The 82,879-nt window shown below is 66.8% G+C and carries 70 protein-coding genes, 2 tRNA genes and 1 pseudogene; 45 read left to right on the forward strand and 28 right to left on the reverse strand.

What is annotated here, in order from left to right; all coding sequences use genetic code 11:
* The first annotated feature begins 22 nt into the window (after positions 1–22).
* From tatA to tatC, 3 genes are read left to right on the forward strand one after another with little or no spacing between them, the layout of a single operon-like run.
* A complete protein-coding gene (gene tatA, locus ALA01S_RS02825; RefSeq protein ID WP_066331765.1) occupies positions 23–256 on the forward strand; it encodes a Sec-independent protein translocase subunit TatA in 234 nt (77 codons plus the stop codon).
* Positions 257–269: 13 nt separating this feature from the next.
* The gene (gene tatB / locus ALA01S_RS02830) at positions 270–752 is read left to right on the forward strand and encodes a Sec-independent protein translocase protein TatB (protein ID WP_066331773.1); all 483 of its coding nucleotides are present in this window, start codon (positions 270–272) and stop codon (positions 750–752) included.
* On the forward strand, positions 749–1,546 hold the full coding sequence (tatC, locus tag ALA01S_RS02835; protein WP_066331776.1) for a twin-arginine translocase subunit TatC: 798 nt from the start codon (positions 749–751) through the stop codon (positions 1,544–1,546). Before tatB ends, tatC begins: the two co-directional genes overlap by 4 nt.
* A gap of 20 nt (positions 1,547–1,566) precedes the next feature.
* Here the strand turns inward: tatC and ALA01S_RS02840 are convergent, their stop codons facing one another.
* Positions 1,567–2,730 (reverse strand): trypsin-like peptidase domain-containing protein, encoded by a 1,164-nt coding sequence (locus tag ALA01S_RS02840; RefSeq protein ID WP_066331779.1) that lies wholly within the window; start codon positions 2,728–2,730, stop codon positions 1,567–1,569.
* A gap of 15 nt (positions 2,731–2,745) precedes the next feature.
* On the opposite strand from ALA01S_RS02840, the gene ALA01S_RS02845 reads away from it, so the two are divergent.
* Together ALA01S_RS02845 and pdxA are read left to right on the forward strand one after the other, a co-directional pair.
* The gene (locus ALA01S_RS02845) at positions 2,746–3,498 is read left to right on the forward strand and encodes a Nif3-like dinuclear metal center hexameric protein (protein ID WP_169805838.1); all 753 of its coding nucleotides are present in this window, start codon (positions 2,746–2,748) and stop codon (positions 3,496–3,498) included.
* A gap of 8 nt (positions 3,499–3,506) precedes the next feature.
* Positions 3,507–4,556, forward strand: a complete 1,050-nt coding sequence (gene pdxA / locus ALA01S_RS02850; RefSeq protein ID WP_066331782.1) for a 4-hydroxythreonine-4-phosphate dehydrogenase PdxA — start codon at positions 3,507–3,509, stop codon at positions 4,554–4,556.
* Between the two features lie 18 nt (positions 4,557–4,574).
* Here pdxA and mscL read toward each other — a convergent pair whose 3' ends face one another.
* Positions 4,575–5,033: a large conductance mechanosensitive channel protein MscL gene (gene mscL, locus ALA01S_RS02855; protein WP_066331784.1), complete on the reverse strand. Its 459-nt coding sequence runs from the start codon at positions 5,031–5,033 to the stop codon at positions 4,575–4,577.
* Between the two features lie 214 nt (positions 5,034–5,247).
* Here mscL and petA point away from each other — a divergent pair, with 214 nt between their 5' ends.
* The 6 genes from petA to ALA01S_RS02885 all read left to right on the forward strand — a co-directional run bounded on the left by petA (position 5,248) and on the right by ALA01S_RS02885 (position 9,436).
* The gene (gene petA, locus ALA01S_RS02860) at positions 5,248–5,847 is read left to right on the forward strand and encodes a ubiquinol-cytochrome c reductase iron-sulfur subunit (RefSeq protein ID WP_066331787.1); all 600 of its coding nucleotides are present in this window, start codon (positions 5,248–5,250) and stop codon (positions 5,845–5,847) included.
* 25 nt (positions 5,848–5,872) lie between these two features.
* Positions 5,873–7,273: a cytochrome b gene (locus ALA01S_RS02865; protein WP_066331790.1), complete on the forward strand. Its 1,401-nt coding sequence runs from the start codon at positions 5,873–5,875 to the stop codon at positions 7,271–7,273.
* 23 nt (positions 7,274–7,296) lie between these two features.
* Positions 7,297–8,067 carry a cytochrome c1 gene (locus tag ALA01S_RS02870; RefSeq protein ID WP_066331794.1) on the forward strand — a complete coding sequence of 257 codons (771 nt, stop codon included), beginning with the start codon at positions 7,297–7,299 and terminating at the stop codon, positions 8,065–8,067.
* A 108-nt stretch (positions 8,068–8,175) separates the two neighbouring features.
* Positions 8,176–8,793 carry a glutathione S-transferase N-terminal domain-containing protein gene (locus ALA01S_RS02875; RefSeq protein ID WP_066331796.1) on the forward strand — a complete coding sequence of 206 codons (618 nt, stop codon included), beginning with the start codon at positions 8,176–8,178 and terminating at the stop codon, positions 8,791–8,793.
* Between the two features lie 3 nt (positions 8,794–8,796).
* Positions 8,797–9,315: a ClpXP protease specificity-enhancing factor gene (locus tag ALA01S_RS02880; RefSeq protein ID WP_066331798.1), complete on the forward strand. Its 519-nt coding sequence runs from the start codon at positions 8,797–8,799 to the stop codon at positions 9,313–9,315.
* A 45-nt stretch (positions 9,316–9,360) separates the two neighbouring features.
* A tRNA-Thr gene (locus ALA01S_RS02885) sits at positions 9,361–9,436 on the forward strand.
* 75 nt (positions 9,437–9,511) lie between these two features.
* On the opposite strand, the gene ALA01S_RS02890 is transcribed toward ALA01S_RS02885, so the two are convergent.
* Complete coding sequence (locus ALA01S_RS02890; protein ID WP_238455673.1) at positions 9,512–9,811, reverse strand: hypothetical protein; 300 nt, start codon at positions 9,809–9,811, stop codon at positions 9,512–9,514.
* A gap of 178 nt (positions 9,812–9,989) precedes the next feature.
* On the opposite strand from ALA01S_RS02890, the gene secA reads away from it, so the two are divergent.
* The 3 genes from secA (at position 9,990) to ALA01S_RS02905 (ending at position 18,091) form a co-directional block, all read left to right on the forward strand.
* The gene (gene secA / locus ALA01S_RS02895) at positions 9,990–12,725 is read left to right on the forward strand and encodes a preprotein translocase subunit SecA (protein WP_066331805.1); all 2,736 of its coding nucleotides are present in this window, start codon (positions 9,990–9,992) and stop codon (positions 12,723–12,725) included.
* A 48-nt stretch (positions 12,726–12,773) separates the two neighbouring features.
* Complete coding sequence (argJ, locus tag ALA01S_RS02900) at positions 12,774–14,003, forward strand: bifunctional glutamate N-acetyltransferase/amino-acid acetyltransferase ArgJ (protein ID WP_066331807.1); 1,230 nt, start codon at positions 12,774–12,776, stop codon at positions 14,001–14,003.
* Between the two features lie 176 nt (positions 14,004–14,179).
* Complete coding sequence (locus ALA01S_RS02905; RefSeq protein ID WP_066331810.1) at positions 14,180–18,091, forward strand: DUF3683 domain-containing protein; 3,912 nt, start codon at positions 14,180–14,182, stop codon at positions 18,089–18,091.
* 20 nt (positions 18,092–18,111) lie between these two features.
* Here ALA01S_RS02905 and ALA01S_RS02910 read toward each other — a convergent pair whose 3' ends face one another.
* Both ALA01S_RS02910 and ALA01S_RS02915 read right to left on the reverse strand, forming a co-directional pair.
* On the reverse strand, positions 18,112–18,660 hold the full coding sequence (locus ALA01S_RS02910; protein WP_066331813.1) for an MgtC/SapB family protein: 549 nt from the start codon (positions 18,658–18,660) through the stop codon (positions 18,112–18,114).
* 86 nt (positions 18,661–18,746) lie between these two features.
* Positions 18,747–19,733: a Bug family tripartite tricarboxylate transporter substrate binding protein gene (locus ALA01S_RS02915; protein ID WP_066331815.1), complete on the reverse strand. Its 987-nt coding sequence runs from the start codon at positions 19,731–19,733 to the stop codon at positions 18,747–18,749.
* Positions 19,734–19,826: 93 nt separating this feature from the next.
* On the opposite strand from ALA01S_RS02915, the gene ALA01S_RS02920 reads away from it, so the two are divergent.
* Entirely contained in the window at positions 19,827–20,237 is a 411-nt protein-coding gene (locus tag ALA01S_RS02920; RefSeq protein WP_066331818.1) for a gamma-butyrobetaine hydroxylase family protein, read from the forward strand.
* An 11-nt stretch (positions 20,238–20,248) separates the two neighbouring features.
* The gene (gene ubiE, locus ALA01S_RS02925; protein WP_066331821.1) at positions 20,249–20,980 is read left to right on the forward strand and encodes a bifunctional demethylmenaquinone methyltransferase/2-methoxy-6-polyprenyl-1,4-benzoquinol methylase UbiE; all 732 of its coding nucleotides are present in this window, start codon (positions 20,249–20,251) and stop codon (positions 20,978–20,980) included.
* A 66-nt stretch (positions 20,981–21,046) separates the two neighbouring features.
* Here ubiE and pssE read toward each other — a convergent pair whose 3' ends face one another.
* From pssE to ALA01S_RS02950, 5 genes are all read right to left on the reverse strand, one after another.
* Positions 21,047–21,538, reverse strand: coding sequence for a PssE/Cps14G family polysaccharide biosynthesis glycosyltransferase (pssE, locus tag ALA01S_RS02930; protein ID WP_066331825.1), 492 nt, complete (start codon positions 21,536–21,538; stop codon positions 21,047–21,049).
* On the reverse strand, positions 21,535–21,999 hold the full coding sequence (locus ALA01S_RS02935; RefSeq protein ID WP_066331827.1) for a glycosyltransferase family protein: 465 nt from the start codon (positions 21,997–21,999) through the stop codon (positions 21,535–21,537). The genes pssE and ALA01S_RS02935 overlap by 4 nt, the downstream gene beginning before the upstream one ends.
* The gene (locus tag ALA01S_RS02940; protein ID WP_066331950.1) at positions 21,996–22,865 is read right to left on the reverse strand and encodes a hypothetical protein; all 870 of its coding nucleotides are present in this window, start codon (positions 22,863–22,865) and stop codon (positions 21,996–21,998) included. The genes ALA01S_RS02935 and ALA01S_RS02940 overlap by 4 nt, the downstream gene beginning before the upstream one ends.
* 86 nt (positions 22,866–22,951) lie before the next feature.
* Positions 22,952–24,046 carry a Gfo/Idh/MocA family protein gene (locus tag ALA01S_RS02945; RefSeq protein WP_066331829.1) on the reverse strand — a complete coding sequence of 365 codons (1,095 nt, stop codon included), beginning with the start codon at positions 24,044–24,046 and terminating at the stop codon, positions 22,952–22,954.
* 39 nt (positions 24,047–24,085) lie between these two features.
* Positions 24,086–25,180 (reverse strand): glycosyltransferase, encoded by a 1,095-nt coding sequence (locus ALA01S_RS02950; RefSeq protein ID WP_066331831.1) that lies wholly within the window; start codon positions 25,178–25,180, stop codon positions 24,086–24,088.
* 382 nt (positions 25,181–25,562) lie between these two features.
* Between ALA01S_RS02950 and ALA01S_RS02960 the strand changes: the two genes are divergently transcribed.
* The 15 genes from ALA01S_RS02960 (at position 25,563) to ALA01S_RS03030 (ending at position 41,003) form a co-directional block, all read left to right on the forward strand.
* On the forward strand, positions 25,563–26,546 hold the full coding sequence (locus tag ALA01S_RS02960; protein WP_084267153.1) for an EpsD family peptidyl-prolyl cis-trans isomerase: 984 nt from the start codon (positions 25,563–25,565) through the stop codon (positions 26,544–26,546).
* On the forward strand, positions 26,543–27,433 hold the full coding sequence (gene epsE, locus ALA01S_RS31445) for a polysaccharide export protein EpsE (RefSeq protein WP_084267154.1): 891 nt from the start codon (positions 26,543–26,545) through the stop codon (positions 27,431–27,433). Before ALA01S_RS02960 ends, epsE begins: the two co-directional genes overlap by 4 nt.
* A gap of 10 nt (positions 27,434–27,443) precedes the next feature.
* Positions 27,444–28,862, forward strand: a complete 1,419-nt coding sequence (gene epsF, locus ALA01S_RS02970) for a chain length determinant protein EpsF (protein WP_066331839.1) — start codon at positions 27,444–27,446, stop codon at positions 28,860–28,862.
* Between the two features lie 15 nt (positions 28,863–28,877).
* On the forward strand, positions 28,878–29,804 hold the full coding sequence (locus ALA01S_RS02975; protein WP_066331952.1) for a polysaccharide biosynthesis tyrosine autokinase: 927 nt from the start codon (positions 28,878–28,880) through the stop codon (positions 29,802–29,804).
* 37 nt (positions 29,805–29,841) lie between these two features.
* Entirely contained in the window at positions 29,842–30,738 is an 897-nt protein-coding gene (gene xrtB, locus ALA01S_RS02980; RefSeq protein WP_066331840.1) for an exosortase B, read from the forward strand.
* Positions 30,735–31,457 carry an exosortase-associated protein EpsI, B-type gene (gene epsI, locus ALA01S_RS02985; protein ID WP_066331842.1) on the forward strand — a complete coding sequence of 241 codons (723 nt, stop codon included), beginning with the start codon at positions 30,735–30,737 and terminating at the stop codon, positions 31,455–31,457. The genes xrtB and epsI overlap by 4 nt, the downstream gene beginning before the upstream one ends.
* Complete coding sequence (locus tag ALA01S_RS02990) at positions 31,454–33,046, forward strand: hypothetical protein (RefSeq protein ID WP_066331844.1); 1,593 nt, start codon at positions 31,454–31,456, stop codon at positions 33,044–33,046. The genes epsI and ALA01S_RS02990 overlap by 4 nt, the downstream gene beginning before the upstream one ends.
* Positions 33,039–33,938 carry a sulfotransferase family protein gene (locus tag ALA01S_RS02995; RefSeq protein ID WP_084267155.1) on the forward strand — a complete coding sequence of 300 codons (900 nt, stop codon included), beginning with the start codon at positions 33,039–33,041 and terminating at the stop codon, positions 33,936–33,938. The genes ALA01S_RS02990 and ALA01S_RS02995 overlap by 8 nt, the downstream gene beginning before the upstream one ends.
* A gap of 49 nt (positions 33,939–33,987) precedes the next feature.
* On the forward strand, positions 33,988–34,701 hold the full coding sequence (locus ALA01S_RS03000) for a sulfotransferase family 2 domain-containing protein (RefSeq protein ID WP_066331848.1): 714 nt from the start codon (positions 33,988–33,990) through the stop codon (positions 34,699–34,701).
* Between the two features lie 9 nt (positions 34,702–34,710).
* Positions 34,711–35,643 (forward strand): sulfotransferase, encoded by a 933-nt coding sequence (locus ALA01S_RS03005; RefSeq protein ID WP_066331850.1) that lies wholly within the window; start codon positions 34,711–34,713, stop codon positions 35,641–35,643.
* Positions 35,644–35,681: 38 nt separating this feature from the next.
* Complete coding sequence (locus ALA01S_RS03010) at positions 35,682–36,905, forward strand: glycosyltransferase family 4 protein (protein ID WP_066331852.1); 1,224 nt, start codon at positions 35,682–35,684, stop codon at positions 36,903–36,905.
* Positions 36,905–38,464 (forward strand): lipopolysaccharide biosynthesis protein, encoded by a 1,560-nt coding sequence (locus tag ALA01S_RS03015; protein WP_066331854.1) that lies wholly within the window; start codon positions 36,905–36,907, stop codon positions 38,462–38,464. The genes ALA01S_RS03010 and ALA01S_RS03015 overlap by 1 nt, the downstream gene beginning before the upstream one ends.
* A 1-nt stretch (position 38,465) precedes the next feature.
* Positions 38,466–39,449 carry a sulfotransferase family protein gene (locus ALA01S_RS03020; RefSeq protein WP_084267156.1) on the forward strand — a complete coding sequence of 328 codons (984 nt, stop codon included), beginning with the start codon at positions 38,466–38,468 and terminating at the stop codon, positions 39,447–39,449.
* 71 nt (positions 39,450–39,520) lie between these two features.
* Positions 39,521–40,477, forward strand: coding sequence for a sulfotransferase domain-containing protein (locus ALA01S_RS03025; RefSeq protein ID WP_066331858.1), 957 nt, complete (start codon positions 39,521–39,523; stop codon positions 40,475–40,477).
* Positions 40,478–40,526: 49 nt separating this feature from the next.
* Positions 40,527–41,003, forward strand: coding sequence for a serine O-acetyltransferase (locus ALA01S_RS03030; protein WP_084267158.1), 477 nt, complete (start codon positions 40,527–40,529; stop codon positions 41,001–41,003).
* A 120-nt stretch (positions 41,004–41,123) separates the two neighbouring features.
* Here the strand turns inward: ALA01S_RS03030 and ALA01S_RS03035 are convergent, their stop codons facing one another.
* The 7 genes and pseudogenes from ALA01S_RS03035 to ALA01S_RS35395 all read right to left on the reverse strand — a co-directional run.
* Complete coding sequence (locus tag ALA01S_RS03035) at positions 41,124–42,755, reverse strand: hypothetical protein (RefSeq protein WP_157118725.1); 1,632 nt, start codon at positions 42,753–42,755, stop codon at positions 41,124–41,126.
* Between the two features lie 8 nt (positions 42,756–42,763).
* Positions 42,764–44,218 carry a UbiA family prenyltransferase gene (locus ALA01S_RS03040; RefSeq protein WP_169805840.1) on the reverse strand — a complete coding sequence of 485 codons (1,455 nt, stop codon included), beginning with the start codon at positions 44,216–44,218 and terminating at the stop codon, positions 42,764–42,766.
* Positions 44,219–44,243: 25 nt separating this feature from the next.
* Entirely contained in the window at positions 44,244–45,191 is a 948-nt protein-coding gene (locus ALA01S_RS03045) for an NAD-dependent epimerase/dehydratase family protein (protein ID WP_084267160.1), read from the reverse strand.
* Between the two features lie 10 nt (positions 45,192–45,201).
* Complete coding sequence (locus ALA01S_RS03055) at positions 45,202–45,576, reverse strand: SMR family transporter (protein WP_066331875.1); 375 nt, start codon at positions 45,574–45,576, stop codon at positions 45,202–45,204.
* A 348-nt stretch (positions 45,577–45,924) separates the two neighbouring features.
* The gene (gene cysN / locus ALA01S_RS03060; RefSeq protein WP_066331878.1) at positions 45,925–47,829 is read right to left on the reverse strand and encodes a sulfate adenylyltransferase subunit CysN; all 1,905 of its coding nucleotides are present in this window, start codon (positions 47,827–47,829) and stop codon (positions 45,925–45,927) included.
* Between the two features lie 76 nt (positions 47,830–47,905).
* Positions 47,906–49,507 (reverse strand): sulfate adenylyltransferase subunit CysD, encoded by a 1,602-nt coding sequence (gene cysD, locus ALA01S_RS35140; RefSeq protein WP_259375499.1) that lies wholly within the window; start codon positions 49,505–49,507, stop codon positions 47,906–47,908.
* Positions 49,484–50,026: pseudogene (locus ALA01S_RS35395) on the reverse strand (winged helix-turn-helix domain-containing protein); the annotation flags it as partial. The gene cysD and the pseudogene ALA01S_RS35395, both read right to left, overlap by 24 nt.
* Positions 50,027–50,517: 491 nt before the next feature.
* Between ALA01S_RS35395 and ALA01S_RS03070 the strand changes: the two are divergent.
* On the forward strand, positions 50,518–51,081 hold the full coding sequence (locus ALA01S_RS03070; RefSeq protein WP_157118727.1) for a PEP-CTERM sorting domain-containing protein: 564 nt from the start codon (positions 50,518–50,520) through the stop codon (positions 51,079–51,081).
* Here ALA01S_RS03070 and ALA01S_RS03075 read toward each other — a convergent pair.
* Complete coding sequence (locus tag ALA01S_RS03075) at positions 51,061–51,564, reverse strand: disulfide bond formation protein B (RefSeq protein ID WP_066331883.1); 504 nt, start codon at positions 51,562–51,564, stop codon at positions 51,061–51,063. The two genes, ALA01S_RS03070 and ALA01S_RS03075, sit on opposite strands and share 21 nt — an antisense overlap.
* The gene (locus ALA01S_RS03080; RefSeq protein ID WP_066331886.1) at positions 51,561–52,022 is read right to left on the reverse strand and encodes a RidA family protein; all 462 of its coding nucleotides are present in this window, start codon (positions 52,020–52,022) and stop codon (positions 51,561–51,563) included. The genes ALA01S_RS03075 and ALA01S_RS03080 overlap by 4 nt, the downstream gene beginning before the upstream one ends.
* A gap of 79 nt (positions 52,023–52,101) precedes the next feature.
* On the opposite strand from ALA01S_RS03080, the gene ALA01S_RS03085 reads away from it, so the two are divergent.
* The 6 genes from ALA01S_RS03085 to ALA01S_RS03110 all read left to right on the forward strand — a co-directional run bounded on the left by ALA01S_RS03085 (position 52,102) and on the right by ALA01S_RS03110 (position 64,408).
* Entirely contained in the window at positions 52,102–54,531 is a 2,430-nt protein-coding gene (locus tag ALA01S_RS03085) for a DNA internalization-related competence protein ComEC/Rec2 (protein ID WP_238455674.1), read from the forward strand.
* A 114-nt stretch (positions 54,532–54,645) separates the two neighbouring features.
* Positions 54,646–58,203 carry a transglutaminase family protein gene (locus ALA01S_RS03090; protein WP_066331889.1) on the forward strand — a complete coding sequence of 1,186 codons (3,558 nt, stop codon included), beginning with the start codon at positions 54,646–54,648 and terminating at the stop codon, positions 58,201–58,203.
* A 4-nt stretch (positions 58,204–58,207) separates the two neighbouring features.
* A complete protein-coding gene (locus tag ALA01S_RS03095; protein ID WP_157118728.1) occupies positions 58,208–60,703 on the forward strand; it encodes a circularly permuted type 2 ATP-grasp protein in 2,496 nt (831 codons plus the stop codon).
* Positions 60,700–61,854 (forward strand): transglutaminase family protein, encoded by a 1,155-nt coding sequence (locus tag ALA01S_RS03100; protein WP_084267163.1) that lies wholly within the window; start codon positions 60,700–60,702, stop codon positions 61,852–61,854. The genes ALA01S_RS03095 and ALA01S_RS03100 overlap by 4 nt, the downstream gene beginning before the upstream one ends.
* Before the next feature lie 95 nt (positions 61,855–61,949).
* Entirely contained in the window at positions 61,950–63,386 is a 1,437-nt protein-coding gene (locus tag ALA01S_RS03105; protein WP_066331894.1) for a circularly permuted type 2 ATP-grasp protein, read from the forward strand.
* Between the two features lie 20 nt (positions 63,387–63,406).
* Positions 63,407–64,408, forward strand: a complete 1,002-nt coding sequence (locus tag ALA01S_RS03110) for an alpha-E domain-containing protein (RefSeq protein WP_066331896.1) — start codon at positions 63,407–63,409, stop codon at positions 64,406–64,408.
* 111 nt (positions 64,409–64,519) lie between these two features.
* Here ALA01S_RS03110 and ALA01S_RS03115 read toward each other — a convergent pair whose 3' ends face one another.
* The 5 genes from ALA01S_RS03115 to ALA01S_RS03135 form a co-directional block, all read right to left on the reverse strand.
* On the reverse strand, positions 64,520–65,296 hold the full coding sequence (locus ALA01S_RS03115; protein ID WP_066331898.1) for a response regulator: 777 nt from the start codon (positions 65,294–65,296) through the stop codon (positions 64,520–64,522).
* 356 nt (positions 65,297–65,652) lie between these two features.
* Positions 65,653–66,762 (reverse strand): lytic murein transglycosylase B, encoded by a 1,110-nt coding sequence (gene mltB / locus ALA01S_RS03120; protein ID WP_066331900.1) that lies wholly within the window; start codon positions 66,760–66,762, stop codon positions 65,653–65,655.
* A gap of 7 nt (positions 66,763–66,769) precedes the next feature.
* Positions 66,770–68,896, reverse strand: coding sequence for a transglutaminase TgpA family protein (locus ALA01S_RS03125; protein WP_169805841.1), 2,127 nt, complete (start codon positions 68,894–68,896; stop codon positions 66,770–66,772).
* Positions 68,897–68,906: 10 nt separating this feature from the next.
* A complete protein-coding gene (locus tag ALA01S_RS03130; RefSeq protein ID WP_169805842.1) occupies positions 68,907–69,923 on the reverse strand; it encodes a DUF58 domain-containing protein in 1,017 nt (338 codons plus the stop codon).
* Between the two features lie 22 nt (positions 69,924–69,945).
* Positions 69,946–70,872, reverse strand: coding sequence for an AAA family ATPase (locus ALA01S_RS03135; protein ID WP_066331909.1), 927 nt, complete (start codon positions 70,870–70,872; stop codon positions 69,946–69,948).
* A 31-nt stretch (positions 70,873–70,903) separates the two neighbouring features.
* Between ALA01S_RS03135 and ALA01S_RS03140 the strand changes: the two genes are divergently transcribed.
* The 3 genes from ALA01S_RS03140 to ALA01S_RS03150 all read left to right on the forward strand — a co-directional run bounded on the left by ALA01S_RS03140 (position 70,904) and on the right by ALA01S_RS03150 (position 74,218).
* Positions 70,904–71,845, forward strand: a complete 942-nt coding sequence (locus ALA01S_RS03140; protein ID WP_066331911.1) for a histone deacetylase family protein — start codon at positions 70,904–70,906, stop codon at positions 71,843–71,845.
* Between the two features lie 116 nt (positions 71,846–71,961).
* Positions 71,962–73,398 carry a mechanosensitive ion channel family protein gene (locus ALA01S_RS03145; RefSeq protein ID WP_084267164.1) on the forward strand — a complete coding sequence of 479 codons (1,437 nt, stop codon included), beginning with the start codon at positions 71,962–71,964 and terminating at the stop codon, positions 73,396–73,398.
* A gap of 178 nt (positions 73,399–73,576) precedes the next feature.
* On the forward strand, positions 73,577–74,218 hold the full coding sequence (locus tag ALA01S_RS03150; RefSeq protein WP_066331913.1) for a hypothetical protein: 642 nt from the start codon (positions 73,577–73,579) through the stop codon (positions 74,216–74,218).
* A 95-nt stretch (positions 74,219–74,313) separates the two neighbouring features.
* Here the strand turns inward: ALA01S_RS03150 and ALA01S_RS03155 are convergent, their stop codons facing one another.
* A complete protein-coding gene (locus ALA01S_RS03155; protein ID WP_066331915.1) occupies positions 74,314–75,840 on the reverse strand; it encodes a fumarate hydratase in 1,527 nt (508 codons plus the stop codon).
* A 126-nt stretch (positions 75,841–75,966) separates the two neighbouring features.
* Entirely contained in the window at positions 75,967–76,542 is a 576-nt protein-coding gene (locus ALA01S_RS03160) for a TIGR00645 family protein (protein WP_157118730.1), read from the reverse strand.
* A gap of 202 nt (positions 76,543–76,744) precedes the next feature.
* On the opposite strand from ALA01S_RS03160, the gene acs reads away from it, so the two are divergent.
* On the forward strand, positions 76,745–78,715 hold the full coding sequence (acs, locus tag ALA01S_RS03165) for an acetate--CoA ligase (RefSeq protein ID WP_066331919.1): 1,971 nt from the start codon (positions 76,745–76,747) through the stop codon (positions 78,713–78,715).
* Positions 78,716–78,888: 173 nt separating this feature from the next.
* On the opposite strand, the gene ALA01S_RS03170 is transcribed toward acs, so the two are convergent.
* Entirely contained in the window at positions 78,889–79,197 is a 309-nt protein-coding gene (locus ALA01S_RS03170; RefSeq protein ID WP_157118731.1) for a c-type cytochrome, read from the reverse strand.
* Positions 79,198–79,312: 115 nt separating this feature from the next.
* Complete coding sequence (gene ilvD / locus ALA01S_RS03175; protein ID WP_066331921.1) at positions 79,313–80,992, reverse strand: dihydroxy-acid dehydratase; 1,680 nt, start codon at positions 80,990–80,992, stop codon at positions 79,313–79,315.
* A 198-nt stretch (positions 80,993–81,190) separates the two neighbouring features.
* Between ilvD and lgt the strand changes: the two genes are divergently transcribed.
* The 3 genes from lgt to ALA01S_RS03190 all read left to right on the forward strand — a co-directional run bounded on the left by lgt (position 81,191) and on the right by ALA01S_RS03190 (position 82,816).
* Positions 81,191–81,988: a prolipoprotein diacylglyceryl transferase gene (gene lgt / locus ALA01S_RS03180; protein WP_066331924.1), complete on the forward strand. Its 798-nt coding sequence runs from the start codon at positions 81,191–81,193 to the stop codon at positions 81,986–81,988.
* Positions 81,989–81,998: 10 nt separating this feature from the next.
* Positions 81,999–82,706: a DNA polymerase III subunit epsilon gene (gene dnaQ, locus ALA01S_RS03185; protein WP_066331968.1), complete on the forward strand. Its 708-nt coding sequence runs from the start codon at positions 81,999–82,001 to the stop codon at positions 82,704–82,706.
* A gap of 35 nt (positions 82,707–82,741) precedes the next feature.
* Positions 82,742–82,816, forward strand: a tRNA-Val gene (locus tag ALA01S_RS03190).
* Positions 82,817–82,879 lie beyond the last annotated feature (63 nt).

Genomic DNA, 82,879 nt, shown 5'->3' on the forward strand with positions numbered 1-82,879 from the left:
GATTGAACAAGGAGTTCCGAACATGGGTTCTTTCAGCATCTGGCATTGGCTGATCGTGCTGCTGGTGGTGGTGCTGATCTTTGGCACCAAGAAGCTCAAGAATTTGGGCTCTGACCTGGGTGGCGCGGTCAAGGGTTTCAAGGACGGCATGAAGGGCGGCATGGATTCGGAGACGCCCGCTCCTCCGCAGCAAGTGACCATCAACAAGTCCACCGATCCGAACACGGTGGACGTCGAGGCCAAGACCAAGTCCTGAGGCCGGCCGCGGGATGATCGACTTCGGTTTCGACAAGCTGGCGCTCATCGGGGCGGTGGCGCTCATCGTCATCGGCCCCGAGAAGCTGCCGCGCGTGGCGCGCACGGTGGGCCACCTCGTGGGCAAGGCGCAGCGCTATGTGGCTGACGTCAAGGCCGAGGTCAACCGCTCCATCGAGCTCGATGAACTCAAAAAAATGAAGACGCAGTTCGAGGATGCGGCACGCAACGTCGAACAAAGCGTGAACCAGGAGCTGCACGACACCACGCGTGACCTGCAGCAAAGCTGGCAGGACTCGGGCTTCGGCGCCGGCACGGCGAGCGAATCGTCCGGCCTGGAGCCGCCGCCGCTGAGCTACCAGCCGCCGCGCAAGAACTGGCGGCTCAAGCGCGGCGCCATGCCGCTTTGGTACAAGCAGCGCAACGGCGTGCGCACCCGCGCGCAGTCCGGCGCGGCACGGGTGGCGCGTTTCCGTCCGCCGCGTGCATCCTCATGAGCGGCCAGACGCCCAAGGACGAACTTGAGGGCACCGAGCAGCCGTTCGTCGAACACCTGGTCGAGCTGCGCGACCGTCTGATCAAGGCCCTGCTGGCCGTCGGCGTGGTCTTCGCCGTGCTGGCCGTCTACCCTGGCCCGGCCGGGCTGTACGACCTGCTGGCCGCGCCGCTGGTGGCCAACCTGCCGCAGGGCGCGACGCTGATCGCCACCAGCGTCATCTCGCCCTTCCTGGTGCCGCTCAAGATCACGCTGATGGCGGCCTTCCTGGTCGCGTTGCCCGTGGTGCTCTACCAGGTCTGGGCCTTCGTGGCCCCGGGCCTGTACTCGCACGAAAAGCGCCTGGTGCTGCCGCTGGTGGTGGCCAGCACGGTGCTGTTCGCCTCCGGGGTGGCGTTCTGCTACTTCTTCGTGTTCGGCCAGGTGTTCAAGTTCATTCAGAGCTTTGCGCCCAAGAGCATCACGGCGGCGCCGGACATCGAGGCCTACCTCAGCTTCGTGCTGACCATGTTCATCGCCTTCGGCGCCGCCTTCGAGGTGCCGGTGGCCGTGGTGCTGCTGACGCGCATGGGCGTGGTGACGATCGACCAGCTCAAGGCCTGGCGCGGCTACTTCATCGTGGTGGCCTTCATCGTCGCCGCCGTGATCACGCCGCCGGACGTGGTCTCGCAGCTCTCGCTGGCGCTGCCCATGTGCCTGCTCTACGAGCTGGGCCTGTGGTCCGCCAAGATCTTCATCCGTGCCACCAAGGCGCCGGATGAGGAAGAGGCCGGCAGCAGCGACAAGACGGCCTGAGGCGCCTCCCGGCGCTCCGCTCACTGCTCGCGCTGCCCCGGCTTGGGCCGCTGGCCCACGGTGAGCTTGATGTCCAGCGCTTCGTTGCCGCGCTGCACGCCGATGACGGCGTCGCTGCGCGGCTTGAGCTCGGCCACCGCGCCCAACAGCTGGGCGGTGTTGGCCACAGGGCGGCCGCCGACTTTGGTCACCACGTCGCCGGGCTTCATGCCGGCGCGGCCGGCCGGGCCGTTCTGAAGCACGCCGGAGATCAGCACGCCTTCGCGCACGGGCAAATTGAAACTCTGGACGAATTCCGGCGTGAGGTTTTGCGGCTCCACGCCAATCCAGCCGCGCGTGACCTGGCCGTCGCGGATCAGGCTCTCCATGACCTGCCGCGCCGTGTCGGCCGGGATGGCGAAGCCAATGCCCAAGCTGCCGCCGCTGCGCGAAAAAATGGCCGTGTTGATGCCCACGAGCTGCCCGCGCGCATCCACCAGCGCGCCGCCGGAGTTGCCGGGGTTGATGGCGGCGTCGGTCTGGATGAAGTTCTCGAAGGTATTGATGCCCAACTGGTTGCGGCCCAGCGCGCTGACGATGCCGGAAGTGACCGTCTGGCCCACGCCGAAGGGATTGCCTATGGCCAGCACCACGTCGCCCACCTGCAGCGCCTCGGTGGTGCCGAAAGTGATGGCGGGCAGGCGCGGCAGGTCGATCTTGAGCACGGCCACGTCGGTTTCCGGGTCGCTGCCCACCAGGCGGGCCTGGGCTTGGCGGCCGTCGGCGAGCTGCACCTCGATGTCGTCGGCGTCTTCGATGACGTGGTTGTTGGTCAGCAGGTAGCCGCCGCTGGAGACGATGACAGCCGAGCCCAGCCCTTTTTGCGGTTGCGAGGGGCCCTGGCCGTCGCGGAAGAAGAAGCGGAACCACGGGTCTTCGGCATGCGGGTTGCCGCGCACGGCACCTTTGCGGGCCACGACGCTGACCACCGTGGGCGCGGCCACGCGGGCCGCGGCGCTGTAGCCCACGCCGGCCGGTGCCGACGCGCCCGGCGCCGGAGGCGAGGCGCTGGAAATCGCCACGACTTCAGGCATGGCCTGGCCCGGCGCGCGCTGCAGCCACTGCGGCTTGAGCGTGGACACCACGAACAGCAGCGCGACGGCCACCGTCACGGCCTGCGAGAAAATCAGCCAGGTTCTGCGCATGAAAGGAAGCGGGCTATGGGCAGCGTGACGCGTGCCGAGATGGAGCAATACCTGAACCAGGCGCTGGCGGCGGACCGCTTCAAGGATTATGGGCCGAACGGCCTGCAGGTCGAGGGGCGGGCGACGGTGCGGCGGCTGGTCTCCGGCGTGACGGCCAGCCGCGCGCTGATAGAGGCGGCCATTGCCGAGGGGGCCGACGCCCTCCTGGTGCACCACGGCCTGTTCTGGCGTGGCCAGGACGGGCGGCTGACGGGCTGGCTGGCCGAGCGCGTGCGGCTGCTCATGCGCCACGACATCAGCCTCTTCGCCTACCACCTGCCGCTGGACGCCCACGCCGAGCTAGGCAACAACGCGCGGTTGGGCCTGCAGTTGGGCTTGGCGGCGGACGCGCGCTTCGGCGAGCAGGACCTGGGTTTCATTGGCGACGGCCAGGGGCTGGCGCTGCCGGCGCTGGCCGAGCGCGTGCAGCAGCGCCTGGGCCGCGTGCCGCTGGTGCTGCACGGCGACGGCCGCGCGCTGCGGCGCATCGCCTGGTGCACGGGCGGCGCGCAGGGCTGGTTCGAGGCCGCCATCGCCGCCGGCGCCGACGCTTACATCACCGGCGAGGTGTCCGAGCCCCAGGCCCACCTGGCGCGCGAGACGGGCGTGGCCTTCCTCGCCTGCGGCCACCACGCCACCGAGCGCTACGGCGCCCCGGCACTGGCCGCGCACGTGGCCGAGCGCTTTGGCCTGGAGCACCGCTTCATAGACATCGAGAACCCGGCTTGAAACACGACATGCAAACCCATCCGCCGCAGGCGCAGCAACCCCTGCTCGTGACCATGGGCGACCCGGCCGGCATAGGCCCGGAGATCGTGCTGCGCGCCCTCATGCGCGAGGACGCACCTGCCGCGCTGGTGCTGGGCTGCCCTCAGGCGCTGCGCCGCGCCTCGGCGCTGCTCGGCGAATCCGCCTGGCCCATGGCCGTGCTGGAGTCGCCGGCCGACCTCGTGGCCTGCCCGCCGCGCTGCATTCCCGTGTGGGCGCCGCCGGGTCTGCCTGAAGGCCTGGAATCGCTGCCCTGGGGCCAGGTGGACGAGCGCGCCGGCCGCGCCGCGGCCGTGTGCATAGAAGCCGCGGTGCGGCTGCTGCAGCAGGGCACGGGCCGCGCCATCGTCACCGCGCCCATTCACAAGGAGGCGCTGTCCGCCGCCGGCGTGCCTTTCCCGGGTCACACCGAGATGCTGCAGGCGCTGGCCGCGCCGCCCGGGGGCGAGCCGCCGCCGGTGCGCATGATGCTGGCCAACGAGGAGCTCAAGGTGGTGCTGGTCACCATCCACATGGCGCTGCGCCGCGCGCTGGAGGTGCTGGATTTCGAGGGTGTGCTCTCCACCATCCGCATCGCTCACCAGGCGGCCGCGGCCTGGGGCCAGGCGGCGCCGCGCATCGCCGTGGCGGGCCTGAACCCGCACGCGGGCGAGGGCGGCCTGTTCGGCGACGAGGAGAAGCGCTACATCGCCCCGGCCGTGCAGGCCGCGCGCGATGAAGGCATCGACGCCCGCGGGCCCTTCGCGCCGGACACGGTGTTCATGCGCGCGCGCCACGCGCCGCCGCGGCACCCGGGCGAGTTCGACTTGGTGGTGGCCATGACGCACGACCACGGCCTGATCCCGGTGAAGTACCTGGGGGTGGAGGAGGGCGTCAACGTCACGTTGGGCTTGCCCTTCGTGCGCACCAGCCCGGACCACGGCACGGCCTTCGACATCGCCGGCCGTGGCGTGGCCGACGACGCCAGCCTGCGCGCGGCGCTGCGCATGGCGCTGGCGCTCAGCGCCAGCGCGGGCTGAGCGCCCGCGGGCCCGGGTTTACTGGGCCGGCGGCTGGGTTTGCCGCAGCGCGTCGCGGATTTCGCGCAGCAGCACGATGTCCTCGGGCGCGGCGTCCGGCGTCGTGGCCGGCGGCGGCGCGGGTTCCTCGCGGCGCAGCCGGTTGATCTGCTTGACCATCAAAAAGATCACGAAGGCCAGGATCATGAAATTCAGCGCCACCGTGATGAAAGTGCCGTAGGCAAACAGCGGCACACCGGCTTTGGTCAGCGCGTCGTAAGTCATTGGGCCGCTGTAGCCCGGCGGCGGATCGGCCAGGCGGATGAAGTAATTCGAGAAATCCAGCCCGCCGACGAGCCGTCCCACCAGCGGCATGATCAGGTCCTTGACCACCGAATCGACGATGCGCTGAAACGCCGCGCCGATGATCACGCCGACTGCCAGGTCGACCACGTTGCCTTTCATTGCAAAGGCTTTGAATTCAGAAAAGAAACTCATCCTCCGGTCCTTTCTAGGGGTTTTCTCCAAGTTTGTAGCGCCGCGCAGACAGGCGGCGACCAGGAGTATTGGCTTAGTTTGATGGAGGTCAAATACCGCAGGCGTGAGTAATTCTCTCGCTGGGGAGCGTCAGCCATTCGAAAGGCTTCCTGTCAATCCTTCCCCGCTAGAATCTAGGGTTGCCCCTGAATCCGGAAAAGTTCCTGAGGAAGCTATGACAAAGCCTGAAGTCGACCAAGGCCGCCGCACCTGGGTGGCGATTGCCTGTGGCGCGGGTGCCGTGGGTGGCGTGGCCGCAGCCGTGCCGTTCGTGAGCACCTTCACGCCCTCCGAGCGAGCCAAGGCCGCTGGTGCCGCCGTCGAGGCGGACATCAGTGCGCTCAAGCCCGGCGAAAAAATGACCGTGGAATGGCGCGGCAAGCCGGTGTGGATCGTCAAGCGCACTCCGGAACAACTGGCCGGCCTGAAGAAGACCGATGCCCAGGTGGTGGACCCGAACTCCCAGCGCAAGCCCGCCGAGCTCACGCCCGAGTACGCGCGCAACGAGCACCGCTCGATCAAGGAGGACATCTTGGTCGTGGTGGGCATCTGCTCGCACCTGGGCTGCTCGCCCAGCGACAAATTCCAGGCCGGCGCGCAGCCCTCGCTGCCGGACGATTGGCAAGGCGGCTTCCTGTGCCCCTGCCACGGCTCGACCTTCGACATGGCGGGTCGCGTCTTCAAGAACAAGCCCGCTCCCGACAACCTCGAAGTGCCGCCGCACATGTACCTGTCGGACACCAAGCTGTTGATCGGCGAGGACAAGAAGGCCTGATTTCCAGGTTCCCGGAGAACACCTCATGGCTGAATTCAAGACCTTACCCGCCGATGCGCCGGTCGCCCAGAAGCTGCTGAACTGGGTCGACAACCGCTTTCCGGCTTCCAAGCTCTACAAAGAGCACATGTCGGAGTATTACGCTCCGAAGAATTTCAACTTCTGGTACATCTTTGGCTCGCTGGCGCTGCTGGTGCTGGTGATCCAGATCGTCACCGGCATTTTCCTGGTGATGCACTACAAGCCGGACGCGAACGTTGCCTTCGCATCCGTCGAGTACATCATGCGCGACGTGCCCTGGGGCTGGCTGGTGCGCTACATGCACTCCACCGGCGCCTCGGCCTTCTTCGTCGTGGTCTACCTGCACATGTTCCGTGGCCTGCTCTACGGTTCGTACCGCAAGCCGCGCGAGCTGGTGTGGATCTTCGGCTGCGCCATCTTCCTGTGCCTGATGGCCGAAGCCTTCATGGGCTACCTGCTGCCCTGGGGCCAGATGAGCTACTGGGGCGCGCAGGTGATCGTGAACCTGTTCGCCGCCGTGCCCTTCGTCGGCCCGGACCTGGCGCTGCTGATCCGCGGCGACTACGTCGTGTCGGATGCCACGCTCAACCGCTTCTTCAGCTTCCACGTCATTGCCGTGCCGCTGGTGCTGCTGGGCCTGGTGGTGGCGCACATCATTGCGCTGCATGAAGTGGGCTCCAACAACCCCGACGGCGTGGAAATCAAGGCCAAGAAGGGCGCCGACGGCCACCCGCTGGACGGCATCCCCTTCCACCCGTACTACACGGTGCACGACATCTTCGGCGTGAGCATGTTCCTCATGGCCTTCAGCGCCGTGCTGTTCTTCATGCCTGAGTTTGGCGGCTACTTCCTGGAGTACAACAACTTCATCCCGGCCGACCCGCTCAAGACGCCTCCGCACATTGCCCCGGTGTGGTACTTCACGCCGTTCTACTCGATGCTGCGCGCAACGACCGACGTGATGGTCAACGTGCTGTCCGTGATCGTGGGCCTGGCCGCCGTGCTGGCCGTGCTCAAGGGCAAGCTGCCGGGCAAGGCCAAGCTGGGCGTGCTGGTGGGCGCCGTGGTGGCCGTGGTCCTGCTCAAGACCTTCGACGCCAAGTTCTGGGGCGTGGTGGTGATGGGCGGCGCCGTGATCATCCTGTTCTTCCTGCCCTGGCTGGACTGCAGCCCGGCCAAGTCGATCCGCTACCGTCCGAGCTGGCACAAGTACCTGTATGCCGTGTTCGTGGTCTTCTTCGTGGTGCTGGCCTACCTGGGCATCCAGCCGCCGTCGGAGATCGGCACCCTCGTGGCGCAGGTGGGCACGCTGTTCTACTTCGGCTTCTTCCTGCTGATGCCGTGGTGGAGCCGTGTGGGCGAATTCAAGCCGGTGCCTGATCGCGTCGTGTTCAAGGCGCATTGAGGCGACAAGCCGGAGAAGCTCGAATGAAAAAGTTCATCCTCTCATTGCTGGCCACCCTGGCCATGGCCACGTCCGCCTTCGCTTCCAGCGGCGGCATCGCCTGGGACAAGTTCCCCGCGGACAAGCTCAACGACATGGCCGCGCTGCAAAACGGCGCCAAGCTCTTCGTCAACTACTGCCTCAACTGCCACTCGGCGGCCTACATGCGCTACAACCGCATGCGCGACATCGGCCTGACCGAGGAGCAGATCAAGGGCAACCTGATGTTTGCCACCGACAAGGTCGGCGACCTGATGAAGGTGTCCCTGGACGCCCGCCAGGCCAAGGAGTGGTTCGGTGCCACGCCGCCTGACCTGACCGTCATCGCGCGCTCGCGCGCCGACGGCTCCAAGGGCAGTGGTGCTGACTACCTTTACACTTACCTGCGTACCTTCTACCGCGACCCTGCCAAAGCCACCGGCTGGAACAACCTGGTTTTCCCCAGCGTGGGCATGCCCCATGTGCTGTGGGAACTGCAAGGCCAGCGCGTAGCCAAGTTCGAGGAAGAGAAGGACCCGCACGACGCCGCCAAGGTCACGCATGTGTTCAAGGGCTTCGAGCAGGTGACCCCTGGCAAGCTTGACGCCGCTGGCTACGACAGCGCCGTGGGCGACCTGGTGGCCTACCTGCAGTGGATGGGCGAGCCGGTGCAAAAGCAGCGCGTACGCCTGGGCGTGGCGGTGCTGATCTTCCTGGGTCTGTTCACCTTCATCGCCTGGCGCTTGAACGCTGCCTACTGGAAGGACATCAAGTAAGACTGGCGTTCAGCAGGCCCTAGTGGCCGAAAAAGCCTGCGCAGTGGGTGGCGTTGCCGCCCACTGCGCTTCATCATTTTCTGAAGAGACAAACAAGGAGCCGCTTCCATGATGGTGCTCTACTCCGGAACCACCTGCCCCTACTCGCACCGCTGCCGTTTCGTGCTGTTTGAAAAGGGCATGGACTTCGAGATCCGCGACGTCGATCTCTTCGCCAAGCCTGAAGACATCGCGCTGATGAACCCGTACAACGAGGTGCCCATCCTCGTTGAACGCGATCTCATCCTGTACGAGTCGCACATCATCAACGAGTACATCGACGAGCGCTTCCCGCACCCGCAGCTGATGCCCGGCGACCCCGTGGCGCGTGCGCGCGTGCGGCTGTTCCTGCTCAACTTCGAGAAGGAGCTGTTCACGCACGTCAACGTGCTCGAAGGCCGCGGCCAAGCCGTCAAGCCCACCGACAAGCAGTTGGAGAAGGCGCGCGCCCAGATCAAGGACCGCCTCACGCAGCTCGCGCCCATCTTCGTCAAGAACAAGTACATGCTGGGCGACGACTTCTCGATGCTGGACGTGGCCATCGCCCCGCTGCTGTGGCGCCTGGACTACTACGGCATCGACATGTCCAAGAACGCCGCACCGCTGCTCAAGTACGCCGAGCGCATCTTCTCGCGCCCGGCCTACATCGAGGCGCTGACGCCGTCCGAGAAGGTGATGCGCAAGTAAGCCATGAGCGAGGCCTCCACCGACCAGGGCTCCAGCACGCGCCCCTACCTGATCAGGGCGCTGCACGACTGGTGCACCGACAACGGCTTCACGCCCTACCTGGCGGTCTACGTGGACCGCAGCGTGCAGGTGCCGCTGGAGTACGTGAAGAACAACGAGATCGTGCTCAACATCGGTTTCGAGGCGACCTCGGGACTGAAGCTGGGCAACGAATTCATCGAGTTCAAGGCCCGCTTCGGCGGCCGTGCGCGCGAGATCGTGGTGCCGGTGGACCATGTGGTGGCCATCTATGCCCGCGAGAACGGGCAGGGCATGGCCTTCCCGGCGCCCACGGTCGCCGAGCCGCCGGCCGAGACGGCGGCGCCCGCTGCGCCGTCGCCCGCGCCGCAGGGCTTGCGCCTGGCCACGGCCGAGCCCGAGGCCGCCGCACCGGCGCCCGTGGAAGACGACGAGGCGGCCACGCCCGAGCCGCCGCCGGAGCCGCCCACGCCGGGCCGTCCGTCGCTCAAGCGCATCAAGTGAAAAGGTGAAGCCAGCGGCGGCTAAAATGCCGCCGCTGTGCACCGTGCCGGCTTAGCTCAGTTGGTAGAGCAGCTGCCTTGTAAACAGCAGGTCATCCGTTCGATTCGGATAGTCGGCACCACCAAGCAAACTCAATGATTCACGGCGCGTACCGCTTGCGGTGCGCGCCGTTTTTCTTGGCGCGGCCGAAACCCGCTCAGCCCTCCAGGGGGCGCAGGTGAATGCGGATGCGCTTGTCGCCAAAGCCCGCGTCGCGCAGTTGCTGCTCCATGCGCGGCAGCAGTTGGCGCAGCTTGGCCGCGACGGCGGCGTTGGAGGCCAGCAGTGTCCAGCCTTCCTCGTCCACGGGGCCGGCGCGCAGTTGCTGGCGCAGGGCCAGGGGCAGGACGCGGGTGGCGACTTCGAAGCGCTGGTTGGAGTCGCGCAGGCGCTGCGCCAGGCGCTGCAGCGCGGCGTTTTCGTCCAGCACTTTGGACAGCGGCAGGGCGGGTGGCATGGTGGTGGCCATCGCCAAAGTGTAGCCACAGCGCGCAAGGCTGCCCCGCGGGCGCGGCCTTGATGCCGGGCAAGGCGGCGTCGGCCGGGCGTCACGGGGCCGCAAAGACCCGGGTGTTAAACTGCCCGGCTTGCCCGCCGCGGCGGCCCGCGGCTTTGCTCCTCTTCATTTCCACTGCATGTTGCCCAAGCTCCTGACCCAGATTTTCGGCAGTCGCAACGACCGCCTCCTGAAGCAGTACCGGCGCGTGGTGGAGCAAATCAACGCCCTGGAGCCCCAGTTCGAGAAGCTCGACGACGCGGCTTTGCAGGGCAAGACCAACGAGTTTCGCCAGCGGCTGGCCCAGGGCGAGACGCTGGATGCGCTGCTGCCCGAAGCCTTCGCCACCGTGCGCGAAGCGGGCAAGCGCGTGCTCAAGATGCGCCACTTCGACGTGCAGCTCATAGGCGGCATGACCCTGCACCAGGGCAAGATCGCCGAGATGCGCACGGGCGAAGGCAAGACGCTCATGGCCACGCTGCCGGTCTACCTCAATGCGCTGCCCGGCAAGGGCGTGCACGTGGTGACGGTCAACGACTACCTCGCCCGCCGCGACGCGGAGTGGATGGGCCGGCTCTACAACTGGCTGGGCCTGTCCGTCGGCGTGAACGTGCCGGGCCTGGCCCGCGAGGAAAAGCAGGCCGCCTACGCCGCCGATGTCACCTACGGCACCAACAACGAATTCGGCTTCGACCTGTTGCGCGACAACATGGTTTACGAAGTCGCCGACCGCAGCCAGCGCGGGCTGAACTACGCCATCGTGGACGAGGTGGACTCCATCCTCATCGACGAGGCGCGCACGCCGTTGATCATCAGCGGCCAGGCCGAGGACCACACCGAGCTCTACGTGCGCATCAACGCCGTGGTGCCCCAGCTCAAGAAGCAGATCGGCGAAGCCGACCCGCGCACGGGCGAGGGCGTCATCGAGCCCGGCGACTTCACGGTGGACGAGAAGTCGCACCAGGTCTACCTCACCGAGGCCGGCCACGAGCACGCCGAAGAAATCCTGGCCGAGGCCGGACTGCTGGCCGAAGGCGCGAGCCTCTACGACCCGGCCAACATCACGCTCATGCACCACGTCTACGCGGCGCTGCGTGCACGCCACCTCTACAACCGTGACCAGCACTACGTGGTGCAGAACGGCGAGGTCGTGATCGTTGACGAGTTCACCGGCCGCCTCATGACGGGCCGGCGCTGGAGCGACGGCCTGCACCAGGCCGTGGAAGCCAAGGAAGGCGTGCAGATCCAGAGCGAGAACCAGACGCTCGCCTCCATCACGTTCCAGAACTACTTCCGCATGTACGCCAAGCTCGGCGGCATGACCGGCACGGCCGACACCGAGGCCTACGAGTTCCAGGAGATCTATGGGCTGGAAACGGTGGTGATTCCGCCCAACCGGCCCACCGTCCGCAAGGACGAGCTGGACCTGGTCTACAAGACGACCAAGGAAAAGTACGACGCGGTCATCAAGGACATCCAGGACTGCCACCAGCGTGGCCAGCCCGTGCTGGTGGGCACGACCTCGATCGAGAACTCCGAGATCGTTTCCGAGCTGCTGCAAAAGGCCAAGTTGCCGCACCAGGTGCTCAACGCCAAGCAGCATGCCAAGGAGGCCGAGATCGTGGCCCAGGCCGGCCGCCCGGGCGTGATCACCATCGCCACCAACATGGCCGGCCGCGGCACGGACATCGTGCTCGGCGGCAGCGTCGAGAAGCAAGTCCAGCTCCTGGAGGCCGACGACAGCATCCCCGCCGACGAGAAGGCGCGCCGCATCCAGCAGTTGCGCGACGAGTGGGCCGGCCTCAACGCCCAGGTCAAGGCCGCCGGCGGCCTGCGCATCATCGCCACCGAGCGGCACGAGAGCCGCCGCATCGACAACCAGCTGCGCGGCCGCTCCGGCCGCCAGGGCGATCCGGGCAGCTCGCGCTTCTACCTGAGCCTGGACGACTCGCTGATGCGCATCTTCGCGGGCGACCGCGTACGCGCCATCATGGACCGGCTCAAGATGCCCGAGGGCGAGGCCATCGAGGCCGGCATCGTCACGCGTTCCATCGAGAGCGCGCAGCGCAAGGTCGAGGCCCGCAACTTCGACGTGCGCAAGCAGCTGCTGGAATACGACGACGTCTCCAACGACCAGCGCAAGGTCATCTACCAGCAGCGCAACGAGATCCTGGAAGCGCAGGCGCTGGACGAGCAGATCGCCAACCTGCGCCGCAGCACCATGACGGAGCTGGTGCGCCAGCACGTCCCGGCCGAAACGCTGGAAGAGCAGTGGGACCTGACCAGCCTGGAGCGCGCGCTGCGCGAGGAGTGGCAGATCGAGCTGGCGCTGAAGTCCTTCGTGGAAGGCAGCCAGTCCGCGACGGACGAGGACATCCTTGAAAAGGTCGTGGCCGCCGCCGACGAGATGTTTGCCTCCAAGGTTGCGCTGGTGGGCGCCGAGCAGTTCACGCCCTTCATGCGCATGGTGCTGCTGCAGTCCATAGACACGCACTGGCGCGAGCACCTGGCAGCGCTGGACTACCTGCGCCAGGGCATACACCTGCGCGGCTATGCGCAGAAGAACCCCAAGCAGGAATACAAGCGCGAAGCCTTCGAGCTCTTCGCCCAGCTGCTGGACGTGGTCAAGAACGAGGTCACGCGCGTGCTCATGACCGTGCGCATCCAGACCCAGGAGCAGGTGGCGCAGGCCGCCGAGGCCATAGAAGAGCGCGCCGGCCACGTCGGCAACGTGACTTACACGCATCCCAACGACGACGGCTCGGTGTCGCAGGACACCGACCCCGCCGGCGAGGTGCCCAAGGTCGGCCGCAACGATCCCTGCCCCTGCGGCAGCGGCAAGAAGTACAAGCAGTGCCACGGCAAGCTCAGCTGAGCCTGCAGCCCCGCCGCTGAGCCGTATCGCAGCCTAGGAGTCGAACCCATGCCCGTGAACCTGACCGCGCCTGATCCCGCCACGCTTTCGCCCGTGCCGGGCGTGCGCATTGGCATCGCCATGGCCGGTGTGCGCAAGGCCAACCGCCGTGACCTGACCGTGATGACCCTGTCCGAGGGCTCGGCCGTGGCCGGCGTGTTCACGCTCAACCGTTACTGCGCCGCGCCGGTGCAGCTCTGCCGCGAGCACCTGGCCGCCGGCAACGGCGTGCGCGCCATCGTCATCAACACCGGCAACGCCAATGCCGGCACCGGCGAGGACGGCTTGGTGCGCGCGCGCCGCACCTGCATCGCGCTGGCCAAGCAACTGGACCTTTCGCCGGAACAGGTACTGCCTTTTTCCACCGGCGTGATCATGGAAACGCTGCCGGTGGAGCGCATAGAGGCCGGGTTGCCGGCGGCGCTGGCCGACCTCAAGGACGACAACTGGGCACTGGCGGCCGAGGGCATCATGACCACGGACACGCTGCCCAAGGCGGCGTCGCGGCAAGTGCAGATCAGTGGCCGCACCGTCACCGTCACCGGCATCAGCAAAGGCGCCGGCATGATCCGGCCCAACATGGCCACCATGCTGGGCTTCGTCGCCACCGACGCCGTGATCGCCCCCGCGCTGCTGCAGCCCCTGGTCAAGGAAGCCGCCGACGCCAGCTTCAACCGCATCACCATTGACGGCGACACCTCCACGAACGACTCGTTCGTGCTGGTCGCCACCCGCCAGGCGGGCCACGACGAGATCACCGCGCTCGACTCCGCCGAGGGCCAGGCGCTGCGGGAGGCGGTGATTGCCGTGTCGCAACAACTGGCGCAGGCCATCGTCCGTGACGGCGAGGGCGCCACCAAGTTCATCACCGTGCGCATTGACGGTGGCCGCACCGAGGCCGAATGCCGCCTGGCGGCCTACGCCATCGCGCACTCGCCGCTGGTGAAAACCGCCTTCTTCGCCAGCGACCCCAACTTGGGCCGCATCCTGGCCGCGGTGGGCTACGCCGGCATTGACGACCTGGACCAGAACCTCATCGACCTGTTCCTGGACGACGTGCACGTGGTGGTGAAGGGCGGACGGCATCCCGGGTACCAGGAAGCCGATGGCCAGCGCGTGATGAAGCAGTCCGAGATCACGGTGCGGGTGGACCTGCACCGCGGCGACGCCAGCGCCACCGTCTGGACCTGCGACCTCTCGCACGACTACGTCAGCATCAACGCCGACTACCGCTCCTGAGTTGTCGCGCGGCGGGCGGCCCAACGGTGCCGCCCGCCGCGCTTTTCATTTTGGGGTGCGATTTCTTCGCGCCCACGTGCCTCGCCTGTTCCCTTCGATTCGGGGGGAAACCCTGTGCGGGGTAAAGTCCTTGGTTCTTCGCGCTCACCCGGGTGCGATCTGCGCGCCCGCTTCCCATGAACGCACCCATTCCTGTCAATACCCTGGCCGGCGCCGCCGTGGCGGCCGCTGTCGAAGACGCGCCGCGCCTGCGCGAGATTCCCTACAACTACACGTCCTTCTCCGACCGCGAAATCGTGTCCCGGCTGTTGGGCGAGCGGGCCTGGGTGCTGCTGCTGCAACTGCGCGAGCAGCGCCAGACCGGGCGCTCGGCTCGCATGCTCTACGAGGTGCTGGGCGACATCTGGGTGGTGCAGCGCAACCCCTACCTGCAGGACGACCTGCTGGACAACCCCAAGCGTCGCGAGGCGCTGATCCAGGCCCTGCAGCACCGCTTGGGCGAGATCGGCAAGCGCCGCGATCCGCAAACCGATTCGCAGCGCGACGCCCTGGTGGGCGAGCTGCTGGCACTGGCCGGCAAGGCAGTGGGGGATTTCGGCGCCTCCTTTGACGAGGTTGCCGAGCTGCGCCGGCGCGCACGCCGCGTGCTGGGCCGCCACACCGCCAAGGACAACATCAAGTTCGACGGCCTCTCGCGCGTGGCCCACGTCACGGACGCCACCGACTGGCGCGTGGAGTATCCCTTCGTCGTCCTCACGCCCGACTCCGAGGCGGAGATGGCGCAACTGGTCAAGGACTGCGTGGAGCTGGGCCTGACCATCATCCCGCGCGGGGGTGGCACGGGCTACACGGGCGGCGCGGTGCCGCTGACCTGGAAGAGTGCCGTCATCAACACCGAGAAGCTGGAACAGATGACGGAGGTCGAGCTGGTCGACCTGCCCGGCGTGGCGCACAAGGTGCCCACCATCTGGACCGGCGCCGGTGTGGTCACGCAGCGCGTGGCCGACGCGGCCGAGCGTTCCGGCTACGTCTTCGCCGTGGACCCGACTTCGGCCGAGGCGAGCTGCGTGGGCGGCAACATCGCCATGAACGCCGGCGGCAAGAAGGCCGTGCTGTGGGGTACGGCGCTGGACAACCTGGCCTCCTGGCGCATGGTCACGCCAGAGGCCAAGTGGCTGGACGTGGTTCGGCTGGAGCACAACCTCGGCAAGATTCACGACGCGCCGCGCGTGCGCTTTGAGCTGCGCTACTTCGATGCCTCCGGCAAGACGCTGGAGCGCACCGAGACCATAGAGGTCCCGGGCAGCATCTTCCGCAAGGAAGGCCTGGGCAAGGACGTCACCGACAAGTTCCTCGCCGGCGTGCCCGGCATCCAGAAGGAAGGCTGCGACGGTCTCATCACCAGCGCGCGCTGGGTGGTGCACCGCATGCCCGCGCACGTGCGCACCGTGTGCCTGGAGTTCTTCGGCAACGCCAAGGACGCCGTGCCCTCCATCGTCGAGATCAAGGACTACATGTTCGCCCAGGCCAGGGACGGCGGCGCCATCCTGGCCGGCCTGGAGCACCTGGACGACCGCTACCTGCGCGCCGTGGGCTACGCCACCAAGAGCAAGCGCGGCACGCTGCCCAAGATGGTGCTCATTGGCGACATCGTGGGCGACGACGACGTGGCCGTGGCCCGCGCCGCCAGCGAGGTGGTGCGCATGTCCAACGGCCGCTCCGGCGAGGGCTTCGTCGCCGTCAGCGCCGACGCGCGCAAGAAGTTCTGGCTGGACCGCAAGCGCACCGCCGCCATTGCGCGCCACACCAACGCCTTCAAGATCAACGAAGACGTGGTGATTCCGCTGGAGCGCATGGGCGAATACACCAACGGCATCGAGCGCATCAACATCGAGCTGAGCCTGCGCAACAAGCTGCAGTTGCTCGACGCGCTGGAAGCCTTCTTCACCCGCGGCAACCTGCCCCTGGGCAAGAGCGACGACGCCAGCGAGATCCCCAGCGCCGAGCTGCTGGAGGACCGCGTGCAGCAGGCGCTGCAACTGCTGCGCGAGGTGCGCCAACTGTGGCAGCAGTGGCTGCAGCAGCTGGACGACCTGCAGCCGGGCGGCGGGCGCAGCTTCTTCGAGCTCATTCAGGACACCACGCTGCGCGCCTCCTGGAAGACGCAGGTGCTCAAGGCGCTGCAGGGCTTGTTCGCCGGCGCGGCCTTCGCGCCCATCCTGGAGGAGTGCCGCCGCATCCACAAGCAGGTGCTGCGCTCGCGCGTGTGGGTGGCGCTGCACATGCACGCCGGCGACGGCAACGTGCACACCAACATCCCGGTCAACTCCGACGACTACCAGATGCTGCAAACCGCCCATGAGGCGGTGGCCCGCATCATGGTGCTGGCGCGCAGCCTGGGCGGCGTGATCTCGGGCGAGCACGGCATCGGCATCACCAAGCTGGAATTCCTCAGCGACGAGGAGCTGCAGGGCTTTGCCGACTACAAGCGCCGCGTGGACCCGGAAGGCCGCTTCAACAAGGGCAAGCTGCTGCGCAACCCGCAGGCGCTGGGCCAGGACGTGCGCGCCGCCGATCTGGCGCATGCCTACACGCCGAGCTTCGGCCTGATGGGGCATGAGTCGTTGATCATGCAACAGAGCGACATCGGCGCCATCAGCGAGTCGATCAAGGACTGCCTGCGCTGCGGCAAGTGCAAGCCCGTGTGCGCCACGCACGTGCCGCGCGCCAACCTGCTCTACAGCCCGCGCAACAAGATCCTGGCCACCTCGCTGCTGGTGGAGGCTTTCCTGTACGAGGAGCAGACGCGCCGCGGCGTGTCCATCAAGCACTGGCAGGAATTCGAGGACGTGTCCGACCACTGCACGGTCTGCCACAAGTGCGCCACGCCCTGCCCGGTGAAGATCGACTTCGGCGACGTGTCCATGAACATGCGCAACCTGCTGCGCAAGATGGGCCAGAAGAGCTTCCGGCCCGCCGGCGCCGCGGCCATGTTCATGCTCAACGCCACCAACCCGGAGACCATCAAGCTGGCGCGCACGGCGATGTTGGGCGTGGGCATCAAGGCGCAGCGCTTTGCCAACGACTTGTTCAAGCTCGCCGCCCGCAAGCAGACGGCCTTGCCGCCGGCCACGCACGGTGCGGCGCCGGTGCGCGAGCAGGTCATCCACTTCGTCAACAAGAAGCTGCCCGGCGGGCTGCCCAAGAAGACGGCGCGTGCGCTGCTGGACATCGAGGACAAGAACTACGTCCCCATCATCCGCAACCCCAAGCTGACCACGGCCGACACCGAGGCGGTGTTCTACTTCCCCGGCTGCGGCTCGGAGCGGCTGTTCAGCCAGGTGGGCCTGGCCACGCAGGCCATGCTGTGGCATGCGGGCGTGCAGACGGTGCTGCCCCCCGGGTATCTCTGCTGCGGCTACCCGCAGCGCGGCAGCGGCCAATTCGAGAAGGCCGAGAAGATCATCACGGACAACCGCGTGCTCTTCCACCGCGTGGCCAACACGCTCAACTATCTGGACATCAAGACCGTGGTGGTGAGCTGCGGCACCTGTTTCGACCAGCTCCAGGGCTACGAGTTCGACAAGATCTTTCCCGGCTGCCGCATCGTGGACATCCACGAGTACCTGCTGGAGAAAGGCATCAAGCTCGACAGCGCGGGCGCCTACCTTTATCACGATCCCTGCCACACGCCCATGAAGCAGCAGGAGCCGATGAAGACGGTCCAGGCGCTGATGGGTCCCAACGTGCTCAAGAGCGAGCGCTGCTGCGGCGAAAGCGGCACGCTGGGCCTCAACCGCCCGGACATCTCCACGCAGATCCGCTTCCGCAAGACCGAGGAGCTGCGCAAGACCGAGGCCGTGCTGCGCGACGCGGGCAAGGTCGGCGCCAAGGAGGACATCAAGATCCTCACTTCCTGCCCAAGCTGCCTGCAGGGGCTCAGCCGCTACGGCGAGGACCTGAACAACGGGCTGCTGGAGGCCGACTACATCGTGGTCGAGATGGCGCGCAAGATCCTGGGCGAGAACTGGATGCCGGACTACGTGGCCCAAGCCAACACCGGCGGCATCGAGCGCGTGCTGGTCTGACCTGAGCTGCAGCGGCTGCTTCAGTCTTCGTCCGCGCCGCTGCCGATGCGGTGGGGCGCCGAAGACGGCCGCTCCTTTTGGCGTGAGGCCTTGCGTGGGCGCCAGCGCCGCTCCAGGCGTGCCACGGCACCGAGGATGGCCAGGACGATGAGGGCGGCCATCAACGCGGTGGCCGCGTGGCCATGGCCCGCGGCGGCCCCCACGGCAGCCGTCGTCCAAATGCCGGCCGCGGTGGTGAGGCCGCGGATCTTGCCTCGATCGCCGAGCTTGAGCACCGCGCTGGCCCCCAGGAAGCCAATGCCCGCGACCACCCCCTGCAGCACGCGGCTGGGGCCGTCACCGCCGAGTCCCGCCTGCGCCGGTATCAGCATGAACAGCGCCGCTCCCAGTGCCACCAGCATGTGCGTGCGCAATCCGGCAGCACTGCCGTGCTGCTCCCGCTGCCAGCCTATGGCCGCTCCAAGCAAGACCGCCAGCAGCAGCCGAGTGGCCGCGCGCGTGAGTTGCTCCGTGTCCTGGAGGCCGGCGAATTCCGACTCCAGGGTGTCCAGCACCACCGCCCAGCTCATTGCGTGGGTACGCCGGTATCGCTCCGGGTGTGGCTGCTGGTCATGCGGCGGGCAGGGCAAGAATGGCGCCTACCCGTGGCCGCGGCTTACTCCGCGGACAGGTGCCGTGCCCTGATCAGGCCGTGCCAGAAGGCGGTTTCCTTCTGCACGAAGTCGGCCAGCGCCGCCGGCTCGCCCGGCAGCACCTCCAGGCCGAACTCCTCCAGCCGCGTCTTCACCTCCGGCGTGAGGATGGCCTTGTGCATCTCGGCCGAAAGGCGATTGACGATGGCCTGCGGCGTGCTGCGCGGGACGAACAGCGCCTGCCAGGCCGTGGCCTCGAAGTCCTTGACACCCGCTTCCTGCAGCGTGGGCACGTTGGGAAGGGCGGGGATGCGCTGTCGCCCCATCACGGCCAACGCCTTGAGCTTGCCGCTGCGTATCAGAGGCAGGCCGGCGGCAGTGTCCAGCACCGTCATGGGGACCTGGCCGGCGATCACGTCCTGCGATGCGAAGGCCGTGCCGCGATAGGGCACGTGCACTACGAAGCTGCCCGTGCGCTCCTTGAGCAACTCCATGGCGAGGTGGTGCGGGCTGCCGATGCCGGGCGAGGCGTAGCTGTAGCGGCCCGGGTTGGCCTTGAGGGCCTGCAGCCACTGGCGCGCGTCGTCGAAGCCGGACTGCGGATTCACTACCACGATGAGCGGAAAGCGCGCCATGAAGCCCACGGGCGCGAAGTCCTGCGGCGCGTAGGGCAGCCGCTTGTACATGGCCTGATGGAACACCATGGCGCCGTTGTCGCCGGTGAGCAGCGTGTAGCCGTCGGCCGGGGACTTGGCGGCGTTGTCGGTGCCAATGATGCCGGCCGCGCCCGGGCGATTTTCGATGTAGAGGGTCTGGCCGAGCTGGCGGCCCATCTGCGGCGCGAGCTGGCGGGCAAGGAAGTCCGAGCCGCCGCCGGCCGGGTAGGCCACCACCCAGCGAATGGGTTTGGACGGCCAGGCCGCCTCATCCGCGCGGGCGGCCCAGGGTGACAGCGAGGCCAGCGCGGTGGCACTGGCGGCGTGGAGCAGGCGGCGGCGGGGCAGGTTCATTGGGGTCGTGGGCGGGGCCAAATTGGGCGATCTTAGCCAGCGGGATAATCAGGCTTGACCGCGCCCGCGGGCGCACCGTTTTCCGGAGTCTTCATGAGCAGCAGCTTCCAGCATCAACCCACGGCCCTCACCGTGCACCAGCAGTCACGGCAGCTGGAAATCAGCTTCGATGATGGATCCAACTTCCGCATTCCCTTCGAGCTGATGCGCGTGTATTCGCCCTCGGCCGAAGTCCAGGGCCATGGCCCGGGCCAGGAAACGCTGCAGACCGGCAAGCGCCAGGTGGAGATCAACGCCATTGAGCCCGTGGGCCACTACGCCGTACAGCCCACGTTCTCCGACGGCCACGACTCCGGCATCTTCACCTGGGAATACCTGTACTTCCTCGGCTCGCAGCAGGCGCAGCTGTGGCAGGACTACGAGAAACGGCTGCAGGCGGCCGGCGTCGATCGCGACGCGCCCATGCCCGAAAAAGCGGGTTCTTCCTGCGGCCACCACCACTGAACCAACGCTTCATGAGCCAGACCCATTTCGGTTTCGAAACCGTCGAAGAGCAGGAAAAGGCGCGCCGCGTGCGCGGCGTGTTCGATTCCGTCGCGTCCAAGTACGACGTGATGAACGACCTGATGTCCATGGGCATGCACCGCGCGTGGAAGGCTTACACCGTTGCGGTGGCCAATCTGCGCGAGGGCCAGCGCGTGCTGGACATCGCCGGCGGCACGGGCGACCTGGCGCGCGCCTTCGCGCCCAAGGTCGGTGCCAGCGGCATGGTGGTGCACACCGACATCAACGAGGCCATGTTGCGCACGGGCCGCGACCGGCTGCTGGACAAAGGCATGGTGCTGCCCAGCACCATCTGTGACGCCGAGAGGCTGCCGTTTCGCGAAGGCGCTTTCGACCTCGTGAGCGTGGCCTTCGGTCTGCGCAACATGACGCACAAGGACGGGGCGCTGGCCGAGATGGCCCGTGTGCTCAAGCCGGGCGGGCGGCTGCTGGTGCTGGAGTTCTCCAAGGTCGCCGCGCCGCTGCAAAAGGCCTATGACTGGTACTCCTTCAAGGTGCTGCCGCGCCTGGGCCAGATGGTGGCCGGCGACGCCGACAGCTACCGCTACCTGGCCGAGTCCATCCGCATGCACCCGGATCAGGCCACGCTCAAATCCATGATGAAGTCCGCCGGCTTCGGCCATGTGGACGTGCACAACCTCACCGGCGGCGTCGTGGCGCTGCATGTGGGCATCAAGTGCTGAGAAGCCCCTCGTAAGCTGCAATTCGGCCCGCGAGCGGGCCGAATTGCAGCAGGGTTGCCGTCGTTCTCAAGCGCGTGGCGCGCACTCCGTGGCCAGGAAGCGGCCTATGCGCTCGGCAAGCCGCTGCGGCGCGGCGTGGCGCTGGCGGGGGCGAAAGCCCTGCAGCGCCTGCAGTTGGGCGGGAATCTGCGCTGTCTCGTAGGCCACCAGCACGTGCTGCAGCTCCTCGAAGCGGCGGGCGGTGGCGATCTGGTGGTCGTTGACGTGCTCGGCGTGGCGCACCAAGCGGGGCACCACCAGCAGCCGCTTGTCGTGCTCCAGCGCCATGGCGATGGTGCCGGCGCCGGCATGGCTGAGCAGCATGTCGGCGCGCTCCAGCAGCTTTTCGAACTCCACCCGGGACAGGAATCGGTGGAAGGGCATGTGGCGCGGCTCGTAGCGGCCATCGCCTATCTGCGCCACCACCTCCTCGGTGATGCGCCCGGCGCCGACATGCTCGTCCACCGCGCGCACCAGGCGGTCGAAGGGAAACATCGAGCCCACGGTGAGCAGGATCACAACACCTCCCCGGCGTATTCCACACCCGGATAGCGCGCCGCCACGGCCGGCCATTGCGCCAGGCACAGGTCCGCGACCCGGCGCATCAGCCGCCCGCTGACGGACAGCGCTTCGATCTGCGCCACGCTGTCTATCCACACCACTTTGGCGCCCAGCAACTTGGACCAGATGCAAAACAGCGCCAGCGGCATGGAGCCGGTGGTCACTACCACGTCCGGGCGCTCCTTGAACGCCAGCCACAGCGTGCGGCCCAGCACACCCACAGCTTGCAGCGGCTTGCGCCGGTCGCACTCGCCAATGACGTGTACGGGCCGGTTGCCGGCGTCGAAGCCCGACGCGGCAATCGCCATGGTGGTGATGTAGGCCGCCGGCTCCGCCGGCCACAAGCCCCGCGCGTTGCGCAGCAGGATTTGCAGCTCGTTGGCGTGCCCGCCCGCCGAGGCGCCGACGACCAGCTTCATTGCGGTGCCAGCGTCAGCTCGTCGATGAGCTGCTTGGTGTGGCGGATGTTGGCGCGCGAGGAGGCGCCGAACACGATGGACTCGATGCGCGGCTGCTGGCACACGTAATCAATGGCTTCCTGCGGCGCAATCGCCCCGGAGGCCAGCACCGACATCGCCACCGGCCTGAAGCGGCGCTGCGCAATGGCCTGCTCGTAGGCCGGAATGCCGCCGCACATGCGAAAACCAATCTTGTTGATGTTGGAGCAGACGACGGGATTTTCTATGCCCAGCTCATCCAGCACGTCCAGCAGCTTGGGCAAATTCATGGTGATGTAGCCCGGCTCGGCGCCGTAGGCATTTCGCACGTGGTCATGGAACATGCGCAGCACGGGTTTCAGATTCAAACCCAGGAACAAATCGGTGATGACGTTTTGCAGGAATATCACTGGGGTATTCAGGCCGCGGAACATTTTCATTTCCGCATCCACCAGCAACTGCAGGATTTTCTCGATATCCTTGTTTGCCAGCGCCATGCCCCCCTTGAGCATCGCGCCCAACGATCCTTCCTCGGGCAAAAACTTTTTCAGCGCCTCCAGCATGCCGTATTCGGTGACGGCATTGGCGTATTTGTGGGCATAAGGCATGCAAGGATAAAAGGTGTAATCCGGATATTGCGCCTTGTGCTCGCGGAAGTAATCACAGATTTCATTCACGCGATCGTGCGTGGTGCACATGAAGGTGCGAATGCCTTCCTTGTAGGCGGCGTCCAGCACGTTGATGATGGCCGAAATGTCCTGAAATCGCATGGCCTGTGCACGGGCCTTTTCCTCGGACATGTGGTTCACGCCGAAGAACTGGTTGTCGCCAAAGAGAACGCGGTCCATGGGCTGTTGGTTGGGCTGGAGCATTGGTGTTGAGTCCGGCAAATGAAAGTCGTGTCGTCAATGAGTATTTGGATCGCTGCTGGAATTCAGCTGCCCACCAGGCGTGACCACAAACCACCGCGACGACCCGCCATGCCGGCGGTTTCCGCAGCGTGCTGCGGCGCGGTCCCGTTTTCGGTATCGAGCAGCATGGAAACCAGCCGGTCGGTTTGCAGCGCGGAGCGGAACGAATTTTCGCCATCCAGTCGGCCCATTTTGATGCTCTGCACGAAGTAATCCACCTGTGCCGAATATTCCTCGCCGCGCAGGTAATACCAGACTTCTTGCGTGAGATCCGTCGTGTAGCGAACGGACCAACCCTTGGGCGCGCCGGGCAGGGCCTCATGGGGTTCGCGCAGGTAAATCTGGCACTCCTGGCGGTCGGCGACAAGCTTGCCCTTGGTGCCCCAGACCGAGAGGGTGGTGGACATCTTGCGGTGGCTTTCGTCGCTCCAGTTCACGCTGAGCTGTGCGCTGCCGCCGCCGGGGTAGCGGAAGAGCGCGTACACCTCGTCGTCCACGTCGCGCGAGAACACACCATGGCGTACTACGCCGCTGACGGTACTGGGCGGGCCGGCCACGAAATTCATCAGGTCCAGGGCGTGGCAGGCATAGTCGTAAAGTGCGCCGCCACCCTCGTTCTTGGCCGAGCGCCAGGTCGATCCGCTGGGTCGCAGCACCACGGGGCCATAGGCCTCGGCGCGCACGTTGTGGATCTCGCCCAGCGCGCCGCTGCGCACGATGCGCGCTGCTTCCTTGAAGGCGCCGACGAAGCGGTAGTGGTAGCCCACTTGGTTGACGAGCTTCTTCTGCTCCGCCAGTTCGGCCAAGGGATAGCCGTCTTCCGGATCGAGCACGAAAGGCTTTTCACAAAATACATGCAGGCCCTGGTCCAGCGCTGTTCTTACCATGGAAGCATGAATTTTGGACGGCGTGGCAATCAATATGGCATCCAGCTTTTCCTCGGCCAGCATTTTCTTGAAGTCAGAGTAGCACTTCAGGCCGGAATACTGGGTAAGAACGTCTGTGAGATAAGTGGATGAATCACAACCGGCCACAAGTTCAATGTCGGGATGGGCGCGCGCAATCGCCAAGTGCGACAGGCCCATTTTGCCCAAACCCAATACAGTAGTTCTGATCATCGCATTTTCCTGAGTGAGAAAGATATTGAAGATTACCGGTCAGGCAAGCACCTGCGCATAAACGTCAGATACTGCGCGGGCCATGCTGCTGGAGGAGTAACGTTCGGATTGCAGCTGATAAGCTTGCTGCCGAAGTTGTGCCCAGTCGTGCCGCCCATCCATCAATGCGGCCAATTCGCCTGCCAGCGCTTGGTCATTTGCCGGCGGTACGACCAGTCCGGTGCGGCCATGCTCTAAAACTTCGGGAATACCTTCCACGTCCGAAGCCACCACCGGCACGCCTACCGCCATGGCTTCCAAGACCGCCATGGGCATGCCTTCGCCGTACAAACTGGGCAAAACCATCACGTCCAATTGCGCGAGGGCTTGATTAACGTCGCGTGTGAATCCCAGCCAATCCACGTGTTCTGAAATGCCGAGGCTGTCGGCCAGCGCTTTGATTTCCTGCTCGTAGGCAGGCGTTTCAAAACCGCCAATGGCCACCACGCGCAGCGTGCGGCCCTGGCGGAGCAAATGTGCTGCTGCTTTCAGCAGTACCTCCATGCCCTTGCGTGGCCTGAAAAGCGCGACGGCGCCGATGCGCCATGTACCCGCAGGGGTAGGGCGCACCGGCAGCGGGCCGGGTGTAGGCACGCCGTTGGGTACGGTGAAGATGCGCCGCGGAGAAAAGCCCTGCTCGACCAGATAGCGCTCCAGACTGCGCGAAACGGGAATCAGCGCTTGAATGGAAGCGGCGCTCCAGCGCTCGACCACGCTGTTGACGCGGTTCATGAACGCGGCTTCCGTATCGCGCGCGGTCGGGCTATGCACATGGTGAACCATGGGTACGCCGGCCAGCAGGCTGGCGATGCGCCCAATCATGGCGCCGCGTGGCGAATGCGAATGCAGCAGTTCGAATCCGCCCTCGCGCGCGAGCCTCGCGACTTGGCGGGCGCAGCCGAAATCAAACCGGTGCCTCATCGGCATTTTGTAAAGACTAATTTCCTTGCCTGAACGCAGCGCTGGAAATTTGTCTGGTTTGAAGCAAACGAAATTAATTTCGTGCCCCAATTCGGTGAGCCCGAGCGCCAAAAGGTCCTGGACCTTTTCAGCTCCCGCGTAATACTCTCCATTGATGATGTGAAGAACTTTCAACGAAGAACTCCGGTGCGGGATGGTCGTAAATCCTTGATCACTTCCAGGAATTCAACATGACGGCCAGATCGGTCGCGCATACATCAAGCATGCGCAGAATTTGGTTGTGTTTCAAAAATTTACCTCATGCACATTTGGCAGCTTATTGCCGCCTCATGGATAAACCTTAGCATTCCAGGATGCCCGATTCGCTACCAAAGTGAGGGTGCATTATTGCTACGGGTAACCCCCATTCTCGTTGGTACCCGTGTTCATGGGGCTGCCGCGGCATGGTCTATGGCGGTTTACTGCGACCCATCGAAAGCGCTCCAGAGGTCATGACGTTGTCTTGTCACAGTTTTGGTAACCAGCCATGCCACCATCAATATTGAATACTCAACGCATGGCGCCGTCTGCAAATACTCTTCCGTGTGCGCACAGGAAATTTTTGTGCACCGGTGTGGTTTTGGTGATGACGCTTGGATTACTAGCCGGTTGTGGAAATGGCAAGGAAAAAGCCGCTTCCCAGGTGGCCGCGAAAGTCAATGACAATGAAATATCGGTGCACCAGGTGAATTACCTGCTGCAGCAGCGGGAGGTCAAGCAGGATGCCGTGGAGGCTGCAAGCCGCCAAGCCTTGAATCGGTTGATAGATCAGGAGTTGGCTGTTCAAAAGGCGCTTGATTTGAAAATTGACCGCCAGCCAGCGGTATTGCAGGCACTGGAAGCTGCCAAGCGCGATGTTTTGGCGCGAGCCTATGTCGAGCGGGTTGCCGATGCCGCCACGCCGCCCTCTGTGGCTGAAATGGAAAAGTTTTACAAGGACAAGCCGGCATTGTTCGCCGAGCGACGCATTTATCAACTGCAGGAGCTCAACATCGAATTGCCAAGCGAGCAATTATCTGAACTGGGCAAGCGCCTGTCCGCTGCCAAGGATATTGATACATTTGCCGATTACTTGCGCAGCAGCAATATCAAATTTGCCCAAAACCGTGCCGTGCGCGCTGCCGAGCAGCTGCCCCTGGAAAAGCTGGATGAGTTTGCGCAGATGAAGGATGGGCAGGCCCGTCTCATGCGCACACCGACGGGCGCGACAGTGCTGGTTCTGGTGAAATCGCAGCTCCAGCCTGTGGATTTTGAGAAAGCCAAGCCTGCCATAGAGCAGTACTTGGCTTCGCAGCGCAAGCGCGAATTGGTGGAGCGCGACATGAAGGATTTGCGTACGGCTGCCAAGATTGAATACGTCGGCAAATTTGCGGAAGCTGCGGCATCCGCGCCTGCCGCAAATGTGGTGAACGGGCCCAGCGAGCCCGATACGCCAAACGCGCCCGCCATTGCGTCGGGTAATACCTCGTCAGTTGACCAAGGAATGGGGGTGAACAAATGAATTCATCTGTCCGCCATGCGCGTCTGGGCACCATTGCTGCCCTGGCCGTTTTCTCCTTCACGTTTGCGCAGGCCGAAACTCCCAGCAGTTCCCGTGTCGCAGCCGCGCAGGTGCCGGCACCTGCGGCTCCTGCGCCGTCGTCGGCGGCCAATGTGGCTGACTATCGACTTGGCGCTGGAGATTCGATCAAGATCTCGGTTTTCCAAAATCCAGATCTGGCATTGGAAACCCGGATCACCGACAGCGGCATGGTGACGTATCCGCTCATAGGTGCGGTGAAGGTCGGAGGCCTGACAGTGCCCCAGGCTGAGCAGCGTATTGCCAGCGCTCTGAGTTCCGGCAATTTTGTGAAGCAGCCGCAAGTTTCGATTTTGATCATGCAGGTACGCGGCAATCAGGCCGCGGTGCTGGGTTATGTGAATCGTCCGGGCCGTTATCCGCTGGAAGTTTCACAAATGCGTCTGGCTGACTTGCTGGCCCTCGCAGGAGGGGTGGCCGATGGCGGCTCTGAAATTATCACCCTGGTGGGTGTGCGCGATGGAAGGCCGTTCCGCACGCAAATATCGCTGCCTGCCGCCTTCACTTCAGGTGCCCAAGATGCCGCTTTTGAAACTCGCGTCCAGGATGGCGATGTAGTTTGGGTGGACCGTGCACCCACGGCTTATATCTATGGTGAAGTGCAGCGCCCCGGCCCCTTGCGCCTGGATCGCGGCATGACGCTGCTGCAAGGGTTGGCCGCTGGTGGCGGCTTGACCGCACGGGGTACCGAGCGTGGTTTGAAGGTTCACCGCAAATCCGCCGACGGCAATATCGAGATACTGACCCCTTCCATGAGCGAACCACTGCGCGAAGGCGACGTGGTTTATGTCCGCGAGAGCATTTTCTAAGGATTGCCGCATGTCCATTGCTCAGTTCTTTGCCATCCTGGTGGCGCGATGGAAAGTCGTGCTGGCAGTGCTCCTGGCCACGGTGGCGGCCACGATAGGCATCAGCCTGCTGATGCCCAAGACCTATACGGGTACGGCTTCGGTGCTGGTTCAGGTCGCCACGCCTGACCCCATCGTGGGCATGAGCCTAGCGAGCCAGTTGGTGCCGCAGGTCATCACCAGCCAGGTCGAAATTCTCAACAGCGACCGCGTTGCGCAGCGCGTGGTGCGCATTCTCAAGCTTAACGAGAACCCCGACCTGCGCAGCCAATGGCAGGAGGTGACGCAAGGCGTGGGCTCGTTCGAGGCTTGGTTGGGCGACATGCTGCAGATCAACCTGCAGGTGGTGCCCGGCCAGTCCAACATCATCATGGTCAATTACAAGTCGCCGGACCGTAAGCTGGCCGCAGCAACGGCCAATGCCTTCGTCAAGGCCTACCTGGAAACGGCTCTGGAGCTGCGCGTGGATCCCGCGCGCCAATCCACCGCCTTCTTCGACGAGCGTGCCAAGAGCCTGCGCGCCCAAGTCGACAAGGCGCAGGCCGCGCTGTCCAAGTACCAGCAGGACAACGGCATCGTCGCCACCGACGAGCGCATCGACATCGAAACCGCTCGTCTGAACGAACTGTCCTCGCAGTTGGTGGCGGTGCAAGCCTTGTCGGCCGAGACGACCAGCCGCCAGGCTGCGGCCAACGTGGCCAGCGACCGCGTGCAGGACGTGCTCACCAACGGCGTGGTGTCGGGGTTGCGGGCTGAGCTCTCCCGCCAGGAGGCGACGCTGAGCCAGCTGACGTCGCGCCTGGGCGACAACCACCCGCAAGTGCAGGAAGCCAAGGCCTCCATCAACGGACTGCGTGCGCGGATCGACACGGAAGTGGCCCGCGTGGCCGGCGGCGTGGCGGTGAGCAGCCGCATCAACCGCTCGCGTGAAGCCGAGATCCGTGCTGCCGTCGAGACCCAGCGCGACCGGGTGCTCAAGCTCAAGGCCCAGCGCGACGGCATGGCCTCGCTGCTGCGCGACGTGGACAACGCCCAAAAGGCCTACGACACGGTGCTGGCCCGCCTGAACACCACCAGCATCGAGAGCCAAGCCACCATCACCAACCTGGTCGAGTTCTCGCGTGCCAACGAGCCGATTGAGCCCTCGTCGCCGCTGCTGCTGCTCAACACCATCGTGGCCATCTTCGTCGGCTCCATCCTGGCCGTCGGCGTGGCGCTGATGCTGGAATTCATGAACCGCCGCGTGCGCTCGCCCAACGACGTGGTGCAGCTGGCCGATCTGAGCGTCATCGGTTTCCTGCCCAAGCCGGACCGCAAGAACTGGTTCCGGGGCAATCGCTCCACGTCCATGCAGACGCGGCTGGTGGGCTATCAGGGAAAGGCTGTGTAAATGGAGTTGCATCGCATGCCCACTTCGACCTTGCGTGACGGGACTTCCGGCGCCCCGTTCAACTATCGCAGCGACCAGGGAGCTTCCGTGGACGAGGGCGAGGGCACGAAGGAAAGGCCGCTGGGCGAGATCATCAAGTCGGCCAACCACCTCAGCGACGAGCAGATCGACCGCGTACTGCAGCACCAGAAGGAGCGCGGCATACGCTTCGGCGAAGCCGCGATCGAACTGGGCGTGGCCAGCGGCAACGACGTGCTGTGGGCCTTGTCCCAGCAGTTCCACTACCCGTACCCGGCCAACTCCAAGAGCCTGCTCAGCAGCGAGCTGGTGACGGCGCGAGATCCGTTCTCGTTCCGCTCCGAGGCGTTCCGCGCCATCCGCAGCCAGCTGATGATGACGCTGTTCACCGAGGAGACCGGCGCGCGCTCGCTGGCCGTGGTGAGCCCCGACACGGGCGACGGCAAGACCTACTTCTCGGCCAACCTTGCCATCGCCTTCTCGCAGTTGGGCGGGCGCACGCTGCTGATCGACGCGGACATGCGCAACCCGCGTCAGCACGAGGTGTTCTGCGTGGACAACACCGCCGGGCTCTCCGGCGTGCTGTCCGGGCGCACGCTCATCAACGTGATCCGCCCGGTGGAAGAGCTGCCCAGCCTGTACCTGCTGCCTGTGGGCGCGGTGCCGCCCAACCCGCTGGAGTTGGTGGAGCGCCCCGCCTTCGGCCTGCTCATGCGCGAGCTGTCGTCCAAGTTCGACTATGTCGTGGTGGACACGCCTGCCTACGTGCACGGCTCGGATGCGCCGGTGATCGCCGCGCGCTGCGACGGCGCGCTGACCATGGTGCGCTCCGGCCGCAGCAGCGCCGCCGCGCTTCAGGACCTCACCACGGCCTTGCGCAGCGTGCCCACGCGGCTGTGCGGCGTCGTGATGAACGAGTTCTGACCATTCACCGCATCAATCAGAGGAGTGGACACCAGGCATGAAAGCAGCCGGCTTGCCTCATCCGCTATGGGCCGTGCAGTACTGGCCCGCATGGCTGCTTGGGCTGGGCTTTGCCCTGCTGTACGTACCGACCTTCCTGGACTTGTCCAGGACGGTTTGGGCGTCGGATGCGCAGGGGCACGGCCCCATCATCCTGGTCGTCAGCTACTGGCTGGCGTGGCGCAAGCGGCATGAGCTGATGGGCGCGCCCGTCGCGTCCCGTCCCTGGACGGGCACGATGGCGCTGGTCCTGGGCCTGCTGCTCTACGTCTTTGGACGTTCGCAATCCGTCATTGCCTTTGAGGTTGGCTCGCAGATCTTCCTGTGGCTGGGCGTGCTGCTGATCTTTCGCGGTTGGGCCGCGGTGCGCGTGGTCTGGTTCTCGCTGTTCTTTCTGGTCTTCATGGCACCGCTGCCCGGTGCGCTGGTATCAGCGTTGACCGCGCCGCTGAAGTCCGCCGTCTCCACCGTGGCCGAAACGGTGCTTTATGCCTTGGGTTATCCCGTGGCGCGCACCGGCGCCATGCTCAATATCGGCCAATATCAGCTGTTCGTCGCCGATGCCTGCGCTGGCTTGAATTCCATGTTCACGCTGGAATCCCTGGGCCTGCTGTACATGAATTTGATGAACTACAAATCGGTGGCGCGCAACATTGCGCTGGCGATTTTCATTATTCCCATTTCCTTTTGCGCCAACGTTGTTCGCGTCATGATCCTGGTGCTGATCACCTATTATTTCGGTGACGAGGCCGGCCAGGGTTTTATACACGGCTTTGCCGGCATGGTGCTGTTCATGGTGGCGCTCGTGCTGATGCTGCTCGTGGACTATCCTCTGGGCCGCCTGTTTCCGGAGAAAAGCGCTCAGCCGAATCCGCAGCGAAAGGTGCCGGCATGAAACCCCTGTCCGTGCAGCTTCGCGTGCTGCTGGTATTTTTGGCCATGGCGCTGTCGTCATGGCTGGCTTTTGCGTTCAAGCCGTCCATCAAAGTGGCGGATGCCAACCCGCTGGCTCCGCTGGAAACGGCCATTCCCAAGAAGTTTGGCTCGTGGCGTGTGGATACCGATTTGCCGGTAATACTGCCGTCGCCCGAAGTCCAGGAGAAACTGGACAAAATCTACAACCAGGTGTTGTCGAGAACGTATGTGGATGTACAGGGCAACCACATCATGCTATCCATCGCTTACGGCGGCGACCAGTCCGATGGTACGACTGCCCACAAGCCCGAGATTTGTTATCCGGCCCAGGGATTGGAGATTGTTTATAACCGTGTGGGTACGATGAATGTCCAAAATCAGGATATTCCCGTGCGGCGCCTGCGTGCACGCATGGGCAGCCGCCACGAGCCCATCACCTACTGGATTGTGGTTGGTGACCAGGCCGTGACGTCGGGCAGCGGCATGAAAATGGTTCAACTGCGCTATGGCATGCGCGGGTTGATTCCCGACGGCATGCTGATTCGCGTTTCCAGCCTGGAGCGGGATCCGGAAACCGCCTTCAAGCGCCATGAGGAATTCATCCGTGCGCTGACTGCCAGCGTCGATCCCTCCCTACGTCTGCGGCTGCTGGGTGCCCCCAGCAGACGGCCGGCAAATACCCAAGCTGCAGCCTTATGACTCCCAACCGTACACGCAGCGCCGTGCCGCTGCTGATTTTGAGCCTGGGTTTTGCCGTGCTGATGGGCGCGGCGGCCGGCATGGGCAAACCCGCGATGCTGGCACCATTTTTGGGCCTGCTCGCGCTGGTCGGTTTGTTTATCGTTCCGTCCCGATTGGCTTTTTGGACCATTTTCGTGGTGTCCATGGTCATTGTCGGCCCAGTGATGTATTTCGGAAAACTGGATTCCGCGCGCTGGGGCCCGCCGCTGCTGGCCCTGGCGATGTACATACCGTTGGTCGCCTTCATATTCAAGCCGCGCAAGCCCACAGTGCAACCGGGCTGGCCGCTGTGGGTATTCGTCATGGTCATGTTTTTGATCGTGGCCGGCTGCAGTACCGCCATGAGCTCGCCGCGTTTGGGCGAAGTCGTGGTGGCCTCGCGTACTTACATGGCATTTTGGTCCGTGGCTTTGGCCGTTGGCGTGGGCATGCTTGCGCCGCGAGACATGCTGCTGGCCTGGAAAGCCCTGCTGGTCGTGGCCATCATTCAATTGCCGGTGGCGGTGTACCAATATTTCGTGGTGGCCAAGGCCTCCAGCCGCCTGTCGCCCTGGGACGCGGTGGTCGGCACGTTCCCAGGAAATATCGAGGGCGGTGGTGCCAGCCACGGCATGGGTATTTTCCTGCTGGTGGCCATGGCCGCGGTGCTGACCCTGTGGCGCGCCAAGCGAATCAATCGCTATTTCGCCGCCGCGGTTATGGTGGGTATTCTCGGCTCGCTGGCCCTGTCGGAGGTGAAAGCGGCCGTGCTGCTGGTGCCCGCGGTATTCGTGCTGCTTTTCTACCGGGAATTGCTGCGCCGGCCCATGCTGTCCTTTGGCGCCTTGCTGGCTTCCGTGGTGCTGATGGGCGCGCTGTTCACGGTCTATGCCACGACCTTTTATGCAGGGCGCGGTATGACCCTGTCCGGCAAGATGCCCACCTCGCCGTTGCAATCCATAGAGAACCAGCTCAACCCCGAGGAAGTGCACACCCGCGACACGGGCAAGGGCGTGGTTGTCAGCCGGGCCGCCCGCATGGCCGACTGGTGGAGCCGCAGCGTGCGCTACGGCGACCCGTTCCACGCCATGCTGGGTTACGGCATTGGCGCTACCCAGACCTCGTCCATAGGCATGGGTGAACTGGTGCCCATGTTTCCCTATCCATTGGATATGACGGGGACCACCATTTTGTTATGGGAAACAGGGGCCCTGGGACATTTGCTGTTCATGGCGGCGCTGTTCATGGCCGGCTTGAATTGCAATTCCAGTGCCCGCTCGCCCATTGTTCCCGTGGAGCACAAGGCCTTGCTGGAAGCGGCCGGCGCGGGATTGATCATTTTCTCCATCACGCTGCCCTACAGCAATTTCTCGCTGCGGGCCGCGCCCTCGCAATTCGTCATGGTTTTCATGCTGGGATATTCAATTTATTGGTGGCGCGTGGTGCGCCAAGCCGCGCTGGCCCGCGCCGGCAGCGTGGCGCCGGCAGCGGAAGTTGAATCCGGGCCCAAGGCCATGAAACCTGGTTTTGTTCACAAGCAAGCGGCTCCGAGGTATCGCCATGGATGACAGGGTGGTTTTCCTGCTGGGTTCCGGCCGATCCGGAACGACTTTGCTCTACAAATTGCTGGCTGCGCATCCGTCGGTGGGCTATTTGAGCAACTACCAAAGCCGTTTGCCGGGCTTGCCGGCCACGGCGCTGATGCACCGCATTCCACGCAATTCATTGGCCATGAAACGGCGGGCCTGGTTCGGCGGGCAGGGGAATGCGTATTTCGAAGGAAGGCGCAAGCTGTCCCAGTTCTGGATTCCATCCCCCGCGGAAGGCGAGAGCATTTTTGAGCGTGCCGAAATACCCCACACGCCGGCCGAAGGTTTCGTATTGGGTGAGCCCGGCCTGAGCCGTATTCGCAGCATGTTCCACGGCACGCTGGAGTATGGTGGTGGCGACGTGCTGCTGTGCAAGCGCACGGCCAACAACCGGCGCGTGGCGGTATTGCGCCAGGCCTTTCCCCGCTGCAAATTCATTCATCTGGTGCGTGACGGGCGCAGCGTGGCGGATTCATTGGTCAAAGTGGGCTGGTGGGACGACCATCAATTGTTTTGGGCCGGCAAAACCCCTCGCGAGCTCAAGGCCGAGGGCGTCAACGAATTGCACATTGCTGCCCGCAACTGGGTGGAAGGCATGCAGCAAATCGAGCGCGGTTTGCAGCAGATAGAAGCCGACGGCAAGCACACCCTGCATTACGAACAATTGCTGGCTGACCCACACGGCGAACTGCGCAGGTTGCTCCAATTCATGGGTGTGCAAGCCTATGCGGACAAGGATTACGAGGCTTTTATTTCGTCGCTGGCCATCAAGCCGGCCGAGGCCTCGTGGCGACGCAAGTGGTCTCCGACAGACCGTGAAGCCGTGACTGAGCTGCAGCGCGACATGCTTGACCGCTGGGGTTATGCCTGATACGAGTGCCCAAATACTTTAAAACCATTCCGGAGCGCCAGGAGCCCAGATGCATGCCGTGATCAATTCGATTTACCAACGCTCGGTGCCTTGGGGTTATCGTCAGATGCTGCGGGCCTATAAGCCCAATGGCCCGCTGCGGCGCCTGCGCACCACGCCGGATGCCGAGGATTATTGTCTGGCACCATTCGATGAAAATCGCTGCATATTTGTGCACATTCCCAAGACCGCGGGCATTTCCTTGTGCACGGCCTTGTTTGAATGCAAGGGCGGCGGACATTTGACAGCGCGGGCCTACCGTGCCATTTTCGGCGCACAGGCGTTCAACGAGTATTTCAAATTCACGTTTGTGCGCAATCCCTGGGACCGTATCGTTTCCGCCTACACTTTTTTATCCCAGGGTGGGGCTAACAAGCGAGACGCCGTCTGGGGGCAATCCGTGCTGAGCCATTACAAGAATTTTGACGAATTTGCTTTGCAATGGCTGGACCAGCGCAACATCTACGGCCAAATTCATTTTGTACCGCAATGGGAATTCGTGGTGAGCGGACAGGGCCAACAATGCATGGATTTTGTAGGCCGCTTTGAAAGGCTGGGTGAGGATTTTCAATACATCACCGACCAATTGGGCCGCTCCTGTGACCTGCCCATGGTCAATGCCAGCCAGCGCAGTTCTTACCGGGACTATTACAGCGCCGCCAGCCGCAAAAAGGTGGAGCAGGTCTACCAGCGCGACATCGAGCAGTTTGGTTATTCGTTCTGAGGCGACCCGATGAATGTGCTTTACGTGTGCTCGGCCGCGCGCTGCGGCTCGACGCTGACCGACATGTTTTTGGGCGGTCACCCGCGCGCCACGTCGCTGGGGGAGTCCAACTTCCTGGCCAAAGCTCTACGGGTGGGAGAGAAGTGCTCCTGCGGCGCACTGCTGCGCGAGTGCGAGCACTGGCAGGCGGTGTACAGGCGGCTGGAGCGATGGGGCTTCAGCGTCGAGCAGCCCTACGGCTTTCGGTTGTGGGACGCGGTGGCCTGGACCTACATCGACAAAGCGCACCAAACCAAATCTTTCCTGGCCGCGGTGCGCCTGCGCAAGAGCTGGATGGCGGCGCGCGACCTCGTGCCCGCTGGAGCGCGCCCCCTGGTGCCCGTGCCCCCGGCCTACCGCGACGCCCTCACCAACAAGATGCGTCTTTACGAGGCCGTGGCCGATGCCTGGGACAAGGACGTGGTCATCGACTCCTCCAAGAACGTGCGCGAGGCGGTGGAGCTCTACCAGCGCCACCCCAAGACCGTGCGCATCCTGCTGGTCACGCGTGACGGGCGCGGCGTCTACCTCTCGCGCCGCAGCAGCGGCCGCGATCCCGAGGAAAGCGTGCGCGCTTGGCTGAGCTACTACGGCCGCGCGCTGCCGCTGCTGGAGCGCCACGTGCCCCCCGAGGCTCGCATGCAGCTCAAGTACGAGGACATCGCCAGCGACCCGCGCCGCGCCGGCGAGCGGCTGTGTGACTTCATCGGCCTGGACTTCCAGGAATCCATGCTGCGGCTGGACGGTGTGACGCGCCACATGGTCAACGGCAACGCCACGCGCTTCGCGCCCAACAAGGGCATCGCCCTGGACGAGCGCTGGCGCAAGGACTTGCAGCCCGCCGAGCTCTCCTACTTCAACGGCCGCGGCGGTCCCATGAACGCCGCGCTGGGCTACCGCTGACCTCGCCGCGTCGCCCAAGCGAGACCCCGACAGCCGCCATGCTCAAGTTGCTTTACATCACCGAGGACACCTTCCCGCCCTACCGCGTGGACGTCGTCGAGCTTTTCGCCCGCCAGCTCGTGTCGCGCGGCTACACCATCGACTGGGTCATGGACGTGAACAAACCCCAGCCGGGGTTGGGCAGCGAAACGCAGTGGCTGGGCAGCCGCGTCTTTCTGGCGCGCAATGAGGCCGGCTCCGGCTTTCTTGGGCGGCTGTCCCGCAACTTCAAGGGCCTGCTCAACGACCTGCGCATCCTGCGGCTGGCCCGCGGCGGCCAATACCACGTCATACAGGTGCGCGACAAGTTCTTTGCCGGGCTGGTGGCGGCACTGGCAGCCAAGCTCACCGGGGCGCGTTTCGTATTCTGGATGTCCTACCCGCTGGCCGAGTCCAAGCTGCAGCTCGCCCAGAACCCGCGTGCCCGCTACCGCTGGCTCTTGAAACTCAAGGCGCGGCTGATGATGGCCTCGCTTTACCACGGCATCCTGCCCGCCGCCGACCATGTCTTTGTCCAGAGCGAGCGTATGAAGCAGGACGTGGTGGCCCGCGGCGTGGACCCGCAGCGCGTTTCGCCCGTGCCCATGGGCATACGTGCGGACAAGGTGGGCGAGCCGGCTGACGCCAAGCCGCCTTCCACCGAGGCGCCGCTGCTGCTGCACCTGGGCATCATCCTGCGCATACGCAGCCCTGAGTTCCTGCTGCGCGTGCTGCAGCGGGTGCGCCAGCGCTACCCGCGCGCCACGCTGGCCTTCGTGGGCGAGGGACAGGCCCCGGCCGACCGCCAGGCGCTGGAGGACGAAATCGACCGCCTGGGCCTGCGCGAGGCTGTCACCGTCACCGGCTTCCTGCCCATGGAGCAGGCCTGGGAATGGGTGCAGCGGGCTGACGTGTGCATCTCGCCCTTCGCGCCCATCCCGGTGCTGCAGTCCACGTCGCCCACCAAGCTCATCGAGTACCTGGCCATGGCCAAGTGCGTGGTGGCCAACGAGCACCCCGAGCAGTCGCTGGTGCTGGAGCAAAGCGGCGCCGGGCGCGTCGTGGCCTGGGACGAGGATGCCTTCGCCGCCGAGATCTGCCGCCTGCTCGACGAGCCGCAGCAGGCCCAAGCCATGGCCTCGCGCGGGCCCAAGTGGGTGCGCGAACATCGCACTTACGACGTCATCGCCCAACAGGTGGACGCCGCCTACCGCCGCCTCGTGGCGCAGGGAGTCGCCGGCTGATGGCACAGGGCAAGCATCACCACGGCGGCCGCTACTCGGCCGCGCGCATACGCAAGGCGCTGCTGTACTTCATCGTCGGCCGCGGCGCGCAGGCGGTCACGTTCCTGCTGTTGACGCTGCTGCTGGTGCGCGTGCTCTCTGCGCACGACTACGGCGCCTACATGGCCATTTGGGGCATGGTGGAGCTGATGGTGCCGCTGAGCTCCTTTGGCCTGCTCGAAGCCAGCCGCCGCTACCTGCCCATGCTGGCGCAGACGGGCTCGCGCCAGGCCGTCATGCCCTTCGTGCGCGGCGTGGTCCTGGTGCGCCTGGGCCTGCTGCTGTTGTGGGCGCTGGGCCTGGCGCTGCTGTGGCCGCAGGCCATGAAGTTCGTGGGCGTGGAGAAGGGCGACCTGGGCGAGCCGCTGGCTGCTGCCGGCGCCATTGCCGTGATCTGCAGCGTGCCGGCCTTCCGCTTCGTCAGCGAAATGCTGGAGTCGCTGCTGGAGCAGAAGTGGTCGCAGCTGCTGCATGCGGCCATGCCGATCGTGCGCGCCGCCGCGGTGCTGGGCCTGCTGGTGCTGGGCGAGCTCAACCTGTCCATGCTGCTGCTGTTTGACGCCGGTATCGCGCTGCTGTTCATGCTGGCCTCGCTCATCGTCCTGCGCGGCAAGGTCATGGAGATACCCGAAGGCGAACCCGCGCCCGTGGATTTCCGCGAAGTCTTCTCCTTTTCCTGGCACATGGCCGGCGTGAATCTGCTGCAGGCCACGGCCAGCATCGGCGCGCTGCGGTTGCTGGTGGCGCGCTTCCTGGGGCTGGAGGTGGCAGGCATGTTTGCGTTCATCCAGCAGCTGCTGCTCATGGCCGGGCGCTACATGCCCGCGCAGGTGCTGGCCAGCGTGGTGCGGCCGGTGCTGGCCGCGCGACACGCCCGCGGCGACCACGCCACAGTGCTGGGCGTGCTGGAGCTGCTGTGGAAGGCCAACCTCATCATGCTGGTGGTGTGGCTGGCAGCGGTGGGCGTGAGCGGCGAGGCACTCATGGCCCACGCCAGCGGCGGCCGCTTCACCGACACGGGCTGGATCATGTTCCTCATGCTCCTGGGCCTGGGCGCCACCACGCAGGGCCAGAACGTGTCGCTGTGCATGCAACTCTACGGTGTGACGCGTGAACTGCGCACGCAAAGCGTGCTCTTCCTGCTGGTGCCCGTGGGCGTGGTGCTGGGCAGCCGCTGGGGGCTGGAAGGCGTGGCCGCCGGCATCGCCATCACCCACGGGTTCAAGAACGCCTTCGCCCTGTGGTGGCTGCGCCGCCAGGGCATCCACCTGGCCTACGACCTGCGCGCCATGCTGCGCATCTCGATTTCCATGGCCATCGCCGTGCTATTGGCCACCGGTTTGCACACTGCCTTCGGCCCCTGGATTGCCCTGAGTACGCTGGGCGTATTCACCGTGGGGGCTTTGTATTTCTGCAAGCCTTTGCGTGAAAGCGAATTCATCATCATGTCCAATATCCTGAAGGGTCGGCTGTCCAACTGGCTGCGTGCCCTGGTCCATATTGAACGCGTAAAGGCTTGACATGAAATCATCCCCCGGACCGGTATTTGTGGTCGGCGTCAATGGGTCAGGCACCACCATGCTGGCTGATTCCCTGGGTCATCATCCCGATTTGTATATGTTTCCCCGGGAAACCCGGGTGCTGCCCAGTTTGCTACACAAATACGGCGCGATGGGCCCCATTTCGAATGAGAATCGCAGCGCGCTGGTGCAGGAATTAAGCCATGGTAAGGCCTTCTGGCGGGAAAATGGCAATCAGCCTGTCGTTCTGCCGGAGGTTGAGTATTCAAGTGCCGCCACCGCGGGCGATGCCATCGCCGCCGTCTACCTGCACATGGCCCATCGAATGGGCAAGCAGCACTGGGGCGACAAGACGCCCATGTACGTACAGCACCTGGCCCTTATGGCCCGCGCCTTCCCTGGCGCGCGCTTTCTGCACGTGCTGCGCGACGGGCGTGACTGTGCCCAGTCCTTCCACCGCCGCTGGGGCCTGTCGCCTCTGCGCTCCGTGTGGCGCTGGAAAAAGGCGGTCGCCTTCGGCCGCGAGCAGGGTCTGAAACTGGGTCCCGACCGCTACATGGAAGTGAAATACGAGGATTTGACCAGCAATCCTGAGCAGAGGATGCGCGAGGTTTGCCATTTCCTGCAGATTCCATTTCTGCCGGCGGTTCTCAAATCCAACATGCGCTATTTTGACCCCAATTCCGATCGTGCGCAGGCCGGCGCCATGGTGCCCAATTCCCAGCGTTGGCGTAAATATTTCACCGGTGACCAGATTCGGCAGCTTGAATCCGTGGCCGGCCGCATGCTGTTCGAGGCCGGTTATCCGGTGGAGTTGATGGGCGACGCCGACCCTGCCTCCTGGAAACTCGCCAGTCTCAAATGGATGGACTGGGCCCGCATGTCGCGCTCGCATTTGCAGGGCCTGCGCCGCGTGGCCGGCGTGCAGGCCTTTTTCATGCGCGCCCGCGAGGCCGTGACGCAGGACCGCGTCAACCGGTATTGAGGCCGCACCCGTCGCGATCCTGGGCGTCGCCGTCGCGCCCAAACCAATCACAGCAAGACATTGGAGCGTCCATGACGACCGTGCCCAACTTCATCATCGGCGGCACCGAAAAAGCCGGCACCACCTCGGTTTTCACTTACCTGCTGACCCATCCCGAGGTCTGCGGCTCCAAGGTCAAGGAAACCGACTTTTTTCGCCACAACGACTGCGCCGACCCCGTCCGCGCCCGCGAGACCTACGGCGCCCACTTCGCCCACTGCAAGCCGGGCACGCGCGTGGTGATGGAAGCCTCGCCCGGCTACTTGGGTGAATCCGCCACCGTGGCGCCGCGCATGGCGGCCATGCTCAGCGACGTGAAATTGCTGTTCATCCTGCGCCACCCCGTGGACCGGCTTTATTCCAGCTACAACTTCCACAAATCCAAGCTCGAATTGCCGGCCGATTTGAGCTTCGAGGACTACGTGGAAAAATGCCTTCAATTCGACCGCGGAGCCACACCGGAGTCTTTGGGCGTAGGCCGCTGGTTTTTGCAGGTGCTGGATTTCGGCCGTTACGCCCAGCATTTGGAGCCTTTCCTGCAGCGCATTCCGGCCTCGCGCATACAAATCATGTTTTATGAGGATTTGCAGGGCGACGAACGTGGCTTCATGCAAAAGCTCTGCGGCTTTCTGAATATCAATCCGCATTACTTCGATGACTACACCTTCAAGGCCGCCAACGTTACCTTCTCCAGTCGATTCGAAGGTCTGCACCGCCATGCCTTGAAAGTCAACCGCATGCTGGAGCCGGTACTGCGTGCGCGCCCAGAGTTGAAGCATTCACTGGTCAATTTGTACAAGAAGTTCAACCAGGCCCGCCAGGGCTACGCGCCCATGTCGCCGATTATACGGGACAAACTGCAGGCGTATTATGCGCCCAGCATCCGTCAACTGGCCGGCATTGTGGGCGAGGGTGCCATGCCGGCGGGCTGGATGGAATCCGCGGCTGCTGCCGGGACAGGTTCCTTCAAAATGCAACCCGCGCGTTGAATTTCGGCGCCCAGGGTGAAATTCTCAGTTCAATGAAAGGAGTGCCGGTATGGAAAAACTCTACTACTTGTCGCACTACCTCTACAAAAAACGCATTCCCGTTTTGCCCAAGCTGGTGGAATTGACCTTGCGCATGTTCTTTCACTCCTCGATTCCGTACCAGGTGGAAATTGGACCGGGCGTTTCGTTCGGGCACCGCCAAGGCATCATGATGGGCAAGCGGGTCAAAATCGGCGCCCGCTGCAAAATCCGCCACCAAGTCACCATTGCCGGTGGCAAGGGTGGCGGTGCGACGATAGGCGACGACGTGCAAATAGGCGCTGGCGCCAAGATCATCGGCCCCATTCGCGTCGGTAACCGTGCCCGCATTGGCGCCAATGCCGTGGTGGTGAAGGACGTGCCAGACGACGCCACCGTCGTCGGCATTCCCGCCCGTGTGGTGCGTATTGCAGGGCGCAAAGTTTCGGAAAACGGTGTGGTGGAAAATCCGGTGTCGCCGGTTTCCGTGACGCGCGAGGCCGCGTGATGAAAATTTGAACCACAAGCAGGTGAGGCGAGGCGGTTGAATGGCTGCGTTCGCGGCCTCATGGCCTCATGAAAAAACGGACCGATTCGTCATCGGTCCGTTTTTGTTTGGCGTTGGAATTTATTGCGGATTGTCGCAGACCGCCCGCGTCGCGGGGTTTTGAATCCAATGCTCCGCGTCCGTCCAAAAGGCGTAATCCTCGCGCAATCCGATGAGCGACATATCCAGCACATGCCGCTCGCCCGCAGGCGCGCCTTGCTCGTGGCCCACGATGCGCACCTGGTGGCCCGTGGAGGCTTGTTCCAGGCGGGCGAATTGGCCGGCGCGGTATTCCGTCAATCGCCAGTCCTGCTGCATCAAATACAGCGGCAACCAGCCCCAGCTCCATTCGTTGTGGCCGTATTTCTCCACCGGGGACATCACCACCGTCAAATCATGGTGGCATTGGCCTACCACCTCGGACAGTTGTTTGTAGAAGCGCACGCTGCTCTGCGGCAATTCAAAGCTGTCCATCTGCTTCAAATAGCTGATGTAGGCGCCGGCGGAACGGGCACCGTCATGCGTGCCCACGACCAGCGGGTCGGCGGCCCAAGCGGTCAAGGGGTTTTTCTTGAGTGCCTCCGCCGTCGGCACGCCAATCAGGGCCAGTGCCGCCAGGCTGGCAGTGGCGACCACCACGCCCAATTGCTGCCGGCCATGGGCGGACAACTGAATGGACGTGGTTTGGGTGGTGCGGCAATTCCGTGCCACCGCTTGGGCCACGGCCAGCACCAAGCCCAGGAAAAAGGGCACCAGGTATTTTCCGGAATAAAGGTTGCGCAGCGGCACCAGCGTGGGCAGCAAGGCCAGCCAATACAGCAACCAGGTCTTGTCGAAGGATTGGTCAGCGTAAGCGGCTTTCCACGGCCGTGTCGTCCACCACAGTACTGGAAGGACCACCAGCGCGGGACCCAGGGCGAACAGGACGATCTTCACCCGGTACATCATGGTGACCTCGAATTCGCCCTCGCCGTAGCGCTGCAGAATCGCGGCCGCGTCCGGAATGAAATGCGGTTGCCAGGCCAGGAAAATGCCCACCGTTGCCAGGCCTCCGGCGGCAAACAGCAGGAACAGACGCAGCCTGGATTGCACCGCCCAAAATCTGGGCAGCACCAGCAGAATCGGCACGAATACCGCGAAATCCAGCCGGAACAGGCAGCCGGTCGCCATCAAGGCACCGGATAAGCACATCAGTCCGGGCCTGATTTTCGGTGTGCAGCCCATGTGCATGGCCAGCAGCGCGCCGATGACGAACGGCAAAGCCAGCGCCGTGGTATTGAAATACAGCGTGGTCACCCACAGCTCAGAAATGCTCAGCGTCAATACCAGCGCCATGCAGCGCGCATAAGGCGCGGCCTTCAACATGCGCGCCAGCAGCAAATACAACAAGGCCAGGCCTGCACCGCCCAAGCCCTGGGCTACATAAGTGAGAGCAAAAGGCTTGTTCAACCAAGGTGCAATGGCTGCCAGTAATTCATAGGACAGCGGCTGCCAGTGGTATCTGTAAACTCCAGCGCGGCCCAATATTTCGAACTGATTCATGCCGAACAGCATGGCCAGTCCGTCGCCTTCGAAACCCTGCCGGTCTCCGAACAGCATGGGCATCAGAACCAGCATGGCCAGAATGACCGGGGTGGCGAGTTTCTTTTCACTCGGCCAACGCGCCGGCCCGGTGTAACTTCTCATGCCCAATTGCTGACGAGGAGAATTCATGGCAGCTCTCAGGTGGCCAGCCAGATGAGCGCCACCGTGATGATGACGATGAGGCGGCTGACCCAGTCGCGTGCCGCGAATACCACGGGGTCATCGTGCAAGCGGCGGCGGTTGGCCTTCAGCCACAGCCGCAGCAGCCAGAACAGCAACAGTGGTCCCAGTATCCACAGGTATTGCGGATGGCTGAAGCGCTGTGCCGTGAGCGGGTCGTTTAAATACAGCAGCAGTACCACCACCGCCAGTTGGCCGGCCGCAGCGCCGGCGGCCAGCACAAAAGTCTGGTCGCCAATCAGATAGCCGCGCGAGCGAAGCGCCGCCGTGTCCGAAGGCAAGGTCGTGGCAATTTCAACGTAGCGCTTGGCAAATGCCAAGCTGAGGAATAAAAATACCGAGAAACTGAATATCCACAGCGAAATCGGTACGCTCAGGGCCGCGGCGCCAGCCACGATGCGCAGGGTATACAGCCCCGCCAGCACACACACGTCCACCACGGCGCGGCGTTTCAGTCGCAGCGAATAGGACAGGGTCAGTGCCAGGTAGACCAACAGGCACAGCGTGAATTTGGCAGGCAGCAGGGTGGCCGACAATATCAGCGAGCCGGCGAACAGCACGGCGCTCATGCCGGCCGCGGCCGGAATGGAAATCAGGCCGCTGGCAAAAGGCCGGTGGCGCTTGCGTGCGTGGCGTCGGTCGGCTTCCAGATCGAACAGATCATTGACGACGTAAATGGAGGACGCCATCAATGAAAAAGCCAGCATGGCCAGCGGAACGCGCATGAGCACGTCCAATGGCATGTGGGAGACCGCAGGCAATATGGGTAGCAGCGGCAAAGCAATCAGGAGATTCTTCAGCCACTGGTGCAGGCGCAGGCCATATAACACGTCCCAGAGGCGGGCTCGCGGCGTGTGAATGACGGTGGTCACCGGTGCAGCCTCGCGCGCCGACGATTCCAACGATCGTGAATTCGTCACCAGCACGGCATGCGCGGTTTCACGCCAGATGGGAATATCCACGGGCCGGTCGCCAGCGTAGGCGAATTCTCCGCCGTCATTGCTGTTGTGGCGGCGGGCATCGGCCTGAATGGCTTCGAGCTTGCGAGTGCCGCTCAAATTGCGCTGGCCGTTCGAGGCCAATACCGCGTCGAACAGGCCCAAATGGCGGGCCACGTCGTGGGCGAATTTCTCGTCCGAAGCGGTGGCCAATACCACGCGGCGGCCCTGGGCGCGGGCTTCGCGTATGAATTCCAGCACCTCGTCGCGGTAGGGCAGCGTGGTGACGTCCAATTCCACCCGCTGGGCAATTTCCTGCTTGAAGGCCGCCTTGCCGCGGGATAGCCAGCCCGGCATTTGCACCAGGCTGGCAGGGCGGCCCTTGAGCAGCCGCAGCAGGGATTCATGCAGCAAATCGGTGGCGATGAGCGTGCCGTCGAGATCGACGTACAGCGGCAGGGGCGGCACTTCCACCTGCGGTGCGGCATTCATGGCGGCTTTAATGGCGTGCTCCTGCGCGGGCTGGCTCGAATTCGCTGCCATAAATATGGCGGGCAATATCGCGGGCGATGCGCGCGTTGTCGTGGCGGGGCTGCCAGCCCAGGGCCAGCGAGCGGTCAATATCCAGCACGTGCGGCCATTCCAGCATCAGCGCCTGCTCGCGGGCCAACAGGCGCCAGCCGCTGAGCGCGGCGATGAATTGCAGCGGTTTCAGGGGCAAATGCAGCATGCGTGCCGGGGGGGCGTTGATTTCGTCCTCGATTTCACGCACCCAGTCGTTGATGGACAGGGGCCGCGGCGCCGCAGCGTTGTAGAAACCCGTGGCATTGCGGCGAATCACGCATTCCACCAGGCGGGCCACGTCTTCCACATGGACCATGGCCACCGGATGAGCGGCCTTGCCCGGCACGGTGACCGGACGGCCGCGCGCAATGGCGCGAACGAAATTGCGGAACAGACCTTCGCGGCCCGGGCCACCGATGATGCAGGGAATCACCGTGGCCCAGCGCGGCATGCCTTGCTCCACCAGGCGCTGCGCCTGCAGCTTGGAAATGCTGTAAACGCCCTGGCCCTTCATTTCGCTGTCCGGCCCATATTGGGGGGCACCGTTTTGCGCATACATCATGCTGGTGCCGATATTGACGAACTGCACGTCGCTGCCGGCGTAGCGCTGTACGAGGCAGCGGGTGGCTTTGACGTTGTTGTGGTGGAACCAGGATTTGCGAGAGATCAGCGGCAAATTGGGTGACACATATTGAACCGCTGCGGCGTGAACCACGGCTTCAACCGGAGGCAGGCGGCGAGAAAATTCCTCGTCGGCCAAATCGCCGCGCAAGTCGACATCGCCGTGCAAATCGGTAGTGGTCACCACATGGCCCGCTTCACGCAGGCGGCGGGCGCAATATCGGCCCAGAAATCCGGCGGCCCCGGTGAGGAGAATGTGCATGCCTGACTCCTCAGCCACGGGAAAGAATGACCACGCCGATGACGATCACGCCAATGCCCAGCAGGCGTTGGGCCGTGAGCGCCTCGCCCATGAATTGCCAGGCAATGAACGCATTTACGACATACCCAATGGAAAGCATGGGATAGGCCACCATCACGTCCACCCGCGACAGGGCCGCGATCCACAGCACCACGCTCACCACATAACAGGCCAGACCTCCGACTATCCAGGGTTGTGTACCTACGGTGAAAGCCAATTGCACAGGGCTGTGCGGGCCGTCCAGCCCAATGACGCCCAATTGGCGCGTACCGTTTTTGAGAAAAAGCTGCGCGGCTGCATTAAGTAATACGCCGCAGATAATCAGTAAAAAGGTAGTAGGCTTCATGGCGCGTCCTGACATGGGAGGAGTATCGGTGTAATTTCCTGTGACGCGTCCATTTCAAGCCTTATTTACCCTTAACCACGTACCGCCCAATACCGGGTGAGGTTTTTGGTGCTCTTGGCGAGGGTGAGTGGTTATTTAAGGGTGGAAATGTCTGTCACTTTCTTCAACATTGACAGTGACAAATTTTCAGATCGCGAAATCGAGAGCAACCGAAACGGCTTGGATATTCCCGTAGAAGGCTGGCCGGCTATTTGAAACTCCATGAAAAAAGCCGCCGCAGCTCCTTGACGAGCGGCGGCGGCTTGGTCAGCCCAGGCGCCTTGCACGGCCTGGTGGAGGCATCGGGTCTTAGTCGATAAAGCCCAGCTCGCGCAGCTTGCGGATGACCTGGTCGGCGGCTTGGTCGGCGGTGTTGTACATGGTGTCCACGCGCAGCTCCGGCGCTGCGGGCGGCTCGTAGGGGCTGTCTATGCCGGTGAAGTTGAGCAGCTCGCCGCGGCGGGCCTTCTTGTACAGGCCCTTGACGTCGCGCTCCTCGGCCACTTCCAGCGGGGTGTCGACGTGGATCTCCACGAACTCGCCCTCGGCCATGAGGCTGCGCGCAAGCTGCCGCTCGGCGCGGAAGGGCGAGATGAAGGCGGTCATGACGATCAGGCCCGCATCCACCATGAGCCGCGCCACTTCAGCCACGCGGCGGATGTTCTCCACGCGGTCGGCTTCGGTGAAGCCCAGGTCCTTGTTCAGGCCATGGCGCACGTTGTCGCCGTCCAACAAGTAGGTGTGGCGGCCCAGGGCGTGCAGCTTCTTCTCCACCAGGTTGGCGATGGTGGACTTGCCAGCGCCGGAGAGGCCCGTGAACCACAGCACGGCGGGCTTCTGGCCCTTTTGGGCGGCACGCGCTTCCTTGTTCACGTCCACCGGCTGCAGGTGGATGTTGTGGGCGCGGCGCAGCGCGAAGTGCAGCATGCCCGCACCGACCGTGGAGTTGGTCATGCGGTCGATGAGGATGAAGCCACCCGTCTCGCGGTTGGTGCCGTAGGCGTCGAACGGGATGGGGCGGTCCAGCGCCAGGTTGCACACGCCGATCTCGTTGAGCTCCAGCTTCTTGGCCGCCAGGTGCTCCATCGTGTTGACGTTGACCTTGTACTTGGGCTCGGTGATGGTGGCGCTGACGGTGCTGGTGCCCAGCTTGAGCAGGTAGGGGCGGCCCGGGAGCAGGGGCTCCTCGGCCATCCACACCACGGTGCACTCGAACTGGTCGGCCACTTCAGCGGGCGCCTCGGCCTTGCAGATCACGTCGCCGCGCGAGACGTCCACCTCGTCGGCCAGGGTCAGTGTGATGGACTGGCCGGCCACGGCCTGCGACAGGTCGCCGTCGGCGGTGACGATGCGCGCCACGCGGCTTTCGCGCCCGCTGGGCAGCACGCGCACGCGGTCGTCGGGGCGGATCATGCCGGCGGCGATGGTGCCGGTGAAGCCGCGGAAATCCAGGTTGGGGCGGTTGACCCACTGCACGGGCAGCCGGAAGTCGCTGGCCTGCTGCTGCGTCTCCTCGATCTCCACGGTCTCCAGGTAGCCCATGAGGGTTGGGCCGTGGTACCAAGGCGTGCTGTCGCTGTGCTGCAGCATGTTGTCGCCGCGCAGGGCCGACAGCGGAATGGCGGTGATGTCGGTCAGGCCGATCTGGCGCGCGAATGCGCGGTACTGCTCCTCGATGTCGCGGAAGGTCTGCTCGGAGTAGCCCACCAGGTCCATCTTGTTGATGGCCAGCACCACCTTCTTGATGCCGATGAGGCTCACCAGGTAGCTGTGGCGGCGGGTCTGCGTGAGCACGCCCTTGCGCGCGTCGATGAGGATGACCGCCACGTCGGCCGTGGAGGCGCCGGTGATCATGTTGCGCGTGTACTGCTCGTGGCCCGGGGTGTCGGCCACGATGAATTTGCGCCGGTCGGTGCTGAAGAAGCGGTAGGCGACGTCGATGGTGATGCCTTGCTCGCGCTCGGCGGCCAGGCCGTCCACGAGCAGGGCAAAGTCGATCTCGCCGCCTTGCGTGCCCCACTTGCGCGAGTCGGCCTCGATGGCGGCGAGCTGGTCCTCGAACAGCATCTTGGATTCGTACAGCAGCCGTCCGATGACGGTGCTCTTGCCGTCATCGACGCTGCCGCAGGTGATGAAGCGCAGCAGGCTCTTGTGCTCGTGCTGCTTCAGGTACTGCTCGATGTCTTCGGCAATGAGGTCGGAAACGTGGGCCATGGTGTGTGTGTCCTGGGTCGTTGGGAGGGAGGCTCTTGAGCGGATGCGCGCGCAACGCGGGGCGCGGCGCAGTGGCTCAGAAGTAGCCCTCCTGCTTCTTCTTTTCCATGGAGGCGGAGGCGTCGTGGTCGATGACGCGGCCCTGGCGCTCGGAGGTGCGCGCCAGCAGCATCTCCTGGATGATGGCCGGCAGCGTGTCGGCCTCGGACTCGATGGCGCCGGTGAGCGGGTAGCAGCCCAGGGTGCGGAAGCGCACCTTGCGCATCATGGGGACCTCGCCGGGCTTCAGGGGGAAGCGCTCGTCGTCCACCATGATCAGCGTGCCGTCGCGCTCCACCACGGGGCGCTCCTTGGCCATGTACAGCGGGACGATGGGGATGTTTTCCAGGTAGATGTACTGCCAGATGTCCAGCTCGGTCCAGTTGGACAGCGGGAACACGCGGATGGACTCGCCCTTGTGCTTGCGCGCGTTGTAGAGCTTCCACAGCTCGGGGCGCTGGGTCTTCGGGTCCCAGCGGTGCTGCGCGGTGCGGAAGCTGAAGATGCGTTCCTTGGCGCGGCTCTTTTCCTCGTCGCGGCGCGCGCCGCCGAAGGCGGCGTCAAAGCCGTAGTGGTCCAGCGCCTGCTTCAGGCCCTGCGTCTTCCACATGTCGGTGTGGATCTGCGAGCCGTGGTCGAAGGGGTTGATGCCCATCTGCTTGGCTTCGGGATTCTGGTGCACCAGCAGCTCCATGCCCAGCTCGCGCGCCATGCGCTCGCGCATGGCGTACATGTCGCGGAACTTCCAGGTGGTATCCACGTGCAGCAGTGGGAAGGGCGGCGGGGCGGGATAGAAGGCCTTCTTGGCCAAGTGCAGCATGACCGCGCTGTCCTTGCCGATGGAATACAGCATCACCGGCTTGTCGGCTTCCGCGACCACCTCGCGCATGATGTGGATGCTCTCGGCCTCCAAGCGTTGCAGATGGGTCAGTTTCATGGGCTGCTCTCTCTTGAGGGAGGGGAAGGCCGCGGCTCGCGCGGCGGCTGAGGGGTTAAGGGGCTGCGGGGCCACGGCCGGCGTGGCCGGGCGCCAGGGGGCGGGGGCTGGCTTCTGAGCCGATGCCGGGGCACTGCGGATGGGAGCGGGCGGCGCGGGCGGCAGCGCGCGTGGCGCGGGCCGCTCAGCCGGCTCCAGTGCCCGCGGCGGTGCCTGCAGCACGCGCGGCCTGGCCGTTTTGGCCGGCGCCGCAGCGGCTGCGGGCGTGGCGCTGGCCGGCAGCACCGAGCGCAGCGCCAGCGGGCAGGGTTGCAGCGTCACGCCGTCGGCGGCCAGGGGCCCGCGCAGCGCGGCGCCTGCGGGGCTGTCCAGGTCTATGCCGTGCAGCAGCGCCAGCACGGGGCCGCCGGCTACCTGCTGCAGGCGGCGCAGGAAATCGGCATGGACGGCGGCTGTGCTGTCGCCAAAAGGCAGCCACACCAGGCTGCCGCGCAGGCTCAGCGCGGCCAGCACGCGGGCCGCTGCACTGCCGTGCTCGCCCACACGCAGCTCGCCGCACCAGAAAAGAGTGGCGCGCTGCTGGCGCGCCTGGCGCACGTGCCGCGGCAGCGCCTGCTCCAGCCACTGACGGGCTTCGTCCGTCGTGGCGGCTTCCTGCAGGCCTAGCAGGCGCAGGCCCCAGCGTTCCAGGTAGCGGGTCACGGTGCGCTCGCCCAGCGTGACGCCCAGCTCGCGCTCTACCCATTGGCCCAAGGCCTCACGCTGCCACAGCGGCGTGTCGAGCTGCGCCTCCTGCGGCATTTGCGCCAGCACCAGGCGGCGCAGGGCCTGCTCCTGTTGTGCAGTCAGCGCACGGCCTTCCCCATGCTGGCGGCCACGGCCACGCACGGCCACGGCGCCCCAGCCGCCGGCCAGGAAGGCCTTGTGCGCGGCAATCACCGTGGGCGCACTCAGGCCCGTTTCAGCGCGAATCTGCTGCAGCGAACGGCCTTCAAGGCGCAGCTCGACCGCACGCCGCCGCCTCGCATTGAGCTGCTGCACGCTGGTTTCGACGAGGACGCTATCTTCCGCCACTTGAATTTGAATATGACTAAACGTCATTAAGCATTTAATGTGCTTAATTATAGGTGGCTGTGCCAATCCTGTGTTCAGGGGAGGTCTGCCCGACGGGCCGAACCAGCACGGACGGCGGTTGGAGTTGGCATTCATGCGGGAACGCATGTGCTTGGGCAGGGCGCTTGGGCATGAACGCGGCGCCTGGGCCTGAAGGGCAGGCCAAAGGGGACGGTGCAAGCGAACGAGCGGACGGGGAATCGGGCAATTGGCGTGCGTTCCCCGTCAGGCTCAAGGGGGTGGCCGTCGAAACTCCACGTGGCAATAAGGGGGGTGATTCAAATTCGAACCCAATATCGCGTAAGCCGTCTTTGAAATTGACGGTGCGACTGTTTGACTGAAATGACGGAGGCCTTGGCTGAATCCATTGCAGCTTTGCAGAGCTCGATGGACGTATCTTTTTGTGGGATTTGTGATGTGCCTATACAAACTCAGTCGTCAGCGCATGACAGTATTTGTAAATTCATGAAAGCTATTGCAAATTCGCAGCGCTCATATGCGTTATGCGTCTGCGGGGTTGACCCTAGGAGCCGCTCGAATCAAATTCCGGCAGCCGAATAGGCATCCTTGAAACCCTGTTTTCACCAAGGAACAGTCAAATGAAGTCACGCGCTATCGCACTGGTAGCTGCCGCAGTATTCCTTCCCTCGGCACACGCCATTGATGCCGTTTGGGATTTGCACGACCCGAGTGAAACTCTGGTCAGGAATATCGGCAAGAACATCAGTTTCGTGGACGACGCACGCTATATCCTGACGCCGGCCCAAAGCGGCAACACGGGTGTGCAGGCGACGTTTACCCTGAACAAGGGCACGATCGGCAATCTGAAGGTCGATTTTTACGGCGATTATTACGGGCCCGATAAGTATCTGGGCTCGTTCACCGGCGACGCGACCAAGGGTCCGATGACCTTCAGTTTCGAGCACATCGACGGCCGCAAGAAATACTATTACCTGATCACCGGGACGACCGGTGCGCTGGGTGCGGGCTATACGCTGACGTCGAATCTCGTGCCGGCCAGCGCGCTGAGCTCGCCGGCTGCAGCCGTGCCCGAGCCGGCGACTTACGCGATGTTTGCCGCCGGTGCCGTGCTGCTGCCGCTGGCGCGGCGGCTGCGTCGCCGCAAGGACGACGCGGACGCGTCAGCGGACCGCTCGGCGTAAGCCGAAGGCGGCGGCCACGCCCAACAGGACGAACAGCGCCAGGCTCCAGAACTCGTAGGGCACGCCCAACAGGTTCGTCGCCGCGTCGGCACAGCTGGCGCGGGGCTGGAAGATTTCCGGGAGGCTGGCGTCCAGGCCGAGTTGGGCCAGGATCTTGTCGGCCAACGTGAGGTTGCACGACGAGGAGGCCGCCGCCACGAAGTGCTGCCACAGCGCTGCGGCCATGCCCGCGAGCGACAGCGGCAGCACCAGCGCCAGCGCCACGCGGCGCAGCGCCAGGGCATTGGCCGCCCAAGCGGCCAGTCCTGCCATGCCTATGAGCGCAAAGATCAGCCGCTGCAGCACGCACCAGGGGCAGGGCTGCATGTCGAAGACGTGCTGCGACACCAGCGCGGCGCCTATGGCCGCGAAGCAGACCAGCGCGATGAGCGCCGGCAGCGGATCCCGGCGCACGGAGGCCGGCTGCGCCAGGTTCAGGTTCATTGCACTTCGGCGATGAGCTCGATTTCCACGCAGGCACCCAGCGGGAGCTGGGCCACGCCGAAGGCGCTGCGCGCATGCGCGCCCACTTCAGCGCCGAACACCTCGCCCAACAGTTGCGAACAGCCGTTGGTCACCAGGTGCTGCTCGGTGTAGCTGCCGGTGCTGTTGACCAGGCTGAGCACCTTGACGATGCGCGCCACGCGGGAGAGGTCGCCCACGGCCGCCTGCAGCGTGCCCAGCAGGTCAATGGCCACGGCGCGCGCGGCGGCGGCGCCTTCTTCCGTGCCCATGGTCGCGCCCAACTGGCCCACCCAGGGCTTGCCATCTTTCTTGGCGATGTGACCTGAGAGAAAAACGAGCTTGCCGCTTTGCACGAAGGGCACGTAGGCGGCAGCGGGCACGGCCACGGGAGGCAGCGTGATACCTAGGGCATTCAGACGGTCTTGAACGGTGGACATGTCGGGGGATAGCTCCGGAAGGTCTGGTACAGACGGGGCGCGGCATCCTACACCGCCCCATTCAGCCCCCACGCAGGGGTTGAGCTTGCTCGCCCTGGCGCTGGCGTGGCTGCTGGGCACGGCCTTGCAACTGCAGCAGCCGCGGCTGTGGGCGCCGGTGGTGGACGCGGCGCTGCTGCTGGGTGCGCCCCTTTTATGGCTCTCGTGGCGCTGGGCGCGCAGCTCGCGGCTGGTGGGCCGCTGGCGGCTGCTCTTCATGGCGCTGGCGCTGGGCGGTGCCGCGGCGCTGGGTGCGGCCAATGCCGGCCTGCAGGCCCGCGCGCGGCTGGCCGACGCGTTGCCGCCCGCGCTGGAGCGCCAGGCGGTGGAGCTCACCGGCGTGGTGGCGGAGCTGCCGCAGGACAGCGCCGAGGGCTTGCGCTTCATCCTGGCGGTGGAGGGCGCGCGTACGCCGGATGGCGCCCCGGCGGCGGTGCCTTCGCGCGTGTCGCTGTCCTGGAGCCGCAGCGGCCCGGACGAGCCGGCGCTGTCCTCGCCCGGGGTGGAGCTGCGTGCCGGCCAGCGCTGGCGGCTGTGGGCGCGGCTGCAGGCGCCGCATGCGCTGCTCAACCCGCATGGCTTCGACGGCGAGCTCTGGCTGTTCGAGCGCGGGTTGCGCGCCACGGGCAGCGTGCGCGGGGAGCCCGCGCAGCCGAGGTTGTTGGCCGAGGGCCAGTGCTGCGACGTGGAGCGCGCGCGCCAGTCGGTGCGCGAGGCCATTGCCGCGCAGGTGAGCGACCCGCGCGCTGCCGGCGTGCTCGCCGCGCTGGCCGTGGGCGACCAGGCCGCCATAGAGCGGGCCGACTGGTCGCTGTATCGCGCCTCCGGCACGGCGCACCTCATGGCCATCAGCGGGCTGCACATCACGATGTTCGCGTGGCTGGCGGCGCAGGCCGGGGGCGCGCTGTGGCGGCGCAGCGCCGCCCTGTGCCTGTGGCTGCCCACGCCGTGGGCCGCGCGCGCCTTGGGCGTGCTGCTGGCCGCGGCCTATGCGCTGCTGGCCGGCTGGGGCGTGCCGTCGCAGCGCACGGTGTGGATGCTGGGCTGTGCGGCGCTGCTGCACCTGCTCGGGGCCCGCTGGCCCTGGCCGCTGGTGTTGGGTGCGGCGGCCGTGGTGGTGAGCGCGCTGGACCCGTGGGCGCTGTTGCAGGCCGGGTTCTGGCTGTCCTTTGCCGCTGTTGGGCTGCTCATGGCCTCGGAGCCGGCGCAGCCCGCGGCGGTGGCCCGTGTCGATATCGATGCCGATGCGCCGCCAGGCCCGGCACGGCGTGCCCTGGCGCTGCTGCGCGGCGCGGTGCGCACGCAACTCGTGGCCACGGTCGGCCTGGCGCCGCTGACGCTGCTGCTCTTTCAGCAGTTCTCGGTGGTTGGGCTGCTGGCCAACCTGGTGGCCATTCCGCTGGTGACACTGGCCGTCACGCCGCTGGCGCTGCTGGGCGTGCTTTGGGCGCCGCTGTGGAGCGTGGCGGCGGTGCTGCTGTTGGCCCTCAACGCCGTGTTGGCGTGGCTGGTGGGCTTGCCGGGCGCGGTATGGATCACAGGCGTGGCGCCGGGGTGGGCGCAGTGGGCGGCGCTGCTGGCCGGGGTACTGGCGGTGGCGCCGCTGCCGTGGCGGCTGCGGCTGCTGGCCGTGCCGCTGCTGCTGCCGGTGGCGCTGCCGCCGCCGTCAAGGCCGGCGCCGGGCTTCTTCGAAGTGGTGGCGGCGGACGTGGGCCAGGGCAACGCGGTGCTGGTGCGCACGCACGCGTCGGTGCTGGTCTACGACAGCGGCCCGCGCTACGGCCCGGGGCGCGACGCGGGCGAGCGCGTGCTCGTCCCGCTGCTGCAGGCCTTGGGCGAGCGCCGGGTGGACACGCTCGTCATCAGCCATCGCGACATGGACCACGCCGGCGGTGCCGCCTCGCTGCTGCGTGCGCTGCCCGTGGGCGAGCTGCGCAGCTCGCTGGAAGCGGGTCATGCACTGCTGGCCGCGGGCGTGGCTCACCAGCGCTGCGAGGCCGGCCAGCGCTGGGAGCGCGACGGGGTGCGCTTTGCCGTGCTGCACCCCCGCGCATCGGACTACGCCGTCGCCAACGCTCGGCCCAATGCCCTGAGCTGCGTGCTGCAGGTGACGGACGCGGCCGGCCGCCGCCTGCTGCTCTCCGGCGACATCGGTGCGGCGCAGGAAGCCGCGCTGCTGGCGGCCGACGCCGCGGCGCTGCGCAGCGCGCTGCTGCTGGTGCCGCACCACGGCAGCGGCGGCTCCTCTTCGCCGGCTTTCCTGGACGCCGTGGCGCCGGAAGTGGCCATCGTCCAGGCCGGGCACCACAACCGCTTTGGGCACCCGGCCCCCGACGTGGTGCAGCGGCTGCGCGATCGGGGCATCGAAATGGTGCAGACGCCGGACTGCGGCGCCTGGCGCTGGCGCGATGGTCAGTCCAGTTGCGAGCGCCTGCTGCGTCCGCGCTACTGGCGGCACGGTTTGAGCTAGTGCAACCCTCCCGGCCCTGGGCGAGGCAACCGCCCAACGGCCACCGCTCCGGAATAACCCGGGTGCGAGAATTCAGAATCAACTCTTCCTAGCCATACGAGAGGGAACGCCGTCGTGTCCATCCATGTCGCGCTGCACCACGTCACGCACTACCGCTACGACCGCCGCGTGGGCTTGTCGCCGCAGCTGGTGCGCCTGCGCCCCGCGCCGCACTGCCGTACGCCGATCCTGAGCTACTCCTTGCGGGTCGAGCCCGCCGAGCACTTCATCAACTGGCAGCAGGACCCGTTTGCCAACTACATCGCCCGCCTGGTGTTCCCGGAAACCACGACGGAGTTCAAGGTCACGGTCGATCTCGTGGCCGAGATGTCGGTCTACAACCCCTTCGACTTCTTCCTGGAGCCGCAGGCCGAGAAGTTTCCCTTCGAGTACGCGGCCGAGGCCAAGCCGGACCTCGTGCCCTACCTCAAGACGCTGGAGTCCAGCCCCAGGCTGGACGCCTTCGTGGAAAGCATTTCCCGCGAACCGCAGCCCACGGTGAACTTCCTGGTCGCGCTCAACCAGCGCGTGCAGGAGGAGGTGGGCTACCTCATTCGCCTGGAGCCCGGCGTGCAGACGCCGGAAGAGACGCTGGAAAAGCGCAGCGGCTCCTGCCGCGACTCGGCCTGGCTGCTGGTGCAGGTGCTGCGCCGCCTGGGCCTGGCGGCGCGCTTCGTCTCCGGCTACCTGATCCAGCTCGTCCCGGACGTGAAGTCGCTGGACGGCCCCTCGGGCGCCGAGACCGACTTCACAGACCTGCACGCCTGGTGCGAGGTCTTCCTGCCCGGCGCGGGCTGGATCGGCCTGGACCCGACCTCGGGGCTGCTGGCCGGCGAAGGCCACATTCCCGTGGCCTGCACGCCTGAGCCCTCGACGGCGGCGCCCGTCTCCGGCGCGGTGGACAAGTGCGAGGTGGAGTTCGAGCACCTCATGGCGCTCACCCGCGTCCACGAGTCGCCTCGCGTCACCAAGCCCTACACCGAGGAGCAGTGGAGCGGCCTGGTCGAGCTGGGCCGCCGGGTGGATGAGCAACTGCAGGCGCAGGACGTGCGGCTGACCATGGGTGGCGAGCCCACCTTCGTCTCCGTGGACGACCGCGACGGCGCCGAGTGGAACACCGACGCCATGGGCCCCACCAAGCGCGGCCGTGCCATCGAGCTGCTGCACCGGCTGCACGGCGAGTACGGGCGCGGCGGCTTCCTGCACTTCGGCCAGGGCAAGTGGTATCCGGGCGAGCAACTGCCGCGCTGGGCCATGACCATCGCCTGGCGCGCCGACGGCCAGCCGGCGTGGAACGACCCCTCGCTGTTTGCCGACGAGCGCGAGCCGCAGCCCTACACGGCCGACGACGCGCAGCGCTTCATCACGCGGCTGGCGTCGCGGCTGGCGGTCAACGCCGCCCACGTCATGCCTGGCTTCGAGGACGCCTGGTACCACTTGTGGCGCGAGCGCCGGCTGCCGGTGAACGTCGATCCCCTGGACTCCAAGCTGGACGACGAGCTGGAGCGCGTGCGCCTGCGCCGCGTCTTCGCCAAGGGTCTGGATGCCGTCACCGGCTACGCGCTGCCCGTCAAGCGCGAGAGCGCCGGCTGGGCCAGCGGCCCGTGGTTCCTGCGCGACGAGCGGCTGTACCTGCTGCCCGGCGACTCGCCCATGGGTTTCCGGTTGCCGCTGGACTCGCTGCCCTGGGCCTCCGAAGAGGACAAGCAGCAGGACTTCATGCCCGACCCGTTCGCGGCGCGCGGGCCTTTGCCCGCAAGCGGGGCGGCGTCGGCGCCGCTGGCGCAACCCCATCCGCACCAGCCCGGCTATGACGCGCACCGCAGCGGCGCCGGTTGGGCCGAGGGCGGCGTGGTCGCGCTGCAAGGCCAGCCCTGGCCCGGCGACGTGCAGGACGCCGGCCTGGCCGCCGCGGGCGGCATGGGGGGCGGCGCTGCCGGCGGCGATGGCCTGGGGCAGGGCACGGGCGTGCTGGGGGCGGACGGCGGCTTTGCCGCCACTTCGGCCTCCGCGCAGCACGGCATGCCGGGGCGGCAGGAGTCGGCCGGCTGGATCACGCGCACGGCGCTGTGCGTGGAAGTGCGTGACCCGGCGCGGGCCAACGGGCCCAAGGCCGAGGTGGCGTCCAAGGCCACCACGGGGGCCATCTACATCTTCATGCCGCCGCTGCAGCACCTGGAGCACTACCTGGAGCTGCTGGGCCACGTCGAGGCCACGGCCAAGGAGCTGGGCGTGCGCATCGTGCTGGAGGGCTACGGCGCCCCGCGCGACCCGCGTTTGAAGATCCTGCAGGTCACGCCGGACCCGGGCGTGATCGAGGTGAACATCCACCCGGCCGAGCGCTGGGACGACCTGGTCGCCCACACCGAATTCCTCTACGACGCGGCGCACCACAGCCGGCTGTCCACCGAGAAGTTCATGCTGGACGGCCGCCACACCGGCACCGGCGGCGGCAACCACCTGGTGCTGGGCGGCGCCACGCCAGCAGACAGCCCCTTCCTGCGCCGGCCGGACCTGCTGGCCAGCCTGCTGACCTACTGGCACAACCACCCCAGCCTGAGCTATTTGTTCAGCGGCCTCTTCATTGGCCCCACCAGCCAGGCGCCGCGCTTCGACGAGGCGCGCGACGACCAGGTCTATGAAATCGAGATCGCCCTGGCCGAGCTGGAGCGCCAGAACGCCGGCCCGGCGGGCGTGCCGCCGTGGCTGGTGGACCGCCTGTTCCGCAACCTGCTGATCGACGTCACCGGCAACACGCACCGGGCCGAGTTCTGCATAGACAAGCTCTATTCGCCGGACGGCCCAACCGGCCGGCTGGGTCTGCTGGAGTTGCGCGCGTTCGAGATGCCGCCGCATGCGCGCATGAGCCTGGCGCAGCAACTGCTGCTGCGCGCGCTGGTGGCGTGGTTCTGGCGCGAGCCCTACCGCGGCCGCGGCGACACGCGGCTCACGCGCTGGGGCACGGCGCTGCACGACCGCTTCACGCTGCCGACCTTCGTGCGCATGGACTTCGAGGACGTGCTGGCCGACCTGCGCGGCGCGGGCCTGGCCTTCGACGGCGCCTGGTTTGGGCCGCACTTCGAGTTCCGCTTCCCCGTCATCGGCGCCATGGCTACGCAGGGCATGGAGCTGGAGCTGCGCACGGCGCTGGAGCCCTGGCATGTCATGGGCGAGGAGGGCTTCGCAGGCGGCACGGTGCGCTACGTGGACTCGTCGCTGGAGCGGCTGGAGGTCAAGGTCACGGGGCTCAACGGCAACCGGCACGTCGTCACCGTCAACGGCCGCGCGCTGCCGCTGCAGCCCACGGGGCGCGTGGGCGAGTTCGTCTGCGGCGTGCGCTACCGCGCGTGGCAGCCGCCGTCGGCACTGCACCCGACTATTGGCGTGCACGCGCCGCTGACCTTCGACCTCGTGGACCGCTGGGCCTCGCGCTCCGTGGGCGGCTGCCGCTACCACGTGGCGCATCCGGGCGGGCGCAACTACTCGACCTTCCCGGTCAACGCCTACGAGGCCGAGAGCCGCCGCCTGGCCCGCTTCTTCAAGCTGGAGCACACGCCGGGCCGCATGCAGGTCTCGCCGGCGCGGCCCAGCCTGGAGTTCCCGTTCACGCTGGATTTGCGCATGCCGGGTTGAGGCGATGAGAGTCGCCACCCCGCGCACCCGTCCGCGCACGGTGGCCAGCGCTGCGGACTGGCTCACGCGTCTGCCCCCGTCCGGCACGCTGGACGAGTGGCGCGCGCCGGACCGCAACCTGAGCCCCTCGTGGCAGAAGCTGCTGGCCTCGCTGCCGGCGCGGCCGCAGGCCTTCGGCGCCGAGCTGCAGCGCCGCGCGCAGCAGCTCGCGCAGCAACTGCGCGCCGACGCCATCACGCACAACGTGCACGGCACGGAGCAATCGCTGCCCTGGGCGCCGGAGCTGCTGCCGCTGGTCATGGAGCCCGCCGATTGGGCCGCCATAGAGCGCGGCGTGGCGCAGCGCGCGCAGCTCCTGCAGCTCATGCTGGCCGACCTCTACGGCGGGCGGCAGCACCTGCTCAAGCGCGGGCTGCTGCCGCCGTCGCTGCTGTTTCGCCACCCGGGCTACCTGCGGCCGCTGAACGGCTTCTCGCCGCCGGGCGGGCTGTACCTGCACGTCGTCTCCTTCGAGCTGGCACGCGGCCCCGACGGGCGCTGGTGGGTGACCTCGCAACGCACGCAGACGGCCGCGGGCCTGGGCCACGTGCTGCAGCACCGGCTGATCGTGTCGCGGCTCTTCCCCGAGGCCTTCGAGCAGTTGCGGGTGCAGCACATGGCCTCGACCTACCGGCGGCTGCTGCAGTCGCTGCGCGGGCAGGCGGCCATGGCGGCCGCGGACGCGCATCCGCGCCTGGCGGTGCTCACCGCCGGGCCGGACGCGCCGGGCTACTTCGAGCACGCCTATCTGGCGCGCTACCTGGGCCTGCCGCTGGTGGAGGGCGGCGACCTCACGGTGCGCGGCGAGCGGCTGTACGCCAAGATGCTCGAAGGGCTGGCGCCCGTGCACGGGCTGCTGCGCATGATCGACGACAACCAGTGCGACCCGCTGGAGCTCGACGAGCGCCAGGGCTGCTACGGCGTGCCGGGGCTGCTGCAGGTGCTGCGTGCCGGACGGCTGGCGCTGGCCAATGCGCCGGGCAGCGGCTTCCTGGAGTCGCCGGCCCTGTCCGGTTTCCTGCCCGGCATCGCGCAGTCGCTGCTGGGCCAGCCGCTGCTGCTGCCTTCGCTGGCGTCGTGGTGGTGCGGCGAGGCCGCTGCCTGGGAAAGCGTGCGGCCACATTTGCCAAAACTGTGCATGCGCCCCAGTCTGGGGCCTGATGTTGGTGCGCTGCGCCCTGAGGGTGGGCGCATCGAGGAGGATCCGGAGGCCTGGACGCTGCAGGAGCGCCCCGGCCGGTCACAAGCGCTGCGCTGGCGGGAAGGGCGGCTGGAGGGCGTGCCGGTTGGGCTGCGCGTCTACGCCGTGGCCGACGGCACGGGCAACTGGCAGGTGCTGCCCGGCGGGTTTGGGCGCGTGCATGCCGATGCCGACGAGCCCTTGCTGCCCGCGCGCGGCAGCGCCATGGACCTGTGGGTGCGCACCGACGGCACGGTGGACACCTTCAGCATGCTCACCGGGCGGTTGAGCGTGGACGACATCCTGGCCCGTCGCGGCCCCGTGGCCAGCCGCACCGCCGAGAGCCTGTACTGGTTGGGCCGCTACACCGAGCGCACCGAACAGGCCGTGCGCCTGGCGCGCGCGGCGCTGCAGCGCAGCACGGGCACGGAGCTGCCGGCGCCCGTGCAGCGCGCGCTGCGCGTGCTGCTGCAGCGCGCGGGGCTGTTGGGCAGCGGCGGCGTCGCGCCTTCGCGCGCGGTGCTGCGGCGCTCGCTGCTCAAGGCCTTGGGCGAGGAAAGCGGCCTGGGCTGGCTGCTCACGGCGCTGTCACGCTCGGCGGGCAGCCTGCGCGAGCGGCTGTCGCCTGAGCAGTGGGGCCTGATGCGCAGCATGGGCCAGGACTTGCGCGCCACGCTGCGGCCCGCGGACAAGGCCGCACCCACCACCAACGAGGTGCTGCGCGCGCTGGACGAGCTGGCGGTGCAACTGGCGGCGGTCACCGGCGCGCAGTCCGACCGCATGACGCGCGACCACGGCTGGCGGCTGCTGACCGTGGGCCGCCACGTGGAGCGCCTGGTAAGCCACGCCACGCAGTTCGGCGTGCTGCTGCGCGAAGGGGCGCTGGCCGACGCCGAGGGCAACGCGCTGCTGCTGGAGCTCTACGACTCCACCATCACCTTCCGCGCCCGCTACCAGCGCCACCAGGACCTGCTGGCGCTGGTGGACCTGCTGGTGCTGGACGACAACAACCCGCGCGCCTGGGCCTGCATCCTGCGCCGGCTGCGCACCGAGCTGCGCAAGCTGCCCATCGCCGCCGACGTGGCCGACGAGCTGCTTTCCGGGTTGCCCGCACAGGGCCCGGGCCTGACACTGCAGACGCTGCGCGGCTTGGACGACGAGGCGCTGCGCCGCCGCCTGGACGCGCTGGCCGCGCAGCTGGCCGACGCCGGGGCGCAGCTCTCCGACGACATCGGCAAGCGCTTCTTCGCCCACGTCAGCGACCCGCTGCAAAAGCCATGAGCACCCGACCCGAATCCGAGCCGGCAGCGCCCGCGCCGTCCGACGCCGAGCCCGGCGCGCCTGCGGCCGTGGAGGCGGTTGCCGCCGCACCCGCGCCCGGAACTCCCGCCGCGGACCCTGCCGGTGCGGCCGTGCCCGCCGTGGCGTCCGCGCCCACGGTCGACGCCGCTGCGAAGGCCGAGGAAACGCCCGCGGCCGAGCCGCCGCATTTGGGCCTGGCCGTGGAGCACGTCACCGAGTACCACTACGGCAGCGCGGTGGAGCTGGCGCAGCACGTGGCCTGGCTGCGCCCGCGCGAGGAGCCCTGGCAGCAGTTGCAGGAGTTCGACCTGCGCATAGAGCCGCCGCCGGACCACGCGCGCGAGGACATGGACCGTCACGGCAACCCGCGGCTGCTGTTCAGCCTGGCGCGAGCGCACGATGCGCTGCAGGTGCGCGCGCGCAGCCGGGTGCGGCTGCACCCGCGTGGTGCGTCGCTGCAGCCCTCGGCCTCCCAGCCTTGGGAGGCGGTGGCGCGGCGGCTGCGCTTTCGCGCGGGCTGGACCTGGGAGCCGGCGGCGGAGTTCACCGCCTGGTCGCCCTTCGTCCCGCGCCTGCCGGCGTTGCGCGAGTACGCCGCGCCCAGCTTCACGCCTGGCCGGCCGCTGGCCGAGGCCGCCATCGAGCTGATGGAGCGCGTGCACGACGAGTTCGAGTACCGCAGCGCCAGCACCCAGATCGACACGCCGCTGGCCGAGGTGCTGCAGCGCCGCCGCGGCGTGTGCCAGGACTTTGCGCACGTGCTGGTGGGCGCGCTGCGCGCCATGGGGCTGGCCGCGCGCTACGTCAGCGGCTACCTGCTCACGCGCCCGCCGCCGGGGCGCCCGGCGCTGGTGGGCGCCGACGCCTCGCACGCGTGGGCCGCGGTGTGGTGCCCGCGCGCCTATGCCGACGAGGATGCCAACGGCGCGTGGCTGGAGCTGGACCCGACCAACCGCGTCGTCCCGGACATCGAGCACCTGCGCGTGGCCGTTGGGCGCGACTTCGGCGACGTCACGCCGCTGCGCGGCGTCATACGCGGCGGCGGCTCGCATACGCTGGGCGTGCGCGTGCATACCGTGCGCTGGGGCAAGGCCGGCGAAGAGGCCGCGGCCGACACTGAAGTGGTTTGAAGCGGCATGTCGCATGCCGCTCCAGCGTGTGCCCGCGCTGCGGGTGAGGCCGTGGCACACAAGTTGCGAAAGCGCTGCAGGAAGGAGCCAGAACGATGAGACCCAGCTTCGACGAGATGCGTCCTCACCCGGATGCGGTCCGCGAGCATTACCGACGCTTCGCACAGTGGCTGCAACGCCAGCCCCGCGAGCTCATGGATGCACGGCGCCAGGAAGCGGAAATGATCTTCCGCCGCGTGGGCATCACCTTCGCCGTCTACGGCGCGCAGGATGACGGAGCCGGCACCGAGCGGCTCATCCCCTTCGACCTGATCCCCCGCGTGATCCCTGGCGCGGAGTGGAAGCGCATGGCGCAAGGCCTGCGCCAGCGCGTCACGGCGCTCAACCGCTTCATTGCCGACGTGTACGGCAAGCAGGAGATCCTCAAGGCCGGCATCGTCCCGGCCGAGCAGGTGCTCCACAACGCTCAGTACCGGCCTGAGATGGCCGGCGTGAAGCTGCCGCACGACATCTACTCGCACATTGCCGGCATCGACCTGGTGCGCGCGGCCAACCCCGACGGCACGGGCACCAACTACGTGCTGGAAGACAACCTGCGGGTGCCCAGCGGCGTGAGCTACATGCTGGAGAACCGCAAGATGATGATGCGGCTCTTCCCCGAGCTCTTCGCGCAGGAGCGCATCGCGCCCGTGGCCCACTACCCGGACCTGCTGCTGGAGACGCTGCGCTCCGTGGCGCCGGCCGGCGTGGAAGATCCCACCGTGGTGGTGCTCACGCCCGGCATGTACAACTCGGCCTACTTCGAGCACGCCTTCCTGGCGCAGCAGATGGGCGTGGAGCTGGTGCAGGGCTCGGACCTGTTCGTGCGCGACGACACGGTGCACATGCGCACCACGCGCGGCGCGCGCCGCGTGGACGTGATCTACCGCCGCATCGACGACGACTTCCTGGATCCGCAGGCCTTCCGCGCCGACAGCGCCCTGGGCTGCGCGGGCCTCATGCAGGCCTACCGCGCCGGGCGCGTGACGCTGTGCAATGCCGTGGGCACGGGCATCGCCGACGACAAGTCCATCTACCCCTACGTGCCGCGCATGGTGGAGTTCTACCTGGGCGAAAAGCCCATTCTGGAGAACGTGCCCACCTACCTGTGCCGCGAGGAAGAGTCGCTCAAGTACGTGCTGGCCAACCTGCAGGAGCTGGTGGTCAAGGAAGTCCACGGCGCCGGCGGCTACGGCATGCTGGTGGGCCCGGCCTCGACCAAGGCGGAGATCGAGGACTTCCGCGCCAAGATCGTCGCCAACCCGCACCACTACATCGCCCAGCCCACGCTGAGCCTGTCCACTTGCCCGACCTATGTGGAGTCGGGGATCGCGCCGCGGCACATCGACCTGCGTCCTTTCGTGCTCAGCGGCGCCAACGGCGTGCAGATGGTGCCCGGCGGCCTCACCCGCGTGGCGCTCAAGGAAGGCTCGCTGGTGGTGAATTCTTCGCAGGGTGGCGGCACCAAGGACACCTGGGTGCTTGAGGAATAAGAAGGAAAGGACGCAACGTCATGCTGTCGAGGACCGCGGACCATCTGTTCTGGATGGCCCGCTACATGGAGCGCGCGGAAAACACAGCGCGCATGCTGGACGTCAACCTGCAAACTTCGCTGCTGCCGCAGTCGGCCGATCGCGCCGAAGCCGGCTGGCGCGGATTGCTGGGCATCTCCGAGCTGGAAGACAACTTCAAGAAGAAGTACGGCGAGGTCAACTCCGCCAACGTCATGCACTTCATGGTGCGCGACGAGCACAACCTCTCCAGCATCCTGAACTGCCTGCGCGCGGCGCGCGAGAACGCCCGCGCCGTGCGCGGCGCGCTCACCACCGAGGTCTGGGAAACCCAGAACCAGACCTGGCTGGGCTTTCTCAAGCAGATGCAAAGCGGCAACTTCGACCGCGACCCGGCCTCGTTCTTCGACTGGGTCAAGCACCGCTCGCACCTGAGCCGCGGCGTGCGCACGGGCACCATGCTGGAAGACGAGGCGATGTACTTCCTGCGCCTGGGCACCTTCCTGGAGCGCGCGGACAACACCGCGCGGCTGCTGGACGCCAAGCTCCACGCCCTGGGCGGCTCCTTCACGCAGTCGCAAAACGGCAACGGCAACGGGCACGGACAGAGCCAAAGCCAGCAGGGCCACGAGACGCAGGAGGTGGACTTCTACTACTGGTCCGCGGTGCTGCGCTCGGTCTCGGCCTTCGAGATCTACCGCAAGGTCTATCGCAACGTGATCCGGCCGGAGAAGGTGGCCGAGCTGCTCATCCTGCGCCCGGACATGCCTCGCTCGCTTGTGGCCTGCCTCAACGGGATCATGGAGCAGCTCCAGCTGGTGGCCAACGACCACAGCGACGAGACGATGCGCCTGGCCGGCAAGTTGCAGGCGCAACTGCGCTGGGGAACCATCGAAGAGATCATGGAAGGCGGCCTGCACGACTACCTGGTCGAGTTCCTGCGCAGCGTGGGCGACCTGGGCGTGGGGATCAGCCAGGACTTCCTGGTGCCCATGGCGGCCTGAGTTTTCCGTCGCGCCACAGTGCCCGGCCCCGCGCCGGGCGGCTTGCCGGCTTAGTGCCCAATGAACAACGCCCGCCTCACGCGGGCGTTGCTGTTGTTGCGGCGCTGCCCGTCAGGGCGCTGCCGGCACGTGGTGCAGCCGCTGGTCCAGCTCGGCCAGCACCTGTCCCATGTCCAGCGGCTTGGTCCAGTAGCTGTCGAAGCCCGCGGCCAGGGCGGCGCGGGTGTCCTCGGTGAAGGCATCGGCCGACACGGCGATGGCCGGCACGCCGCGCAGCGCCGCGTGTTTCGCCCGCAGCAGTGCCAGCAGCTCGGTGCCGCTGCCGTCGGGCAAATTCATGTCCAGCAGCAGCAGGTGCGGGCGGAACTCCGGCGCGGTGGCCAGGGCCTCGGCCTGCGTGGTGGCCACGCGCAGCACCCAGTGCGGACGCTGCGCCAGCAGCGCCTCCATCAGCAGCACGTTGAGCGGGTTGTCCTCCACATAGAGCAGCCGGCGCGCGGGCGTGGCGGCGTCGTCCGCGGCGGACTGCGCCGGGGGCAACGCGAGGCCGCTGCGCACCGGCGCTTGGGCGGGCAGCAGGCAGGAAGGCTTTTCCGGCGGCGTGGAAGCCGCGCGCATCTCCTGCGCCAGCTTCAGCAGCGTTTGGGCGCAGGCATCGATCAGCTCAACCTGCCGCTGCTGCTCGGCACCCAAGGAGCCGTCCTGCGACAGCAGTTGCGTGAAACCCAGGATGCCGTGCACGGACGTGCGCAGCTCATGGCTGGCGTGCGCCAGGAATTCGCTCTTGCCGCCGCTGTCGCATGGCGGAGCCTTGCCACCCCCAGCCTGCACCGCGGCCAATGCCGGCGAGGCGGCAGTGAAGGCGTAGTGACAGGCCGTCGTGGACATAGCGGTAAGCTCCCTCAAGTTTTGTCAACAAATGTTAAAGCTTTGGGCTTGCGCCGGGTGGTTGCCGAATTGCGTAAGCGGGTAAAGCTTGACTTGAGGCGTCATGTGCATGCCGACTGCCGGCGGCGCGCTTTCGCGCCTGTTTTTGCGCCCGCTGGAGGCGCAGCGCTGCAGTGCGAGGCCTGAAACGCGGGGCGGCCACCGGTTGGCACGTTGCAGACGACACGACCCAGGCTCCTGCACCTCCCAGCCGTCAGGCAGGGCTGTACGAAGTACGGCTTGCAAGCGCTTCTGGACAAGCTATGCCTGAGCGGCACGGTGGCCGAGCCCGGCCGTCGCGAGCTTGGCCGGCGGCGTCAGCGCGCCGCGGCCACCGCCGCGCCCAGCTCTATCACTGCCAGCGCGTAGTAGCTGGACCAGTTGTAGCGGGTGACGGCGTAGAAATTCCTGGTTCCGGCCACGTAGCTGGGCTCGCCGTCGCCGTTGAAGAGCTGCACCAGCGCCAGCGGGCCGTCCAGCTCTTGCGCCCCACGCTCCAGCGCGGCGCCGTGCTCGGCGAACTGCGCCGGGGTGAAGCTGGGCAGGATGTCCGGCGCCAGCAGCACGGCACGCTGCGCGGGGTCCGTGGGCGGCGCGACCGAGAAGTGCGTGGGCAGCCCCGGCTGCCAGCCGTGCGAGGCCAGGTAGTTGGCGACGCTGCCTATGGCGTCGGCGGCACTGCCCATGAGGTCCACGTGGCCGTTGCCGTCGAAGTCCACGGCCAGCTTGTTGATGTTGCTGGGCATGAACTGCGGCAGGCCCACGGCGCCGGCGTAGGAGCCGCGCACGCCGGTGGCCTCCATGCCTTCGCGCTTGGCCCACACCAGCAGTTGGGCCAGCTCGTCGCGGAAGAAGCCGCTGCGGTCGCTGCGGCCGCTGGGGAAGTCGAAGGAGAGGGTGGCCAGCGCGTCCAGCACGCGGAAGGACCCCATGTTGCGGCCGTAGTAGGTCTCCACGCCGATGATGCCCACCACCAGCGCCGCGGGCACGCCCCAGCGCTCCTCGGCCAGGGCGAGCCAGCGCTCGTTCTCCTCCCAGAAGCGGCGCCCGGCGGCAACGCGCTGCGGCTCCACGAAGCGGGCGCGGTAGGCGGCCCAGTTCTTCGCCGTGGACACGGGCGGCGGCATGATCAATTTCGCCACGTTGGGCAGGTAGCGCGCCTGCTGCAACTGGCGCTGTACCCACTCGGGGTCCAGTTCGAAGCGCTCGGCCATGTCGGCGCCGAAGCGCATCACGTCCTCGCGGCGGCCGTAGGTGACGACGTCCGGGTCGCTGTCGCTGCGCGCGGTGCGCGCGGCGGTGGACGTCTTCTTGGCCGTCGCCTTGGCCTTTGAAGCGTGGTGCGGTGCGGTGGCGTGGACGGGAAGGAGGGCGAAGGACAGGGCGGCCGCGGCGAGGGCGGCGCGCAGGGGCAGTCGGCAGGGCATCTCGGGATTATCGCGAGCGCGCCGCCGCGTCCCCGGCTGGCGGCGTGCCCGCGGCCAACGTGGTGGGCGTGTCCGTGCGGGAAGTCCCGCGCGCGGCCGGCGTGCCGGCCACCGCGCGCTCGAAACCGCGCCGCCAGCGCCGCAGCTCGCGTGCGCCCGCACCCGGCCCGCGGCCGTAGCGCAGCGCCTCCAGCGCCAGCAGCGCCTCCTGCACCGGCGCGCCGGCGGCGCCCAAGTGCTGCTGCACGCGCGTGGCCAGCGCGCGCGGCGTGTCGTGGGGTGCGCACGTGACGCCCAGCCGCCCCAGGCCGCGTGCCAGCCGCGGTTGCAACTGCCGCCAGGGGTCGCGCGGGCGGCGCAAGGAGCGCGTGGCGGCCCAGGCGCCGGCGAGGCCGCCCAGGGCCAGCACGCCGCCCAACAGCCGCAGCAGCGTCCCGGTGTCCGGCGCGTGCAGGCCCAGGCGGCGCAGCAGCTCCATCTGCCGGGTGCCGGAATACTGCAGCAGGGCGCGGTTCCAGGTGCGATTGAACCCGCCCCAGGCCTGGCGCCACTGCTGCAGCAGCGCGGGGCTCCAGTGCTGCAGGGCTTGGGCGAGCAGGCCGTCGCCTTCAGCCAGCAGCTCGCCGCGCTGCACGCGCTCCGGGGCCACGGCGGCGGTGGGGTCCACGCGCTGCCAGCCGCGTCCTGCCATCCAGACCTCGGCCCAAGCGTGCGCATGGCGGTTGCGCACCGTCCACCAGCCGTCCTGCGGCAGTGGGTCGGCGCCCTGGTAGCCGGTGACCACGCGCGCGGGCAGGTCCAGCGCGCGCATCACCACCACGAAGGCGGCGGCGAAGTGCTCGCAAAAGCCCTCGCGGCGGTCCAGCCAGAAGGCGTCCACGGCGTCCTGGCCCAACGCGGCAGTGTCCTGTGGCGCCATGGTGTAGCTGTAGCCGCCGTTGCGGATGTGGGACAGCACGGTGGTCACCAGCGCCGGCGCGCCGGCCTGGGGCAGGCGGCGGCGCAGATCGGCCGCCCACTGCAGCGTGCGCGGGTTGTGGCCGGGGGGTAGCGCGGTGTCGGCGCGCAATGCGGGCGCGGCCTCGGTGGGCCCAAGCTCGAAGCCGGGCCAGGCCCGCGCCCGCAGCGCCAGCGGCTGCACCGGCGGGCGCAGCAGCGTCCATTGGCCTTGGGCGTTGAGCCGAGCGGCCGGCAGCGGGCTGTCCAGCAGCGGCGAGAGCTCCAGCAGCGGCAGCAGCGGCAGTGCCGAGGGCTGCAACTGCATCTCGTAGGGCAGGCCGGCGCCGTCGAGCTGCATGGGCGGCGGCGGGCCGGGCTGCAGGCGCGGCGTCCAGGTGTTGCCGTCGAACTCGGAGAGCACCGGTCCGCGCCAGTACAGCGCCTGCAGCGGCGGCACGGGGCCGTTGAAGCGCACGCGAAAGGCCACGCGGTCGTCGTTGGCCAGCGCGTGCATGCCCCCCAGGCTGAGCTGACCGGAGAGGCCCGTGTGCGCCGAGGGCAGGTCCGTCGGCGGGCCGAACAGCGGGCCCAGGCGGGGGAAGAAGAGGAACAGCAGCAGCGCCAGCGGCGCCCCGCGCAGCGCCGCGCCGGCCACCACGCCCGCGGCCTCGCGCAGGCGGGGGTAGCCCAGCGGGCGGTGCGCCAGCACCAGCACCGTCATCAGCCCCCAGGCCGACAGCGCCATGGCCAGCGCCAGTTGCGGCGTCTGGCCGTAGAGGAAGTGCGTGAGCACCAGGAACAACCCCAGGAAGAACACCACCAGCGCGTCGCGCCGCGCGTGCAGCTCCAGCGTCTTGAGCGCCATGAGCACCGCCAGCAGCGTCACGCCCGCGTCGCGCCCAAGCAGCGTGCCGTGGCTCCAGGCCGTGCCGGCCAGGGCCAGCGCCAGCAGCGACCAGCGCAGCCAGCGCGGCGGCAGCGGCTGGCGTTTCATGGCCAGCCGTGCCCGCCACAGCAGCGTGGCGGCCACCAGCGCGCCGCACCAGGCGGGCAGGTGCGGGGCATGGGGCAGCAGCGTCCAGGCGATGACGGCCAGCAGGAAGAGCAGGTCGCGCGTGGAGCGCGGCAGCGTCACGCCCGCGCGGTGGCCGTGCAGCGCGGTGCGCAGGTTCGCGAAGAGGGAAGGAAACGCCACGGCCCGCTTGTCAGTCCGACGCCGCCGTGCCCTGCGGCGCACTCCACAGCGCCAGCGCCTGCAGCAGCCGCTGCCGGTGCTGCGCACCGGTGGCGGCGGCGATGCGCACGCCGGGCAGCTCCAGCGCGCAGGGCACGTCGGCCCGCGAGGCGGCCTGCACCCAGGCGGCCAGGCGCGACAGGCGTGCCTCGGTGTCGCCCGCACCACTGCCCGCGTTGTTTCCCGCGTCCTGCCAGCGCAGCGCCAGCGGCGCGGGGCTGCCGGCCTGGCGCTCGCGCGTGACCAGCTCGCCGTGGTGGGCGCTCTTCTTCCACAGCAGCTCGTGCGGCGCGTCGCCGCGGCGGTAGGCGCGCACGCCGGAGAAATCGCCGTCCTCGCGCAGCGCGCGCGCGGTGGTGGCTTGTGGCTGGGCTTGCGGGCGCGGCAGCGGCGGCGCGTGGGTTTCCGGCGCGGGCCAGGCCAGCGCTTGGGCGGCCGGGCGCCACAGCGTCCAGGCGCAGAAGAGGCCCAAGGGGTAGCGCGTCTGCACGCGCAGCGTCGGCAATTCGTGGCGGCCGCGCGTCGGGGGCGTCCAGTGCAGCTCGACCACGGCGTGGCCTTGCGCCGGCACGTCCACCCAGGCCGGGCGCGAGCGCTTGCCTGTCTCCCACACCAGCGCGATGCCGTGGCGCGCCGCGCCGGGGTTCACGCACTCCACCTTCAGCGCCAGCGGCTGCCCGGCAAAGCCGGGTGCCGGCTCGCGCAGTTGGAATTGCAGCCCGCGCAGCGTGCGGTGCGTCATCAGCAGCGCGGCGAAGCCGGTGCCGGCCAAGGTGAAGCACATCAGGTAACCCAGCGAGAGCTGCAGGTTGATGGCCGCCAGCAACATGAGCGCCACCGTGGCGGCGAACAGCCAGCCCGCGCCCGTGGGCAGGATGTAGAGGCAGCGCTGCTCCACGACCCAGCGCGCGCTGCGCGGGTGGCGCCGCCGCAGCCAGCGGCGCACGAGGGCGCGCGGCAGCAGGCTCAGGGCCAAGTTGGGCGGCATGCGCGGCATAGGGCGGCGGCTTTCAGGGCAGGGGCACCGCCTCCACCAGGGCGCGCACCTGCGCGGCGCGGCCACGGCCGCTGTCGGCCGCCACCTGCAGCCGGTGCGCCAGCACCTGCTCGGCCACGCCTTGCAAATCGTCGGGGGCCACGTAGTCGCGGCCGTGCAGCAGGGCACGGGCGCGGGCGGCGCGCAGCCAGGCGATGCCCGCGCGCGGGCTCAGCCCTTGAGCGAACCAGCGACCGTCGCGCGTGGCGGCGATGAGGGCCTGCAAATAGTCCAGCAGCGCGTCCGACGCGTGCACGCGCAGCACGGCCTGCTGCGCGGCCAGCAGCGCCGCGGGCGCCATCACCGGCGCCAGCCGGGCGATGGAGGCGCGGCGGTCCTCGCCTGCCAGCAGCGCGCGCTCGCTGGCGCGGTCGGGGTAGCCCAGCGTCAGGCACATCAGGAAGCGGTCGAGCTGGCTTTCCGGCAGCGCGAAAGTGCCCAACTGGTCGCCGGGGTTCTGCGTGGCGATCACGAAGAAGGGCGAGGGCAGCTCGCGCGTGAGCCCCTCGATGCTCACCTGCTGCTCCTCCATCGCCTCCAGCAGCGCGCTTTGCGTGCGCGGGCCGGCGCGGTTGATCTCGTCGGCCAGCAGCACCTGGGTAAACACCGGGCCGGGATGGAAGACGAATTGCTCGCGGCTGCGTTCGTACACCCCCACGCCCAGCAGGTCGCTGGGCAGCAGATCGGCCGTGAACTGCACGCGCGTGAAGCGCAAGCCCAAAGAGACCGCCAGCGCGTGCGCCAGCGTGGTCTTGCCCACGCCCGGGAGATCCTCTATGAGCAGGTGCCCGCCCGCGAGCAGGCAGGCCACGCAGTCCTCGACCTGCGCGCGCTTGCCCACCACCACGCTGCCTATCTGCTCCACCAGCGTTTGCAACTGTTCCGTGAGTCGCGAATCCATGCGGGCACCTTAAATCACAATCCACCCTGCCATGACGACCGCCTACTACAGCCATCCCGCGTGCCGCGCGCACGACATGGGCGCGGGGCATCCGGAGTGTCCGCAACGGCTGGACGCCATCGCGGACCACCTGCGTGCCACGGGCCTGGACATCGCCCTGGACTGGCGCGAGGCCCCCCTCGCGCGCATCGAGGACCTGGAACTGGCGCACAGCGCCCACTACGTGCTGGAGATGCAGGACCTGCTGCAGCGCCTGCGCGACGAGGGCGAGCGCCACGCCCTGGACCCCGACACCTACGCCGGCCCCGCCACCTGGGACGCCGCGCTGCGCGCCGCGGGCGCCGCCGTGGCGGCCACCGACGCCGTCATCGACGGCAGCGCCGGCAGCGCCTTTTGCGCCGTGCGCCCGCCCGGCCACCACGCCACGCGCGACCAGGCCATGGGCTTTTGCTTCTTCAACAACGTGGCCGTGGCCGCGCGCCACGCGCTGGACGTGCGCGGCCTGCAGCGCGTGGCCATCGTCGACTTCGACGTGCACCACGGCAACGGCACCGAGGACATCGTGGCCGGCGACGAGCGCGTGCTGATGCTCAGCTTCTTCCAGCACCCGCTGTACCCCGGCAGCGGCGCCGTGCCCCTGGGCACCAACATGGTCAACGTGCCCGTGCCGCCCTACACGCGCGGCCCCGAGGTGCGCCAGCTCATAGACGCGATGTGGATGGAGCGGCTGGAGGCCTTCCGGCCGGAGATGGTCTTCTTCTCCGCCGGCTTCGACGCCCACCGCGACGACGACCTGGGCCAGCTTGGCCTGGTGGAGGCCGACTACGCCTGGATCACCCGGCGCATCAAGGACGTGGCCGACCGCCACGCCCAGGGCCGCATGGTCTCCTGCCTGGAAGGCGGCTACGACCTGGGTGCGCTCGCGCGCAGCGTGGCCGCGCACCTGCGCGTGCTGGCCGGGCTGGAGCACTGAAGCCCGCGCGGCGCGGGCCGCACATCCTGAGCACTGAACAATGAACCGGCCGCGCTGCCCTGGGCAGCGCGGCCGCGGCGCCCGTGGCGGTGCCGCAAGACACAAGAGGGGAAGGCATGAATCCAACCGATCTGCAGGCGCTGCTGGAGGCGCTGACGCACCGCGGCGTGCTCGTGGAGCTGGGCACGCTGGCCGGCTGCCTGGGCGGGGCTTGGGCGCTCACTTGGCTGCTGCGCGGGCGACAGCCCCGCGCGCCGGGCGTGTGGTTTGGCGACCACCTGGTGGACGGCGTGCTGCTGCCCGCGCTGGCGCTGGCGGCCGTGCTCACGGCGCGCTGGGCGCTGCACTCCAGCGGCGTGCTGGTGCGGCCGGCGCTGCTGCAACTGGCCGTGCCCATCCTGGCGTCGCTCTTGATCATCCGCGTGGGCGTGCGGGTGCTGCAGGTGGCGTTTCCGCGCTCGGAGCTGGTGGGCGTGGCGGAGCGCACGCTGTCATGGGTGGTGTGGATTGGCCTGGTGCTGTGGCTCACCGGCGCGCTGCCGCTGCTGCTGGGCGAGATGGAGGACATCCGCTGGAAGGTGGGCGGCAGCAGCGTGACGCTGCGCAGCCTGGTGGAGGGCGGCCTCTCCACGGTGGTGGTGATGGTGCTGGTGCTGTGGCTGTCCTCGGCGATAGAGACGCGGCTGCTCTCCGGCGCCACGGAGCCGGGCTTCGGCGGCAACCTGTCGCTGCGCAAGATCGCGGCCAACGCCACGCGGGCGCTGCTGCTGCTCGTGGGCCTGCTGCTGTCGCTGTCGGCCGCGGGCATTCCGCTGGCGGCGTTGTCGGTGTTCGGCGGCGCGCTGGGCGTGGGCATCGGCTTTGGCCTGCAGAAGCTGGCCGCCAACTACGTCTCGGGCTTCGTGATCCTGGCCGAGCGCTCGCTGCGCATAGGCGACGTGGTGAAGGTGGACAACTTCGAGGGCCGCATCACCGACATCAACACGCGCTTCACGGTCGTGCGCGCGCTCAACGGGCGCGAGTCCATCGTCCCCAACGAGATGCTGATCACGCAGCGGGTGGAGAACCTCTCGCTGTCCGACCCGCGCGTGGTGCTGAGCAGCCTGGTGCAGGTGCCCTACGGCACGGACATCGACGCGCTGATCCCGCGCCTGGTGGAGGTGGTGCGCGCCGTGCCGCGCGTGCTGGCCGAGCCGGGCCCGGCGGTGCAGCTCACGAGCTTTGCCGCCGACGGGCTGGAGCTCACCGTCTCCTACTGGATAGGCGACCCCGAGAACGGCTTTGGCGGCGCGCGCAGCGACGTCAACCGCGCGCTGCTGCGCACGCTGCAGACGCTGCACATCGACATTCCCTTCCCGCAGCGCGTGGTGCAGGTGCAGGCCGCGCCGGGGGCCGAGGCCGCGGCGCAACTGCTGCAGCAGCCTGCGCAGCCCGTGCCGCCGCCCGCGCCGTCGCAACCCGCCGTGCCGCAGCCGGCCGCGCTGCAGGCACCCGTGCTGGCGGCGGTGCCGGCCGCCATGGCCCAAACACAGCCGCCGGGCATGGCGTCCTGAGGAGCGCGCCGCGCGGCGTGAGCTTTGGCACGCGCGCCGCCACCGCGGCGCGGGCGGGCGCAAGTGGAGGGTCGATCCGAGAAATAAGCGGCGCGTGCCGGCGCTGCGCCGCCCTTAGGCTGCGGCCACCGCACGCCACACGCATGGCGAGCCCGCCACCTTCCACCTTGCGCACTCCATGAAGCAGACCCTGACCGCCGCCGCGCTCCTGGCGGCCTGTTCCGCCTTTGCCGGCGACGTCTACATGGGTGCCGGCCTGCCCGGCATACAGCTGGGCTACGCGCAGCCGCTGTCCGACAGCTTCACGCTGCGCGCCGACTTCAGCACCCTGGGCCGGCTGCACCGCACGCGCAGCGACAACAACCTCGACTACGACACCAAGCTCAAGGTGGATCGCCTGGGCCTGTTCGCCGACTGGTTCTTCACCGGCAACTGGCGCGCCGTCGGCGGCCTGACGCTCAACCGCGCCCGCGCCGACCTGCGCGGCAGCGGCAACGGCAGCACCATCACCATAGGCAACACGACCTACGTGGCCGGCCCCGGCGAGGGCTTCGACGTGGACGTCAAGTTCCCGCGCGCCATGCCCTACCTGGGCCTGGGCTACGGCCACAAGGGCCAGGCGGTCAAGGGCTGGAAGATGGCTTTCGACGCCGGGCTGGCGTTCGGCAAGCCCAGGGTGAGCGGCACGGTGCGCGGTGCGCTGCTGTCGCAGGCGGTGTCGCAGGCCGACATAGACCGCGAGCTGGCCGACATCCGCGACGACGCCAACAAGCTCAAGGGCATTCCGCAGCTCAGCCTGTCGGTGAGCTACCGGTTCTGACGGGGACGCGCGGCGGCCGACGGCCGCGGCAAGAAAAAACGGCGCCCGCGGGCGCCGTTTTCATTGCAGGGCAGGGGAGCCCTGGGCGTGCCGCGTCAGGCCACGGCCACGGGGATCTTGCCGATCTTGGCCTGCCACTCGGCCGGGCCGGTCTGGTGCACGCTGGTGCCGGTGGCGTCCACGGCCACGGTCACGGGCATGTCCTTGACGTCGAACTCGTAGATGGCTTCCATGCCCAGGTCGGCGAAGCCCACCACCTTGGCCGACTTGATGGCCTTGGACACGAGGTAGGCGGCGCCGCCCACGGCCATGAGGTAGGCGCTCTGGTGCTTGCGGATGGCCTCGATGGCGGCGGGGCCGCGCTCGGCCTTGCCCACCATGGAGATCAGGCCCGTCTGGGCCAGCATCATCTCGGTGAACTTGTCCATGCGCGTGGCGGTCGTCGGACCGGCCGGGCCCACCACCTCGTCGCGCACCGGATCGACCGGGCCGACGTAGTAGATGACGCGGTTGGTGAAGTCCACGGGCAGCGGTTCGCCCTTGGCCAGCATGTCCTGGATGCGCTTGTGCGCGGCGTCGCGGCCGGTGAGCATCTTGCCGTTGAGCAGCAGCGTGTCGCCGGGCTTCCAGCTGGCGACTTCTTCCTTGGTCAGCGTGTCGAGGTTGACCTGCTTGCTCTTGTTGTAGTCCGGCGCCCAGGCGACGTCAGGCCACAGGTCCAGGCTGGGCGGCTCCAGGTAGGCGGGGCCGGAACCGTCGAGGACGAAGTGCGCGTGGCGCGTGGCGGCGCAGTTGGGGATCATGGCCACCGGCTTGGACGCGGCGTGCGTCGGGTAGGTCTTGATCTTGATGTCCAGCACCGTGGTCAGTCCGCCCAGGCCCTGCGCGCCGATGCCCAGCGCGTTGACCTTCTCGTACAGCTCCAGGCGCAGCTCTTCGAGCTTGTTCTGCGGGCCGCGCTGCTGAAGCTCGTACATGTCGATGTCTTCCATCAGCGCTTCCTTGGCCAGCAGCATGGCCTTCTCGGCCGTGCCGCCCACGCCGATGCCCAGCATGCCCGGCGGGCACCAGCCCGCGCCCATCAGCGGCACGGTCTTGAGCACCCAGTCCACCAGGTTGTCGCTGGGGTTCATCATCACGAACTTGGTCTTGTTCTCGCTGCCGCCACCCTTGGCGGCCACGGTGACGTCGATCGTGTTGCCCGGCACCACGGACATGTGCACCACGGCGGGCGTGTTGTCCTTGGTGTTCTTGCGGGCAAAGATGGGATCGTCCAGCACCGAGGCGCGCAGCACGTTGTCCGGGTTGAGGTAGCCGCGGCGCACGCCTTCGTTGACGGCGTCCTCGATGGAGCCGCTGAAGCCTTCGAGCTTCACGTCCATGCCGATCTTCAGGAAGACGTTGACGATGCCGGTGTCCTGACAGATCGGACGCCGCCCCTCGGCCGACATCTTGGAGTTGGTCAGGATCTGCGCGATGGCGTCCTTGGCCGCGGGGCTTTGCTCGCGCTCGTAGGCGCGGGCAAGGTGCGTGATGTAGTCGGCCGGGTGGTAGTAACTGATGTACTGCAGCGCGGCGGCGACGCTGTCGACGAGATCGCTCTGGCGGATGATCGTGGTCATGGGGTGCACCGGGGGGTGTTAGGGGGCAAACCCGCCAAGTTTACCGGGCAGCCTGAGACGAGGCTGACGGCCCCGGAAAGCGCCGCGCCGGGGCGTGCGGCTTGCTGCCTGGGGCGCGAGCATCGTTCAGTGCTTGGCGCCGCCGTTGTTGTGCGGCAGCAGCCGGTCGGTCATGGCGATGGCCATGGCCGACAGGAGAAAGGCGACGTGGATGATGGTCTGCCACATCAGCACCTTCTCGGTGTAGTTCTCGGCGTTGATGAAGGTCTTGAGCAGGTGGATGGAGCTGATGCCGATGATGGCCGTGGCCAGCTTCACCTTGAGCACCGAGGCGTTGACGTGGCTGAGCCACTCGGGCTGGTCGGGGTGGCCTTCTAGGTTCATGCGCGAGATGAAGGTCTCGTAGCCGCCCACGATCACCATGATCAGCAGGTTGGAGATCATCACCACGTCGATGAGCCCCAAGACCACCAGCATGATCACGGTCTCGTTGAGCTTGGGCTCCCAGTCCGGCCCGGCCTTGTAGCCGATGCTCTTGACCAGGCTCTCCAGCGCCTGCGTGTCGCCGAGTCCGGCCTGCACCAGGTGCATCAGCTCCACCCAGAAGTGAAAGACGTACACGATCTGCGCCAGGATCAGGCCCAGGTACAGCGGCAGCTGCAGCCAGCGGCTGGCAAAGATCATGTTGGGCAGGGGGCGCATGCGCACCTGCGTTGGGTCCGGAAGGCGAGCCATGGTCGACAAGTGGTTGAAAAGACGGGCCATTCTAGGGTTAGCCCTTGCTGCGCCGCAGCAATGAGTAAGCCCTTAGTCAGCCGCTTTGGACACAGTGATCCGGTCTGCCCAAATGACCTTTTTCAGGGCGCCCAAACATCTCTAACGCACAGGAACGCAGGAGACATCCATGAGCGAAGCCGAAACCAAGCTGTACCAGCCCGCCGAAGACGTGAAGAAAACTGCTTACGTCGCGGGCATGGAGGCTTACCAGGCTCTGGTGGCTGAAGCCGAAGCCGATTACGAAGGTTACTGGGGCCGCCTGGCCAAGGAGCTGGTGAGCTGGAAGCAGCCGTTCACGCAAGTGCTGGACAGCTCCAACGCGCCGTTCTTCAAGTGGTTTGCCGACGGCAAGCTCAACGCCTCCTACAACTGCCTGGACCGCAACGTCGAGGCCGGCAAGGGCGACAAGACCGCCATCATCTTCGAAGCCGACGGCGGCGAAGTCACCAAGGTGACCTACAGCGAGCTGCTGGAGCGCACCTGCCGCCTGGCCAATGCGCTCAGGGCGCAAGGCGTGAAGAAGGGCGACCGCGTCGTCATCTACATCGCCATGGGCATTGACGGCGTGGTGGCCATGCAGGCCTGTGCGCGCATCGGCGCCACGCACTCCGTGGTGTTCGGCGGCTTCTCGGCGCAGTCGCTGCGTGACCGCATCGAGGACACGGGCGCCAAGCTCGTCATCACCGCCGACTACCAGGTGCGCGGCGGCAAGCAGCTGCCCCTGAAGGGCATCGTGGACGAGGCCCTGACCCTGGGCGGCTGCGAGGCCGTCACCAAGGTGCTGGTGGTCAAGCGCACCGGCGCCCAAGTGAACATGACCGAAGGCCGCGACGTCTGGATGGACGACGCCCTGGCCGGCCAGGAAGCCACCTGCGAGCCCGAGTGGGTCGAGGCCGAGCATCCGCTGTTCCTGCTCTACACGTCGGGCTCCACCGGCAAGCCCAAGGGCGTGCAGCATTCCACCGGCGGCTACCTGCTGCACGCGATGCTGACCACCAAGTGGACCTTCGACCTCAAGGACGATGACGTCTTCTGGTGCACGGCCGACATCGGCTGGGTCACGGGCCACACCTACATCACCTACGGCCCGCTGGCCCTGGGCGGCACGGAAATCGTGTTCGAAGGCGTGCCCACCTACCCGGACGCCGGCCGCTTCTGGAAGATGATCCAGGACCACAAGGTCACCGTGTTCTACACGGCTCCCACGGCCATCCGCTCGCTGATCAAGGCCGCCGAGAGCAACGAGGCCGTGCACCCCAAGAGCTACGACCTGAGCTCGCTGCGCATCCTGGGCTCGGTGGGCGAGCCCATCAACCCGGCCGCCTGGGAGTGGTACCACCAGCACGTGGGCGGCAGCCGCTGCCCCATCGTGGACACCTTCTGGCAGACCGAGACCGGCGGCCACATGATCACGCCGCTGCCGGGCGCCACCCCGCTGGTGCCGGGCTCGTGCACGCTGCCCTTCCCGGGCATCCAGGCCGCGGTGGTCGATGAGACGGGCAAGGAAGTGCCCTGGGGCCAGGGTGGCATCCTGGTGGTCAAGAAGCCTTGGCCGTCCATGATCCGCACCATCTGGGGCGACCCCGAGCGCTTCAAGAAGAGCTACTACCCCGAGGACTTCAAGGGCCAGCTGTATCTGGCCGGCGACGGCGCCATCCGCGACGCCAAGACGGGCTACTTCACCATCACCGGCCGCATCGACGACGTGCTCAACGTTTCCGGCCACCGCATGGGCACGATGGAGATCGAGTCCGCTCTGGTGGGCTGCACCGAGCTGGTGGCCGAAGCCGCCGTGGTGGGCCGTCCCGACGACACCACCGGCGAAGCCATCTGCGCCTTCGTGGTCCTGAAGCGTCCCCGCCCCACGGGCGATGAAGCCAAGGCCATTGCCAAGCAGTTGCGCGACTGGGTGGGCAAGGAAATCGGCCCCATCGCCAAGCCCAAGGACATCCGCTTCGGCGACAACCTGCCCAAGACCCGCTCCGGCAAGATCATGCGCCGCCTGCTGCGCTCGGTGGCCAAGGGCGAGGCCGTCACGCAGGACACCTCCACGCTGGAAAACCCGGCCATCCTGGACCAGCTCGGCCAAGCCTACTGAGCCGGCTGATGCGCCCGCCGCTGGTTGCTAAGGCAACCGGCAGTGTGTGATCCTTTGAAAACGCCCCGCGCCGCGGGGCGTTTTTCATGGATGCGTGGTCCTGATGCGCGGCGGGACCGGACGAAAAAAAGCCCTGCGGCGCAGGGCTTTCTTGGCTTTGGGCCGGTGCCGAATTACTTCAGCGACAGTACCCACTTGACCAGGGTCTTGGCCTCGTCGGCCGACACTTGCGGGTTGGCGGGCATGGGCACCGGACCCCAAACGCCCGCGCCGCCCTTCATGACCTTCTCGGTCAGCTTGGCTTCGGCGGTCTTGTCACCGGCGTACTTCTTGGCCACTTCCTGGTAGGCGGGACCGACCAGCTTCTTGTCCACGGCGTGGCAGGCCAGGCAGTTCTTCTTCTGGGCCAGTTCCAGGTTGGCGAAGGCGGGGGTGGAAACAACCGCCGCGGCGGCAACGATCACGGGAAGCAGGGACTTCATGATTTCCTTTCGGGCTGCGGGATTCGATCTGTATATGTCGAGGTGCGCTACAGGCACAAAGCCTGCAACGCAATGATACGGGTCGCGGTTGACGGGGCCCTGACCACCGTCAGCTTCAGTCGAACTTGTCCAGCACGGCGCCCGTGGAGGCGCTGCTGGCGTTGCGCGCGAACTTGGCCAGCACGCCGCGGGTGTAGCGCGGGGCGGGCTGGCGCCAGGCGTCGCGGCGGCGTTGCAGCTCGGCATCGTCCACGTTGAGCTGCAGCAGCAGCCGGTGCGCGTCTATGGTGATGGAGTCGCCCTCGTGCACCAGCGCGATGGTGCCGCCCTCGAAGGCCTCCGGCGCCACGTGGCCCACCACCATGCCCCAGGTGCCGCCGGAAAAGCGCCCATCGGTGATCAGGCCGACGCTCTCGCCCAGGCCCTGGCCTATGAGCGCGCCGGTGGGCGCGAGCATCTCCGGCATGCCGGGCCCGCCCTTTGGGCCCAGGTAGCGCAGCACCATCACGTCGCCGGCCTTGATCTGGCCGGCCATGATGGACGCCAGCGCCGACTGCTCGTCGTCGAACACCCGCGCCGGGCCGGTGATGACGGGGTTCTTCAGCCCGGTGATCTTGGCCACGCAGCCTTGCGGCGACAGGTTGCCCTTGAGTATGGCCAGGTGGCCCTGGGCGTAGATGGGGCCGGCGACGGGGCGGATGACGGGGTTGTCGGCGGTCAGGTCCGGCACGTCGGCCAGGTTCTCGGCCACGGTCTTGCCGGTGATGGTGATGCAGTCGCCATGCAGCAGCCCGGCCTTGAGCAGCTCCTTCATCACCACGGGGATGCCGCCGGCGCGGTGCAGGTCCACGGCCAGGTACTTGCCGGAAGGCTTGAGGTCGCAGAGCACGGGCACGCGCTGGCGGATGCGCTCGAAGTCATCGATGTCCCACTGCACGCCCGCGGCATGCGCGATGGCCAGGAAGTGCAGCACCGCGTTGGTGGAGCCGCCGGTGGCCATGATCACGGCCACGGCGTTCTCGATGCTTTCGCGGGTGACGATGTCGCGCGGCTTGAGGTCACGCTTGACCGCCTCCACCAGCACGGCGGCGGCACGGCGGGTGCTTTCCAGCTTGGCGTCATGCGGGTTGGCCTCGGTGGAGGAGTAGGGCAGGCTCATGCCCAGCGCCTCGAAGGCCGAGCTCATGGTGTTGGCGGTGTACATGCCGCCGCAGGAGCCGGTGCCGGGAATGGCACGCCTTTCTATCTCGCAGAAATCCTCTTCGGACATCTTGCCGGCGGTGAACTGGCCCACGGCCTCGAACACGCTCACGATGTTGAGGTCCTGCCCCTTGTAGTGGCCGGGCAGGATGGTGCCGCCGTAGACGTAGATGGCCGGCACGTTGGCGCGCAGCATGCCCATCATCCCGCCGGGCATGTTCTTGTCGCAGCCGCCGATGACGAGCACGCCGTCCATCCACTGGCCGCCCACGCAGGTCTCCACGCAGTCGCTGATGACCTCGCGCGACACCAGCGAGTACTTCATGCCCTCGGTGCCCATGGCCATGCCGTCGCTGATGGTGGGCGTGCCGAAGAGCTGCGCGTTGGCGCCGGCGGCCTTGAGGCCATCGACTGCCGCATCGGCCAGCCGCTGCAGGCCGGAGTTGCACGGCGTGATGGTGGAGTGGCCGTTGGCCACGCCGATCATGGGCTTGCCGAAGTCGCCCTCGGTGTAGCCCATGGCGTAGTACATCGAGCGGTTGGGCGCGCGCGCCACGCCCTCGGTGATGTTCCTGGAACGGCGGTTGACGCTCATGAGTCTGCTCCTGCGCTGAAGTGGTCGCCGACACGCGGGCAATGGCCGGGCCTTGCCGGCGCGCAGAAGTATGCGGCCGGCCTTGGCGGCCGTTTTCCAATGGGTCTGCCGCCAGTGGCTGTTTCCGGCTGCCAACGGCAAGTGGAGTGGCGGCCCGCGGCGGCGACAATCCGTCCCCTCTGAAGGAGGACATCGCCGATGCTCGTGCACCCACAGTTCGACCCCATTGCCCTGTCGTTGGGCCCGGTGCAGGTGCACTGGTATGGGCTGACCTACATGGCGGCCTTCGGCCTGTTCCTGCTGCTGGCGGCGCGCCGGGTGCGGCAGCCGTGGTTCGAGCAGGCCGGCTGGACGCGGCGCGACGTGGAGGACCTGCTCTTTTTCGGCGTGGTGGGCGTGGTGCTGGGCGGGCGCCTGGGCTATGCGCTGTTCTACAAGCCCGGCTACTACGTGATGCACCCGCTGGAGATCTTCATGGTCTGGCGCGGGGGCATGTCCTTCCATGGCGGCCTTCTGGGTGTGCTGGCGGCCATGGCGCTGTACGCGCGGCGGCGCGGGCGGCGCTTTTTGGAAGTCACGGACCTGATCGCGCCCTGCATCCCCGTAGGCCTGGCCTGCGGGCGCATCGGCAACTTCATCAATGGCGAGCTCTGGGGCAGGGCGGCCGACCCCAGCCTGCCCTGGGCCATGGTCTTCCCCCAGTCGGGTTCCGACATTCCTCGCCACCCCTCGCAGCTCTACCAGTTCGGCCTGGAAGGCGTGCTGCTGTTCGTCCTGTTGTGGCTGTACGCGCGCAAGCCGCGTCCGGTGGGACAGGTGTCGGGCGCATTCCTGATCGGCTACGGCTTCTTCCGCTTCGTGGCCGAGTACTTCCGCGAGCCCGACAGTTTCCTGGGGCTGCTGGCGCTCAACATGAGCATGGGCCAGTGGCTGTGCGTGCCCATGATCGCCGCGGGCGTGCTGTTGTGGACGGCGTCCCGCCGGCGTGCCGGCTAGCATCGCGGGCATGCGACAGATCTTCCTCGATACCGAAACCACCGGCCTGAGCCCCGAGAACGGCGACCGCATCGTCGAAATCGGCTGCGTCGAGATGGTGGCGCGCCGCCTGAGCGGGCGCAGCAAGCACTTTTATCTGAACCCGGAGCGCAAGAACCACGAGGAGGCGGTGCGCATCCACGGACTGACGGACGAGTTCCTGTCCGACAAGCCGGTGTTCGCCGCGGTGGCCGACGAGTTGATGGAGTTCCTGGCCGGGGCGGAAATCATCATCCACAACGCGCCCTTCGACGTCGGCTTTCTCAACGAGGAGTTGCGCCGCTTGGGCCGGCCGCCGCTTGGGCAGCATGTCGCGCAGATCACCGACAGCCTGTACATGGCGCGCGAGCTCTATCCGGGCAAAGCCAACTCGCTGGATGCGCTCTGTCGTCGTCTGGAAGTCGACAACACCAGCCGTACTTTCCACGGCGCGTTGCTGGACGCGGGACTGCTGGCAGAGGTCTACATCCGCATGACGCGCGGGCAGAACGCGCTGGTCATGGAGGAGGAAGAGGAGGTCGTTGTTGTCGAGGAGGAAATTCCGGCTATAGACCTAACGCAGTTCGATCTGCCGGTGTTGCGCGCGACCGAGGCCGAATGCCTGGCGCACGAGGCCGTTCTGGCAGAACTCGATAAATCTGCAGGGGGTATTGCGCCCTGGCGAAAACTCATGCCATAATTGCGGTCTTCCGGGACAGGAACAAAACGAATCCCGGGCGGTTAGCTCAGCGGTAGAGCACTGCCTTCACACGGCAGGGGTCGCAGGTTCGAACCCTGCACCGCCCACCAAATCGAGTTTCGCAGCGTTATTTGCTGAGAGGCTTTGGTTTCAAGGGTTTGGAGACGTGGCCT

The organism is Azohydromonas lata NBRC 102462 (assembly GCF_001571085.1).
GTDB lineage: Bacteria > Pseudomonadota > Gammaproteobacteria > Burkholderiales > Burkholderiaceae_C > Azohydromonas > Azohydromonas lata.

Bases quoted from the DNA above. Each gene is read 5' to 3' on its own strand.
- ALA01S_RS02870 (WP_066331794.1), top strand. From the start codon at position 7,297: ATGAAAAAGTTCATCCTCTCATTGCTGGCCACCCTGGCCATGGCCACG.
- tatC (WP_066331776.1), top strand. From the start codon at position 749: ATGAGCGGCCAGACGCCCAAGGACGAACTTGAGGGCACCGAGCAGCCG.
- ALA01S_RS03080 (WP_066331886.1), bottom strand. From the start codon at position 52,022: ATGTCCACCGTTCAAGACCGTCTGAATGCCCTAGGTATCACGCTGCCT.
- acs (WP_066331919.1), top strand. From the start codon at position 76,745: ATGAGCGAAGCCGAAACCAAGCTGTACCAGCCCGCCGAAGACGTGAAG.
- secA (WP_066331805.1), top strand. From the start codon at position 9,990: ATGTTGCCCAAGCTCCTGACCCAGATTTTCGGCAGTCGCAACGACCGC.
- lgt (WP_066331924.1), top strand. From the start codon at position 81,191: ATGCTCGTGCACCCACAGTTCGACCCCATTGCCCTGTCGTTGGGCCCG.
- ALA01S_RS03030 (WP_084267158.1), top strand. From the start codon at position 40,527: ATGGAAAAACTCTACTACTTGTCGCACTACCTCTACAAAAAACGCATT.
- ALA01S_RS03015 (WP_066331854.1), top strand. From the start codon at position 36,905: ATGGCACAGGGCAAGCATCACCACGGCGGCCGCTACTCGGCCGCGCGC.
- ALA01S_RS03155 (WP_066331915.1), bottom strand. From the start codon at position 75,840: ATGACCACGATCATCCGCCAGAGCGATCTCGTCGACAGCGTCGCCGCC.
- tatB (WP_066331773.1), top strand. From the start codon at position 270: ATGATCGACTTCGGTTTCGACAAGCTGGCGCTCATCGGGGCGGTGGCG.
- ALA01S_RS03055 (WP_066331875.1), bottom strand. From the start codon at position 45,576: ATGAAGCCTACTACCTTTTTACTGATTATCTGCGGCGTATTACTTAAT.
- ALA01S_RS03140 (WP_066331911.1), top strand. From the start codon at position 70,904: ATGACGACCGCCTACTACAGCCATCCCGCGTGCCGCGCGCACGACATG.
- ALA01S_RS02920 (WP_066331818.1), top strand. From the start codon at position 19,827: ATGAGCAGCAGCTTCCAGCATCAACCCACGGCCCTCACCGTGCACCAG.
- ALA01S_RS02975 (WP_066331952.1), top strand. From the start codon at position 28,878: ATGCCCACTTCGACCTTGCGTGACGGGACTTCCGGCGCCCCGTTCAAC.
- epsI (WP_066331842.1), top strand. From the start codon at position 30,735: ATGAAACCCCTGTCCGTGCAGCTTCGCGTGCTGCTGGTATTTTTGGCC.
- ALA01S_RS03145 (WP_084267164.1), top strand. From the start codon at position 71,962: ATGAATCCAACCGATCTGCAGGCGCTGCTGGAGGCGCTGACGCACCGC.
- ALA01S_RS03105 (WP_066331894.1), top strand. From the start codon at position 61,950: ATGAGACCCAGCTTCGACGAGATGCGTCCTCACCCGGATGCGGTCCGC.
- ALA01S_RS02960 (WP_084267153.1), top strand. From the start codon at position 25,563: ATGGCGCCGTCTGCAAATACTCTTCCGTGTGCGCACAGGAAATTTTTG.
- petA (WP_066331787.1), top strand. From the start codon at position 5,248: ATGACAAAGCCTGAAGTCGACCAAGGCCGCCGCACCTGGGTGGCGATT.
- ALA01S_RS03150 (WP_066331913.1), top strand. From the start codon at position 73,577: ATGAAGCAGACCCTGACCGCCGCCGCGCTCCTGGCGGCCTGTTCCGCC.
- cysN (WP_066331878.1), bottom strand. From the start codon at position 47,829: ATGGCCCACGTTTCCGACCTCATTGCCGAAGACATCGAGCAGTACCTG.
- ALA01S_RS02845 (WP_169805838.1), top strand. From the start codon at position 2,746: ATGGGCAGCGTGACGCGTGCCGAGATGGAGCAATACCTGAACCAGGCG.
- ALA01S_RS02995 (WP_084267155.1), top strand. From the start codon at position 33,039: ATGGATGACAGGGTGGTTTTCCTGCTGGGTTCCGGCCGATCCGGAACG.
- ALA01S_RS03020 (WP_084267156.1), top strand. From the start codon at position 38,466: ATGAAATCATCCCCCGGACCGGTATTTGTGGTCGGCGTCAATGGGTCA.
- ALA01S_RS02875 (WP_066331796.1), top strand. From the start codon at position 8,176: ATGATGGTGCTCTACTCCGGAACCACCTGCCCCTACTCGCACCGCTGC.
- ALA01S_RS03075 (WP_066331883.1), bottom strand. From the start codon at position 51,564: ATGAACCTGAACCTGGCGCAGCCGGCCTCCGTGCGCCGGGATCCGCTG.
- ALA01S_RS02905 (WP_066331810.1), top strand. From the start codon at position 14,180: ATGAACGCACCCATTCCTGTCAATACCCTGGCCGGCGCCGCCGTGGCG.
- ALA01S_RS03010 (WP_066331852.1), top strand. From the start codon at position 35,682: ATGCTCAAGTTGCTTTACATCACCGAGGACACCTTCCCGCCCTACCGC.
- ALA01S_RS03000 (WP_066331848.1), top strand. From the start codon at position 33,988: ATGCATGCCGTGATCAATTCGATTTACCAACGCTCGGTGCCTTGGGGT.
- ALA01S_RS03025 (WP_066331858.1), top strand. From the start codon at position 39,521: ATGACGACCGTGCCCAACTTCATCATCGGCGGCACCGAAAAAGCCGGC.
- ALA01S_RS03100 (WP_084267163.1), top strand. From the start codon at position 60,700: ATGAGCACCCGACCCGAATCCGAGCCGGCAGCGCCCGCGCCGTCCGAC.
- ALA01S_RS02940 (WP_066331950.1), bottom strand. From the start codon at position 22,865: ATGGACCGCGTTCTCTTTGGCGACAACCAGTTCTTCGGCGTGAACCAC.
- mltB (WP_066331900.1), bottom strand. From the start codon at position 66,762: ATGCCCTGCCGACTGCCCCTGCGCGCCGCCCTCGCCGCGGCCGCCCTG.
- ALA01S_RS02890 (WP_238455673.1), bottom strand. From the start codon at position 9,811: ATGCCACCCGCCCTGCCGCTGTCCAAAGTGCTGGACGAAAACGCCGCG.
- ALA01S_RS02880 (WP_066331798.1), top strand. From the start codon at position 8,797: ATGAGCGAGGCCTCCACCGACCAGGGCTCCAGCACGCGCCCCTACCTG.
- mscL (WP_066331784.1), bottom strand. From the start codon at position 5,033: ATGAGTTTCTTTTCTGAATTCAAAGCCTTTGCAATGAAAGGCAACGTG.
- ALA01S_RS03035 (WP_157118725.1), bottom strand. From the start codon at position 42,755: ATGAATTCTCCTCGTCAGCAATTGGGCATGAGAAGTTACACCGGGCCG.
- ALA01S_RS02865 (WP_066331790.1), top strand. From the start codon at position 5,873: ATGGCTGAATTCAAGACCTTACCCGCCGATGCGCCGGTCGCCCAGAAG.
- ALA01S_RS03005 (WP_066331850.1), top strand. From the start codon at position 34,711: ATGAATGTGCTTTACGTGTGCTCGGCCGCGCGCTGCGGCTCGACGCTG.
- pdxA (WP_066331782.1), top strand. From the start codon at position 3,507: ATGCAAACCCATCCGCCGCAGGCGCAGCAACCCCTGCTCGTGACCATG.
- ALA01S_RS03160 (WP_157118730.1), bottom strand. From the start codon at position 76,542: ATGCGCCCCCTGCCCAACATGATCTTTGCCAGCCGCTGGCTGCAGCTG.
- ALA01S_RS03095 (WP_157118728.1), top strand. From the start codon at position 58,208: ATGAGAGTCGCCACCCCGCGCACCCGTCCGCGCACGGTGGCCAGCGCT.
- ALA01S_RS02935 (WP_066331827.1), bottom strand. From the start codon at position 21,999: ATGAAGCTGGTCGTCGGCGCCTCGGCGGGCGGGCACGCCAACGAGCTG.
- epsF (WP_066331839.1), top strand. From the start codon at position 27,444: ATGTCCATTGCTCAGTTCTTTGCCATCCTGGTGGCGCGATGGAAAGTC.
- ALA01S_RS02910 (WP_066331813.1), bottom strand. From the start codon at position 18,660: ATGAGCTGGGCGGTGGTGCTGGACACCCTGGAGTCGGAATTCGCCGGC.
- ALA01S_RS03115 (WP_066331898.1), bottom strand. From the start codon at position 65,296: ATGTCCACGACGGCCTGTCACTACGCCTTCACTGCCGCCTCGCCGGCA.
- ALA01S_RS02915 (WP_066331815.1), bottom strand. From the start codon at position 19,733: ATGAACCTGCCCCGCCGCCGCCTGCTCCACGCCGCCAGTGCCACCGCG.
- ALA01S_RS02990 (WP_066331844.1), top strand. From the start codon at position 31,454: ATGACTCCCAACCGTACACGCAGCGCCGTGCCGCTGCTGATTTTGAGC.
- argJ (WP_066331807.1), top strand. From the start codon at position 12,774: ATGCCCGTGAACCTGACCGCGCCTGATCCCGCCACGCTTTCGCCCGTG.
- ALA01S_RS03170 (WP_157118731.1), bottom strand. From the start codon at position 79,197: ATGAAGTCCCTGCTTCCCGTGATCGTTGCCGCCGCGGCGGTTGTTTCC.
- ALA01S_RS03110 (WP_066331896.1), top strand. From the start codon at position 63,407: ATGCTGTCGAGGACCGCGGACCATCTGTTCTGGATGGCCCGCTACATG.
- ALA01S_RS03070 (WP_157118727.1), top strand. From the start codon at position 50,518: ATGAAGTCACGCGCTATCGCACTGGTAGCTGCCGCAGTATTCCTTCCC.
- ALA01S_RS03135 (WP_066331909.1), bottom strand. From the start codon at position 70,872: ATGGATTCGCGACTCACGGAACAGTTGCAAACGCTGGTGGAGCAGATA.
- dnaQ (WP_066331968.1), top strand. From the start codon at position 81,999: ATGCGACAGATCTTCCTCGATACCGAAACCACCGGCCTGAGCCCCGAG.
- tatA (WP_066331765.1), top strand. From the start codon at position 23: ATGGGTTCTTTCAGCATCTGGCATTGGCTGATCGTGCTGCTGGTGGTG.
- ubiE (WP_066331821.1), top strand. From the start codon at position 20,249: ATGAGCCAGACCCATTTCGGTTTCGAAACCGTCGAAGAGCAGGAAAAG.
- ALA01S_RS02840 (WP_066331779.1), bottom strand. From the start codon at position 2,730: ATGCGCAGAACCTGGCTGATTTTCTCGCAGGCCGTGACGGTGGCCGTC.
- ALA01S_RS03045 (WP_084267160.1), bottom strand. From the start codon at position 45,191: ATGCACATTCTCCTCACCGGGGCCGCCGGATTTCTGGGCCGATATTGC.
- ALA01S_RS03130 (WP_169805842.1), bottom strand. From the start codon at position 69,923: ATGCCGCCCAACTTGGCCCTGAGCCTGCTGCCGCGCGCCCTCGTGCGC.
- ilvD (WP_066331921.1), bottom strand. From the start codon at position 80,992: ATGAGCGTCAACCGCCGTTCCAGGAACATCACCGAGGGCGTGGCGCGC.
- epsE (WP_084267154.1), top strand. From the start codon at position 26,543: ATGAATTCATCTGTCCGCCATGCGCGTCTGGGCACCATTGCTGCCCTG.
- ALA01S_RS02945 (WP_066331829.1), bottom strand. From the start codon at position 24,046: ATGATCAGAACTACTGTATTGGGTTTGGGCAAAATGGGCCTGTCGCAC.
- xrtB (WP_066331840.1), top strand. From the start codon at position 29,842: ATGAAAGCAGCCGGCTTGCCTCATCCGCTATGGGCCGTGCAGTACTGG.